The following is a 112,271-nucleotide window of genomic DNA, read 5'->3' on the forward strand; positions in this document are numbered from 1 at the left end:
AGCAGCGATTCGAGGCCGATATGGCCCGCGTCGCGCACGCCCACGGCGGTGCCGAACATCGTCACGTAGAGCACCAGCAGCATGGCGATCGACTCGGCCCAGGTGGGCGTGTCGTTGAGCACGTAGCGGCCAAACACCTGCGTGAGCACGGCCACGACCAGCAGCACCAGCCCGAGGACACCGAGTCCGAGGCAGGTGCGGGCCAGCGTGGCGCACAGACGTGTGTAGAAGTTGGCGTGGACGGCGGGCGCCTCGAGGGCGTCGGCGCGCACGCCCTCCGCCGGGCTGGCCGGCGTGGGGGATGGCGAAAGCATGATGAAATTCCTGCAGCGGTACGACGGCAAAAAGGACTGCCCGCGGCGCCGGGTCAGCCCCGGGCCACGGCCACTACGGTGACGGCAGGGCTTACTTGGTGTCCTGCGCGCGGCGCACCAGGTCCTTCATCTGGGCGCTGGTGATGAAGCGGTCGTACACCGGCTTCATCGCGGCCTGGAACGAGGCCTTGTCCACCTGGATGATCTGCACGCCCGACGCCTCCACGAGCTTGCGCGACTTCAGCTCGCGCTCGTCCCACAGCTTTCGCATGAACGGCACCGAATCCTTGGCTGCCTGGCGCACCATTGCCTGGTCGTCCTTCGAGAGCTTGTCCCAGGCCACCTTCGAGAACAGCAGGATTTCCGGAGCCATCGAGTGCTCGGTCAGCGAGTAGTACTTGGCCACCTCGAACTGGCGCGAGCTTTCGTAGCTGGGCCAGTTGTTCTCGGCGCCGTCCACCAGGCCGGTCTTCAGCGCGGTGTAGACCTCGCCCCACGGCATCGGCGTGGCGTTGGCGTGCATGGCTTCGAGCAGCGAGACCCAGAGGTCCGACTGCTGCACGCGGATCTTCATGCCCTTGGCGTCAGCCAGCGACTTGATCGGGCGCTTGGTGGTGTACATCGAGCGCGAGCCGCTGTCGTACCAGGCCAGGCCGATGAAGCCGTTCTTCTCGCACGACTTCAGGATGTCGTCGCCCACCGGGCCGTCCAGCACGTGGCGCATGTGCTCGGTGGAGCGGAACAGGAACGGCATGGTCGGGACGATGGTCGCCTCGCAGATGTTGTTCATCGCGGCCGAGTTCACGCGCACCATCGACAGCGCGCCGATCTTGGTCTGCTCGATGGCGTCCTTCTCGCTGCCGAGCGCGCCCTGCGCGAAGACCTTGACCGTCATCTTGCCGTTGGAACGCTGCTTGAGCAGTTCGCCCATCTGGCGCACCGCCTGCACGGTCGGATAGTCGTCCGGGTGAATGTCGGCGGAGCGGAACTCCACGGCCTGCGCGGCCAGCGGCAGCGCCATGGCGGCGGCCACGGCAGCCATCAGGGTTGCCAGGCGGGTACGGGGTTGCGAGAAACGGGTAGAAAACATCGATGCCTCCAGTGTTGTATTTCTTCGGTGCTTCGGTACTTCGGTATTTCGAAACTTCGCTCAGTCGCGCAGGACCGGCTCGGCGATGCCGCGCACGCCGGGCCGCAGCGCCACGACCGCGCCCGACAGCGGATCGGTGTCGTCGGTGCGGATCGACGTGACGTAGAGCGTGTCGAGCCCCGCCCCGCCGAACGCGCACATCGCGGGCTTGGCGAACGGCACGGCCACGCTGCGATCGAGCCGGCCATCGAGCGTGAAACGGTGCACCTGGCCCGCGTCGTTGCCGCAGATCCAGTAGCAGCCCTCCTCATCCACGGCGGCGCCATCGGGCCGCCCCGGATAGGTGTTCATGTCGATGAACAGGCGAGGGTTCGACGGCGTGCCGGTGCCGGTGTCGTAGTCGTATGCCCACACGGCCTGCCGCGCCGGGTGCGAATCGGACACGTACATCGTGCGGCCGTCAGGACTGAAGGCCAGGCCGTTCGGCGTGATCAGTTCGTCGCGGATGACGTCGAGGGCGCCGGTGCGGGCGTCGAAGCGGTAAAGCTTGCCGTCGGTGGCGGCCAGCGACATGTCCATCACCATCGTGCCGGCCCAGAAGCGGCCCTGGCGGTCGCAGCGGCCATCGTTGAAGCGCATGCCGGCGTGGCTGTGGGCCACGGTCGCCACTCGCGTGGCGGCCGGCGCCGGTTGTCCCGGCACCAGTCTGGCCGTACGGAACAGTCCCGTCTCCATCGCCAGCAGCCAGCCGCCGTCGGCAGTCATCGCCATGCAGCCGGCCATCTCGGGCACGGCCCAGTGGTCGGCGCGGCCGGTGGCCGGATCAAAGCGCCAGAGCGTGCGGTTGGGGATATCGGTCCAGTAGAGCGCGGCCTCGGCGGCGTGCCAGACGGGGCTTTCGCCCACGCCGCAGCGCATCTCGCCGATCCGTTCGATGCCTTGTGCGAGGCTGGTCATGGCTCAGTCCCCGAACGGGCCAGCCTTCACGAAGGCCCCGCCCTGGTACCAGCCCGCCGGATCGTCGGCCGGCAGCGGCGGCACCGATTCCACCTTGGCGCGGAACTGCTCGGACGACTCCACGGGCCGGAAGCCCAGGCGCGCGGCCTTGCTGTTGTCCCACCAGCTGTCGCGGTTGGCCGAGGCGCCGTAGACGATCAGGAAGCCCACTTCCGGGACGAAGATCGCGCGCCTGACCAGTTGTTCGAGGTCGTCATAGCCGAGCCACGTCACCATCATGCGGCGGTCCTTGGCCTCGGGGAACGACGAGCCGATGCGCAGCGCCACGGTCTCGATGCCGTAGCGGTCGCTGTAGAAGCTGGCCAGTTGCTCGCCGAACGCCTTGCTGACACCGTAGTAGCCGTCCGGCCGCGCCGGGGTGTCGGCGTCCAGCACCTCGCCCTGACGGTAGTAGCCGATCACGTGGTTCGAACTGGCGAACACGATGCGCCGCACGCCCTGGCGGCGCGCCGCCTCATAAAGGTTGTACGTGCCCTGGATATTGGCTGGCAGGATTTCCTCGAACGGGCGCTCCACGGACACCCCGCCCAGATGCACCACGGCATCGACGCCCTCCAGCAGCGCGTGGACGGCCTTGGCATCGGACAGGTCGCAGGTGACCACCTCTTCCTGCTCGCCGGCCGGGCCGAGGTTGGCGATGTCGGACACGCGCACCACGTCCGCGTAGCGCTTCAGCCGGTCACGCAGGACCTTCCCGAGGTTGCCGGCGGCGCCAGTCAGCAGGATGCGGTGGCAACGGGTGGCAACGCCGTCGAGTGGATCTTTCAGAGTCTGGGACATGTTTCGGCTGCATGGGTACGCGGGACCTGGCCGGCGAACTCATGACTGATTTGAGAGTTATTGATCTGTCGTCATACAACGCCACTGGAATCTAATCGTCGGCCTAATTTCGGTCAAGATCACTCCGCCTCAGTGAATTCCCTAGAAGTTTTAAGTTGCAGACATCCAGACGTTAATTGCTGCACTGCAAATTTCTTAACTCAATTGAGTGAGAGCACCATTTTGGGGATACTCATATATTAGCTCTCCTAAAATCCGGAAACCGTTATGGATAATGGGAAAGCGGTCTATTAAGCGAACCGCGAAAAGATACCTTGCGGCAGTCCGAAAGCATCTTGCTTGCATCGGTCAAGTTGAAGAATGCCGCTCTGCATCAACGGCTGGCGGCTGAAATCAGCCTCTTTCTCTTGGCGCCTGGTGTTGTTCTACAACGCAATGTCTTGTCGTATGTCTTGCGATGTTATTTTTCTGTAAGGTACGATGTCATAGGACATCACATCACATGAATTGCCTTTCCCAATTCCATGTCACGCGTGTCCCGGCGCGTGGAAGACCGTTAATTCCACGCGCCACCCATGCCCGCCGGTGCAGGTAATGCCCGAGCCAGACGCAGCAGAAGTCAAAGCATTCGCCACCGGCAATTTCAAATCCAACGTCATAACAAGCCAGGATGGAGACTCAAAACATGAAGCGAGCCCTAGCGCCCTTCCTCACCACGGCAGCACTCGCGGCGCTTGGCGCCCCGGCTGCGGCCCAGGCGCAGTCCAATGTCACGCTCTACGGCATCGTGGACACCACGATCCGCTACACCACCAACGAAAGCGCCAATGGCAACGGCAAGGTGCAGATGACCGACGGCGTGCTGACCGGCAGCCGTTGGGGCCTGTACGGCGTGGAAGACCTGGGCCGCGGCTACCAGGCGCTGTTCGTGCTCGAATCGGGCTTCTCGCCCGACGCCGGCCAGAGCCTGCAGGGCAACCGCCTGTTCGGCCGCAAGGCCTACGTCGGCATGCAGGGCGACTTCGGAACGGTCACGCTGGGCCGCCAGTTCACCGTGATCCACGAGGTCATCGCCAGCTACGACGCCTACGCACTGGCCAATCTCTCGATCGTCGGCTTCCAGGGCGGCAACTACACGGGCGGCGTGCGCCAGGACAACATGATCAAGTACGCCGGCAAGTTCGGCGGCCTGACCATCGCGGCCCAGCACGCGTTTGGCGAACAGCCGGGCAGCGTGGCCAAATCGTCGTCGACGGGCGGCAGCCTGACGTACGCGGCCGGCCCGTTCATGGTTGCCGGCGGCTACCAGATCATGAAGGACACCACCACGTACTACGGTGTCACGGTGCCCAACAGCGACCAGAAGGTCTGGACGCTTGGCGGCACGTACACGGCCGGCCCTGCCACGATCTACCTCGGCTACACCAACAGCAATGTCGACAACGCCGGGTACAAGAACCAGGCCGGCTACCTCGGCCTGAAGTACCAGTTCAACCCGGCCTGGTATGTCCTCGCCAGCGGTACCTACGACCACCTGAAGACGGGCAGCGACTCGGGCAACCGCGTCACCGCCGCCGTGATGCTCGACTACTCGTTCAGCAAGCGGACCGACGTCTACCTGGAAGCCGACTACACGTCGCTGACCGACGCCTGGCGCACGCTCGGCGCCCAGCCGACGTTCCAGACGCCGTTCTACGGCCACGGCAGCCGCGTGGGCGTGATGGCCGGCCTGCGCCACAAGTTCTGACCCGGGGCGAGCCCCGCTCAACGGCGAAAAGGGGGCGACATCGCCCCCTTTTTCAAGCCTCGCTCAGGCGCGCCCCGTGCGATGCTTACGTCTGTCAGCCAGTGACATCGCGGCGATGGCCCCGGCAGACCCGGCGAAAAAATTCGCACGAGGGGCTTCACAAACCGAAAGGTCGCTGCTAATATTGCTGGCTCTGTTGGACGCGACGCAAAACAGCCTAACGCGGTGAAAACCGCAGCAAGTTCGGCTAATTTGCACGAATGTCGAGCCCACGGAACAGGTTTCACAAGTCCAGGTTTCGCCGGTGTAGCTCAGTTGGTAGAGCAGCGCATTCGTAATGCGAAGGTCGTAGGTTCGACTCCTATCTCCGGCACCATCACTTGAGTAGAAAGGGCAGCCCATCCGGGTTGCCCTTTTTGCTTTGGGCGTTCCGCGCCAGGCGCGCGTGCCGTCAGTCCGGCGCTACGTCGCAAGGGCGTCCGGCATCGCATCCCCCATGTCGTCCAGTTGCTCCTGGCACCGGATCACGATGCGGGCATTGTTCGCCAGCGCCCTGCGCATCTGCGCCCGGTCGATTTCGCCACCGATCCGGTAGTCGGCCTGCAGGCGCAGCACCCTGCCCCGGTTCAGCATGCGCGCCAGCGCGATGGATCGCCCGTAGAGCGGATGGCCGCACCGGATGCCCGGGTGGTAGAGCTGGCTGACCAGCGTCTCATGGCGATCACCCCGGCCATTGGCGCGCCCCGGCACCGGCAGCGCACGGTGCCAGGCGTGGGCCGCGTGGTAGGCAGCGTAGTAGCTGCGGCTGATTGCCGAACGGAAGTTGGCTTCCCCGTGCGCGGCCTCGGCGATGACCGTCGCGCAGCGGAGGATTTCGAGCGCGCCGACGCTCATGGCTCGAATACCACGTCGAGCCGGGCCGACGGCACCAGGCCACGGGCGACCTGCACCGCGGTCAGGCCCTCGTTGAGCGCGAAGATATCGGCCTTCTCGCCCACGCGTACCACGTATTGGACATGCTCGTCACTGGCCTCGAAGCCGGCGCGCTCGCGCACCACGACGCATTGGTCCAGCGCGATGCCGTGGCGCTGGAGCAGCGTCGCCGCCGCGGCAAGATGCGCGGCCTCGTCGTCCGGGCCGCCCGTCCCGCCGCCCAGCGCAACGCCGCTGACCACGGCGCGGACCGCCCTGCCCGCGGCGAACGGGTCCGGCATGGCCGCCGGCATACGGTTCAACGTCATTTCCATCATCGATCTTCTCCTTGTCAGTCAGGTTATCCAGGACGGATGCGGAGAATTCTAGGCAGGAAACAAGCGGGAAAACCGGGGGTGCCGGCAAATCAGATTCGTCTCATATCGAGCCAATGAGACACGCGCGCCCCCCCTACGACATCGCGCGCGGCGACAGGTAGACCGGCCGCCAGCCATTGACCACGCCGGCCTGCAGCGGCACGAATCCCTCGCAGCCCATCATCTGCAGCACCGACGCCTCGATGCGCTCGATCGACGCGGTCTTGGGCAGTTGCTCCACCACGCCGCAGGCGTCCGGCGCCGCCGGCACGCGCGCCCACATGTTGTCGGTCAGCAGCAGGATGCGGGCATTGGGCAGCGCCTGGTGCAGCCGGCGCAGCAGGTACCAGTTGTCGGCGCTGTCGTCCGACATGCCGTAGACCACCGGCACCAGTTCTGCACTGCGTTCCAGCGAGACGATGGCGGCCGGTTCCAGCGCGCGGACCGGGCCGACGCCCGGAATCCGTTCCATCATGCGCTGCATGCCCAGGCGGATCAGCGGCTGGCTTTCGATCACGAGTGCGGTCATGGCAAGTCTCCCCGTATGGATGTAGTGGCGGAGATTCTGCAAACGCCATGCCAGCCAGCACGGCCGTCTCCAGGATCGATCCCGGGAGCCCGTCCGCCACCCGCCAGCCTTTGTCCACGCTGGCTTCGCGGGTTGCAGGGGTGGGCCGCTGGCTGTGCGGCGGCCATGACGCCGCGCGTCACCCCCGACGTTACGCGTGACGTAACGTGGCAGTCTCCCGGCGTAACACCACCCCGGCGCAGCGGGCGCCGCTCAGTTGACCGTGATGCGGTCTTCCACCACCCGCACCTGCCCGCCGGACTTGTCCTCCATGACCTTGAGCACCTTGTGTCCCACCTGCAGCGTGACGCCACCGTGGATACGCCGGCTGGCGGCGATCACCGCATCGTCGGACGGCTTGATCTGCTCGGTGAGCCGGGCAATCTCGGCATCAAGCTCGAACAGCTCGCGGTTGATCTTGTACATCGTGGCGCGCGCTTTCTCGCGGACATCGCCCTGCGCCCGCTCGGGATGCTTGGCGAAGAACGCCACCAGTTGCTGCAGCTTGGCCTGATCGTCGAGCACCTGCCGCCGCCGCGCCTCGACCTCGGCCTTCTGTTCGTCGGCAAACGGGTTCAGGCCCACCTGCACGGCGGTGGCGCTGCCCGCCGGGGCGCCGAGGATGGCGGCGCTCACGGCCTGCAGGGCGCGCGTGCGGCCGCCGCTGATGCTGCCCTGCCCGGTGGGCGTGCCCACGGCCACGCGTTCGCCGGCCGAGACATCGCTCTGGCGGATGCCGCTCTCGACGATCACCTCGGTGGCCGCCTCCACGATCGCGTTCTGGATGAAGCGGGCATGCACCGCGCCCTTGCTGCGCACGCTGGCGATCTCGTTCGGCGCGCCGCCATGGGCGCCTTCGGCCTTGCCGATGATGCCGCCCTTGACGATCACGTCGCCGCCCGCTTCCACGTGCGCCGCCTCGATCGTGCCCTGCACCACCACGTCGCCGGTCACCCGCACCGACATCCCGCTGCGGATGTCGCCCGACACCCGCAGCGAGCCGTCGAACGTGACGTTGCCCGAGTGCAGGTCCACGGCATCCACGTCCACCACCGGGCTGACGATCACGCCATTGGGCAGCACGCGCGGCGAGCCGGCGATCACCGCCAGCAGCAGGTTCGGGTCATTGGGATCAGGTGCCACGCCGCTCATGTCGGCCGCGAACGGGGTGTCCACCACCACGTCGGCCGGAATCGGCTTGCCGAGCACGTCCATGCCGTCCTTGCCCGGACGGGCCGGCGTGCGGCGCATCAGGGCGGTGCCGGGGTTCACCAGCAGCAGGCTGCCGAGGTCGCGCAAGTCCACGCGGTCGTCCTCGTTTTTCACCTGGGCGGGCCGGGGCTGCTGCACGAGGCTGTCGAAACGCGCCGTCTCGCCCTGCACCGGCGCCACGCCGCGCGCGATCTCGCGCCCTTCGCAGCTTCCGGCTTCGAGCGCCACGCCGATGGCGGCCGAATCGAGCAGCGCCACGACCTTCATCGACGCCGCCGCCGCCGCGATATCCTCCCCGGCGATTGGCCGGCCGCCCTCGGGCGGCATCAGCGTCAGCAGAAGCTGCAGTTTGTCGGCGGTGATTTCGAGTTCGAACGCGCCGTCGAGCACGCTGCCGATGACGGCATCGATCTCACGGTCGGTCAGCTGGCATTGCGTCAGGAAGCCGGTCACGGCGGCCTGGTCGAGGCGCGCGCGCGCCCAGCCGTGTTCCGCCAGCCCGGCGTCCAGCGCCGCCCGGTCAGGCGGCAGGCGCCCCGGCTCGGGCGCAAAGCATGCTCTTACCAGATCGCCAGGCTGGCTAAGTTCCAGGCGCAATCCCATGTCGGCTGTCATGGCTCCCCACTTTCTCGTTCTGGGTGGCGACAGCCGGCCCGGAGCCGATGCCCCGATAGGTTTTCCGCAAAACCCGCCGCAACCGCGCCAACTCTGCTTGTCGTGATCCCAGGATCAACGGCAGAAAGCCAAGTGAACTTTAGCCCACAAAAGTGGGGGCGCCGGGATTTCGGTAAACTGTCGGCCTTTCCAGCATCACCCCCCACCCAGATGTCCAGCCAGAACGAAGTCCGCCCGGGTCAGTCCATCGAGCTGCTCAAGGAACTCCATATCCTGACGCGCGACGGCAAGATGAACCAGGACAGCCGCCGCAAGCTCAAGCAGGTCTACCACCTGTTCCAGTTCATCGAGCCGCTGCTGCGCGAAGTCAAGGATGCACGCGGCGCCGTCTCGCTGGTGGATCACGGCGCCGGCAAGTCATACCTCGGCTTCATCCTCTACGACCTGTTCTTCAAGGACCTGAAGGACGATTCCCATATCTACGGGATCGAGACGCGCGAGGAACTGGTCGCCAGTTCCGAGGATTTGGCGAAACGACTAGGTTTTCCGGGGATGTCCTTCCTGAACCTGTCGGTGGCGGACTCGATCACGTCGCCCAAGCTGCCCGAGACCGTCGACGTGGTCACGGCGCTGCACGCGTGCAACACGGCCACCGACGACGCCATCCGCTTCGCGCTGGCCAAGCATGCGCAGCACATCGTGCTGGTGCCGTGCTGCCAGGCCGAGGTGGCGTCGGTGCTGCGCAAGCACAAGGGCCGCATGCTGGCCGGCAATCCGATGACCGAGATCTGGCGCCACCCGCTGCACACGCGCGAGTTCGGCAGCCAGCTGACCAACGTGCTGCGCTGCCTGCAACTGGAGGCGCACGGCTACCAGGTCAGCGTGACCGAACTGGTGGGCTGGGAGCACTCGATGAAGAACGAGCTGATCGTGGCGCAGTACAAGGACCTGCCGCGCCGCCGGCCCGCCGAGCGGCTGCAGCAGGTGCTGGAATCGGTCGGCCTCGACGAACTGCGCGAGCGGTTCTTTACCGAAGCCGCCGCAGCCTAGCCCCGCCGCCGGAGCCGGTCAGAGATCGCTCTTGCCGGCCATCCATTCGAGCCAGCCGGCGTGTCCCAGCCGGCGCAGCGTCTCCATGTTCCGCTCGTAGATATCTTCCGCCTCCGGGAACGCGTCGGCCGCCCGGGCAATGCTGTCCTCGCGCAGCAGATGGAAGATCGGATACGGCGCGCGGTTCGTGTAGTTTTCGATATCGTCGGGTGCCGTGCCCTCGAACTGGTACTGCGGATGAAAGCTGGCGATCTGCAGCGTGCCGTCCAGCCGCAGGCTCTGCAGCAACTGGTCGGCGACGTAGAGGAAATCGTTGTAGGCCAGGAAATCGCCCAGCGCGTACGGCACGATCAGCAGCGTGGTGTCCACCTGCTCCGGATCGGCCTCGGCCAGGCTGCGCAGTTCGCGGTCCAGCTCGTCAAACAGCGCCGCATCGTCCGTGGCGTCGCTGACCACGTAGCGAACCTGCCCCTTCACATGCACGCTCTTGGCAAACGGGCACAGGTTCAGGCCGATCACGGCACGCGTGAGCCAGTGGCGCACCTCGCCCGCGATGCGGTCACGTTCGGCGCCTGCACTGACCTCGGTCATGGCCGTCACTGCCCGTTCGTGATATGCAGCGCCACGGCTTCGGCCACCTCGATGCCGTCGATGGCTGCCGAGTAGATGCCGCCCGCGTAGCCCGCGCCCTCGCCCGCCGGATACAGGCCGCGCACGTTGATGCTCTGGCAGTCGTCCCGGTTGCGGCGGATGCGCAGCGGCGACGACGTGCGCGTCTCCACGCCCGTCAGCACCGCGTCGTGCATGGCAAAGCCGGCAATCTTCTTGTCGAGTTCGGGCAGCGCCTCGCGGATGGCGTCGATCACGTAGTCCGGCAGCGACGTGCTGAGATCGGTCGGCGTGACGCCCGGCTTGTACGACGGCTCCACCGAGCCAAGCGCGGTCGAGGCCCGCCCGGCAATGAAATCGCCCACCAGTTGCCCCGGCGCACGGTAGTCGCTACCGCCCAGTTCGAACGCGCGCTCTTCCCACTTTCGCTGGAATGCGATGCCGGCCAGCGGGCCGCCGGGAAAATCCTCGTCCGGCGTGATGCCGACCACGATCCCGGCATTGGCATTGCGCTCGGCGCGGTAGTACTGGCTCATGCCGTTGGTCACCAGCCGGCCCGGTTCGGACGCCGCCGCCACCACCGTGCCGCCCGGGCACATGCAGAAGCTGTAGACCGCCCGGCCGTTGCTGGCGTGGTGCACCACCTTGTAGTCGGCCGCGCCCAGCAGCTTGTTGCCGGCGAACTTGCCGAAGCGGCTGCGGTTGATCAGCCCCTGCGGATGCTCGATCCGGAATCCCAGCGAGAACGGCTTGGCTTCCATGAACACGCCGCGGTCGTGCAGCATGTGGAAGGTGTCGCGCGCACTGTGGCCCACGGCCAGGATCACGTGGTCACAGGCCAGGTAGTCGCCATTCGAGAGCTTCAGGCCGCGCACGTGGCCGTTGTCGATGTCGATATCGTCCACGCGCGTCTCGAAACGGATCTCGGCGCCCAGTTCCAGCATCTCCGCGCGCATCTTCTCGACCATGCTGACCAGCCGGAACGTGCCGATGTGCGGACGTGCCTTGTAGAGGATGTCCTCGGGCGCGCCGGCGCGCACGAACTCTTCGAGCACCTTGCGGCCGTAGTGCTTGGGGTCCTTGATCTGGCTGTACAGCTTGCCGTCCGAGAACGTGCCCGCGCCGCCCTCGCCGAACTGCACGTTCGACTCCGGGTTCAGCACGTTCTTGCGCCACAGCCCGAACGTGTCCTTGGTGCGCTCGCGCACTTCCTTGCCGCGCTCCAGGATGATCGGGCGGAAGCCCATCTGGGCCAGGATCAGCCCGGCCAGCAGCCCGCACGGCCCCAGGCCGATCACCACGGGCCGCAGCTTCGGACCACCTTCCGGTGCCCTGGCCACGAAGTGGTACGCCATGTCCGGCGTCACGCTCCAGTTCGGCTTGCGCTGCATGCGCTTGATTGCCGCGGCCTCGTCGGTGACCTCGATGTCGATGATGTAGGTCAGCTTGATGTCGTCGCGCTTGCGGGCATCGTGCGCGCGGCGGAAGACGGTGAACTTGACGAGGCCGTCGCCCTTGACGCCGATCTGGGCCAGATGGCTGCGCACGGCAGCCTCCAGGTCGCTCTCGGCATGGTCGAGCGGGAGTTTGACTTCACTGAGACGTAGCATGGGGTACCGATGGTTCTGCGGCCTTGTCGTCTGGTGGCCGGGCGTATCCCGGCAGGAGGCCAGAACGGCCGAGCCGGGATTTTATCAGCCGCCACAGGCTCGGGCGCGGCGCCGGCCACAGGATTCTCAGTTGTGCCGGCGAATCGGCGACGATCCGGTGCCATCCTGCCTGATCGATCACTTCCAGACCCTCGCCCTGCGGACGCTGCCATGCCATGACCGGCTGCTCGGCCAGCCAGCGATGGCGACCCACTGCCACCCGCCCCGCCTGCACGTGCACGGCGGCACCTTCCGGCAGGTGGATCATCAGGCACTGGCCCGCCGCAAGGCGGACCGTATCGACACGAATCTGGGGGGCTGGCATGACAGGTCTCCTGGCGAAAATACGAGCCTCCAGCCTATCGGCCGGCCCCCGCGGGCAACAGGCACAAGGGCTTGCCACGACAACCGGAACAGATTCGATCCCCCCGCCCTGTTACGATACAGCGACCGCAAATCTGTATCTGTTCCGGACGTCGCGCCCGCGCGATGATGTCGCCATGTCAGTCGCCTCCAACGCCCTCCGCGCCGCCGCCGGCCCGCTCTACCAGCAACTGGCGGGGCACTACCGCCAGGCCATCTCGGCCGGCACGCTGACGCCGGGCGACCGCATGCCCTCGGTACGCGCGTTGATGGGCCTGCACGATGTCAGCCTGTCCACCGCGCTCCAGGCCTGCCGCGAACTGGAGGCCGCCGGGCTGCTCGAAGCACGCCCCCGCTCGGGCTACTTCGTTTGCGCGCCCCGCCGCCCGGCACTGGCCCCAATCGAGGAACCCGCGCACGGCCTTCCGGACCCGGCCCAGTATGTGGGCATTCACCAACGTATTTCGGCGATCCTGGCACGCAGCCGCCATCACCGCGTCAACCTCGGTGGCGCCTGCGGCGCCCCGGAGCTGTATCCGGCAGACGACCTGCGCAATGCGGCCATCCGCGCGCTGCGCAGGCAGCCCGATCTGTTCGGCAGTTCCGTCGATGCCGACGGCCACCCCGCATTCCGCGCCGCGCTGGCCCGGCATGCGCTGCGCCACCGGATCACCGTGGCGCCCGAGGACATCGTGGTCACGCACGGCGCCACCGAGGCGCTGACGCTCGCGCTGCGCGCCGTGGCGGTGCCCGGCGACGTGATTGCAGTGGAATCTCCCACTTACTACGGGCTGTTGCAGATCCTGGAAAGCCTGGGCATGCGGGCACTGGAAATCCCGTGCAGTCCGCAGACCGGCATCTCGCTGGAGGCGCTGGAACTGGCCGCCCAGACCTACGACAACATCAAGGCCGTCTGCGTGGTGCCCAACCTGCAGAATCCGCTCGGCTGCGTGATGCCCGACGCCCACAAGCAGCGCCTGGTGGCGTGGTGCGCGGCGCGCGGCATTGCCATGATCGAGGACGACTGCTGCTCGGCCACCTTCGACGACGACACGCCGCTGACGGCGGCCAAGTCCTGGGATACCACCGGCACGGTGATCCATTGCGCCTCTCTGCACAAGATCCTGGCGCCCGGCATGCGGCTTGGCTGGATCACGGCCGGCAAATGGCAGGCGCGCGTGGAGATGCTGAAGTTCGGCCTGTCGCGCCCCAACGAGATGCTGACCCAGATCGCGGTGGCCGAGTACATGGGCACCGGCGCGTTCGAACGCCATCTGCGCCGGCTGCGCACCCAACTGCGTGTGCAGCGGGAGTGGGTGGCGCAGAAGGTGGCGGCCACCTTCCCGGCCGGCACGCGGCTGACGCTGCCGCGCGGCGGGTTGCACCTCTGGGTCGAAATGCCGGCAGGCGTCGCGTCCGAGACGCTGTTCGAGCACGTGCTGCGCGACGGCATCCGCGTGATGCCCGGTGCGATGTTCTCGAACTCGAACCGTTTCAATCACTACCTGCGGCTGAACTGCGGCAACCTGCGCACGCCCGAACTGGAAGCCGCGCTCGACACCGTGTCGGCCGCCGCGCGCCGCCTGGCGGGCTGACCGGCGTGGCGCGCACGCCAAAGCGCGCCGCTCCGCCGCAAGATTTCTCCCCTAATCGACGTCCGCTCGCCTATCCTAGGCGCGGTATGCCATCCGTCACAACAATGGAGAAGAAATTGGGGCACGCACCGGCCACTGCACGGCTCGACAATGACTACCAGACGCTCTTCCAGCTGGCGCCCGTCTCGCTCTGGCTCGAAGATTTCAGCGCCGTGCGGCGCGAGTTCGAGCAATTGCGCGCCGATGGCGTGACCGACCTGCGAAGCTACCTGCGCGAGCATCCCGCCGAAGTGGCCCGCTGCTCGGCGCTGATCCGCGTGCTGGACGTCAACCGCCGCACGCTCGACCTGTTCCACGCGCGCGACCTCGCCGACCTCGTCGACAACCTCGACGCCGTGTTCCGCGACGACATGTTCGACCAGCACGTGGAGGAACTGGCCCAGCTCTGGGACGGTGGCCAGCATTTCGAAAGCCAGACCGTCAACTACACGCTCGACGGCGACCGCCTCGACATCCGCCTCGAAGCCAACGTCATGCCCGGCCACGAGCACGACTGGTCACGCGTGCTGCTATCGATCGAGGACATCACGGCCCGCGTGCGCTCCGAGCGCGAGCTGCGCCGCAGCCAGCAGTACGCACGCGGGCTGTTCGAGCACTCCCCGGTCTCGCTGTGGGTGGAAGACTTCAGCGCCGTGAAGATGCTGCTGGACGAAGTACGGGCCGCCGGCATCACCGATTTCCGCACCTTCCTGAACGTCCACCCCGATTTCGTCTCGCGCTGCATGCAGGAGATCCGCGTGCTCGACGTCAACCAGCAGACGCTGGCGATGTTCGGCGCGCCGAGCAAGGAAATCCTGCTGTCCCGCCTCGGCGACGTGTTCCGCGACGACATGCGCATCCACTTCGCCGAGCAGCTGATCGACCTCTGGCACGAAAAGCTCTGGCAGCAGCGCGAGGTCATCAACTACGCGCTCGACGGCCGCCCCGTCGACGTCTTCATGCAGTGGTCCGTCTTCCCCGGCCGCGAGGCCGACTGGGATCAGGTACTGGTCTCGCTGACCGACATCACCGCCCGCAAGAAAGCCGAAGCCTATGTGGAGTTCCTGGGCAAGCACGACGTGCTGACCAAGCTCTACAACCGCGCCTACTACGAGGATGAACTGGCGCGCCTGGGGCGCAAGGGCCCATGGCCCGTAAGCGTGATCGCGGTAGACCTGAACGGCCTCAAGATCATCAACGACCAGTTCGGCCACAGCGACGGCGACGCCCTGCTGCGCCGCACCGGCGAAGTCCTCAAGAAAGCCGTCGGCGAACAGGCCTGCATTGCCCGCATCGGCGGCGACGAGTTCATGGTCCTGCTGGCCGGCCGCGACGAGCGCGGCGCCGCCACGGTGGTGGAGCAGATCGAGGAAGTGGTCGGCCTCAACAACCAGTTCTACCCGGGCGCCCGGCTGTCATTCTCGGTGGGCGCGGCAACCTGCACCCAGGGCGACCGGCTTACCGACACAGTGAAACTGGCAGACAGCCGGATGTACGAGGCGAAACGGGCGCACTACGAGGCGCTGGGGAATGAGAGGCGGCGGGAGTGAGGGGGATGGCTCGAGGCAGTGGGGTGGAAGGCAGAAGGATGCAGCGAACCGGCACGGCGTGCACGTAGAAGGCTAGTGCTTCTGAAAGGGGCACGTTGCATGTGCCGCAGGGTCGAAATTGGGGTCCATTGAAAAATGCGTAACCTTTCGGCTTCTGTAGTTCTTGTACGAAAAGTTGTAAATCATCGCCCCTTGACTCGTCATCGTGTATTCACCGGTAAATCGACCGCCCACAACCTCCCACCAGGTACGTGTCACTTCATATGGTCGGTCTGGATCCAATATTTCCACATGGCGGCTTTTCAGAATAAGTGGAATAACAGTGGATGCATTCTCATATTTCACTACCGCGCCAGACCATTCTATTTCCCGGTCATAGTAGCTACGGAATTCCAGCCCCTTTGCTTCACCACCCGAAATAAAACAGTATGCATCCGCGACAAAGCCCAACGCGGAACTAGGGAGCGCAAACAGGAACAAAATCGGCCAGTATTTCATTTTCATTCGGGCAACTGTTTCTCAAGCGACACCTTGATGCGGTGCGTGGTGAGGTGATGCTTTTTCTTGACGCGCCCTGCCGCCGATTCTGGCACTGCAAGGGACTCAACCGGCTCTGGGTCGGAGTTCCGTCTCCATTGGAACGACATATCGAATGTCCTTTCGAACATTTCATCCAGAAGGATATTTCGGAGATAAACGACCGATTGCAAGCGGAGATCGAGACCGTTCAAATTCTGAATCGCGACATAGCCGTTAACATCTTTACTAGCCATTATTGCATGACTCTGATTAACTCCCGCGTCCAAGTGGCGTAGCATATTACTACGCATTACGACGTAAAAACCCGCACTATCCGCGCAATTGTCGCGGTGCAGATTTCCCACATTGTTGGCGGCAATCAGCCTATCCGGATCCCATCCTAGGTCGGCAAACTTTCCCGGCACACTTAGATTTCGAGGAAAGGCACGAAAAACTCCATATTTCTGATAATTCTCAAGATGGGTAAGCTGAATCAGCCCACGACCGTAATAAGGTTTATACTTGGCATATTCCCCGTCGATTTCCCTGACTAAGCGCAGATTTCCAGTTTCTGGAATGACATGCGAGAGCCAGTGAAGAAGACGCCGCCTGCTGTCAGCGAGTCCGTACTTCCGTCCAGCACAATTGAAGGGCGTCTTCCACTCTTTGGATTTGCTGTGCGCAACGCTCCAACGCGTTACTTCCGGCTTGAAAAGCCGACCCTTTAATTTAAGCAACTTCCTCGGAAAACACTGCGCCAATTCCTCCGCGCTCAACCACCCACACCTCCTGAAATGCCGGATAAACGCCATCGGATGGAAGTACCAGAACTTCTTTCCCTCGCCGAGCGGCGTTTGGCCCATGAACTGGAATTTCCGGTTGAACCGCAGAAAGTTCTCGTAGCCGTCCGGATCGATATCCATGCGCCTGCCGAAAAACTCGCCCGGTTCCTTGAGCCGTTGGTAGCGCGCTTCGATATTGCTGGCGTCCCATTCGCTCGGGGCGTGGCAGATCAGGCCCCGCAGCTTCTGGCGGACCGCTTCGCTGCCTCGGATATAGGAAGTCACGAGCTTGTCGGGTTTGCAGTCCTCCTCCGTCTCGATATTCGGAAAGCGCCCCTGGTCTGCCTCGTTCAGCAAGCTCACGAGTTCGTCGTAGTCGCACAGGCCGTCATCGTCGAATGGCGTGTTGCCTTCGCAGACTTTCTGCCAGCCCATGAACGCCGGAAAATCGGCGTCTGAAAGCTTCTGGACCGTGTCCTGATTGATATCGATATAGCCCTGGCGCTCCGCTGTGAATGGCACGGCGACCCACGTCACCCGTTTGCCCGGCGCCAAAATCGGCGCGTCGCTCAAAATGCGTCCGAAGCGCAACATTTCATAGCCGTCGCTCGGGCAATCGGGATACAGCGTGGTGGCGCGGTCGTAAAGCTTGTATTCGTAGTCGGCGTAGCTGTCTCGAACGGGGCTTGGCGTCAACGGGATGATCTTGCCGTCCTTGCCGAGCCACGAGCGGGTATGACGCTGGCCCTTGAGGAAATACACCTCGACGTACAACGTGCTGGCATCGTCCAGCACGCCATCGCTGAGCGGTGGGAAATAGGCGCTGGTGGCACGCGTCAATCCAGGTGGCACGCTGGCGAACCGCTGTCCGCCCGGAATCACGAAATAGGTGTGCCCCCAATATTCCTTCGATGCGGGCGTGATGGGATTGGCCGCCGCGCGCGCGTCATTGCCTGGCCGCTCGAACCATGCCGAGAAATCCTCCTCGGTCATGAAAATCTCGAAATGAATCTGGCCCACCTGATGCATGCGGCCCGGATATCCCAGGAGATCCTTGCGATATACCTTGATGCCGGTTGGTGCCACGACGCCATCGGTGGGAAAACACAGCCAGCGCGGCAATTCGGAAGCCGAACCTGTTTCGGGCGGATTATTCACCTGCGCCCCGATGTTGAGGTACGAGGACAGGTCCAGCAAGTGCATGTACAGCGAATAAAACGTGATGGTCCGGCCTTCGTCCGTCTCGGTACGGTGCCGTAGCAGCACGAAGCCGATATTGGATCTCCGTGGACGGCCATTGCACAGGTCGTCTTCGCTCTGGTAGATCGGTTTCTGGGCGACGCGGTACGCCACCACCTCGCCGTCAGCGATGGCGCGCACCCCCTCGTTCTGTTTCCGGGGGCACAGATGCGTGCCGCAATGCCAGCGGCGATCGAGCGTAAGCGGAAAAACGCCATGTCCGATGGGCTCGTACCAGTCGACCCAATCGGCCATCGGATCGGTCGAGACGACCTCGGCGGGCGCTAGCGCGTCTTGCGGCAGGAACGGCGGGCTGATCAGCATGCGGTGGGTAGCAGGGCGGAGGACGCCATACCCTAGCCTTATGCCGATGCGCGCGGAATGCTGTCGCGACGTAACTTTGCTGAAGCGCAAACGCCGCTCATGCAGAGGAAAAATCCAGCGCGATACGATGGACACGGGGGTACCCACCCCAAACAAAAAAGCCGGCACACGGCCGGCTTTCCTGTGAACAAATCACACCGCTCAGAGAAAGATAATCAGCGCCACCCCGCCAACAATCAGGCCGAACTTCGTCACGTAGTACACGTTCTTGTTCCACAACTTGAAGCGGCGGCGGTATTGGCCACCCAGCCAGACGAAGCGGAACAGCTTGTTGATCATGCCGGTCTGGTCGTTCTCGTCGTTGGGCGAGCTGGCGGCCGTCATGACCTTGCGGCCCATCCAGTGGTTCACGGCGGCGGCCCAGCGATAGCGCATCGGACGCTCGATGTCGCAGAACAGGATCAGGCGGTCGGTCTCGCTGCGGTTTTCGGCCCAGTGCAGGTAGGTTTCGTCGAAGACCACGCCATGGCCATCGCGCCAGCTGTGGCGCTCGCCGTCCACCTCGATGAAGCAGCGGTCGTCGTTGGGCGTGGACAGGCCAAGGTGGTAACGCAGCGAACCGGCAAACGGGTCGCGGTGCGGATTCAGTTTGCCCCCCGGCGGCAGCTCGGCGAACATCGCCGCCTTGACGGTCGGCATGTCGCGCAGCAGCGCCACGGTGTTCGGGCACAGCACTTCGGCGGACGGGTGCTGCGCCTCGTACCATTTCAGGTAGAAACGCTTCCAGCCGTACTTGAAGAATGAATTGAAGCCGGCGTCGTCGTTCTTGTCGGCGGCCTTGATCTTGCGCATGGCGATCAGCGCCAGGCCCTCGTCACGAATCTGCGGCCAGGCGGCGCGCAGCTTCTCGAGGTCAGGAAAACGGTCGACCGGAATGTAGGGCGTGCGCGGGACGCCCGAAAACAGATACATGAAGCAATTGATCGGCGCGACCAATGCCGAATGGTCCAGCATCTGGCGCATGAACGGCAGCCTGACCTTGCCGCGGAAGTGCACATACAGGATGGCACTGAGATAGACCGCGACGATAATCCACTTGATCACCCGAATTCTCCAGGACAAACCCACCCGCCGGCTGGCCCGTTCGGGTGAAAACGCCGTATTTTAGCGAATTGGCGACCGTTTGGCAGCGAGTGACCAACTCATCACCCACTACAACCACGGCTCAGGGCTGGCCCCGCGACTGGCGAGCGATCCGGTCGATCAGTACCCGGGCATCCTCGGCCTTGCCCATCAACGTCAGCAGGCGGGCATTGAGCACGATGTTCTCCAGCACGAGCTTGGCGGTGGAGACCCAGAGCGTGGCCAGCAGCGCGTCCTGCGACATGCCCGACGATTCCAGTTCGACCGACCGCTCCGCGATCAGCTTGCAGGCCAGCGCGCGCAGCTTTACGTCGTCGAACGGCAGGTTCGCATAGTCGATCGGGTCGGCCTTCTCCACTTCTGTGATCAGTTGCAGCAGCATATCCTCGGTCATCTCGGGCTCCTGGAAGACAGCGGGTCAGACACGGAAATCGGCGGCCATATCGGCATCGGTGCGCGCCTCGAGGCGCCCCGACCGGCAGGCGGCGACGAATACCTCGTAATCACGCTCGACCTGGTCGGCGTAGGCAATGGAATAGGCCACCAGCGCATCGGCCATGCGGTCGCTGGTGCCAAGGTAGCCGCTGGCCTCGGCCGCCATGCCGCCGGCCTTGGCATGGGCGCGGGCCAGCACCCAGCCGCAGGTCCGGGCGTAGGCGGCCAGCACGTTCACATCCATCAGTTCCAGGTCGGCCGAGAATTTCATGTCGCGCAACTGGCGGATATAGAAGTGCCGACCCGACGGCCCCTTCGACCAGCCCAGGAACACGTCGCTGGCGGCCTGCATCAGCCGCTGGCCTTCCACCACCCGGCGCCCCTCGTGCGCCACGGCCGGCGACTTGAAGTAGCGCGCCACCACCGATTTCGTCGCCTCCTTGGCCTGGAGGAACAGCGGCTTGCCGTGCGAATCGATCATCAGCAGGATCAAACAGCGCGTGCCGACGCTGCCCACGCCCACCACCTTGAACGCGGTGTCGTGCAGCCTGAAGTGCGAGAGCAGTTGCTGGCGGTCCTGCGCCAGCGTGGCGGTGTAATCGCCAAAGCAGCGGTTCACGATGGCGGCGGGATCGTCGTAGGCAAGCCAGTCATCGTCGGGCTCGAACAGCGTCTGCTCGCCGCGCACGTGGAAGATGGCCGGCGGCGCGTCGAGCAGGCGCCAGCGGCCGTCCCGCCCCTCGCACACGCCGAGCTTGGGCAGCAGCGTTTCGTGCGTACGCTGCGCAGCGCGCTCCATGGCGCGCCGGACGCGTTTCTGGAGGTCGGCGTCTTCGGCGGTTTCCAGCAGACGGTCGAACGTGATGCGGTCGTACCAGGTCTCCAGGATGCTCATCTCGGCATACTCGGCCATGCGGTCACGGTAGCTCGTGACCACTTCGCGGACCATGCGTTCGTTCTCCACGGCGTCATGGCGCAGATGACGGCCCGCCACCACGAAACTTGCGCAAAGCCGCTTGAGGTCCCATTCCCACGGTCCGGGGCTGGTTTCGTCGAAATCATTCACGTCGAACAGCAGCGACCGCTCGGGCGTAGCAAATCCGCCAAAGTTGGACAGGTGGCAGTCGCCGCAGATCTGGTGGATCAGCCCGGAGCGCCGGGTACCGGCCAGGTCGTGCGCCTGGATGATGGCACTGCCGCGATAGAACGCGAACGGCGAGGCGACCATGCGCCCGTACCGGAGCGGAACCAGGCGCGGCACGCGGCCGGCACTGCTCTGTTCGAGCAGTGCGATCGGATCGCGATCGACGTGGCCGATCGCACCATGCGTGCTGCGCGGCACCATCTGCCGCAAAGCCTTGCCGCGTTCGCGCCGCGCCTGCAGTTCCGCCACGTTTTCCACGCCTGCCTCCCCGCTCGCCGAGCCACGGATCGATTGTGCAGCAAATGTAACCAAGCTAAGACAGCCGCGTCACATTGTCAATTTGGTCGGGCACACAAGGGAGCCGAGGAGCGCAGGTACCCCTCTGATCACATCCGAATGCGCCGCGAAAAATATCAGACGCTTCCCGACAAAAGCGTCACAACTAACCGTGTAAGCTGTGGTCTCAATTCGCAATGACAACGAGAAGAGCAGCATTCATGACCAAGGGATTTCTTGCTGCCATGCGTCAATACGTATGGTTCAGAGGGGTGAAGCATCATGTGGTGCAGGGCGTCGAAGCGCTCGCCGACCTGCTGAAGTCACCCTCCGTCGCGGCACGTGCCGTGGCAGCGATCGTGTCCGAGACCGAACACGGCGTACAAGTCTGGGTTTCCTATTTCGGCAAGCCGATGGACCCGCATACCAACTACGTGCTGTGGCCCAATCGCGCGCTCAAGCCGGCCCGCCGCCGCGTGGCCGCGCCCCCGCAGTTGCCGCGCAACTGAAGCGTCCGAACCAAAGCGTCCAAAACGAACTGGGAGCCTTCATGTCCGAGCCGCAACATGACGAAGCACTGGTCAACAATATCCTGGAACGCGTATCCGCGCTGTCGGTGAGCGCCTTCGATGGCGCCGACGTCAACCAGGAACTGACCCAGTTGATGCAGGAAGCCGCGCAGCAATGCGGCCAGGGCGGTAACGCGGCAGTGCTCGCGGCCCGGCTGAAGGATCGTGCGGAGGCGGCCGAACGCGAAGGCCAGCCCCAGGTGCGCGACACGTTCGCACGCGCAGCGTCGCTGTTGAAGGCGTAACGCGGCACAAAGCGCCAGACGACGAAACGTTTCGCGTCGAAGGGTCTTGCTGATTCGGAAAATTGGCCGGATGGCCGGAGACGACTACCGAGAACTTCTGGAGAGCCAGAACCGAAAGGTACTGGTTGCGGGGGCAGGATTTGAACCTGCGACCTTCGGGTTATGAGCCCGACGAGCTGCCAGACTGCTCCACCCCGCGTCTGAGAAGAGAGATTATGCAGCAGTGTGGCGCATCTGGCAAGTCTTGCATGCACCAAAATGGAAAAGGCCTCGGCATGACCGAGGCCTTTCTTTCGCTACGTCGCGGCATTTGGCTGCGCGACAACCTGTTGCCGCGTCACGCGCGGCGGCGCCGCTCCACATCTTCCGCTTCGAGCATCCTCACGGTGTCGCTGAGGTAGCGGTTCACATGCTCCAGCGCTTCGAGCTTGGTGTCGAACGGTTGCCGCGGAAACGGGTTGTGACGCGCCACCAGCACCGCGCTGTCCCGCCGCCGCATGATCTCGACCATGATTGCCCACTTCTCCTTCGGCATGGCAATCACTTCGTAGACGATCTTGAAGCCTTCGAACTCGGGCATCCGTACTCCTTTCTCTGCTGCTGGCGCGCACCACGGCGCGCCTCACTTGCAGACTAGGAGCGAAGGCCCAAAGCAAAAATGATCTCGATCAAATCGAGGGCAATGACCCGGGAACCGGCATGTTACGGGTCATTGCACGCATCGCAAGAAACTTAATCCGGCTCAGCGTACCGGGCCAAGCAGCTTGTCGATCAGGGCATAGCCCGCGTTGAATGCGGCCTCTTCCGCCGCATGGCGCGAGGCGAATACGTGGGTGCCGCTCGACAGCACTTCGGTGTCGCCGGCATCGGCGGGATCCATGCCCTCCTGCGCGACCCGTACCTCGTAGCCCCAGGTCTGCGTATCGCCGACACTGCCGGCCACGGCGTCACGCTGCGACGTCACCAGTATGTACACGTCCATGCCGCGATGCTGTTCCACACGCCAGTCGTCCTGTTGCATGCGCCCTCCTCGGTTGGCATTGAAGATAAGGATTCGAGCGGCGCAACGCGCGCGCGTTCCCCGGCCCATGCCATCAAGCATAGACGCGATGTGAAACAAGCGAGGCAAGGGACGGGGAGTGAGGGATTGGGTGACCGAGGGGTGCCGGAATGCAAAAAGGGCTTCCATTTCTGGAAGCCCTTCTCACGTATCGGGTTGGCGCGGCTGGCAGGATTCGAACCCACGACCCCTTGGTTCGTAGCCAAGTACTCTATCCAACTGAGCTACAGCCGCAACCGAGAAAAGAGATTATATAGAAGTTTTCAGTTTTGTGAACCCCCCTGCCCGCATTTTTTTACTGCAGGGGGTCCGTGGAACGCAACTTCCTATAATAAGAGCCCGATGAAGTGATCCGGACCATGAACAAGGCATTTGTCAAAGAGTCGTCGAACGATGACGACGACGATCTTCCCGAGGGCGCCACGCCGCTGCCCGCCGGCACCAAGAACTACATCACGGCCACCGGCTACCAGCGGCTGCGCGACGAACTGATGCACCTGATCGACGTGGATCGGCCCGATGTCGTGCAGATCGTCTCCTGGGCCGCCTCGAACGGCGACCGCTCCGAGAATGGCGACTACCTCTACGGCAAGAAGCGCCTGCGCGAGATCGATCGCCGCATCCGCTTCCTGACGCGCCGGCTGGACAAGGCCGAGGTGGTCGACCCCTCCCTGCAGGGCGATAACGACCAGATCTTCTTCGGCGCCACGGTCACCTACGCCAACCAGTCCGGCGAGGAGACCACGATTACGATCGTCGGCATGGACGAGGTCGACCTCGACAGCAACCACGTAAGCTGGATTTCGCCGATCGCCAAGGCGCTGATCAAGGCGCGCGAGGGCGACACCGTGCCGCTGCGCACGCCGGTCGGCGTCGAACAGATCGATATCCTGGAAGTGCGCTACCCGGCCAAGGGCAGCGCCTGAGAGGCGTCAGCCGTCGTTGCGGTCGCGGAAGATCCGGATCACGTCCGGATTGCGGCGCAGCGCGCGCATGACGTTGGCCAGGTGCAGGCGATTCTGTACCTGGATCACGAACTGCATGTAGGTGGCCTCCTGGTGGCCGCCCTGCTGCTGTTCCATGGCCACGTGCGCCACGTTGGCATCGGCGGCGGTCAGGTCGGCCGCCACGCGTGCCACGATGCCCTTGACGTTGTGGACCATGATCTTGATCGACACGTCGAACGCCCGCGTCGTCTTCTTGGCCCACATCACCTCGATCCAGTGTTCAGGGTCCTTGCTGTGCAGGCGCTTGGCCACCTTGCAATCCTGCACGTGGATCTGCAGCCCCTCGCCCTTGCCCAGGTAGCCCACGATCGAGTCGCCCGGGATCGGGCGGCAGCACGCCGAGAAGATCATCGACATGCCCTCGTCGCCGGTAATCGGCACGGCCGGGGCTTCCTCGCCGGCAAAGGTCTGCACGGCGGCCAGCAGCGCGCTGTCCACGTCGCCGGACAGCTCCTGCAGCAGGATTTCCATGCGGCGCGCCACCACGGCGGGCACGCGCCGGCCCAGCGCCAGGTCGGCGAAGATATCCTCGCGCGCCTTGTTGCCGGTCCACTGGATCATGCGCTCCCACACCGACTGCGGCACCGCCTTGAGTTCGATGCCGAGCTGGCGCGCGGACTGGTCCAGCAGCCGCTCGCCAAGCTGGATGGCCTCGTCGAGCTTGGTGGTCTTCAGGAAGTGGCGGATCGCCGCGCGGGCCTTGCCCGTGCGCACGAACGCCAGCCACGCCGGATTCGGCTTCGAGTACGGCGCCGTCACCACCTCGACGATATCGCCGCTCTTGAGTTCGGTGCGCAGCGGCAGCAGCTCGTTGTTGATCTTGACCGCCACGCACTGGTTGCCCAGGTCGCTGTGCACCGCGTAGGCGAAATCGAGTGCCGTGGCGCCGCGCGGCAGCGCGCGGATATGGCCCTTGGGCGTGAACACGTAGACGGCGTCCGGGAACAGGTCGATCTTGACGTGCTCCAGGAACTCCTGCGAATCGCCGGTCTGGCTTTGGATATCGAGCAGCGACTGCAGCCACTGGTGGGCCTGGTGCTGGATATCGTTGGCATGCTCGGCCTGGTGCTTGTACATCCAGTGCGCGGCCACGCCTGCCTCGGCAATCTGGTGCATGCCGCGCGTGCGGATCTGGAACTCCACCGGCGTACCGAACGGGCCCACCAGCGTCGTATGGAGCGACTGGTAGCCGTTGATCTTCGGAATGGCGATGTAGTCCTTGAACTTGCCCGGCATCGGTTTGTACAGGCCGTGCAGCGCGCCCATCGCCATGTAGCAGTGCATCTGCGTTTCCACGACCACGCGGAAGCCATACACGTCGAGTACCTGCGAGAACGACAACTGCTTGTCATGCATCTTGCGGTAGATGCTGTAGAGCGTTTTCTCGCGGCCCGACAGTTCCGCCACGATGCCGGCCTGGGCCAGCCCCGCCTGCGCGGCCTCCAGAATCCGCTTGACCACCTCGCGGCGGTTGCCGCGCGCGGCCTTGACGGCCTTCTCCAGCGTGGCATAGCGGAACGGCGAGCCGACCTTGAACGACAGCTCCTGCAGCTCGCGGTAAATCGTGTTGAGACCCAGCCGGTGCGCGATCGGCGCGTAGATCTCCATGGTTTCGAGCGCGATCCGGCGCCGCTTCTCGGGCGGCACGAAATCGAGCGTGCGCATGTTGTGCGTGCGGTCGGCCAGCTTGACCAGAATCACCCGCACGTCGCGCGCCATCGCCAGCAGCATCTTGCGGAAACTCTCCGCCTGCGCCTGCTCCCGGCTCTGGAATTCGAGCTTGTCCAGCTTGGTCAGGCCATCGACGAGTTCGGCGACCTTGGGGCCGAACTTCTCGGCCAGCTCGCTCTTCGTGATGCCCTGGTCTTCCATCACGTCATGGAGCAGCGCCGCCATGATCGACTGCACGTCCAGCTTCCAGTCCGCGCAGAGTTCAGCCACCGCCACCGGGTGCGTGATGTACGGCTCGCCGCTTTGCCGGTACTGACCGAGGTGGGCCTCGTCCGAGAACTGGAACGCCTCGCGCACCAGCGTCTGGTCGGCCGGCTTCAGGTAGGCCAGCTTCTCCATCAGCCGCGAGATCGAGATGACCTGCTGGCGCGGCGGCACCGCCGGCTGCGAGGTCGGCCCGAAGAAGTGCCGGTATGACTGCGCCAGCACTGCGTCGATGAAGAGATCCCCGCCCGGCGTGGCCGGCACGGTGCCCGCCACGGGCTCGGCAATCAGGTCGTTGGCCAGCGCGGCGCGCGATTTGCCCTGCTGGATCGGCGGGACGACGGCACGCTCGCCGACGACGTTGTCGCCAAGCGGATCGGGAAGATTGGGGGCACCAGTTCGGGCAGTCACGGATGAAGAATGTCCGGGGCGCTTACGTCCTGGAGAGCCGGAGACGGAAGACGGTGCGGGAGGAAGGACGGATGACACCGGAATGGCTTCCGGCAGTGGTGCACCGGGCGGCACGGGTGTGACCGGAACACCACCCGGCGATGACACCATGGTCCTTGCGGACCGCTTCGGCGCCGGCTGGCCGCGCGACTCGGCGCCGGATGAATCCGGCGGCGCGACGGCGGGTACGGTCGGCAACGAAGGCATGGCGGCGGCCCCTGGAATCCGGCTGGATGCGCAAAGGATTGCGTACCCATGCGAAGCAACGATGAACCACGGACCGCCCGGGCAATCAGGTCGGGACCTTCTTCAGCATCTCGATGCCGACCTGGCCCGAAGCGATTTCGCGCAGCGCCACGACCGTGGGCTTGTCCTTGGCCTCTACCTTGGGCGTATGGCCCTGCACGAGCTGACGTGCGCGGTAAGTCGCGGCCAGCGCGAGCTCAAAGCGGTTCGGAATGTGTTTCAGACAATCTTCGACGGTAATACGCGCCATATCAAATCCACCTTGGGATGAAACCTGTTCGACAGGCCGTTATTTTACAGCACGCGGCCGGAACCTTGCCGGCGGCCGCTTGCTTCAGTGAATACCAAGCTCGATGAACAGCTCGGCGTGCCGTGCCTTTTGCGACGAAAAGCGCAGACGGGTCGCGTGAACGACGTTCTGCAGCTGGCGCAGCGCGTCCTCGAACACCTCGTTGATGATCACATAGTCAGACTCCGACGCATGCGCCATTTCGCTACCTGCGGCCAGCAGGCGGCGCGTGATCACGTTCGGCTCGTCCTGGCCGCGCTTCTTGAGCCGCTCCTCCAGCGCCGTCAGCGACGGCGGCAGGATGAAGATCTCCATGGCGTTGGAGAAGCGCTTGTGCACCTGCTGGGCGCCCTGCCAGTCGATCTCCAGCAGCACGTCGTTGCCCTGGGCCATCTGCTGCTCGATCCAGACGCGCGAGGTGGCGTAGTAGTTGCCATGCACTTCGGCCCACTCCAGGAACTCGCCCCGGTCGCGCGCCGCGCGGAACTCGTCGACGGTCGTGAAATGGTACTCGCGGCCGTTTTCCTCGCCCGGACGCGGCTTGCGCGTGGTGTGCGAGATCGACAGGCGGATGGACTGGTCCTGCGCCAGCAGCGCGTTGACCAGCGTGGACTTGCCGGCCCCGGACGGTGCCACCACCATGAACAGGTTGCCGGGATAGACGGTGTCGATGGCGGTGTGGGTCGTTTCACTCATGATCTTATTCGAGGTTTTGAATCTGTTCGCGCATCTGCTCGATCAGGAGCTTCAGCTCCATCGAGGCATCGGCGAGTTCCTTGGCGGCGGCCTTGGAGCCCAGCGTGTTGGCTTCGCGGTTGAGCTCCTGCATCATGAAGTCCAGCCGCTTGCCGACCTGCCCGCCCTTCTTCAGGATATGCCGCGTTTCGACCAGGTGGGCCTGCAGCCGCGACAGTTCCTCGGCGATATCGATCCGGATGCCGTAGACCGTGGCTTCCTGGCGGATACGCTCGCCGATCTCGTCGCGGGTCATGTTCGGCATGCCGTTCGGGGCGGCCAGGTTGAAGGCTTCCTGCAGGCGCTCGGTCAGTTTTTCCTGATGATGGGCGATCAGTTGCGGGATCATCGGCGTCAGGCGCTCGACGATCACCAGCATGGCGTCGATCCGTTCGTCCAGCGTGGCCTTGAGCGCCGCGCCCTCGCGGCGACGGGCTTCGAGCAGTTGCTTGAGCGCCTCGCGGGCGGCGCCGGTCACGGCCTCGCGCAGGGCGTCCTGCGACAGTTCCGGCTCCACCAGCACGCCGGGCCAGCGCAGCAGCTCGCCCATGCGCATGGTGCCGGCGCTGGCAAACGTGGCGCTGACGGTCGATTCCAGCGCGCGGATCTGGTCCAGCAGGCCCTGGTTCAGCGCCAGCGTGGCGCCGCCGGTATCGGTGCGCTGCAGGTTGATGCGGCATTCGAGCTTGCCGCGCGACAGCTCGCCCATGAGCATCTCGCGCAGGGCGGGCTCGAACGCCCGGCATTCCTCGGGCGCACGGAACAGCAGGTCGAGAAAACGCGAATTGACAGTGCGGAATTCCACCGAAACCGAGGCGGTGCGGCCGCTGGGCTCGCCCTGGGCGTTGGTCAGCGGTGCCTGGCGCGTCGCCAGGCCATAGCCTGTCATGCTGTGGATCATCGTCGTGTATCTCGCGTAAGTGTCGAAAATCGGGGGGTCGGGCGCGCCCGGGCGGACGGCAGAAAGCCCGCAAAATCAAGGGGAATCGCGTGCGGAAAAAGCGCGGAGTTTTGGCAACACACCCCGCTACGGATTTCTTTACAAGTGACCGATTAGCCCGGAGAATCCGGGAGCAAATGAGGTCCCGAATCCTATGACAGAGTCCAAGGGCGCCAATCCACCCAAGAGCGCGCCGCTTCCCATCGGCACGCTGCTCGCCAACTACCGTATTGTAAAGAAGTTGGCCAGCGGGGGGTTCAGTTTCGTCTACCTGGCCACCGACGAGACCGGCGCCCCGGTCGCCATCAAGGAATACCTGCCGTCGTCGCTGGCTCGCCGCAGCCCGGGCGAGCTGATCCCGGTCGTGCCCGACGAGAACGCCGCGTCGTTCCGGCTGGGCCTCAAGTATTTCTTCGAGGAAGGCCGCTCGCTGGCCCGGATCTCGCACCCGAGCGTGGTGCGCGTGGTGAATTTCTTCCGCGAGAACGCCACGGTCTACATGGTCATGAACTACGAGCTGGGCAAGACGCTTCAGGAACACATCCTGCAGGCCCGGCAGCAGGGCAAGTCCAAGGTGCTGCGCGAGCGCTTCATCCGCAAGGTATTCCACGATCTCATGAGCGGCCTGCGCGAAGTGCATATCCACAAGCTGCTGCACCTCGACATCAAGCCCGGCAACATCTATCTGCGCGAGGACGAGTCGCCGATCCTGCTCGATTTCGGCGCCGCCCGCCAGATCCTGACGATGGAGGCCGCGCGCTTCCAGCCGATGTACACCCCCGGTTTCGCCGCACCCGAGCTGTACGGCAAGCACAGCGACCTGGGGCCCTGGACCGATATCTACAGCCTCGGCGCCACGCTCTATGCCTGCATGGCCGGCATGCCGCCGCAGGAGGCCAACCAGCGCGAGAAAGACGACCGCATGGCCGAGTCGATCGCCCGGCTGCGCACGACCTACACCAACGGCCTGGTCGATCTCGTCGAGTGGTGCCTGCGCCTGACGCCGTCGGAGCGTCCCCAGAGCGTGTTCCGGCTGCAAAAAGAGCTGCGCGACCAGAGCAACGCGCTGGGCGAGCAGTCGGCCGCCGCCGCGGCCGCCAACCCGGTGACCATGCCGGCCGGCGAGCGGATGAACGCCACGAGCCGCTTCATGACCTTGCTGCGCCGCCGCGAGGAGCGCGGCACCGCCAAGCCGGCACACGAAACCGACAACCAATAAAGCAATGCGATTCTCCGTCTACCAGGAAAGCCGGAAAGGCGGCCGCCGGATCAACCAGGACCGCATGGGCTACTGCTTCACGCGCGACGCCCTGCTGATGGTGCTGGCCGATGGCCTGGGCGGCCACGCCTTTGGCGAGGTTGCCGCCCAGCAGGCGCTGCAGACGCTGGCACGGCAGTTCCAGGCCCAGGCGCGCCCGTCGATCCGCAACCCTGCCGATTTCCTGCAGGACACGATCATGCTGGCGCACCGCGACATCCACCGGTACGCCGAGGCCAACCGCCTGGCCGACGTGCCGCGTACCACCGTGGTCTGCTGCCTGATCCAGAACGGCCAGATCCACTGGGCCCACGCCGGCGACTCGCGCTTCTACCTGATGCGCAAGGCGGCGCTGCTCACGCGCACGCGCGATCACTCCAAGATCGAGAACCTGCTCCAGCAGGAGCGGGTGCTGCCGATGGAGGTTGCCAACCACCCCGAGCGCAACAAGCTCTACAACTGCCTGGGCTCGCCCAACCTGCCGCTGATCGACATTGGCGGGCCGGTCCGGCTGGAACCGGGCGATGTGGCGCTGCTGTGCTCCGACGGCCTGTGGGGCAGCCTGGAGGAAGACGTGATCGTCGACAAGGTTACGCACCTGTCGGTGGTCCATGCCATTCCGGACCTGATCGAACGCGCGCTCGCCAACGCCGGCGAAGGTGCCGACAACACCACGGCCATCGCCATGATGTGGGAAGCGGACGCCACAGCAACCACCGAGGAAGCGGTGCTGACCGACACCTTGCCACTGAACGCGTTCACCACGTCGATCCTGGAGCGCACCGGCAACGAGACCGACCTGCTCAGCGAGGAAGAAATCGAACGCTCGATTGCCGAAATCCGCGCCGCCATCGACAAGACCAGCAATCTCATGCGCTGACGCCGGAAAAACCGGCACCGGCGGGCGCCCGGGGCCGGTCGGCGTTAGAATCGCGGTCTTATCCGATTCCAACGAAAAATCCCCATGCGACCCAGCGGACGCGCAGCCGATGCACTGCGACCCATCACCCTGACCCGCCACTACACGCGCCACGCCGAAGGATCGGTGCTGTGCGCCTTTGGCGACACCAAGGTGCTCTGCACGGCCAGCGTGCTGGCCAAGGTGCCCCCGCACAAGAAAGGCAGCGGCGAAGGCTGGGTGACGGCCGAGTACGGCATGCTGCCCCGCGCCACGCACACGCGCTCGGACCGCGAGGCCGCCCGCGGCAAGCAGACCGGCCGCACGCAGGAGATCCAGCGCCTGATCGGCCGGGCCATGCGCTCGGTGTTCGATCTCCCGGCGCTTGGCGAAAATACGATCCACCTCGATTGCGACGTGCTGCAGGCCGATGGCGGCACGCGTACCGCCGCGATCACGGGTGCCTTCGTGGCCGCCCACGACGCCGTGTCGACGATGCTGCGCGCCGGGACGATCGCGGCCAGCCCGATCCGCGATTTCGTGGCCGCCATCTCGGTGGGCATGGTCGATGGCGTGCCCGTGCTCGACCTCGACTACGCTGAAGACAGCAACTGCGACACCGACATGAACGTGGTCATGACCGGCAGCGGCGGCTTCGTCGAGGTGCAGGGCACGGCCGAGGGCGCGCCGTTCAGCCGCGCCGACCTGGACGCCATGACCCGGCTGGCCGAGTCCGGCATTGCCGAACTGGTGCGCCAGCAAAAGCAGGCGCTCGGGCTCTGAGCGCGAAAAGGAGTGACGATGCAACGCCTGGTCCTGGCTTCGAACAACGCCGGCAAGCTGCGCGAATTCAGCGCGCTGCTGTCGCCGCTCGGCTTTGACGTGCTGCCGCAGGGCGACCTCGGCATTCCCGAGGCCGAGGAACCTTTCGGCACCTTCGTCGAGAACGCGCTGACCAAGGCGCGCCACGCCAGCCGGCTGGCCGGCATGCCGGCGCTGGCCGACGATTCGGGCATCTGCGTCGATGCGCTCGACGGCGCGCCGGGCGTCTACTCGGCGCGCTATGCCCAGATGGTCGGCAAGCCGAAGTCCGACGCCGCCAACAACGCCCACCTGATCTCGCAACTGGCCGGCAAGCTGAACCGCCATGCGCACTACTACTGCGTGCTGGTGATGGTGCGGCATCCGGAGGACCCCTGCCCGATCATCGCCGAGGGCACCTGGGACGGCGAGGTGGTCGATGCCCCGCGCGGCGCGGGCGGCTTTGGCTACGACCCGCACTTCCTGCTGCCCACGCTCGGCAAGACCGCCGCCGAACTGAGCGCAGACGAGAAAAACGGCGTCAGCCATCGCGCGCTGGCGCTGCAGGGCCTGGTGGCCCGGCTGCAGGCATCGCGAGGCAGGACGGGCGCATGATTCCGATCATTCCGGCCGGCAGCGGCATGCCGGTCCCGAAGCCGGTTTCTCCGGCGGACAACCAGCAGCTCTGGCTCAAGCCGGGACAGATCGCGCTGCCCGGCTCGCCGCCGCTCTCGCTGTACGTGCATATCCCCTGGTGCGTACGCAAGTGTCCGTACTGCGATTTCAACTCGCACGCGGCGCCCGGCAAGGCCGACAGCCATGACATTCCCGAAGACGCCTACCTCGACGCGTTGCGCGCCGATCTCGAACAGTCGCTGCCGCTGGTCTGGGGCCGCCCCGTGCATACCATCTTCATTGGCGGCGGCACGCCCAGCCTGCTGTCGGCGGCCGGCATGGATCGCCTGCTCTCGGATATTCGCGCCCTGCTGCCGCTCGACGCCGACGCCGAGATCACGATGGAGGCCAACCCGGGCACGTTCGAGGCCGAGCGCTTCGCGAGCTATCGGGCCAGCGGCATCAACCGGCTGTCGATCGGGATTCAAAGTTTCAACGATGCCCATCTCCAGGCGCTGGGCCGCATCCACGGCGAGCGCGAGGCGCGGGCGGCCATCGACATCGCGCTGCGGCACTTCGACAACGTCAATCTCGACCTGATGTACGCGCTGCCGGGCCAGACGATGCAACAGTGCCAGCGCGATCTGGAAACGGCGCTGTCGTACGGCACCACGCACCTGTCGATGTATCACCTGACGCTGGAGCCGAACACGCTGTTCGCCAAGTTCCCGCCGGCGCTGCCGGACGAGGACATCGCCTACGAGATGCAGGACCTGATCGAGGCCCGCACCGCGCAGGCCGGCTTCCGGCACTACGAAACGTCGGCGTACGGCCAGCCGCACCGCGAGGCGAAGCACAACCTCAATTATTGGCGTTTCGGCGACTACCTCGGCATCGGGGCCGGCGCGCATGGCAAGCTGTCATTCCCGCACCGCATCCTGCGCCAGATGCGCCACAAGCACCCGGCCACCTATATGGAGCAGGCGCTGGCCGGCAACGCCGTGCAGGAACAGCGCGATGTCAGCGCCGACGACCTGCCGTTCGAGTTCATGCTCAACGCGCTGCGCCTGACCGATGGCGTACCGGCATCGAGCTTCCACGACTACACGGGCCTGCCCTTGCATACCATCGGCAAGACGCTGGCCGCCGCCGAGAAGAAGGGATTGCTCGAAGCCGATCCCACGATGATCAAGCCCACCGAACTGGGTCGCCGCTTCCTGAACGACCTGCAGGAGATGTTCCTCAAGGACTGACGCGGCACGCAGCCGCCGCGCCAATGAAAAACGCCACACGGGCAAAGCCGTGTGGCGTTTTTACTATGTTTCCGATTGTCGGCCGGTCAGACCGATCAGTACGGCGTCGCCATGTCGTTGGCCACGCGGGCGCGGTCACCCACGCGCAGGTTGCCCAGGTTCGACTGCGTTACCGTGGCCACGCGGCCATCGTCGAGCCGGACATTGACGCGATACACGGTCTGCGTATTACTGCCCGTGCGCTTCTCGATCTGGTTGCCGGCCACGGCGCCACCCACCGCGCCGACGATCGTGGCCGCCGTCTGGCCGCGACCGCCACCGATCTGGTGACCCAGCAGGCCGCCCGCCGCACCGCCGATCACGGTACCCAGGATGCCGGAGCTGCCCTGCGTGGTCTGGATCGGCTCGATCGATTCCACGCGGCCCGTGAACACCGAACCCTGCGGCGCCTGATAGACGCTGCCGGGCTGCTGGTAACCGGTAGGCTGCTGTTGCGGCGCGGCGTTGTAGTTGCCGTAGCCGCCATAGCCGGGCTGCGCGCAGCCGGCCAGGCCGGCCACCAGGGCCAGCGCACCCAGGCCGCCCAGCGCCAGCCACGGCCTGCGTTGTTCCTGGTGTTGTGTGTTGCGTTGATTCAGCATCGGGTCTCTCCTCGAATGACTGTTTGAAAAGCCAACTTGCGGGGGCACGCGCGGCGCATGCCATGCTCCTAGGAGAGGTTAGGCCCCTTCATGGTTCCGCGCTGTCCGACAAACACCGACAAACCTGTCCGTAACGGCACACCGCCAATCCGCCTGTATAATGCGCGGCCGGACGTATCCGCCAGCGCGATACAATCCCGGTTCCGTCAGAGATGTACCAATCCGGAAGCGTGGCCGAGTGGTTTAAGGCAGCAGTCTTGAAAACTGCCGATGGGGTGACCCATCCGTGAGTTCGAATCTCACCGCTTCCGCCAGATACGAAAAAAGCCGCAGCGCGTGCCCTCGACCGAGAGACCGCGCTGCGGCTTTTTTCCTTGCCAAGGCCGCAGACCGCTCAGTCCGCCTGGTATTTCGGCGACCGCGGCCAGGTCTTGACGGCCGCGTGCGGGACGAAAAAAAACCCCGCCGGGTGGCGGGGTCCTGCGATCGATGCATGAGCCTTCCGAAGCTTACTCGGCCGTGATCTTGCCCTGCTCGATCACGGTCTTCCAGCGCTTCAGTTCCTGGTTCTCGAACTCGACGAACTGCTCGGGCGTGTTGGCCACCACCTCGAAGCCTTGTTCGTTGAGCTTCTTCTGCATGCCGGCGTCCTTGAGCGAGCTGACGAGCGCACCGTGCAGGCGCGTCTTCACGTCGGCAGGCAGTCCCTTGGGCGCGGCAATGCCCTGCCACGAATAGACTTCCACGTCCTTGACGCCGCCCTCGGCCATGGTCGGCACGTCGGGCAGCACGGCGGAGCGCTTGCCCGAGGTCACGGCCAGCGCCTTGAGCTTGCCGGTGCGGATGTGCTGCAGCACCGCGTTGACGTTCTGGAACGAGACCTCGACCTGGCCGGCCAGCAGATCCGAAATGGCCGGCGCGCCGCCCTTGTACGGCACGTGCAGCCCCTCGGTGCCGCTCTTCTGCCAGAACAGCGCGGCGGTCAGATGGTCGGACGAACCGGCGCCGGAGCTGGCAAACGTGACCTTGCCCGGGTTCTTCTTCATGTAGGCCACCAGCTCCGGCAGCGACTTGACCGGGAAGTTGGGGTTGGCCACCAGCACGTTGGGCGCGCGCACCGCCACGGTCAGCAGGTCGAAATCCTTGGCCGGATCGTATTGCAGGTTCTTCTGCAGGAACGGGTTGACCGCGAACACGCCGATCGACGCCACCATCATCGTGTAGCCGTCAGCCGGCGCCCGCTTCACGGCGGTGGCGCCAATCGCACCCGTGGCGCCCGGCTTGTTGTCCACCACGAACGGCTGGCCGAGCTTCTCGTTGAGTGGCGCGGCCAGGTAACGGGCGATGGTGTCGGTGGATCCGCCGGCCGGGAACGGCACGACGACCGATACCGGCTTCTGCGGCCACGCCGCAGTGGAGGCCACGGCCACGCCGCTGACCGTCACGCCGGCAGCCAGCGCGATGGCCACGCCGGCAAAGCGGCGCACGAGCGTGGAAAAATGGGTGGAAAGACGGGCCGCTCGCGGGGCGGCCGGGTGCTTGTTGACCATGGGTTGTCTCCTGCTTGGACTTCTCGGGTTTTAAAGATTTTGCGATGAAGCTCGATGCCGGGTGCCGGAACGCTCAGCGCACCATGCAAGGCATCTTGTTGTTGAACTTCCAGTTCGGAATCAGGAACTGCATCGCGATCGCGTCGTCGCGTGCGCCCAGGCCCTTCTCCTGATACAGGCGATTGGCGCGGGCCAGCGCGTCCATGTCGAGTTCCACGCCCAGGCCCGGCGTCTTGGGCACCTGCACCAGGCCGCCCTCGATCTTCAGCGGGTTGCGCGTCAGGTGCTCGCCGTCCTGCCAGATCCAGTGCGTGTCGATGGCCGTGACGCGGCCCGGCGCGGCGGCGGCCACGTGGGTGAACATCGCCAGCGAGATATCGAAGTGGTTGTTCGAATGCGAACCCCAGGTCAGGCCCCATTCCGAGCACATCTGCGCCACGCGCACCGAGCCCTGCATGGTCCAGAAGTGCGGATCGGCCAGCGGAATGTCCACCGAGTGCAGGCGCACTGCGTGGCCCATCTGGCGCCAGTCGGTGGCCACCATGTTGGTGGCGGTCGGCAGGCCGGTGGCGGTACGGAATTCGGACATGATCTCGCGGCCCGAGTAGCCGTCCTCGGCGCCGCAGGGGTCCTCGGCGTAGGCCAGGATACCGTGCTTGTCGCGGCACAGGCGGATGGCGTCCTTGAGCAGCCAGCCGCCGTTGGGGTCCAGCGTCACGCGCGCATTCGGGAAGCGCTCGTGCAGCGCGATGATCGCTTCCATTTCCTCGTCGCCACTCAGCACGCCGCCCTTGAGCTTGAAGTCGTTGAAGCCGTAGCGCTCGTACGCGGCCTCGGCCAGGCGCACCACGCCCTGGGCGTCCATGGCCACCTCGTTGCGCACGCGGAACCACGCGTTGTCGGCGTTTGGCTCGGTGCGGTAGTCGAGCGTGGTCTTCTGGCGGTCGCCCACATAGAACAGGTAGCCGAGCATCTCCACGGCGTCGCGCTGCTGGCCTTCGCCCAGCAGGGCCGCCACCGGCACCTGCAGGTGCTTGCCGAGCAGGTCGAGCAGCGCGGCTTCGAGCGCGGTCACGGCGTGGATGGTGATGCGCAGGTCGAAGGTCTGCAGGCCACGGCCACCGGCGTCGCGGCTGGCAAACTGCTCGCGCACGCGGTTCAGGATCGCCAGGTACTGGCCGATGCCCTGCCCCACCACCAGCGGACGCGCGTCTTCCAGCGTCTGGCGGATGGCCTCGCCGCCCGGCACCTCGCCCACGCCGGTGTTGCCGGCGCTGTCCTTGAGGATCACGATGTTGCGGGTGAAGTACGGGCCATGGGCGCCCGACAGGTTCATCAACATGCTGTCGTGGCCGGCCACCGGCACGACGGTCAGTTCGGTCACGACCGGGGTCGCGCCTGGGGCAAGGGTGGTTGCGTTCATGTGGATCGTCTCCGAGTCCTGGTCTGTTTTACCGCCGGGATCGCGCTCTCCCCATGACGTGGAAATGCGCCCTGCTATCGTAGCTCATACGCTAATGTATTAGCTGGCCGAAACGTTGATGCGGCGTGACTGCCACATTGGCCTCACGGCCGCAACTTCCTGTGCGTTATCGGTCGTCGTATGACTTATGACGCAGTATAATGAGCGCGTACCCGACCGGTCAACAGTGCCGCCGTCAGGGTCATCCCCACATTGGTCCATCACCTGCACGCCCATGTCCAACGTCTCGATGTCTTCGCCCGCTCCCCTGCGCCGCCGCGGCCGCACGCTTGCCGAAGAAGTGGTTGGCAACCTGACCGACAGCATCCAGCAGGGCCAGCTCAAGCCGGGCGACAAGCTGCCGACCGAATCCGAAATCATGGCCACGCTCGGCGTGAGCCGCACCGTGGTGCGCGAGGCGCTTTCGCGCCTGCAGGCCAGCGGCTACGTGGAGACGCGCCACGGCATCGGCACCTTCGTGCTGAACCGCCCGGCCGAGAGCCATTCGCCGTTCCGCATCGATCCGTCGGCGATGGTCACGGCCATGGACGTGCTGGCGATGCTGGAATTCCGCGTGAGCCTGGAAGCCGAGGCCGCCAGCCTGGCAGCTACGCGCCGCAGCGACGAACACCTGCGCGCCATGCGCCGCGCGCTGGACGACATGAAGCGCAATGCGGCCGAAGGCAGCGACGCGGTGGGCTCGGATTTCGAATTCCACCTGTCGATTGCCCGTGCCACGGGCAACCGCTATTTCACTGACATCATGGGTCACCTCGGCACGATGGTGATCCCGCGCAGCCGGCTGCAAGTCAGCCAGCCCGAGCGCGAGCAGTACCTGGAGCGCGTGAACTTCGAGCACGAAAGCATCATCGATGCGATCGAGCGGCGCGATCCCGAGGCCGCCAAGGCTGCCATGCGCATGCACCTGACCAACAGCCGCGAGCGGCTGCGCAAGGCGTCGGCCATGGCAGGTTCGCCGGCCTGAGCGGCATGCGCCGTCCGCTGGCACCCGACGGGCGGCGCGGTTGCGGGACGGGAAGCGATGTCATATGATGTCTTACGACGCTTCCGGTCGGCATCGCATGCTTTTCCTCCGGTGGGCACTTCTGCCCGCTTCTTCCATTGCGTGACGGTGTTCTGGCCGTCCTTTCATCACTTTTCCCGCAGGACCCAATCATGACGATTTCTGGCGAAATGCTGATCGGCGCCACCGCCGCACGCGGCACCGAAGAGACTTTCCACGGTATCAATCCGGCCACCGGCGAAAAGCTGGAACCGGCTTACCAGGGCAGCACCGCCGCTGACGTGGACCGCGCCTGCGCGCTGGCCGAAGCCGCGTTCGACACCTATCGCGCCACCTCGCCCGAGCAGCGCGCCGCGTTCCTCGAAGCCATCGCCACGGGTCTGGAAGGCCTGGGCGACGAGTTGATCCAGCGCGCCCACGCCGAGACGGCACTCCCGATTGCCCGCCTGACGGGTGAGCGCGGCCGTACCGCCGGCCAGTTGCGCCTGTTCGCCCGCGTGCTGCGCGACGGCCGCTGGCAGGCTGCCACGCTCGACAGCGCCCTGCCCGAGCGCACCCCGCCGCGCCCGGACCTGCGCATGCAGCGCATCGCCGTGGGTCCGGTAGCCGTGTTCGGCGCCAGCAACTTCCCGCTGGCCTTCTCGGTGGCTGGCGGCGACACCGCCTCGGCACTGGCCGCCGGCTGCCCGGTGGTTGCCAAGGCGCACCCGGCCCATCCGGGCACGTCCGAACTCGTGGGCCGTGTGATCCAGAAGGCTGTTGCCGATGCGGGCCTGCCCGAAGGCGTGTTCTCGATGGTCCAGGGCGTGGGCAACGCCATCGGCACCGCACTGGTGGCGCACCCGGTCATCCAGGCCGTGGGCTTCACCGGCTCGCGCGCCGGCGGCCTGGCGCTGATGAACGTGGCCAACAGCCGTCCGGTACCGATCCCGGTCTACGCCGAAATGAGCAGCATCAACCCCGTGTACCTGCTGCCCGAAGCCCTGAAGGCGCGCGGCGAGCAGATCGCCCGTGACCTGGTGGATTCGCTCGTGATGGGCGTGGGCCAGTTCTGCACGAACCCGGGCCTGCTGCTGGCCGTCGAAGGCCCGGCGCTGGAGAGCTTCCGCGCCGCCGCGCACACCGCGCTGACCGGCAAGCCGGCCGGCACGATGCTGACCCCGGGCATCCACGCGGCATTCGAGCGCGGTGTCGCCCAGCTGTCGGAAGTGTCCGGTCTGACCCGCGCCGCCTGCGGCGTGGACGCCACCGGCCCGAACCAGGCTCGCCCGGTGTTCTTCGAGACGTCGGCCGACAAGTTCATCGCCGACCACCGCATGCACGCCGAAGTGTTCGGTCCGTCGACGGTGCTGGTCGTCTGCAAGGACGCCGACGCGCTGGTGGAAGTCACCCGCATCCTCGAAGGCCAGCTGACCGCCACGGTCCAGGCCGACGCCGGCGACCACGCGATTGCTGCCAAGCTGCTGCCGGCGCTGGAACGCAAGGTTGGCCGTATCCTGTTCAACGGCTACCCGACCGGCGTGGAAGTCTGCTTCTCGATGGTCCACGGCGGCCCGTTCCCGGCCACGTCGGATACGCGCACGACCTCGGTGGGCACCACGGCGCTGGACCGCTTCCTGCGTCCGGTCTGCTATCAGAACCTGCCGGCCGACCTGCTGCCCGAAGCGCTCAAGGACGGCAACCCGCTGAAGCTGTGGCGCCTGAAGGACGGCGAGCTGGGTCACGCCTGATCGGGTTTCAGGATAAAAAAACGGCCACGTCATGTGGCCGTTTTTTTTGGCCCCCCCGCAGTGGGGGGCTCCCCTCTCCCGCACGCGGGAGAGGGGAGAAAACCCGAGGCAAGCGAGCTTACGCCGCCGCCCGCTCCTTCCCCAGCGGCGGGGCCGGCGCCGGCCCGATCGTCGCCAGCGGCGAGCTGGCCGGCGGCTGGATCACCGGGGCATTGCCGCGCGAGCGGCCCGAGCTCAGGTAGTCGGCAATCGATTCCTGGGTGACTTCGCCCAGGTAGGCGCCCTCGCCGTCGATCACCGGGAGCCAGCTCGTGTTGTGCTGGTACATGCGCGACAGCACGATGCGCAGGTGTTCGTCGAACGCGGCGGTGGTGGTGAACTGGCGCATCACGTCGGCGCAGTTGCCGCCCTTCGTCAGGGCCGCGCGCACGTCGCGGCGGGTGACGTAGCCGATGGCGCGCTGGGCGTCGTCCACCACCGGCAGGTGGCGCACGTCGGCTTCGTCCATCACGCCGAAGGCGTCGGCCAGCGTCATGTCCGGGCGGGCCGTCGGCGGCATCGTGGCCGCATCGCCGGCGCGCACCAGCAGCAGGCGCTTGAGCGTGTTGTCGTGGCCCACGAAAGCCTGCACGAAGTCATCGGCCGGGTGGGCCAGCAGCGCGTCGGGGTGGTCGAACTGCACCAGCCGGCCGCCACGGAAGACCGCCACCTTGTCGCCAAGCTTGATCGCCTCGTCGATATCGTGCGAGACCATGATCACGGTCTTGCCCAGCGCGCGCTGCATCTGGAAGAACTCGTTCTGGATGCTCTCGCGGTTGATCGGGTCCACCGCGCCGAACGGCTCGTCCATCAGCAGCACGGGCGCGTCGGCGGCCAGGGCGCGGATCACGCCGATACGCTGCTGCTGCCCGCCCGACAGCTCGCGCGGGTAGCGCTTGAGCATCTTGTCCGGGTCCAGCTGCACCATGCGGATCAGCTCGCGGGCGCGCTCGCGGCACTGCTTCTTGTCCCAGCCCAGCAGGCGCGGCACGACCATGATGTTCTCCTCGATGGTCATGTTCGGGAACAGGCCGATCTGCTGGATCACGTAGCCGATCTTGCGGCGCAGCGCCACGCCATCGATGCCGCGGGTGTCCTCACCGTCGATGCGCACCGTGCCAGAAGTGGGCTCGATCAGCCGGTTGATCATCTTCAGCGTGGTGGTCTTGCCGCAGCCGGACGGCCCCAGGAACACGCAGATCTCGCCGCGCGGCACGGTCATGCTGACCTCGTTCACGGCCCGCACGTCGGAACCGTCCTTCTGGGGGAAGGCTTTCGTGAGTTTGTCGAGTTCGATCATTGTCGGATTCCTTTCGGTGTCAGCGCGCGTTGCAGCGCCTGCAGGGCCGCGTCGGCCACGATGGCGAGCAGGCTGACGAGGACGGCGCCCACGGCCAGCTTGCTCATGTTGCTCTGGCTGATCGCTTGCAGGATCAGCACGCCCAGGCCGCCGGCGCCGATGATGGCGGCAATCGTTGCCACGCCGATGTTCATCACCACGGCGGTACGCACCCCGCCGAGGATCACGGGCACGGCCAGCGGCAGGTCCACCAGCCGCATGCGCTGCCAGGTGGTCATGCCGATGCCGCGGCCCGCTTCCTGGATGCCGGCGTCCACGTTGGCCAGCGCCGTGTACGTGTTGCGCATGATCGGCAGCAGCGAGTAGAGGAAGACGGCGGTCACGGCCGGCACGTAGCCCAGCGCGTGGCCGAAGCGCGCGAAGATCGGGATCATCAGCCCGAACAGCGCAATCGACGGCAGCGTCAGGACCACGGTGGCCAGCGTCAGCAGCGGCGTGGCCAGAAAGCGATGGCGGGTGATCACGATGCCGAGCGGCACGCCGATCACGATGGCCATGCCCACGGCAGAGCCCACCAGGGCCAGGTGCTCGCCGGTCAGGCGCAGCAGCGTGGGCCAGCTATGGTGCAGGTAAGTCAGCAGATCCATGCGGGGCTCCTCAGATCAGGCCGTGGCTGCGCAGGAAATCGCCTGCCACCTTGTCCACGGGCTGCTGGTTGATATCGACCTGGTAGTTCATGTCGGTCATCGCCGCGTTGTCGAGCTTGGCCGACAGCGCGTTGAGCAGGTCGGCCAGTTCCGGATGCGCGTCGAGCACGGCCTTGCGCACCACGGGCACCGCGTTGTACGGCGGGAAGAACTTCAGGTCGTCCTCGAGCAGCACGAGGTCGAAGCCCTTGACGCGGCCATCGGTGGCATAGACCAGGCCCAGGTCCACCTGGTTGTTTTTAAGCGCCGTGTAGACCAGGCCCGGATCGAGCTGGATGATGTCGCGGCGCGTGAACGGCAGCTTGTAGGTGGCCTTGAGCGGCTCAAGCCCGTCAGGGCGCGCGGCAAACTCCATGTCCACGGCCAGCGGATGCTTCTTGTCCTCGCCATCGGCGCGCATCTTCGCGGCATAGCCCGACAGCGTGGTCACGCCACCGGCGCGCTCGCGCGGCATGGCCAGCGCGTAGGTGTTGTTGATCTCGGACGGCGCCAGCCAGACCAGCCCCTTGGCGGCGTCCAGCGTCTTGACGCGCGCATAGGCCGCCGGGCCGTCGAGCTTTTCCTCGACCTTGTTGAATACGATCAGCGCGGTGCCGGTGTAGTCCCACACCACGTCGAGCTGGTTCGATTCCATGGCCTGGCGCATCAGCGTGCTGCCCAGCCCCGAGGTCAGCGTGGCGCCCACGCCCTTGGCCTTGAGGTACTGCGTGGTCATCGACGACAGGATCAGCTGCTCGGTGAAGTTCTTGCCGCCCACGCGGATCGGCTCGCCCTGCTGGGCGCGCGCCGGAGCCGTGCACAGCAGCAGCGCGGCCGCTGCGGCGCCGATGGCGGCGAACAGCCAGAACGCGCGGCGCTCGGTCAGGCGGTGTTTCGTTTTCGGGTTCATGCGATTCCTCACTCAGGCCAGGCCGCGCCGGCGCAGATAGACGTGGCCGGCTGTGGCGAACAGCGCGTCCAGGGCCAGGGCCAGCAGCGCGGTGGCGGCGGCGCCCAGCAGCAGCAGCGGCTGGTTGTTCAGGTAGATGCCCGGGAAGATCAGTTCGCCAAGGCTGTTCGCGCCGATCAGGAACGACAGCGGCACGGTGCCCACGTTGATCACCAGGCTGATGCGCACGCCGGCCAGGATCACGGGCAGCGCGTTGGGCAGTTCCACGCGCAGCAGGCGCTGGCACGGCGTCATGCCGATGCCGCGCGCTGCTTCCTTGAGCGCGGGCGAGACGGTGCGCAGCCCTTCGTAGGTATTGCGCACGATCGGCAGCAGCGAGGCCAGCCACAGCGCCAGCACCGCCGGCCGCTCGCCAATGCCGAGCACGGCCAGGGCCAGCGCCAGCACGGCCAGCGACGGCACGGTGTTGCCGATGTTGAAGACCTGCATGAGCTTGTCGGCCCAGCGGCGCATGCACGGGCGGCTCAGCGCGATGCCGGCCGGCACGCCCGTGAGCAGCGCCAGCGTCATCGAGATCGCTACCAGGCGCAGGTGGTCGGCCACGTCGTAGAACAGGCGATCCTGGTACTGGCGGATGACATCGACGCCGATCCACGCCACCAGTCCTGCCAGACCGGCGGCAACGACGACGCACCAGGCCACGGCCCGGATGGTTTGCTTTGACATATTTCCCCTCTCCAACTCCGGATTGCAGCGCAAATGCATCAGCCGCCACATCCCGGATGCGGAAAACAATAGGGCCGGCGGAATTGTCGATGGGTGCCCGCCGGGGCCCGGTTCAGATTGCCTTGCCGCCATGACCGGCACGATTGCCGGCGGACGGACTTGGGTGCGACGCCGAGTGGAGGTCGGCGAATCACCCGATTGATGGGGTTCAGGCATGAAGCCCGGACCCGCAGGTGCGGCGCAACCCGCGGGATCACCCGCAGGGGAGGCCAGTGGCGGCGACTGATGTCGTGTTGGAACGCGCTTTCGGTATGGCGCCGCCGGTCAATCGGCCGTTGCTGGACAACGGATTGCGGGGGTTCGGAGTGCAGGCTCGCCCACCACAATTCTCAGCAACGGATGACAAAGAGACCGCTATTATACAGAACTTCTGCGATCCTGTCATCTTCCCGCTTCCACGGCCCGGATGGGTGCGAATATTCCGGCGGGTGCGCCACGCCCGGCCGTTCCAGTTATCGACTATCTGTGCCCGGCTCGTTCCGCTCATGGAACAATGTATTGCCTTCGCGCTGCCTACCGCTTTTTTGCCAAACCCTTACATTGGCTGGGTAGATCGAACGGCCAGCGGCGCCATCACCCACGAACGCGCCCCGCCGTCGCAACCGGAGAACAACCATGACCGATCGCCTTTCCACCGTTCCAGCCACCGCTTCGGAAACCGTCCAGCGCTCGCGCGCCGTGGACCGCGTGGTGCGCGGCGTTGCCACGTCTGATGGGGCCGGCGTCAAGCTGACGCGCGTGCTGACGCAGAACCTGCAGCGCCGGCTCGACCCGTTCCTGATGCTCGATGCCTTTGGCACCGACAACAAGGACGACTACATCGGCGGCTTCCCTGACCATCCGCACCGCGGCTTCGAAACCATCACGTACATGCTGGCCGGGCGCATGCGCCACCGCGACAGCGCCGGCCATGAAGGCCTGCTGGAGAACGGCGGCGCGCAATGGATGGTGGCCGGCTCCGGCGTCGTGCATTCGGAGCTGCCCGAGCAGGAAGACGGTCGCATGGAAGGCTTCCAGCTCTGGCTGAACCTGCCCGCCGCCGACAAGATGGCCACGCCGTGGTACCGCGATATGCCCGCAGCGGCCATCCCCACCGTGGCGCTGCCGTCGGGCGGTACGGTGCGCGTGCTGGCCGGCGCCTCGCACGGCGTGGCGGGCGCGGTCACGCGGCCGGTGACCGCGCCGCTCTACCTCGACGTGCACCTGCCCGCCGGGCAGACCTTTGCCCAGGCGTTGCCGGCCGGCCACAACGCCTTTGTCTATGTGTACCGGGGCACGGTGCAGGTGGGCGACGATGGCGCCGTGCTGGAAACCCAGCGCATGGGCGTGCTCGACAATGCCGGGCAGGCCGATGGCGTGGTGATCGCGGCCAGCGAGGATGCGCGGTTCCTGCTGATCGCCGGCCAGCCGCTCAACGAGCCCATCGCGCAGTACGGCCCGTTCGTGATGAACACGCAGGAACAGATCTACCAGACGCTGGCCGATTTCCGCGACGGCCGCTTCGCCACGATTCCTGCCAGCGCCGGCTGACCTTCGCCCTGACCCTGGTCAACCCTGACCGCCGCCCTGCCCTGACCGGCAGCGCGGCGGTTTTTCTTTGCCAGTGTGGCCGGCACGCGACTTGCAACCTCCTGTCAACCGTTGTGGGGCACGGTTAGAGGGCCAATGTGGTCCGGCCAGCCCCCACGCACTTATATAATTCAGCGCAAATTCCGGGCATCACGCATTCATGATGATGACGATCTGCCGCGCGGCGATGCTGCGCCACGCACGCCGCCGTCACAGTGCCTGAACCAATCGTTGCTGCCACAACAATTCGAGCCGCCTCAGTGACATTACAAACACCCCCCAGGCTGGCGCTTGGCCATATCACCAAGCGCTATCCCGGCGTGACCGCCAATGACGACGTCAGCCTGACCGTCGCCCCGGGCGAGATCCACGCTGTGCTCGGCGAGAACGGCGCCGGCAAATCCACCCTGATGAAGATCATCTTCGGCGCGGTCCGACCCGACGCCGGCGAGGTGCACTTCAACGGGGCGCCGGTATCGATCGCCAGCCCCCACGACGCCCGCAACCTGGGCATCGCCATGGTCTTCCAGCATTTTTCGCTGTTCGACACGCTGACCGTGGCCGAGAACATCGCGCTGGGCCTGTCGCCGAAGGAAGCCGGCAACATGAAACAGCTCGGCGAGCGCATCCGCGCCACGGCGGCACGCTACGGGCTGCCGCTGGAGCCGAACCGCCACGTGCACACGCTGTCGGTGGGCGAGCGCCAGCGCGTGGAGATCGTGCGCGCGCTGCTGGCCAACCCGCAACTGCTGATCCTGGACGAACCCACGTCGGTGCTGACCCCGCAGGCCGTCGGGACGCTGTTCGTCACGCTGCGCCAACTGGCCGCCGAGGGCACCAGCATCCTCTATATCAGCCACAAGCTCGACGAGATCCGGGCGCTGTGCCACCGCGCCACGGTGATGCGCATGGGCCGCGTGACCGGCGTGTGCAATCCGCGCGAGGAAAGTGCCGCGTCGCTGTCGCGCCTGATGATCGGCGGCGAGCCGCCCCGCGAGGCGCGCGTGACCACCGAGCGCGGGCCGGTGCGGCTGGCCGTGCGCGACCTGTCGCTGCCGCGCGCGCACCAGTTCGGCACGGCGCTGGAGCGCATCTCGCTCGACGTGCATGCGGGCGAAATCGTCGGCATTGCCGGGGTCTCGGGCAACGGGCAGCAGGAACTGCTGGCGGCGCTGTCTGGCGAGGATGGCCGAGGCACGGCCGCCGCCGTGCAGCTCGACGGGCGGCCGGCGGGCCGGCTCGATGCACGCGGCCGCCGCCGCGCGGGGCTGGCTTTCGTGCCCGAGGAGCGGCTGGGCCGCGGCGCGGTGCCGGGCATGAGCCTGGCGTCGAACGTGCTGCTGTCGCACCAGGCGCCGCCATTCGTGCGCGGCGGGATGGTATCGGCCAGCGCCGCCGCCGGGCTGGCGGCCAGCATCATCAACCGCTTCCGCGTCAAGGCCAGCGGGCCGGACGCGCTGGCGCGCAGCCTGTCGGGCGGCAATCTCCAGAAATTCATCGTCGGCCGCGAGATCGAGGCCGGCCCGAAGGTGCTGATCGTGGCGCAGCCCACCTGGGGCGTGGACGTGGGCGCGGCCGCGCAGATCCACAACGAGATCCTCGCGCTCAAGGCCACCGGCTGCGCCATTCTCGTGGTGTCCGAAGAACTCGACGAGCTGTTCGGCATCTGCGACCGGCTCCACGTCATCGCCCGCGGCCACCTGTCGCCGTCGATTCCAGTGGAAACGGCCACGCGCGAACAGGTCGGGCTCTGGATGAGCGGCCTCTGGGAAGGCGGCCCCGCCAGCGCGCGGCCCGATGCCACGGCGGAGGTGCCCGCACATGGCTAAATTACTATCCCCGATCGCCCTGGCGCCGCGCGGCACCCCGTCGCGCGCCATGGCCTATGCCTCGCCCGTGTTCGCCATCGTGCTGACGCTGCTGTTCGGCGCGCTGCTGTTCCTGGCGCTGGGCAAGGACCCCGTGGCCGGGCTAAAGGTTTTCCTCGTCGATCCTTTAAGAGACAAGCGCGCGATTGGCGAGGTGCTGCTCAAGACCGTGCCGCTGGTGCTGTGCGCGCTGGGCCTGTCGATCTGCTACCGCGCCAATGTCTGGAACATCGGCGCCGATGGGCAGTTGATTCTCGGCGGCATCTTCGCCGGAGCCACGGTGCTCTGGTTCGACGTGCCCGGCAACGCCACGAGCGGCTTCGTGGTGCTGACGCTGGCGGCGCTGGCCGGTTGCGTGGGCGGCATGGCATGGGCGTCACTGACCGCGCTGCTCAAGGACCGCTTCAACGCCAACGAGATCCTGGTGTCGCTGATGCTGACTTACATCGCCCAGCAGTTGCTGCTCTGGGTGGTCAACGGTCCGCTGAAAGACCCCAACGGCATGAACTTCCCGCAGTCGAAGGTGTTCGCGTCGGCCTTCCTGCTGCCCAACCTGCTGCCCGGCTCGCGCCTGCACGTGGGTTTTGCGGTGATGCTGGTGCTGGTGGCGGTGATGACGGTGTTCGTGTTCCGCAGCTTTGCCGGCTACCGGCTGCAGGTGGGCGGCACGGCCCCGCTGGCCGCGCGCTACGCGGGGTTCTCGTCGCGCAAGGCGCTGTGGAGCGCGCTGCTGATCTCGGGCGCCACGGCCGGGCTGGCCGGCGCGTTCGAGGTGACCGGGCCGATCGGGCAACTGCTGCCGTCGATCTCGCCGGGCTATGGCTTCACGGCCATCATCGTGGCGTTCGTGGGCCGGCTGCATCCGGTGGGCGCGGTGTTCGGCGGCATCGTCATGTCGCTGTTCTATATCGGCGGCGAGATGGCGCAGTCGCGCCTGGGGCTGCCGTCGGCGCTGGGCTGGGTGTTCCAGGGCATGCTGCTGTTCTTCCTGCTGGCGTGCGACACGCTGATCGACAACCGGCTGCGCTGGCGCGCACGTGCCGCCTGACCCCGGAGCTGACAATATGGAACAACTCGCTCCCCTGATCGCCACGGCGATCAACGCCGGCACGCCGCTGCTGCTGGCCGCGCTGGGCCTGCTCGTCAACGAGCGCGCCGGCGTGCTGAACCTTGGCGCCGAAGGCATGATGCTGGTAGCCGCCGCGCTCGGCTTCATGGTCGGATACCAGACCCAGTCGCCGATGCTCGGCTTCATCGCCGGGGCCGGCGCCGGCATGCTGATGGCCTCGCTGTTCTCGTGGCTGGCGCTGGTGCTGGCCACCAACCAGGTGGCCACCGGGCTGGCGCTGTCGATCTTCGGCACGGGCCTCTCGGCCTTCATGGCCCAGCGCTTCGTCGGCTACGCCATGCCCGCGCAGGCCAAGGCCGTGCCGGGGCTGTCCGACCTGCCCTTCGTCGGCCCGGCGTTCTTCCAGCACCACTGGATGGTCTACTTCAGCCTGCTGCTGTGCTTCGGCATCATGTGGTTCCTGTTCCGCACGCGCGCCGGCCTGACACTGCGCGCCATCGGAGAATCGCCAGAATCGGCGCATGCACTGGGCTACCCGGTGCGCTGGATACGGTTCTGCGCGCTGCTGTTCGGCGGCGCGTGCTGCGGGCTGGCCGGCGCCTACCTGTCGCTGGTCTATACGCCGATGTGGGTCGAGAACCTCGTGGCGGGCCGGGGCTGGATCGCGCTGGCGCTGACCACGTTCGCCACCTGGCGTCCGGGCCGCGTGCTGATTGGCGCGTGGCTGTTCGGCGGCGTGACGATCCTGCAGTTCTACCTGCAGGGCATCGGTGTCTCGGTGCCCTCCCAGTTCCTGTCGATGCTGCCGTACGCGGCCACCATCGTCGTGCTGGCCCTGATCTCGCGGAACCCGGCCTGGATCCGGCTCAACATGCCCGCATCGCTGGGCAAGCCGTTCCGGCCGGGCAGCGCCTGACACCGGCCTCACCGAAGCTCAAAAAATTACAAAGCAGTAATCGAAGTCAAACCACATCACAAAGACGTCTTATCAAGGAGAGATCGATGATCGTGACACGCAGGACCACGCTGGCGGCCCTGGCCGCCACTGCCGTGCTGGCCCTGGCCGGCTGCGGCAAGAAGGAAGCCGACAAGCCCGCCGAGACCGGCGCTGCCTCGGCCCCGGCAGCCGCTGCCGCCGAGCCGCTCAAGGTGGCTTTCGTCTACATCGGCCCGGTGGGCGACGCCGGCTGGACCTACGCCCACGACGCCGGCCGCAAGGCGGTGGAAGCCAAGTTCGGCGACAAGGTCAAGACCACGTACGTGGAGAACGTGCCCGAATCGGCCGCCGACGCCGAGCGCGTGTTCCGCGACCTGGCCAGCCAGGGCAACAAGCTGATCTTCGGCACCACGTTCGGCTACATGGAATCGATGCTGAAGGTGGCCAAGGAATTCCCGGACGTCAAGTTCGAGCACGCCACCGGCTTCAAGACCGCCGACAACCTGGCCCAGTACGACGTGCGCACCTATGAAGGCGCGTACCTGGCTGGCGTGGTGGCCGGCAAGATGAGCAAGAGCGGCAAGATGGGCGTGGTGGCATCGGTGCCCATTCCCGAAGTGATCCGCAACATCGACTCATTCGCGCTGGGCGCCCGCTCGGTGAACCCGAAGGCCACGGTCAAGGTGGTCTGGGTCAACAAGTGGTTCGATCCGGGCAAGGAGCGCGAGGCCGCCACGACGCTGATCGGCCAGGGCGTGGACATGCTGATGCAGAACACCGACTCCGCCGCCGTGGTGCAGACCGCCCAGGAGAAGGGTGTCTATGCGTTCGGCTGGGACAGCGACATGACCCGTTTCGGCGAGAAGGCCCACCTGGCCGCCTCGGTGATCACGTGGGGCGTCTACTACAACAAGGTGGTGGAAGACGTGCTGAACAACCAGTGGAAGAACAGCACGATCTGGTGGGGCCTCAAGGAAGGCATGATCGACCTGAAGGCATTCAACGCCGTGGTGCCGGATGACGTCAAGGCGCTCGTGGAAGAACGCAAGAAGGGCATCGTCGATGGCTCGGCGCCGATCTGGAAGGGTCCGCTCAAGGACAACACCGGCAAGGAGCAGCTCGCCGACGGCAAGGCCGCCGACGACGCGTTCCTGCACAACGTGAAGTTCTACGTGGAAGGCGTGGAAGGCAACGTGCCGGGCTGAGCGCCTGGCAGTGCCACGCAAGCCTCGGAACGCCGGCCCTCGCGCCGGCGTTTTTTCGTTGCCGCCCGAGGGAACTTGAATCGCCACGCATCGGCCCAAGCTACTGCTTCATACCCGCTGAACGTGTGACCAAGGAGGCCCATCATGTGGAAGCGATTCTCTGCCCTCTGGACCCTGGTGCGCCGTGACGGCCGCCTGTTCTGGTACGCGCTGCGCCACCCCGATGCACCGCCCTGGCTCAAGCCGGCCGCGTTCGGCCTGCTGGCCTATGCGATCTCGCCGATCGACCTGATGCCGGACATCGTGGCGGGACTGGGCATCGTCGATGACGTGGTGATCATCCCGCTGGCGGTCCACCTGATTCTGAAGCGCCTGCCGCCGCACATCCTGCGCCAGGCTGAAATGCGCGCTGCCGCAACCACGGTCCGGCCGCGCTGATCCCTCTCCCGGCCGCCATCGAAAACCGCTGCCACCCGCAGCGGTTTCTTCATGTCGGCAGCGAACTGGCCGACGCGTAAATCGCCGTAATTTTATTGTGGGTCGTCGTTTGCGGCACGTCGAACAGTCGCCGCTTTCGCCTTGGTCGTCAGATTCGCCGCCGGTAACGTATGCCGCTCACCACTTTCGGAGCGAGCGGTATGGCGGGGACGGCGGACGTGTTGAGCAGCATCGGGGCCGCAATGGCCCGTGCCCTGATCGGGCATCAATCGTATTTTCTTGAAGTTCCGTCGGCTCCGACCGCCGTCGCGCTGTCGGTGGTCTCGTTCGATGCGGTGGAACGGCTCGGCGAACCGTGGCGGGTCGCGGTCACGCTGACGCATCCGCTCGAACTCGATCGCGCGGAGTATCTCCGCAAGGACGCCACCTTCGTCATCGCCGCCCCGGGGGTCGCGCCGCGCACCTTCAGCGGCTGCATCATGCGGTTCTCGCGCCTGCGGGGCAGCCGTGACTTCGTCACCTACGAGATCGAACTGCGGCCGAAGGTGGCGCTGCTGGGGCTGACCAAGCGCAGCCGTGTCTACCAGCACCAGACAGCGCCGCAGATCATCGAATCGATCCTGCGCCGCCATGAGCTTGGCGGGCATCAGTTCACGTTCCGGCTCCGCCGCGAGTATCCCGAGCACCCGTTCCGGCTGCAGTACCAGATGTCCGATTGGGACTACATCCGGCTGCTGATGGAACAGGAGGGGCTGTACAGCTACTTCGTGCCCGGCAAGTTCGGCACCGAGTTCGGCGACCTGTTCACGGTGGCCGACGACATCGACCACTATCTCTACCTGCCTGAACTGCGCGTGCCCTACCGCGAGACGGCCGGTCTGGAGGCTGGCGTGGAGACGGTGTCCGCCATCCAGACCCACGTGCGCACGGTCCCCGAATCGTTCGCCGCCGCCGACTACAACCCCGCGCAGTCCTACGAACGCCACAGGGACGAGGCCAATGTCGCGCGCCAGGAAAAGGGCAACTACGGCCAGCCCTATGTCTACGGCACCCACCACCTCGACATGGCTGGCGCGAAATGGGAGGCCCAACTGCGGCACGAGGCGGCGCTGGCCGGCCAGATCGTCTACGAAGGCGAAAGCAACGTGGTGGAACTGCGCCCCGCCCGCATCCTGCGCATGGACATGGCGCTGCCCGACGCGCCGGACGGCCAGGTCATCACCGAGGTCATCCATGGCGCCGCGCGCGATGCGGCCTACCGCAACCGCTACAAGGCGATTCCGTGTGGCCGGCGTTACCGCCTGCCCATCGACGAGAGCCAGTGGCCGCGCATCGCCGGTACGCTGAGCGGGCGCGTGAGCTCGCCCGGCAACTACAAGTACGCCTACCTGACCGGACAAGGCCACTACGTGGTACGCCTCGACCTCGATTTCGACGACTGGCCAAAGGGCTGCGAGAGCGTGCCGCTGCGGCTGGCCAAGCCGTTCGCGGGCGCCCGGCAGACCGGCTTCCACTTCCCGCTGATCGACGGCACCGAGGTGGCCGTGGCCTTCCACGACGGCAACCCGAACCGGCCCTACATCGCGCACGCCCATCACCATAGCCAGCACGAGGACCTGGTCACCGCCCGGGACCGCTGGCTGTCGCGCAACGTCATCCGCACGCAGAGCAACAACAAGCTGCGCTTCGAGGATTGGGAGGGCCAGGAAGGCGCCAAGCTTTCGACCGATTACGGCGGCAAGAGCCAGCTCAACCTTGGCTATCTGGCCGACCGTCAGCGCAAGCAGCGCGGCGAAGGCTTCGAGCTACGCACGTCCCGCTGGGGCGCCGTCCGCGCGGGCAAGGGCCTGTTCCTGACCGCGCACGACCAGAACGCCGCCAACGGCCCGCAGCTCGACATGCAGGAGACGATTGCCGAGCTCGAACGCGCCCTGCAGCTCGCCCGCTCGCTCGCGGACGCCACCACGCAGGCCAACGCCGCGCCGGCGGACATCCCGGCACAGCAACGTGCCATCCAGGATCTGGAGAAATTGCCATCTCCCGGGCTGCTTGCCAGCGCGCCGGCCTCGATCGGGATCGCCTCGGGACGCAGCATCCAGCTTGCTGCCGGCGGCCATATCTCGGCCGTGGCCTCGGAAAACGTCGACGTCAGCACGCTCAGGCGAATCACGATGGCAGCGGCCGAACTGATCTCGTTCTGTGCGCACAAGGCGGGCATCAGGCTGTTCGCGGCCAAGGGCAAGGTGGAGATCCAGGCGCATGAGGGAGGCGTGGACCTGTTTGCGGACGGGAGGGTGGATATCGGGAGTGAGAGCGGGGAGGTACGGGTCAATGCGAACACGAAGGCCATGCTGGCGGCGTCGGGCGCCAGCATCACCGTGGAAGACGGCGGCGTGGTGATCCGTTGCGCCGGCGACTTCCGCGTGGAAGCCGCCTCATTCACGCTGGCCGGCCCCCATCAGGGCCAACTCACTTTGCCGGGGCTGCCGAAGAGCAACCTGCGGGTGGAAGGCCATCTCTCCTCCTCCAGCTGAATCATGCTCATCAGCCCACCGTTTCTGCCGGACACCGACCCCGTCTCCAACGATCCCGCCTGCACCGATCCGATGATGGATGTCGTGGACCGCTTCGCCCTCGGCAACCACGGCGTCTACCCGATCGCCATGGACGGCCGCTGGCACTGCGGCACCCATCTCGCGCCGCATCCCTCCACCGAAGCGGTGCGCGCCATCGCCGATGGCGAGGTAGTGGCCTACCGCGTAGCCGCCAAGCCGGTCTCCGATGGACGAGAGGCGCCCGACGGCAGCCTTCCTCTGAACACCAACACCGGATTCGTGCTGCTCCGGCACAAGACCGATACCGGTGACGGCCGGAGCATCACCTTCTACTCGCTCTACATGCATTTGCTGGACATGCGCGCCCAGGAGGCCATCCATGCCCAGCCGGCCAATCCGCCTGCGGTGGGCTCGGGCAGCGCCCTGCCCCGCTGGCTGCTGCGCCCCACGGAGGGTGTGAAAATCGGCGACGGCAAGTTGAAGGTCTATCGCAAGGACATGCTGGGTTACCGCGGCCGGCGCCACGGCCACCCGCACCTGCATTTCGAAATCTTTCTGACAGACGCCGATTTCGACGCCTATTTCGGACGCACCCAACTCGGCCGCGCCGAACCCGTCACGCCGGCCGGCGCCGACTGCTGGGGCCGGATGTACTACGTCATCCCGGGCGAACAAGAGTTTGTCAGCACGCCGCCCGGCAAAGCCAGCGCATCGTACTTTCCTGAATTACAGACCGGTTCGCTTGCAGCCGGCAGCACGCTCCATGTCGAGGTGTTCTTTCACCTCGGGCAGCGATACACGCGAAGCTGGATCGAAATCAATGGCCAGCGGACGCTTCTGACCCCTACCCCGGTCAAGGACCCGTACGACGACTACGAATACAACCTGTTCCGGCGCGCCACGGCCCTGTATCCCCGATGCCCCAGCGCCGGCTATGAACTACTGCGCTTCGGCCGCGTCCTGAGCCCCGAACTGCCAGCGCTGACCGCAACGGAAAGCCAGACCTGGGTCGCGGTGACGTTCGACGCGGAGGGAAATCAGGGTTACCTCGACATCAGCCGCGCAGAGATCCAGAAACTCTCCGATGCAGATTTCCCGCGCTTCACCGGCTGGCAAAAAATCGAGGAAGGCCGCCCTCCATTCACCGCGGACGGCGTCTGCGACCACCAGGCGTTGCGCCAGATCGTCGAAACCGTCGAATCGGCTATGACACCGGAGCAGCGACTGCTTCCCGCCGACCAGCAAGCAGAACAGCTAACCGCCTATATCCATGGCAACGAGGCCGTGCGTGATCAATTGAAAGGCTTCGTTTGCCACGCCCCGAGCGAATGGGACAAGGGCAATAACACACAGCGCTATGGCCGGCTGAATGAGCCGGAGGGCTTCTTCGGCAAACGCAAGGCCATTGATCCGGATGGGTATTCGAAATTCATCGGACTGGTGGAAAGGCTGCAGTTTCTGGAGCAGGTGCCGGGGCTAGGCGGCGGGCAGAAGTTCTGGTTTTTCCATCCACTGGCGTTTATCCGGCATTTTCGGAGGTGTGGGTGGTTGAGTGTGAGGGAGCTGACGCAAACGTTACCTCGACGTTCGTCCCCTGAAGCGGGTGGGCATATTCCATGGCAAAGAGCATATACCCGGTGGACAGAAGGTGCGGGTTCCCCAAAATCCATGCCACCAGGTATCGGCATGGCGATGAATCGCATGTGGCTCAAGTACGGCTTCACCACACCGCTACGACAAGCGCATTTCCTATCGCAGATCTTCAAGGAGACTGGAGCCCTTACGCTGACGACAGAAGGCGGAGGCGAGAGATATTTCCGGACAATGTATGAGGTAATTACACCTGAAGAAGCAGGCGACGATTATGACACCAAACTACCTTGGCTAAAGAAGATGGGCTTGCTGAAGAATAGAGATCGAGCCGCTTACTCCGCCGGGAGACCCGACGACGTATCGGATAAAGCCATCGAACTCGGCAACACCGAAGAGGGAGACGGGGCGAGATTTCGGGGCCGTGGACTAATTCATTTGACAGGACGTCAGAAATACACCGACTACCAAAAATTCGCTGGCAAGGACTTCACAGCGGATGCCAATTCAACGCTCATCTCCGCGCAGGCAAAGTTTTGCACTGACTCTGCCGGATATTTCTGGACAAGCAAGTTCATGAACTCCAAGAACAGTGGGGCTTACCGTGGCGGTTTTAATATACATCGAAGAACAGATCTAGGCTCCGGTTACAAGAACGTACTCGCGATTACCAAGGCCGTCAACGGTGGAGCGAATGGCCTATCCGAACGATTCGAATACTTTCAGCACGCATACTATCTCATGGGAGATAAGAAATCTTCCTCCAACCCAGAAACTCGGCAATTGGAGCCATCAGAATGATCGCAAAACTCTTGTTGATGATATCAATTTTATTATCAGCTTTCGAATCCACGGCTACCTGTCCAAACGACAGATTTGGTCAGCCCACCGACAGCTTTCTCGATTGCGGCGTTCGGGCCACATATTCCGATTCATTATCCTTGGGTCCAGAGTTCTGGTTCAGAAAATGCACTGGGTACTCCACCACCAGGGGCGGCTATTTCTCATTCGCTCCCGTCGGAACTGGTAGCCACGATCCCGGGTGGCTCGAACGCATACCCCATTTGACCATCAAACGTGTTCCCCTGAAGGAAGCGGCAAAATCTCGGCCTTGGGTCAAGCGCTCCACGGCTTCTTACCGCGTCTCGGAGATTTCCGGAAAAAATTGGAAGGGATGGATGGTAGAGAACGTCAGGATGTCGAAAGAATATACGACCAAGTATTCGCACGAGCCATTCGTTGGGGAATTCAAGTGCATTCGCTTGCTGATCGGTAACTCAAAGGCCAGCGCCTCGATGGACGAATACTGCCTCCAGGATACCGAGATGTACGATATTGACGGCGGAATAAACTATCCAATCTTCATGGGCATACTTAATTCTGTTGAATTTTCTGAAGACTGATCCATGAAATCGTTTCTCGCTGCAACTTTATTAACCTGCGGGGCAGCGTATGCAAATGACGACTCTGCAATTAGCGCGCAAAATGCCCTGCATGACTATTGCGGGTATTCTCTAGGACCAAAGCTACTAGCCGCAACCATCGCCACAAATCATCGATTCACCGAAGGCATTGCTGTTATAGCGCTTGACATCGCTTTACCGAACAAAAGTAAATCTAGAAGAAAGATTGGGAATCTATCTTTCGTCTGCCGGACAGAGCAAACTTCGCCGGAGGACACCTATAGCGCAGATGTAAAGGAAAGACACGCCGCAGGCACGACTGCACGAGAAGAAATCGACGATGAGGATTTACGGGGTAGATATGGGCGAATAGTTGCATGGCAACGAGAATATCAAGGTGACAATTTTAAAGGGACAATCGCATACACAGATTATATTTTTGGAGATGGCTACAGGTTCATGCATGAACCCCAATTCTACGTCTGCCCCACTCGTCCGGGAATTTCCTGCTTTTCACTCACAGTGCAAAATGACGAACGCCTGACCAAGAGCGAAATCGCCGCCACCGCCCACCTGCTCAGAGACATAAGCCTGGTTCAGCCTGAACCCATCGCCCAACCATGCCCATCGACCTGACACCCCCCGGTTCAGCCATCCCCTACCCCCGCCACGGCCCTCCCCCACTGGCATGGGCCGGCATATGGCTCCTCTGTGCTGCGGTCGCCACGGCCCTGGTCCTACTTTTATGGCCAAACGGCCATGCCGCGGAGGGGCCGCTGTTCTGGGTTGCCCTGCTTGTGCCGCCCAACCTGGCCTTCGCACTATTAATAAGCATCCACCGCGCCGGGTTCGAAGCGTTTTGGCTTCGTGCGTTCTTTCGCAACAAGGCCCGGCAGGATTGGCTGGATCAGGCCGTGGCGCAAGCGCAGCGGCCGCTGCGGGTGCTGGGCGTCGGGTACTGCCTGCCGTTGAATGGTTCAAGCCTTGCCGGAGTGGTGGAGGCTGGCGTGCCGCTGACGCGGGCGCAGCAGACCCGGGCCGCTTCGGGGTTGGTCGTGCATAACCGCTTCGACGATGACGCGATCACCGTCGTCGATATCTCGGCAGACACCGCGGATGAAGAGGCCGACGAGGACATTGCCCTCGCCAACAGCGAGACGACCGCCGTCGCCACCGTAGTCCTGAAGCTTGCCGAAGCCTTGCTTCCCTTGGCCGAGCCGTTGCAATCGCTCTCGCAGTACGGCCCGGACTACGCCCCTGCCGTTCGCGTGCTGGCAGATCCCTCGGCTTCGGCCCTCCGCCTGCAGCAGGTGCGCGAAGCGCTGCGGATGGCCGGGTTGCCGGTGCTGGAATGCGAAGCCATTGACGCCGACACCGGCCTGATGGTGGCCGATACGTGGTTGGACGCCCTCGAACGCCGTCCGCTGCTGGTCATTGCCATGGCGTGGCACGACGCCACGCCCGCGCCCGGCAGCGGCGAAGGCTGCGTGGCCGTCCTGCTCGATCCGGGCTACTACCGTCTGCCCGATGGGCTCGCAGCATACGGCGCGCTGCACCGTCCGGTTTCCGGGGATGCCAGCGCGCTGGAAGACCTTCTCCGGCTGGCGTTGCTGTGGGGTGCGGCCGACGCCCCCGCCGTCAACCGCGCCTGGCTGACTGGCCTCGGCAGCCAGCACGACCTGACGCTGCACAAGGCGTGGACGGATGCCTCGCTGGAGCATCTGGCAGACGCCGCGTCGCAGCGTCGTCCCGACCGCGTCGTCGGCGCCGCCGTGCCGCTGAATCCCTGGCTGTCCGTGGCCGCCGCGATCGAACAGGGCGCGGCCGGCCCCCAGCTCATCGTCGATGGCGCGCAAGCCGCCGTCCTTCACGTCATCCCATCCTCGAATGACCGATCCGACCCGTAACCTGCAGGCCCTCGCCGCACACCGTCCGGCCCCCGCGCAGCCTGTCACGCTGGCCACCTGGGGTGTGCCCCTGCTGGCGTTGTCGCTGTTCATCCTCGCTGCGGCGATCGTCTGGTTCCGAGGCCACGACGTGGGCCTGCCGGACGAGCGCGAGCGCATCTCCGTGCTGATCTGGCTGGGCGCCGTCCTCGTCGCCGTGGTCGTCCTGCATCTGTTTGCCGTGCTGGTCGGCGCCTATGCGCTGGCAAGGCGATGGCTGAACCACCACGCAGGCGCCGAACGGACCAGACGTCTCAGGCGAGATGGGCGCCTGCAGTGGCTGGCGGACGAGTTGCGCGTCACGCTCGGCTGGCGGTGGCGTTATCGGCTGCCGTGGCTGCTGGTGTGCGGGGATGCCGGGCAGGTCAACGCCGTGGCGCCGGGCCTGAAGCAGGCGGGCGTCCTGCAGGTCGATCATGCCGTGCTCGTACACGCGGCGCCTGACGGTATCGACGCCGCACAGTGGCGCCGGCAATTGCGGCGCCTGCGCGCACGCCGGCCGGTCGATGCGCTGGTTCAGGTGGTGCCCGCGAACCAGCGTGAGGCGGCCGCGACCGATCAACTGCGCGTGCGGGCGGGGATCGAATCGGATTTGGGCTGGGCGGCGCCCGTGGTCTACCTGCACTCCGTGGAACTGCCCGACCAGCCGCCCGAACAGTTCGACGCGGTAGGCGCGTTCGTCGCGGCCTCGGACAACGGCGCCGGCGAACAGGCCGCGACGGGCTTCCGCGAGGTGCTGGACACCCTGGAGCAACGCACCGTGCGCCAGGGCACCCTGCTCTGCCTGGAACCTCACCACTCCCGGCACCTCGCCCTGATTTCGGCCTACATCAGTGCCCAGCGCGCACGCATCGAGGCGAATTGGCAGGCGGTGCTGGCGTCGAAATGGCGCCGCGCAACGCTGGCCGGCATCGTATTTGCGCCAGTTTTCCCGGTCCCTGCCGCGCCGGTGCCGATGCCAGCCCGTCCGGACGCGTCGGGCGATCTCTGGCGCACCGCCCGACCCCACCCGTCGCCGAACCAGCCGGCCGCGCTGGCCACCACATGGCAGGCCATCTGTACGGAATCCCGCCGCTACCGGGGCCGCCGGGTCGGCGTGCACGCGGCGACGGTGGTGGCCATGCTGGCGCTTGCCGGGGTCGTGGCCTGGACCGCCGGCATGGTCGCCTCCGGCGTGCGCAATGCGCGCGATATCGGCGCCGCGCGGCAGGCGGTGCGGGACCTGGCCTCCACCGCCGATGGCGCCCATCGGCTACAGGCACTGGACAACCTGCAGCAGCAGATCCTGCGCTACACCCACCGCATCGGGCAAGGCGCCCCGCTTGGCACGCGGTTTGGCCTGAACCGCGATGCCGAGGTACTGAACTCGCTCTGGGCGCCGTACGCCAACGCCAGCCGGGAACTCGTCGTGGCACCGGTCGTGCGCGACATCGAGGCTTCGCTGACCAGCCTCACGCAGCTGCAAACCGCCGGCCTCCGTGACGAAACCCTGAAATGGGCGCTGGAAGGCCGCGCCACGCTCGAAACCTACCTGATGCTGGCCCAGCCCGAGCGGGCAGACGCCGCCGTCCTCGGCAGGAACCTTGCGGAACGCTGGACCACCGGCGCGCGTATCACGCCGGGCAAGCGGGCCGACCTGGCCGAACGCTTCGGCAGCTTCTATGCGGACCATCTGCAGGACCACCCGCACTGGCGTATCGCGACCCGGCCCGAACTGGTGGCAGGCGCGCGCCAGACGCTGCTGGAGGCCATCGGCCAGCGTAACGCCGCCGATGCCATCTACCAGTCGATCATCGCAGGTGTCAGCCACAAGTATCCGAACCAGACGCTGGCATCGCTGACCGCCGGCACGGACACGCGCGGACTGCTGCGCGCCACCGGCAGCGTGCCGGCCATCTATACCCGCCAGGCGTACGAAGGATACGTGCGGGCAGCCATCGAGACGTCAGCGGCGCGGGTCGATGTATCGGACGACTGGGTGCTCGGCGACAATCCATCCGCCGACCGCCAGACCGGAAGCGACGGGCAAGCCCGGGCGGCCGACCTGCGCGCGGCACTGGCCGAGCGTTACTTCGCCGACTATGCCGACCACTGGCAGCGCTTCATGAACGGCCTGCAGTGGGAAAGCGCCGCCACGCTGCCCGCCGTGGCCGACCAGCTCAAGCTCATGGCCGACGCGCGGCAGTCTCCGGTGATTGCGCTGCTGAAATCGCTGCAGTACCACGGCGGGGCCGGCGCCCACCGGGCATCGCTTTCCGAGGCGCTGGTCGCCCGTGCGCAGGGCATCCTCGGCACGCCGGACAACCAGCGGGACAACGCCGGTCCGGCCGCTGCCGGACGTGCCCCCGGCGGACCGCTCGACCCGGCTTTCGGGCCAGTGCTGCGACTGACCGGCGATACCGGCCAAGCCGGCACCGGCACCGGCGAACTGAGCCTGCAGCGCTATCTCGACCGCATCACGGCGGTCCGGCTGCGGCTGCAGCAGATCGCCCAGGGCGCCGATGGCGATGCGCAGGCACTGCAGCTGGCCCAGGCGCTGTTCCAGGGCCGCAGCTCCGATCTGGCCGATACGCAGGCCTATGCCCAGCTTGTCGCAGCCAGCCTCGGCACGGGCTGGGCCGGCATGGGCGAAACCCTGTTCGTGCGGCCGGTTGCCCAGGCCACGCAAGCGGTGCTGCAGCCGGCGCTGGCCAGCCTCGACGAGGCGTGGCGGGTGTCGATCGCGCTGCCCTGGAACCGTGCATTCGCCAGCCGCTATCCGTTTGCCGATAGTCCCAATGACGCCTCGCTGCCAGAAATCGCCCATTATGTGCGGCCGCGGAGCGGCCTGATTCCTGCCTTCGTGCTGGCGGAACTGTCCGGGGTGCTGGCGCTGCGCGGCGACCGCTGGACGCCGGTGGGCAGCGGCGCCCACGCACTGCGATTCGATCCCCGCTTTGTCGAGTTCATCAACACGCTGCAGCGCGTCGGCACGCGCCTGCTGCTGCAGGGCGATCCCCGCTACCGCTTCGACCTCAAACCCGTCCCGACCCCGGGCCTGACCAGCACGATATTGACGATAGACAACCAGACGCTGCGCTACTACAACCAGCGCGAGGCCTGGCACGCGATGACCTGGCCCGCAAGCGACCTGCAGCAGCCGCGCGCGATGCTGGCGTGGCAGACCGAGACGGCGGGCATGCGCAAGAACCACGAGGCCGAGGGAGTGTGGGCCTGGGTACGGATGCTGGAGCGCGCGGAAGTGACGCCGATCGACAGTGCGACGGTGCAACTGACATTCCAGACGACCGCCGATGCAACACCGGTCGGGGCCGAAACGGTCGACAGCGTCCCGGCAGCCGGGCGGGCGCAGCTTTGCTACCCGATCCGGTACCAGATGCGCTCGGCGGCAGGCCAGGGACCGTTGGAGATCCTGGCGCTGCGCCACCTGCAGGTGCCTGAACGGATGTTCCTGCCCCGGGGGACCGAGGCAGTTGCGGCGGACAGCCGGCGGGCGCCGGCCATCTGACGCGCGGGAACTACTTGCACCCGCTCTCGACGCACTGCCGTGCCAGTTCGACGATCAGCAGCTCGGCCGTGGCCAGATTGGTGGCGCACGGCACGTTGTGGACGTCGCACGCGCGCACCAGCGCGTTGATATCCGGTTCGTGCGGCTGCGGCGTCATCGGGTCGCGCAGGAAGATCACGGCGGTGATCCTGCCTTCGGCCAGTTGGGCGCCGATCTGCAGGTCGCCGCCCCACGGGCCGGACAGCATCCGCGAGACGTTGAGGCCCGTCTCGGCGGCAATCCGCCCGCCCGTGGTGCCCGTGGCCAGCAGGTCGCAGCGCGACAGAAAGTCGCGCTGGCGTGCCGCGAAGGCCACGATGTCGTCCTTCTTGTGATCGTGGGCGATCAGCGCGATGCGGGGTTTCGTGCCGCCGTCGGGACGCAGCGCGGGCATCAGAAGGTTCCCGGGTACGCGCCGCCGTCGAGCAGCACGTTCTGGCCGGTCATGAAGGCGGCCTGCTTGCTGCACAGGAACGCGCAGGTGGCGCCGAACTCGGCCGGATCGCCGAAGCGGCGCGACGGATTGGCGGCCGCGCGGCGCTTGGCCATTTCGTCGATGCTGATGCCGGCCTTCTGGGCGCCGCCCTCCATCGTCTTCTTCAGGCGGTCGGTGTCGAACGGCCCCGGCAGCAGGTTGTTCACGGTCACGCCATGCTGCGCCACCTCGCGCGCCAGGCCGGCCACGAAACCGGTCAGGCCCGAGCGCGCGCCGTTGGACAGGCCCAGCACGTCGATCGGCGCCTTGACCGCGCCGCTCGTGATGTTGACGATGCGGCCCCAGCGGCGCGCGATCATGCCGTCCACGGTGGCCTTGATCAGTTCGATCGGCGTCAGCATGTTGGCGTCGAGCGCGGCCAGCCACTCGTCGCGGCCCCAGTCGCGGAAGTTGCCCGGGGGCGGGCCGCCGGCATTGTTGACGAGGATGTCGAGGTCGCCAAGCTTGGCCACGGCGTCGAGCGCCAGCTTGCGGCCCTCGGGCGTGGTGATGTCGGTGGCCACGGCCAGCACCCGGCGGCCATAGCGGGCGCGCAGGTCGGCGGCGGCCTTCTCCAGCGCCTCGGCGCCGCGCGCCACGATCACCACATCGACGCCTTCGGCCGCGAGCGCCTCGGCGCACGCGAACCCGAGTCCCTTGCTGGCGCCGCACACCAGCGCATGCTTACCGCGCAGTCCGAAATCCATGGTCTTCCTCTCCTTGGTTGAACCCTTGTTGCCTTGTTGAATTCTTGTTGCCGTCAGCCCTTCTTGCGCGACAGCAGGTACATGCCCCCGAGCACCAGCGCGCTGCCGGCGATCTGCACTTCCGTGACCGGCTCGCCCAGCAGCCAGAATGCCAGCACCAGCGTGGACACCGGGCCGACCATGCCGGCCTGCGAGGCCAGCGGCGCCCCGATGCGCGCCACCGCGATCATCGTCAGCGACACCGGCAGCACCGTGCACATCACCGCGTTGACGGCCGACAGCCAGAGCACCGGCGCCGGCTGCGCCAGTTCGGCCACGGGCCGGCCCAGCGCCAGGTACTGGATCACGCAGCAGAGCGTGGACACGCACATCGCGTAGGCCACCAGCCGCAGCGACCCCACGCGCTTGACCAGCTCGCCGCTCAGGATCAGGTACACACCATACGACAACGCACTGGCCAGCACCAGACCTCCGCCGAGCCAGACCTGCGTGCCGCTCACATCGAGGTCGTGCACGAACACCAGCACGATGCCCGCATAGGCCAGCAGCAGCGAAATCCACTGCCGGGCATGGATGTGCCGGCGAAACACCAGCGCGGTGAACAGCAGCACGAACGACGGCGTCAGGAACAGGATCAGCCGCTCCAGCCCGGCCGTGATGTACTGCAGCCCGAGGAAATCGAGAAAACTCGACAGGTAGTAGCCGATGAAGCCCAGGAACACCACGCGCCCGCGGTCGGCCCACGACAGCGCCGGCAGCTTGCGCGCCTGCCACCAGCCGATGGCCATGAACAGCGGCGCCGCCAGCACCATGCGCAGCGTGATGACCATCACGGCATCGACGTTGTAGCGGTACATGAGCTTGGCCACGATGGCCTTGGCGGAAAACAGCATCGCGCCGATGGCGGCGGTGGCGAGTCCGACACGATGCCCGGCGGGCAGGTCAAGCGAGGGGGACAGGGACTTCTGGGATGCGGACACGGGAAAGCGGGGTTGGGGCGCGGTCGCAGCCGGTCCGGCCGCGACGAACCCGCCGATTGTATGCCAAAAGGCGCGGCGGCCTGCGGCCCGGCTTGTTGCGCGATGCGCCGAATGCGCCACTTCTAGCGCCCAACCCCGGGCGGCTCGTCCCGGCACTTCCTGCCGACGCGCAACGGCGCGGGCGATCCCATCCATTACAATCCCGCTGCATCGGTCCCCCGCTTCCGGGCAGACCTCCCCATTCGCCTATCGCCGCCTACCCCGGCCGAGCCGCCATGAAACAAGATCCGCGCTTTCCGAACCTGTTCATCCTCAACCACCCGCTGATCCAGCACAAGCTCTCGCACATGCGTGACAAGGAGACATCCACGCGCACGTTCCGCGAACTGCTGCGCGAGATCACGCTGCTGATGGGCTACGAGATCACCCGCAACCTGCCGCTGACCACGCGCCGCATCGACACCCCGCTGGTGCCGCTGGACGCCCCCGTGATCGCCGGCAAGAAGCTGACCATCGTGCCGGTGCTGCGCGCCGGCGTGGGCATGAGCGACGGCCTGGTGGAGCTGATTCCGTCGGCCCGCATCGGCCATATCGGCGTCTACCGCGATGACCAGCACCGCCCGGTGGAATACCTGGTGCGCCTGCCCGATGTGGAAGACCGCTCGTTCATCCTGTGCGACCCGATGGTGGCCACGGGCTACTCGGCCGCCCACGCGGTGGACGTGCTCAAGCGCCGTGGCGTGCCCGACGAGGCCATCACGTTCGTGGCGCTGGTGGCCGCGCCCGAAGGCGTCGAGATCTTCCAGAAGGCCCACCCGGGCGTGAAGCTGTTCGTGGCGTCGCTCGACAGCCACCTCGACGAGCACGCCTACATCGTCCCCGGCCTCGGCGACGCGGGTGACCGTCTGTTCGGCACCAAGAACTGAGCTCGTCTACTTCCGCTTGCCGCCGCCGAGCAGGCTGCCGAGCACGCCGCGGATCAATTCGCGGCCGACCTGCGAGCCCACGGTGCGGGCGGCGGATTTCGCCATCGATTCCAGGATCGAATCGCCGCGGCCGGTCTTGCCGGTGCCACGCGTAAGCGAGCCGAAGATCTCGCCGGCCCAGCTGCTGCCTTCCTCGCCGGCCTCCGCTTCCGGGGCGCCCGGCTTCGGGGCCGGCTTCTTGCCTGCGGCTTCCACGGGGGCACCGCGCGCGGCGCCGGCCGCGTCGCCACGCAGCTTCTCGTAGGCCGATTCGCGGTCGATCGCGGTTTCGTAGGTGCCGGCCACGAGCGAGCCGGCGATCAGCGCCTTGCGTTCGTCGTCGGTGGCGGGGCCGATGCGGCTGCCCGGCGGGAGCACCCAGGCGCGCTCGGTCACGCCCGGCGTGCCCTTGGCGTCGAGGCACGACACCAGCGCCTCACCCACGCCAAGCTCCCCGATCGCCTGTTCCAGATCAAGCTTCGGGTTGGCCCGCATCGTGGTGGCCGCCACCTTCACGGCCTTCTGGTCGCGCGGCGTGAACGCGCGCAGCGCGTGCTGCACGCGGTTGCCGAGCTGGCCGAGCACGGTGTCCGGGATATCGACCGGGTTCTGTGTGACGAAATACACCCCCACGCCCTTGGAGCGCACCAGCCGCACCACCTGCTCGATCTTGTCGAGCAGCGCCTTCGGTGCGTCGTTGAACAGCAGATGGGCTTCGTCGAAGAAGAAAACGAGCTTGGGCTTGTCGAGATCGCCGGCCTCGGGCAGCTTCTCGAACAGCTCCGACAGCATCCAGAGCAGGAACGTGGCGTAGAGCCGGGGCGCGTTCATGAGCTTGTCGGCCGCCAGGATATTGATGACGCCCTGTCCTTTCTCGGTCTGGATGAAGTCCTCCAGGTTCAGCATCGGCTCGCCGAAGAACCTGTCGGCCCCCTGCGACTCCAGCCCCACCAGCCCGCGCTGGATCGCGCCCACCGATGCCGACGAGATGTTGCCGTATTCGGTGGTGAACTGGCTGGCGTTCTCGCCCACGTACTGGAGCATGGCGCGCAGGTCCTTGGCGTCGAGCAGCAGCAGGCCGTTGGCATCGGCAATGCGGAACACCAGGTTCAGCACGCCCTGCTGGGTGTCGTTGAGTTCCAGCATCCGCGACAGCAGCAGCGGCCCCATGTGCGAGACCGTGGCGCGCACCGGGTGGCCCTTCTCGCCGAACACGTCCCAGAGCGTGGTCGGGCAGGCGCCCCAGGCGGGCTCGGGCAGGCCGTGCCCGGCCAGCCGGGCCTTGAGCTTGTCCGATGGCTTGCCCACCTGTGATATGCCGGTTAGATCACCTTTTACGTCTGCCATGAAGACCGGCACGCCGAGCCGGGAAAAGCCCTGGGCCAGCGTCTGCAGCGTGACGGTCTTGCCGGTACCGGTGGCGCCGGTGATCAGGCCGTGCCGGTTGCCCATCTCGGGCAGCAGCACCAGTTCGTGGTCGGCATTCTTGGCGATGAGGATGGGATCGGCCATGGCGGGTCTCGGCGGTCGGCGTGTCAGGGGACTGGAAAGGCAGGAAACCGCGCGGCCGTGCGCGGCCGGGGCCACAGATCGTGCTGCGGCACGGCAGGGGCGCGTGATAAAATCCTGCGCTGATTATAGCCAGCAGATCGGCACATCAATCACATGGCGTGGCCGCCGGAACCCCGGGCGGCATCCCGCCGGCGCAAGGCCGCCGGGCTTGCACACCACACGATACATATTCCGCTTCGGAGAGAAACATGGCCGGTCATTCCAAATGGGCCAACATCAAACACAAGAAAGCCGCCGCCGACGCGAAGCGCGGCAAGGTCTGGACGCGCCTGATCAAGGAAATCACCGTGGCCGCCAAGCTGGGCGGCGGTGAGGCCGATTCGAATCCGCGCCTGCGCCTGGCCATGGAAAAGGCCATGGACGCCAACATGCCCAAGGACAACATGCAGCGCGCCATCCAGCGCGGCGTGGGTGGCCTGGAGGGCGCGAGCTACGAAGAAATCCGTTACGAGGGCTACGGCCTGTCCGGCGCCGCGATCATCGTCGACTGCCTGACCGACAACCGCACCCGTACCGTGGCCGAAGTGCGCCACGCGTTCTCGAAGCATGGCGGCAACATGGGCACCGAAGGTTCGGTGGCGTTCATGTTCACGCACTGCGGCCAGTTCCTGTTCGCCCCCGGCACGCCCGAGGACAAGCTCATGGACGCCGCGCTGGAAGCCGGTGCCGACGACGTGGTGACCAACGACGACGGCTCGATCGAGGTGACCTGCCCGCCGAACGATTTCGGCGAGGTCAAGTCGGCCCTGGAAGCCGCCGGCTTCAAGGCCGAGGTGGCGGACGTGGTGATGAAGCCGCAGAACGACGTGAGCTTCACCGGCGACGATGCCGTCAAGATGCAGAAACTGCTGGACGCGCTGGAAAACCTGGACGACGTACAGGAAGTCTTCACCAACGCGGTGATCGAGGACTGACCCTCGCGCCGCGCCCCACGGCGGCAGCCCGGCCTCGTCCAGCTGCCGCTTTTCGCATGCGTTTCTTTTCTGGCAGTGGATCATGAAAGTTTTGGTTGTCGGTTCGGGTGGGCGTGAGCACGCACTGGCCTGGAAGTTGGCCCAGTCCCCCAAGGTGCAGGTCGTCTACGTGGCCCCGGGCAACGGGGGCACGGCGCTCGACAAGCGCCTGCAGAACGTGCCGCTGACCGACCCCGAGGTGCTCGCCGCCTTCGTGGAGCGCGAGGGCGTGGCCTTCACGGTGGTGGGCCCCGAGGCGCCGCTGGCCGCCGGCATCGTCGACGTGTTCCGCGCGCGCGGCCTGCGCATCTTCGGGCCAACCCGGGCCGCTGCCCAGCTCGAATCGTCGAAGGACTTCGCCAAGGCGTTCATGCACCGCCACGGCATTCCCACCGCCTACTACAAGACGTTCGCCAGCGCCGCCGACGCGCACGCCTATATCGACGCCCAGGGCGCCCCGATCGTGATCAAGGCCGATGGCCTGGCCGCCGGCAAGGGCGTGGTCGTGGCGATGACGCTGGAAGAAGCCCACGGCGCCGTGGACATGATGCTGGCCGACAACAAGCTTGGCGACGCCGGCGCCCGCGTGGTGATCGAGGAATTCCTGGAAGGCGAGGAAGCGAGCTTCATCGTCATGGTCGACGGCAAGAACGTGCTGGCGCTGGCCACGAGCCAGGACCACAAGCGCCTGCTGGACGCCGACGCCGGCCCCAATACGGGCGGCATGGGCGCCTACTCGCCGGCTCCGGTGGTCACGCCGGCGCTGCACGCGCGCGCCTTGCGCGAGATCATCCTGCCGACGGTGCGCGGCATGGAAAAGGACGGCATCCCGTTCACCGGTTTCCTGTACGCGGGCCTGATGATCGACCCGGAAGGCAACCTGAAGACGCTGGAATTCAACTGCCGCATGGGCGATCCGGAGACGCAGCCGATCATGGCGCGCCTGAAGACCGACCTCGTCGACGTGATGGAAGCGGCCGTGGACGGCAAGCTGGACCAGATCGAACTGGACTGGGACCGCCGCACCGCGCTGGGCGTGGTCATGGCCGCCTTCGACTACCCCGAGAACCCGCGCCGCGGCGATGCCATCACCGGCATCCCGGCCGAAACCGACGACGCGGTGACGTTCCATGCAGGCACCACGCTGCAGGACGGCACGCTGCGCACCTCGGGCGGGCGCGTGCTGTGCGTGGTGGGGCTGGCCGATACGGTCAAGGCCGCGCAGAAGAACGCCTACGCCGCCGTGGAGCAGATCCGCTTCGACGGCATGCAGTTCCGCACCGATATCGGCTACCGCGCGATCAAGCGCTGATCCGGGCATTGCCGGATTCGGCCCACGGCCCGTGGGGCGAATCCAGCCGGTACAATCATGACACCGCCATGACGGCCGGCGCACCAGCCCGGCCGTCTTGCCACCGGCCCACCCCCATCCACGATCATGATCGATTCCCAGGCAGTCCGTGACTATCTGCTCGGCCTGCAAAACCGCATCACCGATGCCATCGCCGCCGTCGACGGCCAGCCGTTCCTGACCGATACCTGGGAAAAGCCGCCCACCGAGCGGCTGCGCGGCAACGGCCGCACCCGGATCCTGGAAGGCGGCGCGGTCATGGAACGGGCCGGCGTGGGCTTCTCGCACGTGCGGGGCGATACCCTGCCCCCCTCGGCCACGGCCAACCGGCCGGAGCTGGCCGGGCGCGGCTTCGAGGCGATGGGCGTGTCGCTGGTGTTCCATCCCCGCAATCCCTACGTACCGACGGTGCACATGAACGTGCGCTGCTTCGTGGCGCGCAAGCCGGAGGCGCCGGACGCCGAGCCGGTCTGGTGGTTCGGCGGCGGCATGGACCTGACGCCGTACTACGGCGACGCCGGTGACTGCACGCACTTCCACCGTACCTGCCGCGACGCGCTGGCGCCGTTCGGCGACGATCTCTATCCGCGCTTCAAGCAGTGGTGCGACGAGTATTTCTTCCTGAAACACCGGGGCGAGGCGCGCGGCATCGGCGGCATCTTCTTCGACGACTTCTCGGCATTGGGCTTCGACCAGAGTTTTGCGATGATGCGCGCGGCCGGCGATGCCTTCCTGGACGCCTACCTGCCGATCCTGCTTGCCCGCAAGGACACGCCCTACGGCGAGCGCGAGCGGGAATTCCAGGCCTACCGGCGCGGCCGGTACGTGGAATTCAACCTGGTGTTCGACCGGGGCACGCTGTTTGGCCTGCAGTCTGGCGGCCGGGCCGAATCGATCCTGATGTCGATGCCACCCCAGGTTTCGTGGCGCTACGACTGGCAACCCGCGCCCGGCACGCCGGAAGCGGCGCTCTACGCGGATTTCCTGCCCGCACGCGACTGGGCCTGATGGCATGAACGAACCTCTGCAGGCGTCCCAACCGTCCCGCCCCCACCGCCCTTACCGCCTGGGTATCCTTGGCGGCACTTTTGATCCGCCGCACCGGGGCCATGTTGCCCTGGCACAACTGGCCCTGGACCATCTGGACCTCGACGAACTGGTCTGGATACCCACCGGCCAGTCCTGGCAGAAGGGCGACCATGTCACCCCGGCCGCCGACCGCCTGGCGATGACCGAACTGGCCGCGGCCAGCCTGGTGCCGGCGCGCGGCAAGGTCGGCGTCAGCCGCATGGAAGTGGACCGGGCCGGCCCGAGCTACACGATCGACACCGTGCGGCACCTGCGCGAGGCCTATGGCCCCGAGGCGTCGCTGTCGTGGCTGATGGGCGCCGACCAGTTGCTGCGGCTGCACACCTGGCACGGCTGGGAGGCGCTGTTCGAATATGTGCACCTGTGCATCGCCACGCGGCCGGGATTCGACCTCGACGCGCTGGAGGGGCCGGTGCTGGAAGCCATGCACGAGCGTCAGGCGGACACGCACCTGATACAATGCTCGCCCTCCGGACATATGTGGATCGACCAGACGCTGGCCGTCGATTTGTCGTCCACCGGCCTGCGCCAGCACCTGGCAGGCGGCGTGCTGCCGGACCAGGCAGATGACCAACTGCCGGCCGGCGTGGCACACTACATCGCGCGTCACGGGTTGTACCGAAACCCCTGAGCCGACGCGCTCCCTACCCGAATGAAGCTGAACAAGAAAGACACCATGGATATTCGTAAACTGCAGCGCGCGATCGTCGACGGGCTCGAGGATGTGAAGGCGCAGGACATCAAGGTGTTCGACACCACTCACCTGACGGAACTGTTCGACCGGGTGGTGATCGCCAGCGGTAGTTCGAACCGCCAGACCAAGGCGCTGGCGGCGTCGGTACGGGATACGGTCAAGGACGCCGGCGGCCACATCGTGGCGGTCGAGGGCCTGGAGACCGGCGAATGGGTGCTGGTGGACTGCGGCGACGCCGTGGTGCACATCCTCCAGCCGCAACTGCGCCTGTACTACAACCTCGAGGAAATCTGGGGCGACAAGCCGGTGCGCGTCAAGCTGGCCGCGAAGAAGGGCCTGGCCAAGGCCAGCGAGCCGGACGAGGACGAGGACGCCGAGCCGGCACCGCGCGTGCGCCGCGCCTCGAACCTGCGCCCGGCGCTGGCCCGCCTGCCGGAAGGCATGAAGGAGCCGTCGCCGCCGATGGGCCACGAGGACACCGACGCCGACGCGCTGGCCACGATGGGCGCCCGCGCCCGCAAGACGGCCGTGACGCGTACGACTTCCACCGGCGTGCCGCTCAAGTCGCCGGCCCGCAAGTCGGCCACCGGCACGGCTGGCAAGGCCCCGGCCCGCAAGACCGCCGCCGGCACCACCGCCAAGGCACCCGCACGCAAGACCGCCACGGGCACGACCGCCGCCAAGGCCCCGGCCCGCAAGACCGCCGCCACGAAGACGGCAACCAAGACCGCAACGAAGACGGCCGCCAAGACCGCCGCCCCGCGCAAGCGCGCCACGCGCTCGGCCTGAACGCGGCTGGCAAGCGGGTAGTTCCGACCACCGGGCATCGCACATGCAACTCGTGATCGTGGCCGTGGGCCACAAGATGCCCGCGTGGATCGAAACCGGCTTTGCGGAGTATGCCAAGCGCATGCCGCCGGAGCTGCGCATCGAACTGCGCGAGGTCAAGCCGGAAGCCCGCTCCTCCAGCAACAATGCCGCCACCGTGATGCAGCGCGAAGCCGCCCGCATCGAGACGGTGCTCGGCTCGCTGTCGAAACAGACCCGTATCGTCGCCCTCGACGAGCGCGGCAAGGACTGGACCACGGTGCAGCTGGCCGACCAGCTGACCGGCTGGCAACGCGACGGCGGCGACACCGCCTTCCTGATCGGCGGCGCCGATGGCCTCGATCCCGCGCTCAAGGCGCGCGCCCAGACACTGTTCCGGCTCTCCAGCCTGACCCTGCCGCACGGCATGGTGCGCGTGCTGCTGGCCGAGCAGCTGTACCGGGCATGGTCGGTGACGCAGGGACATCCGTACCATCGGGTGTAAGTGTTTTGCTGCGCGCTCCCATGCGACGGGAGCGCGCAGCAAACCCTCGGCGCCTGCCGACCACGCGTACAATCGGCGCACTCCTTCTCGCATCGATTGTCCGTGCCCGCCCTCCTCTATCTCGCCTCCCAATCCCCGCGTCGCCGCGAGCTGCTGACCCAGCTTGGCGTCGCCCACGAACTGCTGCTCGCCGATGCCGGCGAGGACGCCGAGGCGCTCGAAACCGTGCTGCCCGGCGAGACGCCCGATGCCTACGTGCAGCGCGTCTGCGCGCTCAAGGCCGACGCCGCGCTGCAGCGCCGCATCGGGCGCGGACTGCCCGACGCGCCGATCCTGACCTCCGACACCACGGTCTGCCTGGGCGGCGACATCCTCGGCAAGCCCGCCGACGCCGACGATGCGGCGCGCATGCTGGCGGCGCTGGCCGGCACCACCCATCGCGTGCTGACGGCGGTGACCGTGGTGTCCGCGCTGGGCCAGCGCCACGCGCTGTCGATCTCGCACGTCACTTTCCGCGCCATGAGCGAGGCCGAGATCGGGCGCTACGTGGCCAGCGGCGAACCGTTCGGCAAGGCCGGGGCGTACGGGATCCAGGGCCGCGCGGCCGAGTTCGTCGCGCGTATCGACGGTAGCTATTCGGGTATCATGGGCCTGCCCCTTTTCGAGACGGCGACCCTGCTGCGTGAAGCGGATCTGCGCTTCTGATTCGTCCGACGCCAGCCGCCTACCTGCCGCACTCATCGCCATGACCGAAGACATCCTCGTCAATATCACGCCGCAAGAAACGCGCGTGGCCATCGTGCAGCAGGCCGCCGTGCAGGAACTGCATGTCGAACGCACGCTGACCCGCGGGCTGGTCGGCAACATCTATCTCGGCAAGGTCGTGCGCGTTCTGCCGGGCATGCAGTCCGCGTTCATCGATATCGGCCTGGAGCGCGCCGCGTTCCTGCACGTGGCCGACATCTGGCACCCGCGCGACGGCGAGAAGAATGGCCACCTGGCCATCGAGAAAACGCTGTACGAAGGCCAGGCGCTGATGGTGCAGGTCATCAAGGACCCGATCGGCACCAAGGGCGCCCGCCTGTCCACGCAGGTCAGCATTGCCGGCCGCACGCTGGTGTACCTGCCGCAGGACCCGCACATCGGCATCTCGCAGCGCATCGAAGGCGAGGTGGACCGCGAGGCGCTGCGCGCCCGCGTGCAGGGGCTGGTGCCCAGCGAGGAACGCGGCGGCTTCATCGTGCGCACCATCGCCGAGGAAGCCAGCGACGAGGAACTGGGCAACGACATCGCCTACCTGCGCAAGATCTGGGCGTCGATCCGCCAGAACGCCACCACGCAGCCGGCGCCGAGCCTGCTCTACCAGGACCTGAACCTGGCCCAGCGCGTGCTGCGCGACTTCATCAACGACGCCACGGGCGTCATCCAGGTGGACTCGCGCGAGAACTACCAGAAGCTCGTGGAGTTCGCCCAGGAATACACACCGGCCGTGCTGTCGCGGCTGTCGCACTACACCGGCGAGCGCCCGATCTTCGACCTGTTCAATATCGACGCCGAGATCGAGAAGGCGCTGTCGCGGCGGGTGGACCTGAAGTCGGGCGGCTACCTGATGATCGACCAGACCGAGGCGATGACGACGATCGACGTCAACACCGGCGGCTACGTGGGCGCGCGCAACTTCGACGACACGATTTTCAAGACCAACCTGGAGGCGGCGCATACCATCGCCCGCCAGCTGCGGCTGCGCAACCTGGGCGGCATCATCATCATCGACTTCATCGACATGGAAAATGTCGAGCACCGCGACGCGGTGCTGTCGGAGCTCAAGCGCGCCCTGTCGCGCGACCGTACCCGCATCACGGTCAACGGCTTCTCGCAGCTCGGGCTGGTGGAGATGACCCGCAAGCGCACGCGCGAATCGCTGGCCCACGTGCTGTGCGAGCAGTGCCCGGTCTGCACCGGCAAGGGCCAGGTCAAGACGCCCCGCACGGTCTGCTACGACATCTTCCGCGAGATCATGCGCGAGTCCCGCCAGTTCAACCCGCGCGAATTCCGCATCCTGGCTTCGCAGGACGTGATCGACCTGTTCCTCGAAGAGGAAAGCCAGCATCTGGCCATGCTGGGCGACTTCATCGGCAAGCCGATCTCGCTGCAAGTGGAGTCCACGTTCCATCAGGAACAGTACGACATCATCCTGATGTAGGCGGGCGGACCGGCGCGAACCGTAGGCAAGACACCGCGCGCCGGCCCTGCCACATCCACGGTCCCCATCGGAAAACCTCCGGTTCCGGTCATCGTTCTGTCATCCGCTCCCCCCAGAATGCGCAGGTCATTCAAGCAAGGGAGTCGACATGACGCATGCAATCGAAGTCCGCGGGCTGAGCAAATCGTTCCGCGCGGACCGCAAGGCGCTTGACGATGTCACGCTGCACATCGCCCCCGGCGAAATGGTTGCCCTGCTGGGCGCCTCGGGGTCGGGCAAGTCGACGCTGCTGCGCCACGTGGCCGGCTTCGTCACCGGCGATGCCGGCTCGGGCGAGATCCTCGTCAATGGTCGCACCGTGCAACGCAACGGCCGCCTGGCCCGCGATGTGCGCCGCGTACGTGCCGAGATCGGCTTCGTCTTCCAGCAATTCAACCTCGTTGGCCGCCTGCCCGTCATCACCAATGTGCTGGTCGGCATGCTGACGCGCATTCCAGCCTGGCGCAGCCTGACCCGCATCTTCAAGGCCGAGGAAGTCCAGGCCGGGCTCGACGCACTGGCCCAGGTTGGTATAGACGACTATGCGTTTCAGCGTGCCTCGACGCTGTCGGGCGGCCAGCAGCAGCGCGCGGCCATTGCGCGCACGCTGGTGCAGAACGCCCGCGTGATCCTGGCCGACGAGCCGATCGCCTCGCTCGACCCCGAATCGTCGCGCCGCGTGATGTCGCTGCTCTCGCAGATCAACCGCACGCGCAAGGTGGCCGTGGTGGTGTCGCTGCACCAGGTGGATGTGGCGATGCGCTACTGCCCGCGCGTGGTGGCGCTGCGGCAGGGCAAGGTGGTCTACGACGGCCCGTCGGCCGCGCTGACCCCCGGCATGCTGCGCGACCTCTATGGCACCGAGGCCGACGAACTGCTGCACGACAGCGTGCCGGAAGAGCCGGCGCCGCTGGGCGGTGCGCCCGTGCCGGCAATGGTCCGCATGGACCTGGCCGCGGCCTGATCTCTCCCGTCCGTCTTCCTGACAGACACCAACAGCCTTACCAACAGTCTTTCCAACGGAGTTTTCGATGCTTCGCAGAACTTTCCTCGCCCTGGTGGCTTCCGGCGTCGTGGCGCTGCCCGCCTACGCGCAGGACGCCAAGACCCTGAACATCGGCTTCATCTCGACGGAATCATCGTCGAACCTCAAGACCGCCTGGCAACCGCTGATCGACGACCTGAGCAAGACGCTCGGCGTGCAGGTCAAGCCGTTCTTCGCCTCGGACTACGCCGGCATCATCGAAGGCATGCGCTTCAACAAGGTGCAGATCGGCTGGTTCGGCAACAAGGCCGCCATGGAGGCAGTGGACCGCGCCCAGGGCGAGGTGTTTGCCTCGGTCATCGACAAGGACGGCAACCCGGGCTACTGGTCGCTGCTGGTGGTGCGCAAGGACAGCGACATCAAGTCCGTCGAGGACGTGATCAAGCGCGGCAAGGAGCTGACCTACGGCGCCGGCGACCCGAACTCCACCTCGGGCACGGCCGTGCCGGGCTACTACCTGTGGGCCCACAACAAGGTCGAGCCGAAGACGCTGTTTAAAGCGGTGCGCATCGGCAACCACGAGACGAACCTGCTGTCGGTGCTGAACAAGCAACTGGACGTGGCCGTGAACAACACCGAGAACCTCGAACGCTACCGCATCAACACGGGCAAGAACGCCTATGACGAGCTGCGCGTGCTGTGGAAGTCGCCGCTGATCCCGGCCGACCCGATGGTCTACCGCAAGGACCTGTCGCCCGAGCTGAAGAAGAAGATCCAGACGTTCTTCGTCAACTATGGCAAGGGTGCCGATGCGGTGCGCGAGAAGCAGGTCCTGGCCACGCTGACATACCAGGGCTTCCGCCCGTCGTCCGACGCCCAGCTCGTGCCGATCCGCCAGATCGAACTGGCACGCGAAAAGACCCGGATCGAGTCCGACACCACGCTGGCCGACGCCGACAAGGAAAAGAAGCTCGCCGACGTCACGCGTCGCCTGGCCGAGCTGGACAAGTCCGTCAGCACCCAGTAACACCCCGCGCCGTACCCGGAGGGCTGGCGGCACCGCCGGCCCTCCCGCCCCGTATCACTTCCGGATTCACCCGATGACCGTCACCGCCAAGCCCGGCCTGCCTCCCTCGCGCCCCAGCACCGTCCGCCCGCCCCGCACATCGCTGCCGATGATGCTGGTCTGGGGCATCCTGCTGGCCATGCTCGCCCTGTCGTGGCAAGGCGCCGACATGCGTCCGCTGGACCTGATCCGCGACTCCGGCAACATGGCGAAATTCGCCGCCGAATTCTTCCCGCCCGACTTCCGCGACTGGCGCCACTATCTCGACGAGATGCTGGTGACCGTGCAGATCGCGCTGTGGGGCACCGCACTGGCCGTGGTGATGGCCGTGCCGCTGGGCCTGCTGTGCTCGGCCAACATCGTGCCGGCGTGGATCTACCAGCCGGCGCGCCGCATCATGGATGCCTGCCGTGCCATCAACGAGATGGTCTTCGCCATGCTGTTCATCGTGGCCGTGGGCCTGGGGCCGTTCGCGGGCGTGCTGGCGATCTGGATCCACACCATGGGCGTGCTGGCCAAACTGTTTGCCGAAGCCGTCGAGGCCATCGACCCGCGTCCGGTGGAAGGCGTGCGCGCCACGGGTGCCGGTCCGATCGAGGAAATCGTCTACGGCGTGATCCCCCAGGTGTTGCCGCTGTGGCTGTCGTTCGCGCTGTACCGCTTCGAATCGAACGTGCGCTCGGCGTCGGTGGTGGGCATCGTCGGCGCCGGCGGCATCGGCACCGTGCTCTGGGAGATCATCCGCAGCTTCCAGTACGCCCAGACCTGCGCCGTGATGCTGATCATCATCCTGTTCGTGACGGCCATCGACATCGTCTCGGCCCAGATCCGCAAGGTGCTCGTCTGATCATGCTGACGCTCCCCCACCCGCAAGCGGGAGAGGGGAGCAAAGCGCAGGTGTCTGGTGCGCGGGTGGTGTTCTCCCCGCTCCCCCCGGCAGAGCGGCCGGGGATGAGGGCAGGCGGCTCAGGAAGCGACCGAGCCAATCAGGTCTGCCAGCCTTGATGCTGACTCCGCCAGCACCCCGCTGTTATCGATCTCCACGACCCGTACGCCCTCCGGCACGTCGAACCCCTGTGCCGCACGCGCCAGCCGCCTTGCGATCTCCTCTTCCGACTCCCGTCCGCGCTGCCGCAGCCGCGCCGCCAGCACCTCGGGCCGCACACGCACATGCACCGCGCACAGCGCCGGATAGCGCCCGGCCGCCTCGGCCAGGTATTCGCGCGAGCCATTGACGATGACCTTGAGCCCGCGCGCCAGCCACTGGTCGATCTCGACGCCAATGCCATAGTGCAGGCCATGGCTCTGCCAGTGCAGCGCCAGGCAGCCAAGGTCCACGCGGCGCCGGAATTCCTCGGTGGAAAGTGCTACCGACGCCTCGTTGGCGTCGGCGGGACGCGTGATGTAGCGATGGGCCACCACGACCGGATCGGCGGGATGCACCCGCTCACGCAACGCGCGCAGCAGCGAGTCCTTGCCGCTGCCCGAAGGCCCCATCACGTAGAACAGGCCATCGCCCCTCGACGCCGCCGTCATGGCGCCAGGTAGCGGGCGCCCGCGCCATTGCGCGTGGACCCGTCGAAGCCGTAGTGCCGCCCCATCACGAAGTCGGCGCCGGGCTCGGCCTGGACGAACACGCTGATGCCATCCACACGCAGCGGCTGGTCGAGCAGCGCCCCACTGGCGTTGTGAAGCAGCTCCAGCGCCGCCGCCTCATCGGCGGCGCCGAGCATGCCGGTCAGCGTGATGTGGAACGTGAAGGTGTCGAACACGTAGGGATAGCCCCAGGCGTCGAGCATCGCGCGCTGCGTGGCGCTCAGTGCCGTGGGATTGCGGCGGGCGATATCGGCCGCCGTAGGCGCCGCGCGAAAGGTGTCGAACTCGCGCACGCAGGCGTCGGCCAGCGCATGCATCGCCCTGCCACCCTGACCATGCACGTCGGCCAGGCACCAGGCCAGAAAGCCGCGCAGCGCGCGCAGTACCAGCGGCGCCTCGAACGGCGTACGGCCCGCGGCGAACGCGCGGGCAGTGTGGTCGAGCATGGCGGCGTCGGCACCCTCGGCCAGCCGGAATGGCGGCTTCAGCGTGGCGTGCAGCGCGTAATGCGCGGGGGCCTCGACCCACGCCGCAGGCCGTTGTGCCATGCCGGGCGGCAGCGGTTGCGCTGCGCCGGTTTCGGCATCCCGGCCCAGCCATTGCGCGCCGAAGCTGCGGTAGGGCTCGGCAGGGGCGAGGTAGATCGCGTATCGATGGGCGGCGCGCGTCATGCCGCCAGGCTGGCGCGGTCCGCCAGGTCGATGGTCGGCAGCGCCATCGTCGCATGGCGCACTTCGCCGTTGACGATGGCGGCGCACACGCGCGGCAGGCCCGGCTCGCTGTCGTCGACCAGAATCGCATCGGCGCGCATGCCTGGCATCAGCAGGCCGCGGTCGCGCAGCCCCGCCGCCCGCGCCGGGTTGCGCGACACCAGGTGCCACGCCGCCGGCAGGTCGCAGATACCAAGCTGCACGAGCCGGAACGCTGCCTGCAGCGGCGCCGGATAGTAGTAGTCGGACGCCAGCACCGTGCACAGCCCCGCCGCGATCATCTCGGTGGCATTGGGCGCGCCGGTGTGGCTCTTGCCGCGCAGCACGTTGGGCGCACCGAACACCGTTTCGTCGCCAAGCTGGCGCGCCAGCGCGGCGACCTCGACGGTCAGCGGGAACTCGGCGATGCCGCAACCGTGGCGGTGATAGTGCTGGCGTGTGGCGGCATCGGGGTCGTCGTGCGAGGCCACCGGCAGGTGGGCCGCGCGCGCGGCGGCAATCAGCCGGGTCATCTCGGCCGGCACATCCTGCGCATGCCGGCTCGCGGCGCGCAGGCGCGAGCGGAACGCTTCCATCTCGCACTCGGCGCGCTCGGCGTACTGGGCCAGCTTGCGATCGTCATTCATGCGGCGCGCCATGGTTGGCAGGTGATCGTTGATCGCCAGCAGGCTGACCCGTCCTTCCTGCATCCACTGGATTGCCGTATCGACGCCGGCCAGGTGGTAGGCCTCGAAGCGCAGGTGCACCTTGTGCGACGCGCCAAGCACCGGCTGCAGCTGCGCCAGCGCCTCGAACATGCGCAATGCATAGGCTTCGCCGCGCAGGCCGCCTTCCCATGACAGCGTCACGCCGTGGAACTCGGTCGTGATGCCGTGGGCCAGCAACTGGCGGTCCACGTCGAGCAGCGCCGGCCCATACGGAAAGCTCACGCCGGGGCGCGGCATGACCGATCGCTCGAACGCGTCGCCGTGAATGTCGACGATGCCCGGCAGCACGAGCAGGTTGCCCGCGTCGATGCACGGGCCGCTGTCCGGCGCCTGCGGGGCGACGTTGCCCTGCGCGAAGCCGAGCGTGGCGGGGGCGATGCCGGCGGCGCCAAGTACCCGGCGGCCGGTGATGCCGCGCAATGCGGTCTGGTTCTGGTTGGTCGTTTGCATGGGCGTTACGTTAGCTTCGGCAGATGACAGACAGATGTCTAGACCAATGCGACCAGGGAGCCGCCTCGCTGCCGTGCGAGGCGCTCCCGGTCAGTCGTCCGCGACGGTGAGCTGCACCCAGTCGCCGGCAAAGCGGGTCATGCTGTACTGCACCGGCGCGCCGTCGATATCGACGTTGAGGGCTTCCACCTGCAGTACCGGCCGCGTCTTCGGCTGGTTCAGCAGCCGTGCTACCGGTGCGCTCGGCATGGCGGCGGTGATGCGTGACCATTTGCGCGTGTAGTCGGCAATGCCGAACTGCGCCAGCGCCCGCGAGACCGATTGCGTCTCGCGCACGCGCTCCTCGAGGTCCGGAAAACGCTTCAGGTCGAAATAGTGCTCGGCCACGTCGATCGTGCGGCCCTCGGCCTTGCCGACCATCTGGATATGCAGCACATCGGCCGTGCGTGGCAGACCCAGGTGCTTCGCCACCTCGGCGGCCCGGATCTTCTGGCTGTCCACGACCTCCAGGTGCCCGCGCATGCCCTGCGCGGCCAGGTTCTGCGAGAACCGCGTGCGGCGCCCGATCGCATAGTCGATCGCGTGCTCCTGCACGAAGGTGCCCCGGCCCTGCTCGATCCTGACCAGCCCGCTCAGTTCCAGCTCGCCCATCGCGCGCCGGATCGTGTGGCGATTGACGCTGAAGCGCGTGGCCAGCTCCGGCTCCGGCGGCAACTGCTCGCCGGGTCCGTACAGCTTGTTGCGGATGTCGTCCGCCAAGGCCTCGCCAATCTGGCGCCATACGGCTACGCCCGAGCCGCGTTCCACTTCCCGTTCAGACATCTTCTACCCTGTGTCATCAATGCTTCATCGTTACCGTGCGATTGTGCCTCAGACCGGCTGCTCCAGTCGCGTGCCCGAGCAATGCCCCGATGCGTCATGAAACGTTCATGCGGCTATGGTCTAGTATCGCCGTGTTGTGTTAGTTTACATCTAAACGTATAGACGTATAGGGGTGATCATGCAGAAAGAAATCGCCGATCCGGCAGCCCAGGCGCCCAATGCGGCGCGTGCCGGGTGGCTCCGGGTGCTGGCGCTGGCCCAGTCCGATGCCCTGGATGCCGCGTACGCCCGCCTGGCCGAAGCGGCGACGCCGCCCGCCTACCGGCTGCTGCGCAAACCCGAGACGGGCATGGCCATGGTGCGCGCCCGCGCCGGCGGCACCGGCGCCCAGTTCAATCTCGGCGAAATGTCGGTCACGCGCTGCGCCGTGGTGCTCGATGAAGCCGAGGGCCAGGCGGCCACGGCCGGGGTGTCCTACGTGCAGGGCCGCGGCATGCGCCATGCCGAACAGGCCGCCGTGCTCGACGCCCTGCTGCAGCGGCCCGCCTGGCACCAGCGCGTACAGGACACCGTGATCGCGCCGCTCGCCCGGGCGCTGTCCGACCGTGCCGCGCGGCAGGCCGCCACCGCCGCGCAGACCCGCGTGGAGTTCTTCACGATGGCCCGCGGAGACGACTGACATGCTGTCCACCTCCCAATCGATGCAGGCTCCCGCCACTTCGCTGCTGCCCGGTTTCGCCGATCCGGTCGATGACGCCCAGCAGGTCTTCCGCGCCACGCTTGAGGCGTTCGCCCATCCGGGCCGACTCGAAACGCTGCCCGCACGCAGCGAGGGCCAGCCCGACGGCCTGTCCCCCGCACTGACCGCGCTGCTGCTGACGCTGGCCGATCCCGACACGCCCGTCTGGCTGCCCGTCGAGGTACCCGCTGCCGCGCGGGCCTTCCTGCGCTTCCACTGCGGCTGCCCGCTGGTCGATGCCGTGGGCGACGCCACCTTCGTCTGCGTGCCGGCCGGCCATGCGATGCCGGCGCTCGACGCCTGCGCGCAGGGCCTGCCCGACTACCCCGACCGCTCCGCCACGCTGATCGTCGAACTGCCGTCGCTCGACGCAGGCGACGCCTTCACGCTGCGCGGCCCCGGCATCGAGACCACCCAGACGCTGCGCGCCACGGGCCTGCCTGACGATTTCCCGGCGCGCTGGGCCGCCAACAACGCGCGGTTCCCGCTCGGCGCCGACCTGCTGCTCGCCAGCGGCGACCGCTTCTGCGCGCTGACGCGCACCACGCAGGTGGCAGTGCCAGCCAACCCGGAGACCTGACATGTACGTAGCCGTCAAGGGAGGCGAACGCGCCATCCTGAACTCCTACCAGATGCTCGACACCTACCGCCGTGGCGATACGTCGGTACCCGAGCTGACTCTGGCCCAGATCCGCGAGCAGATGCCGCTGGCCGTGGCACGCGTGATGGCCGAAGGCTCGCTCTACGATCCGCATCTGGCGGCGCTGGCGCTCAAGCAGGCCGCCGGCGACCAGATCGAGGCGATCTTCCTGCTGCGCGCCTACCGCACCACGCTGGCGCGCTTTGGCTACACCGAGGCGCTCGACACCGGCACCATGGCGCTGCAGCGCCGCATCTCGTCCACGTTCAAGGACGTGCCGGGCGGCCAGGTACTCGGCCCCACCTATGACTACACGCAGCGCCTGCTCGACTTCTCGCTCGAAGCCGGCCGCGATCCCGCGCCGCTGCCGCCCTCGCCCGAACCGCTGGCCGCGCACATGCCGCGCGTGACGGGGCTGCTCGAAGCCGAATCGTTCGTCGAGGCCGAGACCATTCCCGCCGATGATCCCGCCCCGCCCGACCTGACGCGCGAGCCGCTGACCTTCCCGGCCAGCCGTGCCGCCCGCCTGCAGAACCTGGCGCGCGCCGACGAAGGCTTCCTGCTGTCGATGGGCTACTCCACGCAGCGCGGCTACGGCAACTCGCATCCGTTTGCGGCGGAGATCCGCTACGGCAGCACCGAGGTGGAGATGTTCGTCGAGGAGCTGGGCTTTGCCGTGACCATCGGCGAGGTGGAGCTGACCGAGTGCCAGATGATCAGCCAGTTCGACGGCAACGCCGACGAATCTCCGCGCCTGACGCGCGGCTACGGGCTGGTGTTCGGCTACAACGAGCGCAAGGCGATGTCGATGGCGCTGGCCGACCGCGCGATGCGCGCGGCCGAACTGGGCGAGGCCGCCGACAACCCGGCCAACGACATCGAGTTCATGCTGTACCACAGCGACAACGTGGAAGCGTCGGGCTTCGTCCAGCACCTGAAGCTGCCGCACTACGTGGACTTCCAGGCCAACCTGGAACTGCTGCGCCGCCTGCGCGCCGGGCAGGATGCCGAATCCCCTGCCACCGCGCCCGCCGCGGCCCAGCCCCGGCCGCAACCGCTCCCGCAAGAGGAATCCCTGGCATGACCATCGCCACCACCACTGCCACCACTGGCACCCCCGCCCCCCGGATCCACAATCCGCCGCAGGGCGTGGCCCGCGACGACCACTACAACTTCGGCTACCTCGACGAGTCCACCAAGCGCATGCTGCGCCGCGCGCTGCTCAAGGCCGTGGCGATTCCCGGCTATCAGGTGCCGTTCGGCAGCCGCGAGATGCCGCTGCCGTACGGCTGGGGCACGGGCGGCATCCAGGTGACCGCCGCGATCATCGGCACGCAGGACGTGCTCAAGGTCATCGACCAGGGCTCGGACGACACCACGAACGCGATCAACATCCGCCGCTTCTTCGGCCGCGTGACCGGAGTGCGGACCACCGAGCGCACCGCCGACGCGACGATCATCCAGACGCGACACCGCATTCCCGAGACGCCCCTGAGCGCCGGCCAGACCATGGTCTACCAGGTGCCGATTCCCGAGCCGCTGCGCTGGCTGGAGCCGAGCGAAACCGAGACGCGCACGATGCACGCGCTGGCCGAGTACGGCGCCATGCACGTGAAGCTCTACGAGGACATCGCGCACCATGGCCATATCGCCACCACGTACGACTACCCGGTGATCGTGAACCAGCGGTACATGATGCGTCCATCGCCGATCCCGAAGTTCGACAACCCCAAGCTCGACCGCAGCCCCGCGCTGATGCTGTTCGGCGCCGGCCGCGAAAAGCGCGTCTACGCCGTGCCGCCGTACACCTCGGTCAAGAGCCTCGATTTCGTCGATCACCCGTTCACCGTGGAGAAATGGTCGAGCTGCTGCGCCCAATGCGGCGCCACCGACAGCTATCTCGACGAGATCATTACCGACGACGCCGGCACGCGCCTGTTCGTGTGCTCGGACACCGAATACTGCGCCGACCGCCAGGCCGCAGGAGCCAGCCGATGAACGCCACCCCCCTGCTTTCCGTCCGCCACCTGACGCACACCTGGGACGGCGTGCACGGCTGCCATGACGTCAACTTCGACCTCTATCCCGGCGAGGTGCTCTGCGTGGTGGGCGAATCCGGCTCGGGCAAGAGCACGCTGCTGCAGGCGCTGTCGATGCAGGTGCGCGCCCAGCGCGGCAGCGTCAGCTACGACATGCGCGAGGCCGGCCTGACCGATCTCGCCACGCTGTCCAGCGCCCGCATGCGCCTGCTGGCGCGTACCGACTGGGGCTTCGTGCGCCAGCACGCCCGCGACGGCCTGCGCATGCAGGTCAGCGCCGGCGCCAACATCGCCGAGCGGCTGATGGCCGTGGGCAACCGCCACTACGGCGACCTGCGCGAGATCGCCGGCGCCTGGCTCGAAAAGATGGAGATCGATCTGGCACGGCTCGACGACGTGCCCGGCACGTTCTCGGGCGGCATGCAGCAGCGCCTGCAGATCGCGCGCAACCTCGTCACGCATCCGCGCCTGGTGTTCATGGACGAGCCCACGGCCTCGCTCGACGTCTCCGTGCAGGCCCGCCTGCTCGACCTCATGCGCCGCCTGGTGACCGATCTCGGCCTGGCCGCCGTCCTCGTCACCCATGACCTGGCCGTAGCGCGCCTGCTGGCGCACCGCACGCTGGTGATGCAGGGCGGCCGCGTGGTGGAACAGGGCCTGACCGACCAGATTCTCGACGACCCCCAGCACCCCTATACGCAGTTGCTGGTCTCCTCCATCCTGCAAGGCTGACGACGATGCCACACGAAACCTCCAGGCTGATCGAAGTGCGCGGCCTCGGCAAGATGTTCACGCTGCACAACCAGGGCGGCATCCGCCTGCCCGTGCTGCAGGCGATCGATTTCGACGCGTCGCGCGGCGAGTGCCTGGTGCTCTCGGGCCGCTCCGGCACCGGCAAGAGCACGCTGCTGCGCTGCCTCTACGGCAACTACCTCGCCACCGAAGGCACGATCCGCCTGCGCGACACCAGCGAGCCCGGTGCGCCATGGGTGGACCTGACCGGGGCGCCCGAGCAGCGCGTACTGAAGCTGCGCCGCGACGTGATCGGCTACGTCTCGCAGTTCCTGCGCGCCATCCCGCGCGTCCCGGCGCTCGACGTGGTGGCCGATCCGCTGCAGCAGCGCGGCACCAGCCTCGAAGAAGCCCGCGCCCGCGCCGCCGTGCTGCTGGAACGCCTGAACCTGCCGCGCCGGCTCTGGGATCTGCCGCCGGCCACGTTCTCGGGCGGCGAACAGCAGCGCGTCAACATCGCACGCGGCCTGATCGGCGGCCACCCGATCCTGCTGCTCGACGAGCCCACCGCCTCGCTGGACGCCGACAACCGCGCCGTGGTGATCGCGCTGATCCGCGAAGCGCTGGCCGAGGGCCGCGCGCTGATCGGCATCTTCCACGACGAGGCCGTCCGCGACGCCGTCGCCACCCGGGCGTTGCCGCTGCAGCCCGTGGCGGCGGCCAACGCCTGAAACCGCCCGCCCGAACCCCAACAGGAACCGGACATGTCCACCACCTACCTCACGCACGCCACCCTCGTCCTGCCGGACCGCGTGCTGCACGACAGCGCGCTGTTGATCGCCGACGGGCAGATCGCGGCGATCGAGCCCGGCGCCGCACCCGCGCACGCCCACGTCATCGACCTGCACGGCCACACCGTGATGCCGGGGCTGATCGACGTGCACTGCGACGCCATCGAGAAGGAAGCCGAGCCCCGTGCCAACGTGCTGTTCCCGCTCGACTTCGCCGTGGCGCAGATCGACCGCCGCAACGCCGCCGCCGGCATCACCACGCCCTACCACGCGCTGTCGTTCGCCAGTAACGTTTTCGGCGTGCGCAACAACGACACCGCCGCCACGCTGGTACGCGCCGTGGCGGCCTACCGCGCCCACAGCCTCGTCGACAACCGCATCCACTGCCGCTACGAGGTCTCCGATGCCTCGGCCGTGCCCGTGCTCGACAAGCTGATGGCGGAGGGCGTGGTGGACCTGCTGTCGGTCATGGACCACTCGCCGGGCCAGGGCCAGTTCAAGACGCTCGACGCCTACCTGTCGTACATGATGGGCAACCACGGCATGAGCCGCGAGGCCGCCGCCGAGGCCGCCGCGAAGAAGTTCGCCGACATGGACGGCGCCACCGAGCGCGTGAACCAGTTGGTGGCCCGGGCGCATGCGCTCGGCATTCCTACCGCGAGCCATGACGACGACTCCCCGCAGCGGATCACCGCCATGCAGGCGCTGGGCGTGCGGATGAGCGAGTTCCCGATCAACGTGGAGACCGCGCAGGCGGCCTCGGCCCACGCGCTGCCGACGATCCTCGGTGCGCCCAACGTGCTGCGCGGCAAGAGCCAGAGCGGATCGATGCGCGCCATCGACGCCATCCTGGCCGGCGTGGGCGACATCCTCTGTTCGGACTACCAGCCCTCGACGCTGATCGCCGCCGCCTTGGCCGCTGCGCGGCTGGCCGACCTGCCGCTGAACGCCGCGCTGGCACTGGTCACCGCCAATCCGGCCGATGCCTGCCTGCTGCACGACCGCGGCCGGCTGGCGGTGGGCAAGCGCGCCGACGTGATTGCCGTGGCCAGCGTGGCCGGACAGCCGCTGGTCACCCACACGTGGTCGGCCGGGCGGCTGGTCTTCGCCGCCGGCTATCCGGCCGTGCAGCATGCCGCGCCGCCCGAGCGCGAAGCGCAACTGGCCTGAACTCGAACGCGCGTTTCGAAAAAGCAGAAGGCCGCGCACCCGAAACGGTACGCGGCCCATCCTCTGACTATAGCTGGCGCCCCGGTTTTCGCACGGTAGGGCTAGTCCCCATCACGCAAGGCTGGCCTTTGCCGGGCCATCCCCTACATTGAAGACGGAGGGGTAGTCGAAGGGGATGGACATGAGGTCGACGACGATATCAGTGCCGGCGATGCTGGCTATTTTTTTGTGCGGCGCGTGCGCCCCGCTGCCCGAGCGCGTGGACCGCTCGCCGCCGCTGGCCGGCCCCACCGTCAATACCGACAAGGTCTACCCCCCGCCGCCCGCCGCCCGGGCCACCCCCATCGCCGCGCGCGAGATCACGCTGGCGGGCGCGTGCAAGCGCACCGAGGAAGACGGCTTCCGCGAGGACGCCGTGGTCCGCGTCTCCCGCAATGCCGTGCAGACGCTGACCTGGAAACTCTGGGTCTCGCGCAAGGGCTCGTGCCAGTTCGACCTCGCCCAGTTCCGGCAGGTACAGCAGACACCACACATCGAGCTGCACGCGGTGGACGGCGGCGGCTGCAAGCTGATGGTCTGGCAGGACCCGCGCCGCGTCACGCTGGCCCATGCCAAGTGCGAGAAGTTCTGCACCCCCGGCATCTACGAACAGGCCTGGCCGGTGCTGTTCGATCCAAAAAGCGGGGCTTGTGCGCAGGTGCGGTGAGGCGCGACCGCACCACTGACCGGTCCCCCTCTCCCATGAAGCGGGAGAGGGGAGAAAACCATGGGTCGCGGCAAGCGCGTTACTTTGCTTTCCCCACCCGCCCCATCAAATAAAACTCCTCATTCGGCCGCATGCTGATGGTGTTCGCCATCCGGTTCGACAGCCCGAAGAACGCGGTGATGGCGGCAATGTCCCATGCGTCTTCATCGTCGAAGCCATGCGCGCGCAGCGCCTCGAAATCGGCCTCGCCCACTGTGTGCGATGCCTCGCACACCTTCATTGCAAAATCGAGCATGGCGCGCTGGCGCGGCGCGATGTCGGCCTTGCGGTAGTTGACGGCCACCTGGTCCGCCACCAGCGGCTTCTTCTCGTAGATGCGCAGGATGGCGCCGTGGGCCACCACGCAGTACAGGCACTGGTTCACGCCCGACGTAGCCACCACGATCATCTCGCGGTCGCCCTTGGTCAGGTTGCCGGTCTCCTTGAGCATCAGCGCGTCGTGATAGGCGAAGAACGCCCGGCACTCGGCGGGACGGTGCGCCAGCGCCAGGAACACGTTGGGAACGAAGCCGGCTTTCTCCTGGACTTCCAGCACGCGCTGCCTGAGGTCGTCGGGCAGGTCGGCAATGGCCGGAACGGGAAAGCGGCTGATTGGGGTAGTGCTGGCGGAGGTGCTGGCGGACTGCGCGGTCATGTCTGTCTCCTCGGGGTATGCGTCCCCTGTTGGTACATGCCCGGCCGTGGCGCCCGCCACGGCCGTGAATCCTGTTGCGTGAAGCTCAGTGCGCGGCCGTGGCGAACTGGATCCGGTGCAGGCCGGCATACAGGCCGTTGGCGGCCAGCAGGTCGGCATGGCTGCCATGTTCGGCCACGCGGCCCTGTTCGAGCACGACGATGCGGTCGGCGTTCTCGATGGTCGACAGGCGGTGCGCGATCACCAGCGTGGTACGCCCCACCATCAGCGATTCGAGCGCGGCCTGCACCTGGCGTTCCGATTCGGAATCGAGCGCCGAGGTGGCTTCGTCCAGGATCAGGATCGGCGCATCCTTGTAGATCGCCCGGGCAATGGCCAGGCGCTGGCGCTGGCCCCCCGACAACTTCATGCCGTTGTCGCCAATATTGGTTTCCAGCCCCTCCGGCAAGCCCTTGACCGTTTCAGTCAGATAGGCCGCGGCCAATGCCCGCTCCACGCGCGCCATATCGATGGCCTCGCGCGGATGTACGCCATACGCCACATTTGCGGCCACGGTGTCGTTGAACAGCACCACATCCTGGCTCACGAACGCGATCTGCCGGCGCAGGTCGTTCAGCGCGAACGATTCGATCGGCTGGCCGTCGAGCATGATGCGCCCCTCGGTCGGGTCGAAGAAGCGCGGCACGAGGTTCACCAGCGTGGTCTTGCCGCTGCCCGAGGGGCCAACCAGCGCCACCACCTCGCCCGGCGCGGCGCGGAAGCTCACATGATGCAGTGCGGGCCGGCCGGCATCGCCGTAGCGGAACCCGACGTTCTCGAACACCAGGTCGCCCTTGGCGCGCTCCAGCGCGGCGCCGCCGGTCAGCGGCTCGACCGGTTCATCGATCAGCCGGAAAATCATCTCGGCGGCGGTCAGGCCGCGCTGCAGCGGCTGGTTCAGGTCGGTCAGGTGCTTGAGCGGCGAGATCAGCAGCAGCATCGCCATCACGAAGCCGGTAAAGCCGCCGATCGTGGTCTGGTCAGCCTGCGCCTGCACCATGGCGATGGTCAGGATCACCGACAGCGCCAGCGACGCCAGGAACGCCGTCACCGGCTGGTTCAGCCCACCGGCCACGGCCATGCGCATCGAGTAGCCGCGCAGGCGCTCTGCCATGGTGGCGAAGCGCGCGGTCTCGTAGGCCTCGCCGCCGTGCAGCTTGACCACCTTGTAGCCGCCGGCCGCCTCTTCCACGACATAGGCCGCCGTGTTGGTCAGCGTCTGGTGCTCGCGGTTGAGCCGGCGCAGGCGGCGGTTCACCTTCGACATCACGAAGCCGATGCTCGGCAGCAGCACCGCCACCACCAGCGTCAGGCGCCAGTTCGTGTAGAACAGGTAGATCAGCAGCGCCAGCACGGTCAGCGAGTCGCGGACCAGCGTGATCAGCACCCCGGTCAGCACCTGCATGACCTGGTTGACTTCGAAGATGACGGCGTTGATCAGCGACGCGGCCGTGTTGCGGTGGTAGAACAGCGCCGGCGCCCGCAGCATGCGCTCGAACATCTGCATGCGCATTTTCAGCAGCACCTTGTTCGAGATCATGGACAGCAGGTAGCCGGATGCGAACTGCGCCACGCCGCGCACCAGCGCCACGCCGACCAGCAGCGCCGGCACGTGCCAGAGCTTGCCGGCATAGGCGCCGCCAAAGCCCTTGTCGAGCAGGTCGTTGACCACCTTCGGGATGATGCCCTCGCTGGCGGCCACCAGGCCCATGGCCAGGATCGCGAGCACGAAATTGCGCATTTCTGGCTTCAGGTAGGACCAGACGCGCTTGAGGGTGTCGGTTTCCTGGGGCGTTTGCTTTGTGTTGTCGTTCACGTTTGCTCCACTTGCCGGGCGGGCCGCGCACCGTCTGCCGCTAGAATGGCGGGCAAATCCGGACTGCGGGCTTCCTTCGCAAGCATCTCTATGAAAATCTCAGTCGTACTGATTACCAAAAACGAGGCACACAACATCCGCGAATGCCTCGAAAGCGTCTCCTGGTGCGACCGCGCGATTATAGTGGACTCCGGCAGCACCGACGGCACCCTGGAGACCGCCCGCGCCATGGGCGCCGAGGTCCACGAGACGGCCACCTGGCCCGGCTTCGGCCCCCAGAAGAATCTGGCCCTGTCGAAGGTCCAGACCGAATGGGTGCTGTCGATCGACGCCGACGAGCGCGTCACCCCGGCCCTGCGCGACGAGATCCTGGCCGCCATCGGCTCCGGCCAGGCCGACGCCTACGACATGCCGCGCCTCTCGCGCTTCTGCGGCCGCTTCATGCGTCACAGCGGCTGGTATCCGGACCGCCTGACCCGCGTGTTCCGCGTCGGCAAGGCCCGCTTCACCGACGATATCGTCCACGAGAACGTGGTGACGGACGGCGCCATCGGACACCTGCAGACCCCGCTGCTGCACTACACCTACGACGATTTCTCGCAGGTCCTGCGCAAGGTGGACCAGTACTCCACCCTCGGCGCCCGCCAGGCGTTCCAGCGCGGCAAGACCAGCTCGGTGGGCAGTGCCTGGGTCCACGGCGCCTGGGCGTTCCTGCGTACCTACCTGCTGCGGCGCGGCTTCCTCGACGGCCCGCAGGGGCTGGCCGTGGCCCTGATGAACGGGCAGGCCAGCTACTACAAGTACATCAAGCTCTGGCTGCTGCAGCAGCAGGCGCGGCAGCCTGCCGGGTCAGGCGACCGACCAGTCCACTGAACGCCGCGGCGGTCGGGCCGAAACCCATCTGCTCGATATGGCGCGCGGCGTGGTCGCGCAGCGACTGCCGCAGCGACTCGTCATGCAAGCCGCGCGCGATGGCTTCGGCCAGCGCGGCGGGGTCGCCCACCGGCACCAGCAGCCCGGCGCGGCCTTCGTCCAGCATCTCGCGCGGCCCCACCGGGCAATCGGTGCTGACCACGACCAGCCCGACCGCCAGCGCCTCGACGAGCACGTTGCCAAGCCCTTCCATCTTCGAGCTGAACGCCATCAGCCGGGCGTGGCGCATCCAGACGAACGGGTTGGCCTGGAAGCCGGCGAAGCGCACGCGGGCGTCGATGCCGAGTTCACGGGCCAGCGCCTCCAGCGCCTGCCGCGAGGCGCCGTCGCCCACGATCACCAGATCTTCGGCAAGGCCCTGCCGCACCAGTTGTGCATAGGCGCGCAGCAGCGTGCCAAAGTCCTTCTGGCTTTCCTCCAGCCGCGCCACCGATACGATATACGGCCGCTCCGGCAACCCCGGCTCGGCCTCCCCGGCCAGGCGCCGGATGCGCGCGAAATCGAAGGCGTTGTAGAGCTTGACGAACTTGTCAGCCGACTCCGGCATCAGCCGCCGCGCGTCCGCCGTCATGCTCTCGTTGAGCAGCACCACGGCGTCGTAGTCCACCTGGCACTGGTGCCGCAGCTTGCGCAGCTTGCGGCCGTGCCCGCTGGCCAGATGCGCCACGCTGAAGTGCTGGTAGCCGATCATCGGCACCGCCAGCGGCCCGGTGATCCGCGACAGCGACATGTCGTAGTCGACCACGGCCTCGTAGCCACCGGGAACGCCTTCGCGCAGGATGCGCAGGAAGCGGCGCCGCACCACCGGCTTGCGCACCGGCGGCAGCAGCGCTTCCTCGTAGAGCTTGCCGAGCGGCCCGAGCCGTCGTTGTTTCTTCAATTGCCGGCAGTGCGACAACCAGCGCTCGGGCGCCAGCACGTGCACCTGCACATGTGCCGGCAGCCTTTGGCGAAAATGCGATTCGAGTTCGGGCGATGGGTACGTCACCGTCAAACCCAGTTCGAAGTGTTCCGGATCGAGCGAGGCCAGCAGCGACACCAGCGAGGTCTCGATGCCGCCATGCATGAAATGCGTGACGTGGAACAGGATGCGCTGTTTGCGCCCGCCCGGCGCCGGCATCGCCTCAGCCATAGATCATCGAGACACTGTCGCCCAGCGCGCTGCGGAATTCCGTCAGCGCCTCCTCGGACGGCGTGATCTGCCATTGCGCGCCGAGCATGGCCTCGCAGCGGGCGGTCTTGTTGACGTAGCTGATGCGCACCGGCAGCCCCGGCGACTGCGCCACGCTGGCCAGGTACGGCGTCAGCAGCGCGCGCAGCCGCTCGGTCGAGGCATTGCCGTTGAAGCCCAGGCACACCGCCTCGGCATAGCGCGAGCGCGCCGCCACGAGGTCCATTACCGACTCGGCCGTGAAGCGCACGCCACCCGTGAACGTATCGTGCCGGGCGTTACCCTGCGCGATGATCAGTTCGTCTTCCTTGAACATGTGCCGGTTGGCGTCGTACAGCTCGTTGAAGACGGTCATCTCGATCTGCGCCGTGCCGTCGTCGATCATGACGATGATCAACTTGCCACGCTGGGTCATCTGCGTACGCACGCCCATGATCACGCCAGCCACCACCTTGCCGCGTACGTCGCGGCCATAGCCGCCGCCGTTGCCCTGCACTTCCTTCTCCAGGCCCGCCAGCGTGCCCTTGACGAAGCGGCGCACCTCGTCGCGCGAGGCGTCGAACAGGTGGCCCGAGAAGTAGTAGCCGAGCGCCTGCTTTTCTTCCTGCAGCGTGCGCTTGGGGGTCCAGGCCGGCTCGGAAACCAGCTCCGGGCGATGCGCCTCGCCGGCGTCCTCCATCAGGTCGAACAGCGACACCTGGTTGGCCGATTCGGCCTTCTGCTCGGCCGCTTCCATGGCGATCGACACCGACGCCAGCAGCTGTGCCCGGTTGGCATTGAGGCTGTCGAACGCACCGGCGCGAATCAGCGCCTCGATGGTGCGGCGGTTGACCTGGCGGCGGTCCACACGCTCGCAGAAGTCGAACAGGTCCGTGAACGGCCGCTCCTCGCGCGCGCGCAGGATGTCCTCGATCGCGCCCTGGCCCGACCCCTTGATGCCACCCAGGCCATAGCGGATCGTCTTCGCATCGGTGGGCGCGAAGCGGTATTCGCTGGCATTGACGTCCGGCGGCAGCACGGTCAGCTTGTTGAGACGGCAGTCCTCGAACAGGATCTTGACCTTGTCCGTGTCGTCCATGGCCAGCGACATGTTGGCTGCCATGAATTCAGCCGGGTGATGCGCCTTGAGCCATGCGGTGTAGTACGCCAGCAGCGCATAGGCCGCCGCGTGCGACTTGTTGAAGCCGTAGCCCGCGAACTTCTCCATCAGGTCGAAGATGTCGTCCGCCTGCTGCGCGCTGAGGCCGTTCTTGTCGGCGCCCTCGCGGAACAGCTCGCGGTGCTTGGCCATTTCCTCGGCCTTCTTCTTGCCCATGGCGCGGCGCAGCAGGTCGGCGCCACCGAGCGAGTAGCCGCCGATGATCTGCGCCATCTGCATCACCTGCTCTTGGTAGACCATGATGCCGTAGGTCTCCTTGAGCACGGGCTCGACGCGCGGGTCCGGATACTCCACCTTCTCGCGCCCGTGCTTGCGTGCGCAGAAACTCGGGATCAGGTCCATCGGGCCCGGCCGGTACAGCGCCACCAGCGCGATGATGTCCTCGAAGCGGTCAGGCTTGGCGTCCTTGAGCATGCCCTGCATGCCGCGGCTTTCCAGCTGGAACACCGCCACCGTGTTGGCGCTCTTGAGGATGTCGAAGGCGGGGCCGTCGTCGAGCGGAATCTGGCTGCAGTTCCAGCCGGCCTTTGACGGATCGAGCCGGCGGATATAGCGCTCGGCCCAGTCCAGGATCGTCAGCGTGGTCAGGCCCAGAAAGTCGAACTTGACCAGGCCGGCGGCTTCCACGTCGTCCTTGTCGTACTGGCTCACCACGCCGCTCATGCCGTCGGTGCCCTGCGTGTAGAGCGGGCAGAAATCGGTCAGGCGGCCCGGCGCGATCAGCACCCCGCCGGCGTGCATGCCGACGTTGCGGGTCATGCCCTCCACGCGCTGCGCCAGTTCCAGCAGCTGGCGCACCTCTTCCTCGTTGGCCTCGCGCTCGGCCAGCGCCGGCTCTTCCTTCTTGGCTTCCTCCAGCGTCACCAGCTTGCCCGGCTTGAACGGGATCAGCTTGGCCACGCTGTCGACAAAACCGTAGCCGAGGTCCAGCACGCGGCCCACGTCGCGCACGGCCGCCTTGGCGGCCATCGTGCCAAACGTGGCAATCTGCGACACCGCTTCCTTGCCGTACTTCTCCTTGACGTACGTGATCACGCGGTCACGGCCGTGCTGGCAGAAGTCGATGTCGAAGTCGGGCATCGAGACCCGCTCCGGATTCAGGAAACGCTCGAAGAGCAGCGCGTACTTCAGCGGATCAAGGTCGGTAATGCCCAGCGCGTAGGCCACCAGCGAGCCGGCGCCCGAGCCGCGGCCCGGCCCCACCGGCACGCCATTGTTCTTGGCCCAGTTGATGAAGTCCGCCACGATCAGGAAGTAGCCCGGGAAGCCCATCTTGATGATGGTGCCGGTCTCGAACTCCAGCCGCGAGTAATACTCGGGCCGCTGGCGCTCGCGCTCGGCGTCGTCCGGGAACAGCACCTCCAGGCGCTTCTCCAGACCCTCCTTGGCCATGTGCACGAGGTAGTCGTCCAGCGACATGCCCTCCGGCGTCGGGAACAGCGGCAGGCGCGGCTTGCCCAGTTCCAGCGTCAGGTTGCAGCGCTTGGCGATTTCCACCGCGTTCTGCAGCGCCGACGGGATGTCCGCGAACAGCGCGCACATCTCGTCCTGGGTCTTGAAATACTGGTCGGTCGTGAACTTGCGCGTGCGGCGCGGGTTGGCCAGCAGCTCGCCCTCGGCGATGCAGACCCGGGCCTCGTGCGCGGTGAAGTCATCGGGTGTCATGAACTGCACCGGATGCGTGGCCACCACGGGCAACTTCAGTTGCGCCGCCAGTTGCACGGCCTGCTGCACATAGGCATCGGTGCCGGGATGTCCGGCGCGTTGCAGTTCGATATAGAAGCGCTGCGGAAACACGCGCGCCCAGTGCTGCGCGGCACGGCGGGCTGCCTCGGTATTGCCGTTGGCCAGCGCCTGGCCGACATCGCCGCCCATCGCGCCGGACAACGCGATCAGGCCGGTGGACAGCGGCAGTCCTTCCTCGCCCGGCTCCTCGAACCAGCCCGGCTCGAATTCGGCGCGGCCCTTGTACTGGTTGCCGAGCCAGGCGCGCGACAGCAGCGCGCACAGGTTCAGGTAGCCGATGCGGTCCTGCACGAGCAGCAGCAGCCGCGCGGGCTTTTCGCGGTCGTCGGCATTGGTCAGCCAGACGTCAGCGCCCACTACCGGTTTGACGCCGCTGCCGCGGGCCTCCTTGTAGAAGCGGATCAGGCCAAAGGCATTGGCGAGGTCGGTCAGCGCGAGCGCGCCCATGCCGTCGCTGGCGGCGGCCTTGACGGCGTCGTCAAGGCGCACAATGCCGTCCACGACGGAGTATTCGGAATGCAGGCGGAGGTGTACGAAGCGGGGTGCAGACATAGGGCGCCATTGTACCGGCTCCCCCCGCTCCGATTGCTGAGACTTTCGTAAAGTGATGTCACCTGCCAGGGCCGGCGCCCCCCGTGGCGGCCCCGCGGCGACGGGTATCGGGAGCGCCGCCGAACGGCTATAATTTCGCCTTTCCAATCAGGCATTTACCGAGCGCGCCCGCGCCCGGCCGGCAGCGTCGCACCATGCAGATCGTTAATATTTCGGCTTACAAGTTCGTCTCGCTCGACGATATCGAGACCCTGCGTCCCGCCATGCGCGAGCGCTGCGAGGCCGCTGGCCTCAAGGGCACGATCCTGCTGGCGCCGGAGGGCATCAACATGTTCCTGGCCGGCACGCGCGCACAGATCGACGGCTTCATGGCCTGGCTGCACGCCGACGCCCGCTTCGCCGATATCGCGCCCAAGGAGAGCCTGTCCGAGAACCAGCCCTTCAAGCGCATGCTGGTGCGTGCCAAGAAGGAAATCATCACGATGAAGATGCCGCTGATCCGCCCCGAGGCAGGTCGCGCGCCGGCGGTGCGCCCGGTCGATCTCAAGCGCTGGCTTGACCAGGGTCATGATGACGAGGGCCGGCCGGTGGTGATGCTTGATACACGCAACGATTTCGAGGTGGCGGTCGGCACGTTCGACAATGCCGTGGAATACAACATCTCGAAATTCAGCGAGTTTCCGCCAGCCGTGGCCGAGAACAAGGCCGCGCTTGCGGGCAAGACCGTGGTGTCGTTCTGCACGGGCGGCATCCGCTGCGAAAAAGCGGCCATCCACATGCAGGAAGCCGGCATCGAGCGCGTCTACCAGCTCGAAGGCGGCATTTTGAAGTATTTCGAGGAAGTGGGCGGCAGCCACTACCAGGGCGACTGCTTCGTCTTCGACTACCGTACCGCGCTGAATCCGAACCTGGAGCCGGCCGGCCCGGTGCAGTGCTTTGCCTGCCGCGCCGTGGTCACGCCCGAGGAACAGCAGCACCCGAAGTACGTGGTAGGCAAGAGCTGCCCGCATTGCGCGGACGCCGCCGCAGCCGCAGCCGCAGCCGCAGCCTGAAGACTATCCGGCCGCTCAGGCGGCCAGCAGGTGGTACAGGTTGCGCAGCATGCCGGCCGTGGCGCCCCAGATGAAGCGGTTCCCGCCTGCTTCGAGCGGGTACGGCATCGCGTAGAACTGCCGTTCGCCGCCTTCGTACCGATAGACGCGGCGCTCGTGCCGCGACGGGTCCATCAGGAATGCCAGCGGCACCTCGAAAACCTCGGCCACCTCGCCCGCATCGGGGCGCAGCGTGAAGCCGGGGCGCACCAGCCCCACCACGGGGCTCACGTGAAAGCCGGTTCCCGTGATGTAGTCGGGCAGGGAGCCTAGTACTTCTACGAAATCCCGCTCGATCCCGACCTCTTCCTCGGTCTCGCGCAGCGCCGTGGCGATGCGGTCGGCATCGTAGGTTTCCTGGCGCCCGCCCGGAAAGCTGATCTGCCCGGCATGCGACGACAGGTTGGCGTTGCGCTGCGTCAGCAACACGGTCAGGCCATGCTTGCGCTCCACCAGCGGCACCAGCACCGCAGCCTCGCGCAAGCCACGCGTCTTGTCGTAGATCCTGGATTCGTCAGTCAACTCCGGCTCCCAGGCCGGCGGCGACAGCAGCCGGTGCCGGATGAAGTCGGGCTGCATGCGCGGCGCGGAAAGCGGCGCGCGCTGGAGGTCGGTCGCGATGACCGGTAGTGTCTCGGGGTCGAAAATGGGGCGCATAACGACGTCAAGTATGACAGGAAGCGCCGTATCGCGTCAGGCGCGCCCCGGGCGCCACAAAGCAAAAAGGACACCCCGAGGGGTGTCCTTCGCAAAGCCGGTCTGGCGCGGCACCAGTTGCCCGGTGCCTCCAGGAAAGCTTACTGGGCGGCGGCGACCTTCGAGGCCTTCGTCACCAGCTTTTCCTTGATACGTGCCGACTTGCCCGAGCGCTCGCGCAGGTAGTACAGCTTCGCACGACGGACGTCGCCGCGACGCTTGACTTCGATGCTGGCGATCAGCGGCGAGTACAGCTGGAACGTACGTTCCACGCCTTCACCCGACGAGATCTTGCGCACGATGAAGGAGCTGTTCAGGCCACGGTTGCGGCGAGCGATCACCACACCTTCGTAAGCCTGCACGCGCTTGCGCGTACCTTCCACCACATTCACGCTGACGATAACGGTATCGCCGGGTGCGAATTCGGGGATGGTCTTGTTCGCGGTCAGACGCGCGATTTCTTCCTTCTCGATCTGCTCGATGATGTTCATCGTTTTCTCCTTGACCATCGTACCGGCGTTCAATGCCCCAGAACCTTGCTGGGCCCCGGCAGAGGATGGGGGTTTCACTTGGCGGGAGCGAACTCCCGCCCTGCTTTCGCTGCCAGTTCCGACAGAAACTTCTCGTCGGCCCTGGACAACAATCCTTGCGCGCGCGCCGCCACGATCAGATCGGGACGCTTGCGCGCGGTATTGGCCAGCGCCTGCTGGCGCCGCCATTTTTCGATCTCGGCGTGATGGCCCCCGAGCAGTATCTCGGGTACCCGCACGCCTTCATATTCTTCCGGCCGCGTGTAGTGCGGACAATCGAGCAGGCCATTGACGAAGCTGTCCTGCACCGCCGACTGCGCATCGCCCAGCACGCCGGGCAGATGCCGCACCACCGCATCGATCAGCGCCATCGCGGGCAGTTCGCCCCCGGACAGCACGAAATCGCCGAGGCTGATTTCCTCGTCCACGCGGCGGTCGATCAGACGCTGGTCGATCGCCTCGTAGCGCCCGCACAACAGCACCAGTCCGGGCTGCTGCGCCAGCGACATCACCTTGCCGTGCGTCAGCGTGGCACCCTGCGGCGACATCAGCACGACGTGCGGCCTGGCTACCCCGGCATCGCGCTGCGCGGCCCCGGCGGCGTCCAGCGCAGCGTCGAGCGGACCGGGCAGCATGACCATGCCGGGACCACCGCCATACGGCCGATCGTCGATCGTCCGGTAATTGTCCACGGTGAAATCGCGGGGATTCCAGCTGCGCAGCGCATAGCGCTGCTGCTTGGCCGCCCGGCTGGTGATGCCCCAGTCGGTCAGCGCACGGAACATCTCGGGAAACAGCGTGATCACATCGAACTGCATCGCGCCTCCCTGGACGTCACGTCAATACTTCAGAAATCGAGCCCCCAGTCGACCACGATGCGCCGGCCGGGAACATCCACCGTGCGCAGATAGGCGTCGACAAACGGAATCAGCCGCTCGGCCGTCGTTCCGTCGGGCAGCGCATAGGCTGCCTGCAGGATCTGGTGCGCGCCATTGTCGATCAGGCCGGTCACTTCGCCGAGCGCTTCGCCCTGCTCGTTGACCACGGCACAACCGATCAGGTCGACCCAGTAGAACTCACCTTCTTCCGGCGCCGGAAAATCCGCGCGCCGGATCCAGACGCGGCGGCCCTTGAGCATCTCGGCGACATTGCGCTCCGAAACGCCGGCAGCTTGCGCCACCACGGTACCGCTATGTTCGCGCGACTGGGCGATCTTGATGCTCAACGCTTCCGCCGACGACCCTGGCACTGCCACCCTGCCGGGCGGTGGCGCGGGAAGCAGCCACCAGCGGCGGGCGTGAAGCAATGCGGAGGCGTCGTCCGCATGCGGCTGAACCTTGATCCAGCCGCGGATACCGTAGGCCGCAGCCACGTAGCCCACCTCGACGAGATCGTCGGGCAGCGCATCGGTGTACAGCAGCGCGGCAGGTACCCTGGCCGGTCGGCCAGCGGCACCGCCCGGCGTGGCGGCATTGGACAGATTCAGCGGCCGGCGGCCGGTGGCATTGCCAGTCACGTTGGCGGAGCGTCGTTCAGACATCGCCGTGAACCGGAAACCGGTGCACGGACGACAAGCCTATCAGGCAGCCGGAGCAGCCTTGGCGGCTTGCTTGACCAGGCGGGCAACGGTCGGCGACAGTTGGGCGCCAACGCCTTGCCAGTAGGCCAGACGGTCCTGCACCAGGCGCAGGCCTTCCTGCTTCTCGGTAGCCAGCGGGTTGTAGAAGCCAACACGCTCGATGAAACGGCCATCGCGACGGTTGCGCGAATCGGTAGCAACGATATTGAAGAAGGGGCGCTTCTTGCTGCCGCCGCGAGCCAGACGGATTACGACCATTGTAAATTCCTCGAAAAAACGGGGTGTGCGAACACGAAACGCAAGAGTATAGCCCACTTCCCGAGCGCAAACAAACACTTAGGGCATTGCGCCACAGGTTTTCGCGTCTGTGGCGCGCAGGATGCGCCGCGCACGCAACCCAGGCACCCCGAGAGCGCCCTCTAAATCCCCGCCACGCCCGCGCTGGCGCGGTTGCGCAGCCGAGGCGCCAAAGCTGGCAAAAATGACGAAACAATCCGTTACACCGGTAACGGGTTTCGCATAGGCCATCACAGGGCTGCTGCGTACCATGGACCCAACGCCTGACTCATCACCTGGACTTTGGGAAACCGCATGCTTACCCGCCCCCACCTGCGCTCTCTGGTGGCTGGTACCGTGGCCGTCATCGGCCTGGTTGGCGCCATCGCCACCAGCCACGCACAAGTTGCCTTCTGGCAGCGCGCCGCCGACTTGCCGGTGCGCGCGGTCCGGCTTGGCGGCGAGACCTACGACGTCGCCGCCATGCGCGCCGAGAACCGCCAGCACGTTCAGCAGCAGATCGACCGCATGGAACAACGCGCCCGCAACGACGACCGCCTCAGCGGCCGGCCACCGGATGCGGGCGGCCGCGATGACGGACGCGGGCGCCAGGCTGGCGGCCCGGACCGCAACACGGCCGATGGCGCGATCCGCGGCACCGATGTGCGCCCGACGCAGGTCGGCCCCGGCTGGCAGGCGCGCGGACGCGACGGCGGACGCTGATCTGCCCCCTCGATGATGCCACGGCCGGAACTTCCGGCCGTTTTCACATGTCTGTCTTCTGTGCACGCCTTAAAACGCCGCACAGGCTGCTGCCCGGCGCTGTCCGGGGCCCTTCAGCGTGCCGTTGTTGTACAGACGGCAAACGAACTGACCTGCCTCTGTCCGGCACCCACTGCTCGGACCCCGAGGTCGGGCACGGCCTCCACAAGAACATCTGTCGAGGTTCAGCATGTCACCCCTCCTCCACGACCTGGCCCGGCATGCGGGCCAGTTGTCGCTGGCAGTTCTCTTCATGCTGGTGCTGACGTTCGTCCTGTGGGGCGAACCGCACATTTCCACGCTGTTCTCCAACGCGCTCGCGAGCCTCGCGCCTTCCTGACGACGTCCGGCCGCGGCATGGCTCGGCGTACAATGTGCCGATGACTGCCGCCAGCCAAGCCCCCCTCCTCGCGCCTTCCCCGCCCGCCGGCCCGATCCGGCGGAAGTCCAAGCTCGTCACGGTCGCGCTGGCGTTCCTGCTGGGCAGTGTCGGCGCGCACCGCTTCTACCTGCACGGCTTCGGCGACAGGTTCGGCTGGGCGCACCTCGCGGCCATTCTGGCAGGTGCGGTTGGCGTCGCTTCGATGGTGCTCGGCGTCGGCAATGCGGCGCTGAACTGGACGTTTGCCGTGGCCGGCGGTATATCGGTAGTCGCCGCGTTCCTGACCGCGATCGTGTTTGGCCTGCGCCCCGACGACAGATGGGACGCCCGCTACAACACCCACGGCCGACCGACGCGGTCGGGCTGGCCCGTGATCATCCTGGTGATCCTGTCGCTGATGATCGGCACGGGCCTGCTGATGGCCGGCCTGGCGATCAGCTTCCAGACTTTCTTCGAATCCCAGGTGGAAGCCGCCAAGGCGCTTTCGCAGGAGTAGTCTGCAACTCCCCCTCACTGCCGGGGTGGTCATCCTTCCGTTCCGCTGCAAATCACCCATACTGCTTAGTCCCGGTTCTTGCAGTCTGCTGTCGTCCGCCCAGGAGGCATAGATGGAACATCCGAGCTACGAGGAAGGACGCCTGGCGGCAATCGCCGTCAGGTTGGCCATGTCATCCGGCCTGCCACCGGCCAAGGCCCGCGCGGCACTGGAAATGGCCTGCCGCATGATCGATGACACGGTTGCTGACACCGCGCGGCACGCGGCGGCGGATCGCCGCCCCTCCCCGCCGGTGCTGCGCCGGCATGCCGCGACGAGCTTTCCCGGCTTGCCCGACAACACCCCCTAGCCCCTGGCCCCCTGGCCCTCAGAACAGGCTTCCCTGCGGCGATGCCTCTTGCGGCACCCGGAACTGATCGAGCCGCAGCGGCGGCCGTTCCTTGTTGAGCCCCAGCCGCCGGCACGCCTGCTGGAAGCGCTTCTCCACAAGGTCTGCAAAGATGCCGGTGCCGCGCATCCGTTGCCCGAAGGTGGCGTCGTTGTGGCGGCCGTCGCGCAACTGCTCGATCAGGCTCAGCACGTGCCGCTTGCGGCCCGGATAGTGTTGTTCGAGCCACTCCACGAAGATGTCATGGACTTCCAGCGGCAGGCGCAGCATCACGTAGCCGGCTGACGCCGCGCCAGCCTCGGCGGCGGCTTCGAGGATGCGTTCGATCTCGGTGTCGGTCAGCGCGGGAATGATCGGCGCCACCATGACGCCCGTGGGTATGCCCGCCTCGGCCAGCCGCCGGATGCCCTCCAGGCGCCGGGACGGTGTGTTGGCGCGCGGCTCCAGCTTGCGGGCGATATCGGCCGACAGCGACGTGACCGAGATATAGACCCGCGCCAGCCCTTTTCCGGCCATACGGGCGAGGATGTCGATATCGCGCGTCACCAGGGCGGATTTGGTCGTGATCGCCACCGGATGGTTGAATTCCTCCAACACTTCGAGCACCGAGCGCGCCAGCCCCAGTTCGCGCTCGATCGGCTGGTAAGGGTCGGTATTGGTGCCGATGGCGATAACGGAAGGCTGGTACGACTTCCTTGACAGTTCCTTGCGCAGCAACTCGGCCGCATTGGGCTTGGCGAACAGCTTCGTCTCGAAATCAAGCCCCGGCGACAGGCCCATGTAGGCGTGCGTGGGTCGCGCGAAGCAGTAGGAACAGCCATGTTCGCAGCCCCGGTAGACGTTGATCGACTGGTCGAACGGGAGGTCCGGCGACTGGTTGCGCGTGATGATCGACTTGACCGACTCGATCGTCACCGTCGTGCGCGGCACGGGGCGCTCGCCGTGGGCGTCCAACTCGCCGGCCAGGCCGTCGAGGTCCACTTCGCGCGACCAGCCATCGAACCGCGATTCGACATTGGATACGGCGCCCCGGCCCTTCTGGGGCTGCGCACGATAGGAAGCCATCGGTTCTCTCCGGCAAGCACGACTAACACTGTATAAATATACAGTGTCCCGCCGGGAAAATCCAAGGGGCGGCTCAGGAGATGGCGGGGCCGCCGCCTTCCAGCGCCTCGACCGAAATGGCGAGCGTCTCCTTGATCTCTTCCATCACCACGTAGCTTTTTGACTGCGCCGCGCCGGGCAGTTGCAACAGGATGTCGCCGAGCAGCCGGCGGTATTCGCCAATCTCGCGGATACGGGCCTTGATCAGGTAGTCGAAATCGCCCGAGACCAGATGGCATTCGAGCACCTCGGGGATGCGCGACACCTCGCGCCGGAACTGTTCGAACATGTTGCCCGACTTGTTGCCGAGCGAAATCTCCACGAACACCAGCAGCGCGCTGCCGAGCAACGCCGGATTCAGCCGGGCGTAGTAGCCCATGATCACGCCGTCGCGCTCCAGCCGTTTCACGCGTTCGATGCAAGGCGTGATGGTCAGCCCCACGGCCTCGGCCAGGTCCTTCATCGAGATGCGGCCATCCGCCTGCAGCACCGCCAGGATCTTCCGGTCCAGGCGATCCAGCGTTCGTATCGGCTGACGGCTCGTACGCATGATTTTTTCCTGTTTCTGTGAGAAGTTCGAAAACTATGACTGGTTCAAAGCCAATAGTATAGAGACAAATTCTTCTACAGCTTGAATCCGCAGGTTGGAGCCCCCGAAAATGCGAGTCCTGGTCCTTGGCAGTGGCGTGATTGGTGTAACAAGTGCGTGGTACCTGGCGCGCGCCGGTCACGAAGTGGTGGTGGTGGACCGCGAATCCGGGCCGGCGCTTGGCACCAGCTTCGCCAACGCCGGACAGATCTCGCCGGGCTACGCGTCGCCGTGGGCCGCACCGGGCGTGCCGCTGAAGGCGATCAAGTGGATGTTCCAGCAGCACGCGCCGCTCAGCATCAAACCCGATGGCACGCTGTTCCAGCTTCAGTGGATCTGGCAGATGCTGCAGAACTGCACGGCCGACCGCTACGCCACCAACAAGGAGCGCATGGTCCGGCTGGCCGAGTACAGCCGTGACTGCATCCGCGAACTGCGCGCCGAAACCGGCATCTCCTACGAAGGCCGCCAGCAGGGCACGCTGCAGGTGTTCCGCACCGAGGCGCAACTGGAAGCGGCCGCGCGCGACATTGCCGTGCTCGAAGAAGCCGGCGTGCCCTATGAACTGCTCTCGCGCGAGGCGCTGGGCGCCGCCGAGCCGGCGCTCGCCGCAGCAGGCCAGAAGCTGGCGGGCGGCCTGCGCCTGCCCAATGACGAGACCGGCGACTGCCAGCTCTTTACCGAGCGCCTGGCCGCGATGGCCGCGTCGATCGGCGTGCAGTTCCACTACAACCAGTCGATCGATGGCCTGCTGACCGAAGGCGATGCCGTCACAGGCGCCATCGTCGCGGGCAAGCCGATGATGGCCGACGCCGTGGTGGTGGCGCTGGGAAGCTGGTCGACGCCGTTCGTCAGGCACGTGCTGCCGGGCCTGTCGAACCTGCCCGTCTATCCGCTCAAGGGTTTCTCGATCACGGTGCCCCTGCTGGACGCCGAGAAAAGCCCGGTCTCTACCGTGCTCGACGAAACCTACAAGGTGGCGATCACGCGCTTCGACGACCGCATCCGCGTGGGCGGCATGGCGCAGATCGTCGGCTACGACCGCTCGCTCGATCCGAACAAGCGCCGCACGCTCGAACACGTGGTGACGGACCTCTTCCCGGGTGCCGGCGATGTGGCCCGCGCCACGTTCTGGACCGGCCTGCGGCCGATGACGCCCGATGGCACCCCGGTGGTCGGCCCCGCCGGCATCCGGGGCCTGTGGCTCAACACCGGCCACGGCACGCTGGGCTGGACCATGGCCTGCGGTTCGGGACAGTTGCTGTCGGATCTGGTCTCGGGCGCCCGCCCGGCGATCCGCGCCGATGATCTGTCCGTCGAGCGGTATCGCAAGCCGGCGCGCCCGCACCATGTACCGCAGCCGGTGACGGCGTAAAAAAATGGCGACCCGAGGGTCGCCATTTTTATCGCTGCCTGCGGGTCAGAACTGCTCCGCCGTCAACGCGTTCACCGGTTCGGCTCCCGCCACGATTGCCGCGCGGAGCGAGCCCGCCTGCGACAGGATGTGCTCGCCGAAGAAGTGCGCCGTGGCAATCTTCGCGTCGTGGAACGACGGATCTTCCGCCCGCTTCGCGTCGGCCGCCAGCATCGCGCGGCCAAACTGCCAGCCCGAGAGCACGATGCCGCAGAGCTTCAGGTAAGGCACGCTGCCAGCGAACACCGCGTTGGGATTCGACTTCGTGTTGTCGACCACGAACTGCACCACCGCTTCCAGCGCCTCGCGTCCCTGCTTCAGTTGCGCCGCCACGGCCGTGAAAGCCGCGCCGCCGTGCCGGCCCAGCGCCGCCTCGGTCTCGGCGATCTGCGCGCAGAGGTTGCGGGCCACGGCGCCGCCGTCACGCACGGTCTTGCGGCCTACCAGGTCATTGGCCTGAATCGCCGTCGTGCCTTCGTAGATCGGCAGGATGCGTGCATCGCGGTAGTGCTGCGCCGCGCCGGTTTCCTCGATGAAGCCCATGCCGCCGTGCACCTGCACGCCCAGGCTCGTCACGTCGATCGACAGTTCGGTGCTCCAGCCCTTCACGATCGGCACCAGGAACTCGTACAGCGCCATGTTCTGGCGGCGCACCGCCTCGTCGGGATGCTGGTGCGCGACGTCACTGGCCGCTGCCGCAAAATACGCCACGGCACGCGCGCCCTCGGTCAGCGCCCGCATCGTCATCAGCATGCGCCTGACGTCCGGATGGTGGATGATCGTCACGCCCTCGCGCGCCGAACCATCCACCGGGCGGCTCTGCACGCGGTCCTTCGCATACGCCACCGCCTGCTGGTAGGCGCGCTCGGACACTGCAATTCCCTGCATGCCCACCGAGAAGCGCGCCGAGTTCATCATGATGAACATGTACTCGAGGCCGCGGTTCTCCTCGCCCACCAGCGTGCCGATGGCGCCGCCATGATCGCCGAACTGCAGCACGGCAGTCGGGCTGGCCTTGATGCCGAGCTTGTGTTCGATCGACACGCACTGCACGTCGTTGCGCTCGCCCAGCGATCCATCGGCGTTGACCAGGAACTTGGGCACCGTGAACAGCGAGATGCCCTTGACGCCCTCGGGCGCGTTGGGCGTGCGCGCCAGCACCAGATGGACGATGTTCTTCGCCATGTCGTGCTCGCCGTACGTGATGAAGATCTTGGTGCCGAAAATCTTGTAGGTGCCGTCGCCCTGCGGCTCGGCGCGCGTGCGCACCGCGGCCAGGTCCGAGCCGGCTTGCGGCTCGGTCAGGTTCATCGTGCCCGTCCACTCGCCCGAAATCAGCTTGGGCAGGAACGCCTGCTTGTGGGCGTCGGTGCCCGCAGTCAGCAGCGCCTCGATGGCGCCATCGGTCAGCAGCGGACACAGCGCGAACGACAGGTTGGCCGCGTTCAACATCTCGTTGCACGGCGTGGCCACCAGCTTGGGCAGGCCCTGGCCGCCAAAATCGGCCGGATGCAGCACACCCTGCCAGCCACCCTCGCCGAATTGGCGGAAAGCGTCCTTGAAGCCGGGCGTGGTGGTGACTTCGCCATCCTTCCAACTGCTCGGATCGAGATCGCCGGCGCGGTTCAGCGGCGCGACCACTTCCTCGTTGAAGCGCGCGGCTTCTTCCAGAATGGCTTGCGCGGTGTCGGGGGTGGCATCCTCGTAACCGGGGAGCTGGCTCAATTGCGCAAGGCCGGCCAGTTCGTTCATGGCGAACAGCATGTCCTTGAGCGGTGCACGGTAGGTCATCGACGTCTCCTGATCTGTAAAAAAGCCGCTCGCGGGATACCCGGAACGGCTTCTTGTTCTTCTGTCCCGGCCGGATCATCCAGGGAAGTGGAAGATCCGGCTTGGGCGGGCTGTCGATCAGCCCAGTGCGGCCACCAGTTCCGGCACCACGGTGTTCAGGTCGCCCACCAGGCCGTAGTCCGCCACCGAGAAAATCGGGGCTTCCGCGTCCTTGTTGATCGCCACGATCACCTTGGAATCCTTCATGCCGGCCAGATGCTGGATCGCGCCGGAGATACCGACGGCGATGTACAGCTGCGGGGCCACGATCTTGCCGGTCTGGCCCACCTGGTAGTCGTTCGGCACGAAGCCGGCATCGACTGCCGCACGCGAGGCGCCCATGGCCGCGCCGAGCTTGTCGGCCAGCGGGGTCAGCACCTTCGTGTAGTTCTCGCCCGAGCCCACGCCACGGCCACCCGAGACGATGATCTTGGCGGCGGTCAGCTCCGGACGGTCGCTCTTGGTCACTTCACGCGACACGAATTGCGAGATGCCCGCATCGGCCACGGCCGGCAGCGTTTCCACCGCAGCCGAGCCGCCTTCGGCGGCAGCCGGGTCGAACGCCGTGCCGCGCACGGTGATGACCTTGATCTTGTCGGCCGACTTCACCGTGGCAATCGCGTTGCCGGCGTAGATCGGACGCTCGAACGTGTCGGGCGAATCCACCTTGGTGATGTCCGACAGTTGGGCCACGTCCAGCTTGGCGGCCACGCGCGGCAGGATGTTCTTGCCCGAGGCGGTCGCCGGGGCCAGGATGTGCGAGTAGTCGCTGGCGATGGCCAGGATCTGGTCGCCCACGTTCTCGGCCAGGCCATCGGCGAAGTACGGTGCGTCGGCCAGCAGGACCTTGGCCACGCCCGCGATCTTCGCGGCGGCATCGGCGGCGGCGCGGGCATTCGAGCCAGCCACCAGCACGTGGACATCGCCACCGCACTGGGTGGCTGCCGTCACGGCGTTCAGCGTGGCGGCCTTGATCGATTGGTTGTCGTGTTCAGCAATGACAAGTGCAGTCATGTTCTATCTCCCCGCGCTCAGATGACCTTGGCTTCCGACTTCAGCTTCTGTACCAGCGTGGCCACGTCCGGGACCATCTGGCCAGCGCTGCGCTTGGCCGGTTCGACGACCTTCACGGTCGACAGGCGCGGCTTCACGTCCACGCCGAGATCTTCCGGCTTGACGGTTTCCAGCGGCTTCTTCTTCGCCTTCATGATGTTCGGCAGCGTCACGTAGCGCGGCTCGTTCAGGCGCAGGTCGGTGGTCACCACGGCCGGCAGCTTGACAGACAGTGTTTCCAGGCCGCCGTCGACTTCACGGGTCACCGATGCCTTGCCATCCGCCACCACGACCTTCGAGGCGAACGTTGCCTGCGGCAGGCCAGCCAGCGCAGCCAGCATCTGGCCGGTCTGGTTCGAATCGTCGTCGATCGCCTGCTTGCCGAGGATCACCAGCTGCGGCTGTTCCTTGTCCACCAGGGCCTTGAGCAGCTTGGCCACGGCCAGCGGCTGCAGGTCTTCGGCGGATTCCACCAGGATGCCGCGATCGGCACCGATGGCCATCGCGGTACGCAGCGTTTCCTGGCATTGCGCCACGCCGCACGATACGGCAACCACCTCGGTGACGACGCCGGCTTCCTTCAGGCGCACGGCCTCTTCCACGGCGATTTCGTCGAACGGGTTCATGCTCATCTTGACGTTGGCCAGGTCGACACCCGAGCCATCCGACTTCACGCGGACCTTGACGTTGTAGTCCACCACCCGCTTGACTGCGACGAGTACTTTCATGCGCTCACTCCACTGATAGCTGATAGTCCAAAGTTTTGAATCGCTCGCCATTATAACCACCGGGGTGGCGGCGCTTTTGATTTTCGAACGATCGTACTATTTTATAGACAAAGAATTGCCGGGCATAGCCGGCAACTCGAAAAATCCCCACACATTGTGCCGCAGGATGCCCCGCGCGCCCAGTGTCTGGATGAAAACCCCTAGAACTTACCAGGCCGTAATGACCGATTCCTTGAAGGTGGTCTGCACGTACTGCTTGATTTCGGGCGAATGGTAGGCCTTCACGAGCTTGGCCACCCACGGCTTGTTCTTGTCGGCCTCGCGGATGGCGATCAGGTTCGCGTACGGACCCTTGGGGCCTTCGGTGGCGATGGCGTCACGCGTGGGCGACAGGCCTGCTGACTCGGCATAGTTGCCGTTGATCGCGGCAGCCTCGAGGTCGTCCAGCGAGCGCGGCAGCTGGGCGGCGTCCAGTTCCACGATCTTGATCTTCTTCGGGTTCTCGACGATATCCAGCGGCGTGGCCTTGAGGCCGGCGTCGGCGCGCAGCTTGATCAGGCCCTTGGCCTGCAGCAGCAGCAGGCCACGGCCGCCGTTGGTGGGATCGTTCGGCACGCCAATGCGGGCGCCCTGCTTCACCTGGTCCAGCGACTTGATCTTCTTCGAGTAGACGCCCATCGGGAACGTCACCGTGAAGGCCACGTGCGTGAACTTGTAGCCGCGATCCTTGATCTGGGCTTCGAGGTACGGCAGGTGCTGGTAGCTGTTGGCATCGAGGTCGCCAGCGGCCAGCGCGGCGTTCGGCTGGATATAGTCGCTGAACTCCACGAGCTGGATGTTCAGGCCGTCCTTGGCCGCCACTTTCTTGACCTGTTCCATGATCTGCGCGTGCGGACCACCGGTCACGCCCACCTTGATCGGCTTCTCCTGTGCGAACACGCCACCCGAAACCGCCACACCCAGCGCCAGTACCGCAGCGCTCTTCAGCACATTACGACGTTGCATTTCGATTTACCCCGTTTTCCCTGTAGAAACTAAAGAATCAGCGATGCCTAGCGGTGGCTGATCCGGCGGACAAGCCAGTCGCCGAAGCTCTGCACCGCCTGCACGAACACGATCAGGATCAGCACCACGGCGACCATGATCTCGGTGATATAGCGCTGGTACCCGTAGCGGATGCCCAGGTCGCCCAGCCCGCCGCCGCCAATGGCGCCGGCCATCGCCGAATAGCCAACCAGGCTTACGAACGTGATGGTCAGGCCCGCCACGATGCCCGGCATGGCCTCGGGCAGCAGCACCTTCCAGACGATCTGGCGCGTGGTGGCGCCCATCGACTGCGCCGCCTCCACGAGGCCCTTGTCCACCTCGCGCAGCGCCGCTTCCACCAGGCGCGCGATGAACGGCACGGCGGCGATGGTCAGTGGCACGATGGCCGCCGTGGTGCCGATCGACGAGCCCACGATGAAGCGCGTGAACGGAATCACCACCACCAGCAGGATGATGAACGGGATCGAGCGCACCGCGTTCACCACCACGCCGATGGTGCGGTTGAACAGCGGGTGGGACAGCACGCCACCGTTGTTGGTCAGGTGCAGCAGCACGCCCAGCGGCACGCCCAGCAGCGAGCCCACCACGCCGGAGATGCACACCATCAGCAGCGTCTCGTAGAACGACGAAAGAAAGAGGTCGAGCATTTCAGACCACATGTTCGAGCTCCTCCACCACTACGCCTTGTGTCTGCAGATAATCCATGGCCGCGCGCACGCTGGCCGGGTCCCCCGTGGCCATGATCGCCAGCGAGCCGAAAGCCTGGCCCTGGATCTCGTCGATATGGCCGTGCAGGATATTGAAATCGAGCCCATGCTGTCGGATGGCCTGCGCGAGCACCGGCTGGTCGACGTTGTCGCCCGTGAAGGCCAGCCGGTAGACGTGATCGCGGCCATTGCCGAGCCGGCTTTCCACGCGCTTGAGCACGCTGGCGGGTAGCTCCTGCGCGATCACGTCGCCGATCATGGCGCGCGTGACCTCATGCTGCGGCCGCAGGAATACGTCGATCACCCGGCCGGTTTCCACCACCTGCCCGGCTTCCAGCACGGCCACGCGGTCGCAGACCTGCTTGATCACTTCCATCTGGTGCGTGATCATCACGATGGTCAGCCCCAGTTCCTTGTTGATCTGCTTGAGCAGTTCGAGGATCGAGCGCGTGGTCTCGGGATCGAGTGCCGAGGTGGCCTCGTCCGACAGCAGCACCTTGGGCTTGCTGGCCAGCGCGCGGGCAATGCCGACGCGCTGCTTCTGGCCGCCGCTGATCTGCGCCGGAAAGCGGTCGCGCAGCGCGGACAGGCCCACCAGTTCGAGCAGCGGCTCCACCGTGGCGGCGATCTCCTGCTTCGACTTGCCCGCCAGTTCCAGCGGCAGCGCCACGTTGTCATAGACCGTGCGCGACGACAGCAGGTTGAAATGCTGGAAGATCATGCCGATCTCGCGCCGCGCGGCGCGCAGCGGCGCCTTGCCCAGCGCGGTCAGGTCCTGGCCGGCCACGATCACGCGGCCGCTCGTGGGCCGGTTCAGCAGGTTGATGGCGCGCACCAGCGTGCTCTTGCCGGCGCCGCTCCGGCCGATGATGCCGAAGACTTCACCGGCGGCGATGGAGAGGCTGACATCACGCAGCGCGTGCACTTCCCCCGACCCGCCGGGGAACCGCTGCGACAGCCCTTGCAATTCGATCATTGGAAAACGAAAAAACGGCAACAGCGCGGGGTCTCCTGCGTTGTTGCCGTACTTATTTTTATGAAGCCCGCATTTTATGCGATCCGCTTCATACCTCAAACGAGATTTTTACGATGGCGTTATGCGTTAGCGTCATATAGAACGCACGTAAATGACGCAAAAGTCATTTGCAGCGCAGGTCAAGCCTCCATCAGCACTTTGAGATGGGCCGATACACTGCGCGCCAGCGCGCTGAGGTTATAGCCGCCTTCCAGACAGCTCACGATGCGGCCCTGGGCGTGGGTCCGTGCCAACTGCACCAGTTGCTCCGTGATCCAGGCGTAGTCCTGTTCCACCAGCCCCATCTGTCCGAGGTCATCCTCGCGGTGCGCATCGAAGCCGGCCGAAATGAACAGCATCTCCGGCTTGAACTCGTTGAGGCGCGGCAGCCAGATCGTTTCCACCACCTCGCGTACGGCCATTCCGTTGGTATAGGCCGGCAGCGGGATGTTCGACATGTTGGTCGCCAGATGCTCGGTACCGCTGTAAGGATAGAAGGGATGCTGGAAGAAACTGCACATCATGACGCGGGGATCGTCGCGGAATGCCGATTCCGTACCGTTACCGTGGTGCACGTCGAAATCGACCACGGCCACGCGTGCCAGCCCGTGGGCCTCCAGCGCGTGGCGCGCCGCGATGGCCACGTTGTTGAAGAAACAGAAGCCCATGGCGCGGTCCGGTTCGGCGTGGTGGCCGGGCGGACGCACGCAGCAGAACGCGTTCTCGATCTCGCCGGCCATCACCGCATCGGTCGCCGCCACGGCCGCGCCGGCCGCATGGGTGGCGGCGGACAGCGTGTGGCAGTTCATCGACGTATCGGGATCGATCGGGAAATAGCCCGTCGAGGGGCTGTTGCCGCTCAGGCTGGCCACGTACTCGGGCCGGTGCACGCGCTCGATCTGGTCCTCGGTGGCGGCCGGGGCCTCGCGCCGGTCGAGCAGGCCATCCATCCCATGCGAAATCAGATGGTCCTCGATGGCCTGCAGCCGTTCCGGGCACTCGGGATGGAAATGTCCCATCTCGTGCAACAGGAACGACGGATGCGTGTAGTAGCCCGTTGGCATTGTCGTTTGCGG

At 66.3% G+C, this 112,271-nt stretch carries 108 protein-coding genes and 4 tRNA genes (1 of these 112 cut by a window edge); 55 read left to right on the plus strand and 57 right to left on the minus strand.

What is annotated here, in order from left to right; all coding sequences use genetic code 11:
- From EV147_RS08830 to EV147_RS08845, 4 genes are all read right to left on the minus strand, one after another.
- Positions 1-314: the 5' portion of a TRAP transporter small permease gene (locus EV147_RS08830; RefSeq protein WP_130390710.1), read on the minus strand. Its footprint begins 259 nt before the window's first position; only the first 314 of its 573 coding nucleotides appear in the window; it begins with the start codon at positions 312-314; its stop codon lies off the left edge, out of view.
- A 91-nt stretch (positions 315-405) separates the two neighbouring features.
- Complete coding sequence (locus EV147_RS08835) at positions 406-1,356, minus strand: TRAP transporter substrate-binding protein (protein ID WP_130391242.1); 951 nt, start codon at positions 1,354-1,356, stop codon at positions 406-408.
- Between the two features lie 108 nt (positions 1,357-1,464).
- Positions 1,465-2,361, minus strand: a complete 897-nt coding sequence (locus tag EV147_RS08840; protein ID WP_130390711.1) for an SMP-30/gluconolactonase/LRE family protein — start codon at positions 2,359-2,361, stop codon at positions 1,465-1,467.
- Positions 2,362-2,364: 3 nt separating this feature from the next.
- Complete coding sequence (locus EV147_RS08845; protein ID WP_130390712.1) at positions 2,365-3,201, minus strand: NAD-dependent epimerase/dehydratase family protein; 837 nt, start codon at positions 3,199-3,201, stop codon at positions 2,365-2,367.
- 685 nt (positions 3,202-3,886) lie between these two features.
- Here EV147_RS08845 and EV147_RS08850 point away from each other — a divergent pair.
- Positions 3,887-4,948 carry a porin gene (locus tag EV147_RS08850; protein ID WP_130390713.1) on the plus strand — a complete coding sequence of 354 codons (1,062 nt, stop codon included), beginning with the start codon at positions 3,887-3,889 and terminating at the stop codon, positions 4,946-4,948.
- Between the two features lie 300 nt (positions 4,949-5,248).
- A tRNA-Thr gene (locus EV147_RS08855) sits at positions 5,249-5,324 on the plus strand.
- 86 nt (positions 5,325-5,410) lie between these two features.
- On the opposite strand, the gene EV147_RS08860 is transcribed toward EV147_RS08855, so the two are convergent.
- From EV147_RS08860 to EV147_RS08875, 4 genes are all read right to left on the minus strand, one after another.
- Positions 5,411-5,842 carry a hypothetical protein gene (locus tag EV147_RS08860; protein ID WP_130390714.1) on the minus strand — a complete coding sequence of 144 codons (432 nt, stop codon included), beginning with the start codon at positions 5,840-5,842 and terminating at the stop codon, positions 5,411-5,413.
- The gene (locus EV147_RS08865) at positions 5,839-6,198 is read right to left on the minus strand and encodes a DUF6461 domain-containing protein (protein ID WP_130390715.1); all 360 of its coding nucleotides are present in this window, start codon (positions 6,196-6,198) and stop codon (positions 5,839-5,841) included. Before EV147_RS08865 ends, EV147_RS08860 begins: the two co-directional genes overlap by 4 nt.
- 133 nt (positions 6,199-6,331) lie before the next feature.
- The gene (locus EV147_RS08870; protein ID WP_198680191.1) at positions 6,332-6,766 is read right to left on the minus strand and encodes a response regulator; all 435 of its coding nucleotides are present in this window, start codon (positions 6,764-6,766) and stop codon (positions 6,332-6,334) included.
- A gap of 252 nt (positions 6,767-7,018) precedes the next feature.
- Positions 7,019-8,632 (minus strand): DUF342 domain-containing protein, encoded by a 1,614-nt coding sequence (locus EV147_RS08875; RefSeq protein ID WP_130390716.1) that lies wholly within the window; start codon positions 8,630-8,632, stop codon positions 7,019-7,021.
- 210 nt (positions 8,633-8,842) lie between these two features.
- Between EV147_RS08875 and EV147_RS08880 the strand changes: the two genes are divergently transcribed.
- Positions 8,843-9,682, plus strand: a complete 840-nt coding sequence (locus tag EV147_RS08880; protein ID WP_130390717.1) for a class I SAM-dependent methyltransferase — start codon at positions 8,843-8,845, stop codon at positions 9,680-9,682.
- 18 nt (positions 9,683-9,700) lie between these two features.
- Here EV147_RS08880 and EV147_RS08885 read toward each other — a convergent pair whose 3' ends face one another.
- Genes EV147_RS08885 through EV147_RS08895 form a run of 3 tightly spaced genes read right to left on the minus strand, consistent with a single transcriptional unit; the run spans position 9,701 to position 12,265 of the window.
- Positions 9,701-10,273, minus strand: a complete 573-nt coding sequence (locus EV147_RS08885) for a DUF1415 domain-containing protein (protein WP_130390718.1) — start codon at positions 10,271-10,273, stop codon at positions 9,701-9,703.
- Between the two features lie 5 nt (positions 10,274-10,278).
- On the minus strand, positions 10,279-11,901 hold the full coding sequence (locus tag EV147_RS08890) for an NAD(P)/FAD-dependent oxidoreductase (protein ID WP_130390719.1): 1,623 nt from the start codon (positions 11,899-11,901) through the stop codon (positions 10,279-10,281).
- Positions 11,885-12,265, minus strand: a complete 381-nt coding sequence (locus EV147_RS08895) for a hypothetical protein (RefSeq protein WP_130390720.1) — start codon at positions 12,263-12,265, stop codon at positions 11,885-11,887. Before EV147_RS08895 ends, EV147_RS08890 begins: the two co-directional genes overlap by 17 nt.
- Before the next feature lie 175 nt (positions 12,266-12,440).
- Here EV147_RS08895 and EV147_RS08900 point away from each other — a divergent pair, with 175 nt between their 5' ends.
- Both EV147_RS08900 and EV147_RS08905 read left to right on the plus strand, forming a co-directional pair.
- Entirely contained in the window at positions 12,441-13,898 is a 1,458-nt protein-coding gene (locus EV147_RS08900) for an aminotransferase-like domain-containing protein (RefSeq protein WP_130390721.1), read from the plus strand.
- 104 nt (positions 13,899-14,002) lie between these two features.
- Positions 14,003-15,487: a sensor domain-containing diguanylate cyclase gene (locus EV147_RS08905; protein ID WP_235844633.1), complete on the plus strand. Its 1,485-nt coding sequence runs from the start codon at positions 14,003-14,005 to the stop codon at positions 15,485-15,487.
- Between the two features lie 72 nt (positions 15,488-15,559).
- On the opposite strand, the gene EV147_RS08910 is transcribed toward EV147_RS08905, so the two are convergent.
- The 5 genes from EV147_RS08910 to EV147_RS08930 all read right to left on the minus strand — a co-directional run bounded on the left by EV147_RS08910 (position 15,560) and on the right by EV147_RS08930 (position 21,331).
- Positions 15,560-15,991 carry a hypothetical protein gene (locus EV147_RS08910; protein ID WP_130390722.1) on the minus strand — a complete coding sequence of 144 codons (432 nt, stop codon included), beginning with the start codon at positions 15,989-15,991 and terminating at the stop codon, positions 15,560-15,562.
- On the minus strand, positions 15,988-18,486 hold the full coding sequence (locus EV147_RS08915) for a lysozyme family protein (RefSeq protein ID WP_235844634.1): 2,499 nt from the start codon (positions 18,484-18,486) through the stop codon (positions 15,988-15,990). The genes EV147_RS08910 and EV147_RS08915 overlap by 4 nt, the downstream gene beginning before the upstream one ends.
- Before the next feature lie 66 nt (positions 18,487-18,552).
- Positions 18,553-19,455, minus strand: coding sequence for a lipid A hydroxylase LpxO (lpxO, locus tag EV147_RS08920; protein ID WP_130390723.1), 903 nt, complete (start codon positions 19,453-19,455; stop codon positions 18,553-18,555).
- Between the two features lie 121 nt (positions 19,456-19,576).
- Positions 19,577-19,888, minus strand: coding sequence for a hypothetical protein (locus EV147_RS08925; RefSeq protein ID WP_130390724.1), 312 nt, complete (start codon positions 19,886-19,888; stop codon positions 19,577-19,579).
- Positions 19,889-19,912: 24 nt separating this feature from the next.
- Complete coding sequence (locus EV147_RS08930; RefSeq protein ID WP_130390725.1) at positions 19,913-21,331, minus strand: DUF2252 domain-containing protein; 1,419 nt, start codon at positions 21,329-21,331, stop codon at positions 19,913-19,915.
- Between the two features lie 239 nt (positions 21,332-21,570).
- Between EV147_RS08930 and EV147_RS08935 the strand changes: the two genes are divergently transcribed.
- On the plus strand, positions 21,571-21,858 hold the full coding sequence (locus EV147_RS08935) for a hypothetical protein (protein ID WP_130390726.1): 288 nt from the start codon (positions 21,571-21,573) through the stop codon (positions 21,856-21,858).
- A 41-nt stretch (positions 21,859-21,899) separates the two neighbouring features.
- Positions 21,900-22,163, plus strand: a complete 264-nt coding sequence (locus EV147_RS08940) for a hypothetical protein (protein WP_130390727.1) — start codon at positions 21,900-21,902, stop codon at positions 22,161-22,163.
- A gap of 122 nt (positions 22,164-22,285) precedes the next feature.
- Here EV147_RS08940 and EV147_RS08945 read toward each other — a convergent pair.
- From EV147_RS08945 to EV147_RS08960, 4 genes are all read right to left on the minus strand, one after another.
- Positions 22,286-22,362, minus strand: a tRNA-Met gene (locus EV147_RS08945).
- 138 nt (positions 22,363-22,500) lie between these two features.
- Positions 22,501-22,743 (minus strand): hypothetical protein, encoded by a 243-nt coding sequence (locus tag EV147_RS08950; protein WP_130390728.1) that lies wholly within the window; start codon positions 22,741-22,743, stop codon positions 22,501-22,503.
- A gap of 162 nt (positions 22,744-22,905) precedes the next feature.
- Positions 22,906-23,184 carry a hypothetical protein gene (locus EV147_RS08955; protein WP_130390729.1) on the minus strand — a complete coding sequence of 93 codons (279 nt, stop codon included), beginning with the start codon at positions 23,182-23,184 and terminating at the stop codon, positions 22,906-22,908.
- A gap of 196 nt (positions 23,185-23,380) precedes the next feature.
- Positions 23,381-23,457: transfer RNA gene (locus EV147_RS08960), tRNA-Arg, on the minus strand.
- Positions 23,458-23,582: 125 nt separating this feature from the next.
- Here EV147_RS08960 and greB point away from each other — a divergent pair.
- A complete protein-coding gene (greB, locus tag EV147_RS08965) occupies positions 23,583-24,149 on the plus strand; it encodes a transcription elongation factor GreB (RefSeq protein ID WP_130390730.1) in 567 nt (188 codons plus the stop codon).
- Positions 24,150-24,155: 6 nt separating this feature from the next.
- Here greB and EV147_RS08970 read toward each other — a convergent pair whose 3' ends face one another.
- The 4 genes from EV147_RS08970 to EV147_RS08985 all read right to left on the minus strand — a co-directional run bounded on the left by EV147_RS08970 (position 24,156) and on the right by EV147_RS08985 (position 28,786).
- On the minus strand, positions 24,156-26,576 hold the full coding sequence (locus tag EV147_RS08970) for a RelA/SpoT family protein (protein WP_130390731.1): 2,421 nt from the start codon (positions 26,574-26,576) through the stop codon (positions 24,156-24,158).
- Positions 26,577-26,907: 331 nt separating this feature from the next.
- Positions 26,908-27,111 (minus strand): DNA-directed RNA polymerase subunit omega, encoded by a 204-nt coding sequence (rpoZ, locus tag EV147_RS08975; RefSeq protein ID WP_006578656.1) that lies wholly within the window; start codon positions 27,109-27,111, stop codon positions 26,908-26,910.
- 84 nt (positions 27,112-27,195) lie between these two features.
- On the minus strand, positions 27,196-27,846 hold the full coding sequence (gmk, locus tag EV147_RS08980) for a guanylate kinase (protein WP_130390732.1): 651 nt from the start codon (positions 27,844-27,846) through the stop codon (positions 27,196-27,198).
- Positions 27,847-27,850: 4 nt separating this feature from the next.
- Positions 27,851-28,786: a YicC/YloC family endoribonuclease gene (locus tag EV147_RS08985; protein WP_130390733.1), complete on the minus strand. Its 936-nt coding sequence runs from the start codon at positions 28,784-28,786 to the stop codon at positions 27,851-27,853.
- Between the two features lie 193 nt (positions 28,787-28,979).
- On the opposite strand from EV147_RS08985, the gene EV147_RS08990 reads away from it, so the two are divergent.
- From EV147_RS08990 to hemW, 5 genes are all read left to right on the plus strand, one after another.
- On the plus strand, positions 28,980-30,044 hold the full coding sequence (locus EV147_RS08990) for a serine/threonine protein kinase (RefSeq protein WP_130390734.1): 1,065 nt from the start codon (positions 28,980-28,982) through the stop codon (positions 30,042-30,044).
- 4 nt (positions 30,045-30,048) lie between these two features.
- The gene (locus EV147_RS08995) at positions 30,049-30,963 is read left to right on the plus strand and encodes a PP2C family protein-serine/threonine phosphatase (protein ID WP_130390735.1); all 915 of its coding nucleotides are present in this window, start codon (positions 30,049-30,051) and stop codon (positions 30,961-30,963) included.
- A gap of 84 nt (positions 30,964-31,047) precedes the next feature.
- Positions 31,048-31,764 (plus strand): ribonuclease PH, encoded by a 717-nt coding sequence (gene rph, locus EV147_RS09000; protein WP_130390736.1) that lies wholly within the window; start codon positions 31,048-31,050, stop codon positions 31,762-31,764.
- Between the two features lie 18 nt (positions 31,765-31,782).
- Entirely contained in the window at positions 31,783-32,397 is a 615-nt protein-coding gene (gene rdgB / locus EV147_RS09005; RefSeq protein WP_130390737.1) for an RdgB/HAM1 family non-canonical purine NTP pyrophosphatase, read from the plus strand.
- Positions 32,394-33,650 carry a radical SAM family heme chaperone HemW gene (gene hemW, locus EV147_RS09010; protein ID WP_130390738.1) on the plus strand — a complete coding sequence of 419 codons (1,257 nt, stop codon included), beginning with the start codon at positions 32,394-32,396 and terminating at the stop codon, positions 33,648-33,650. Before rdgB ends, hemW begins: the two co-directional genes overlap by 4 nt.
- A 95-nt stretch (positions 33,651-33,745) precedes the next feature.
- Here the strand turns inward: hemW and EV147_RS09015 are convergent, their stop codons facing one another.
- Positions 33,746-34,291, minus strand: a complete 546-nt coding sequence (locus EV147_RS09015) for an outer membrane lipoprotein (protein ID WP_130390739.1) — start codon at positions 34,289-34,291, stop codon at positions 33,746-33,748.
- 224 nt (positions 34,292-34,515) lie between these two features.
- On the opposite strand from EV147_RS09015, the gene EV147_RS09020 reads away from it, so the two are divergent.
- Positions 34,516-34,605, plus strand: a tRNA-Ser gene (locus tag EV147_RS09020).
- Between the two features lie 195 nt (positions 34,606-34,800).
- Here EV147_RS09020 and EV147_RS09025 read toward each other — a convergent pair.
- Positions 34,801-35,841, minus strand: a complete 1,041-nt coding sequence (locus EV147_RS09025; RefSeq protein WP_130390740.1) for a Bug family tripartite tricarboxylate transporter substrate binding protein — start codon at positions 35,839-35,841, stop codon at positions 34,801-34,803.
- A 73-nt stretch (positions 35,842-35,914) separates the two neighbouring features.
- Positions 35,915-37,264, minus strand: a complete 1,350-nt coding sequence (gene gudD, locus EV147_RS09030; protein WP_130390741.1) for a glucarate dehydratase — start codon at positions 37,262-37,264, stop codon at positions 35,915-35,917.
- Positions 37,265-37,538: 274 nt separating this feature from the next.
- Here gudD and EV147_RS09035 point away from each other — a divergent pair, with 274 nt between their 5' ends.
- Both EV147_RS09035 and EV147_RS09040 read left to right on the plus strand, forming a co-directional pair.
- The gene (locus EV147_RS09035) at positions 37,539-38,288 is read left to right on the plus strand and encodes a FadR/GntR family transcriptional regulator (RefSeq protein ID WP_130390742.1); all 750 of its coding nucleotides are present in this window, start codon (positions 37,539-37,541) and stop codon (positions 38,286-38,288) included.
- A gap of 191 nt (positions 38,289-38,479) precedes the next feature.
- Positions 38,480-40,057, plus strand: a complete 1,578-nt coding sequence (locus EV147_RS09040) for an aldehyde dehydrogenase (NADP(+)) (protein WP_130390743.1) — start codon at positions 38,480-38,482, stop codon at positions 40,055-40,057.
- A 118-nt stretch (positions 40,058-40,175) separates the two neighbouring features.
- Here EV147_RS09040 and EV147_RS09050 read toward each other — a convergent pair whose 3' ends face one another.
- The 4 genes from EV147_RS09050 to EV147_RS09065 are packed head-to-tail and all read right to left on the minus strand — an operon-like array spanning position 40,176 to position 43,718.
- Positions 40,176-41,396, minus strand: coding sequence for an osmoprotectant ABC transporter ATP-binding protein OsmV (locus EV147_RS09050; RefSeq protein ID WP_235844635.1), 1,221 nt, complete (start codon positions 41,394-41,396; stop codon positions 40,176-40,178).
- A complete protein-coding gene (locus tag EV147_RS09055) occupies positions 41,393-42,043 on the minus strand; it encodes an ABC transporter permease (RefSeq protein WP_130390744.1) in 651 nt (216 codons plus the stop codon). Before EV147_RS09055 ends, EV147_RS09050 begins: the two co-directional genes overlap by 4 nt.
- A gap of 10 nt (positions 42,044-42,053) precedes the next feature.
- Positions 42,054-42,992 carry a glycine betaine ABC transporter substrate-binding protein gene (locus EV147_RS09060; RefSeq protein WP_130390745.1) on the minus strand — a complete coding sequence of 313 codons (939 nt, stop codon included), beginning with the start codon at positions 42,990-42,992 and terminating at the stop codon, positions 42,054-42,056.
- A gap of 12 nt (positions 42,993-43,004) precedes the next feature.
- Complete coding sequence (locus EV147_RS09065; protein ID WP_130390746.1) at positions 43,005-43,718, minus strand: ABC transporter permease; 714 nt, start codon at positions 43,716-43,718, stop codon at positions 43,005-43,007.
- 675 nt (positions 43,719-44,393) lie between these two features.
- On the opposite strand from EV147_RS09065, the gene EV147_RS09070 reads away from it, so the two are divergent.
- The 12 genes from EV147_RS09070 (at position 44,394) to EV147_RS09125 (ending at position 61,866) form a co-directional block, all read left to right on the plus strand.
- Entirely contained in the window at positions 44,394-45,308 is a 915-nt protein-coding gene (locus EV147_RS09070) for a pirin family protein (RefSeq protein ID WP_130390747.1), read from the plus strand.
- Positions 45,309-45,607: 299 nt separating this feature from the next.
- A complete protein-coding gene (locus EV147_RS09075) occupies positions 45,608-47,176 on the plus strand; it encodes an ABC transporter ATP-binding protein (RefSeq protein WP_130390748.1) in 1,569 nt (522 codons plus the stop codon).
- Positions 47,169-48,263 carry an ABC transporter permease gene (locus EV147_RS09080; RefSeq protein ID WP_130390749.1) on the plus strand — a complete coding sequence of 365 codons (1,095 nt, stop codon included), beginning with the start codon at positions 47,169-47,171 and terminating at the stop codon, positions 48,261-48,263. The genes EV147_RS09075 and EV147_RS09080 overlap by 8 nt, the downstream gene beginning before the upstream one ends.
- Before the next feature lie 16 nt (positions 48,264-48,279).
- Positions 48,280-49,200, plus strand: coding sequence for an ABC transporter permease (locus EV147_RS09085; RefSeq protein WP_130390750.1), 921 nt, complete (start codon positions 48,280-48,282; stop codon positions 49,198-49,200).
- 86 nt (positions 49,201-49,286) lie between these two features.
- Complete coding sequence (locus tag EV147_RS09090; RefSeq protein ID WP_130390751.1) at positions 49,287-50,426, plus strand: BMP family ABC transporter substrate-binding protein; 1,140 nt, start codon at positions 49,287-49,289, stop codon at positions 50,424-50,426.
- 144 nt (positions 50,427-50,570) lie between these two features.
- Positions 50,571-50,864, plus strand: coding sequence for a YkvA family protein (locus EV147_RS09095; protein ID WP_130390752.1), 294 nt, complete (start codon positions 50,571-50,573; stop codon positions 50,862-50,864).
- A gap of 242 nt (positions 50,865-51,106) precedes the next feature.
- Complete coding sequence (locus EV147_RS09100) at positions 51,107-53,398, plus strand: type VI secretion system Vgr family protein (RefSeq protein ID WP_235844636.1); 2,292 nt, start codon at positions 51,107-51,109, stop codon at positions 53,396-53,398.
- Positions 53,399-53,401: 3 nt separating this feature from the next.
- Positions 53,402-55,810, plus strand: coding sequence for a glycoside hydrolase family 19 protein (locus EV147_RS09105; protein WP_235844637.1), 2,409 nt, complete (start codon positions 53,402-53,404; stop codon positions 55,808-55,810).
- Positions 55,807-56,412 (plus strand): hypothetical protein, encoded by a 606-nt coding sequence (locus tag EV147_RS09110; protein ID WP_130390754.1) that lies wholly within the window; start codon positions 55,807-55,809, stop codon positions 56,410-56,412. Before EV147_RS09105 ends, EV147_RS09110 begins: the two co-directional genes overlap by 4 nt.
- 3 nt (positions 56,413-56,415) lie before the next feature.
- Positions 56,416-57,048: a hypothetical protein gene (locus EV147_RS09115; RefSeq protein WP_130390755.1), complete on the plus strand. Its 633-nt coding sequence runs from the start codon at positions 56,416-56,418 to the stop codon at positions 57,046-57,048.
- Between the two features lie 161 nt (positions 57,049-57,209).
- Complete coding sequence (locus EV147_RS09120; protein ID WP_235844638.1) at positions 57,210-58,319, plus strand: hypothetical protein; 1,110 nt, start codon at positions 57,210-57,212, stop codon at positions 58,317-58,319.
- Positions 58,300-61,866: an ImcF-related family protein gene (locus EV147_RS09125; protein ID WP_130390757.1), complete on the plus strand. Its 3,567-nt coding sequence runs from the start codon at positions 58,300-58,302 to the stop codon at positions 61,864-61,866. The genes EV147_RS09120 and EV147_RS09125 overlap by 20 nt, the downstream gene beginning before the upstream one ends.
- A gap of 10 nt (positions 61,867-61,876) precedes the next feature.
- On the opposite strand, the gene EV147_RS09130 is transcribed toward EV147_RS09125, so the two are convergent.
- From EV147_RS09130 to EV147_RS09140, 3 genes are read right to left on the minus strand one after another with little or no spacing between them, the layout of a single operon-like run.
- A complete protein-coding gene (locus EV147_RS09130; RefSeq protein WP_130390758.1) occupies positions 61,877-62,299 on the minus strand; it encodes a methylglyoxal synthase in 423 nt (140 codons plus the stop codon).
- Entirely contained in the window at positions 62,299-63,087 is a 789-nt protein-coding gene (locus EV147_RS09135) for an SDR family oxidoreductase (RefSeq protein ID WP_130390759.1), read from the minus strand. Before EV147_RS09135 ends, EV147_RS09130 begins: the two co-directional genes overlap by 1 nt.
- Positions 63,088-63,140: 53 nt before the next feature.
- Positions 63,141-64,028, minus strand: coding sequence for a DMT family transporter (locus EV147_RS09140; RefSeq protein ID WP_130391246.1), 888 nt, complete (start codon positions 64,026-64,028; stop codon positions 63,141-63,143).
- A gap of 314 nt (positions 64,029-64,342) precedes the next feature.
- On the opposite strand from EV147_RS09140, the gene upp reads away from it, so the two are divergent.
- Positions 64,343-64,993 (plus strand): uracil phosphoribosyltransferase, encoded by a 651-nt coding sequence (gene upp / locus EV147_RS09145; RefSeq protein ID WP_130390760.1) that lies wholly within the window; start codon positions 64,343-64,345, stop codon positions 64,991-64,993.
- A 6-nt stretch (positions 64,994-64,999) separates the two neighbouring features.
- Here the strand turns inward: upp and EV147_RS09150 are convergent, their stop codons facing one another.
- The gene (locus tag EV147_RS09150; protein WP_130390761.1) at positions 65,000-66,544 is read right to left on the minus strand and encodes a helicase HerA-like C-terminal domain-containing protein; all 1,545 of its coding nucleotides are present in this window, start codon (positions 66,542-66,544) and stop codon (positions 65,000-65,002) included.
- Positions 66,545-66,792: 248 nt separating this feature from the next.
- Between EV147_RS09150 and EV147_RS09155 the strand changes: the two genes are divergently transcribed.
- From EV147_RS09155 to phnE, 11 genes are all read left to right on the plus strand, one after another.
- Positions 66,793-67,518, plus strand: coding sequence for a YebC/PmpR family DNA-binding transcriptional regulator (locus EV147_RS09155; RefSeq protein ID WP_130390762.1), 726 nt, complete (start codon positions 66,793-66,795; stop codon positions 67,516-67,518).
- An 82-nt stretch (positions 67,519-67,600) separates the two neighbouring features.
- A complete protein-coding gene (gene purD, locus EV147_RS09160; protein ID WP_130390763.1) occupies positions 67,601-68,869 on the plus strand; it encodes a phosphoribosylamine--glycine ligase in 1,269 nt (422 codons plus the stop codon).
- Between the two features lie 126 nt (positions 68,870-68,995).
- Positions 68,996-69,916, plus strand: a complete 921-nt coding sequence (gene hemF, locus EV147_RS09165) for an oxygen-dependent coproporphyrinogen oxidase (RefSeq protein WP_130390764.1) — start codon at positions 68,996-68,998, stop codon at positions 69,914-69,916.
- A 4-nt stretch (positions 69,917-69,920) separates the two neighbouring features.
- Positions 69,921-70,628, plus strand: a complete 708-nt coding sequence (locus EV147_RS09170) for a nicotinate-nucleotide adenylyltransferase (protein WP_130390765.1) — start codon at positions 69,921-69,923, stop codon at positions 70,626-70,628.
- Positions 70,629-70,673: 45 nt separating this feature from the next.
- Positions 70,674-71,480: a ribosome silencing factor gene (gene rsfS / locus EV147_RS09175; RefSeq protein WP_198680193.1), complete on the plus strand. Its 807-nt coding sequence runs from the start codon at positions 70,674-70,676 to the stop codon at positions 71,478-71,480.
- A 43-nt stretch (positions 71,481-71,523) separates the two neighbouring features.
- A complete protein-coding gene (rlmH, locus tag EV147_RS09180) occupies positions 71,524-72,003 on the plus strand; it encodes a 23S rRNA (pseudouridine(1915)-N(3))-methyltransferase RlmH (RefSeq protein ID WP_130390767.1) in 480 nt (159 codons plus the stop codon).
- Between the two features lie 102 nt (positions 72,004-72,105).
- Positions 72,106-72,708 carry a Maf family protein gene (locus tag EV147_RS09185; protein ID WP_130390768.1) on the plus strand — a complete coding sequence of 201 codons (603 nt, stop codon included), beginning with the start codon at positions 72,106-72,108 and terminating at the stop codon, positions 72,706-72,708.
- A 40-nt stretch (positions 72,709-72,748) separates the two neighbouring features.
- A complete protein-coding gene (gene rng / locus EV147_RS09190) occupies positions 72,749-74,206 on the plus strand; it encodes a ribonuclease G (RefSeq protein WP_130390769.1) in 1,458 nt (485 codons plus the stop codon).
- A 148-nt stretch (positions 74,207-74,354) separates the two neighbouring features.
- Positions 74,355-75,209 (plus strand): phosphonate ABC transporter ATP-binding protein, encoded by an 855-nt coding sequence (gene phnC, locus EV147_RS09195; protein WP_130390770.1) that lies wholly within the window; start codon positions 74,355-74,357, stop codon positions 75,207-75,209.
- 67 nt (positions 75,210-75,276) lie between these two features.
- Positions 75,277-76,257: a phosphonate ABC transporter substrate-binding protein gene (gene phnD, locus EV147_RS09200; RefSeq protein ID WP_130390771.1), complete on the plus strand. Its 981-nt coding sequence runs from the start codon at positions 75,277-75,279 to the stop codon at positions 76,255-76,257.
- A 73-nt stretch (positions 76,258-76,330) separates the two neighbouring features.
- Complete coding sequence (phnE, locus tag EV147_RS09205; protein WP_130390772.1) at positions 76,331-77,143, plus strand: phosphonate ABC transporter, permease protein PhnE; 813 nt, start codon at positions 76,331-76,333, stop codon at positions 77,141-77,143.
- A 119-nt stretch (positions 77,144-77,262) separates the two neighbouring features.
- On the opposite strand, the gene phnN is transcribed toward phnE, so the two are convergent.
- From phnN to phnF, 4 genes are all read right to left on the minus strand, one after another.
- Positions 77,263-77,832 carry a phosphonate metabolism protein/1,5-bisphosphokinase (PRPP-forming) PhnN gene (phnN, locus tag EV147_RS09210; RefSeq protein WP_130390773.1) on the minus strand — a complete coding sequence of 190 codons (570 nt, stop codon included), beginning with the start codon at positions 77,830-77,832 and terminating at the stop codon, positions 77,263-77,265.
- A complete protein-coding gene (locus EV147_RS09215) occupies positions 77,829-78,563 on the minus strand; it encodes a DUF1045 domain-containing protein (protein ID WP_130390774.1) in 735 nt (244 codons plus the stop codon). Before EV147_RS09215 ends, phnN begins: the two co-directional genes overlap by 4 nt.
- On the minus strand, positions 78,560-79,759 hold the full coding sequence (locus EV147_RS09220; protein ID WP_130390775.1) for an alpha-D-ribose 1-methylphosphonate 5-triphosphate diphosphatase: 1,200 nt from the start codon (positions 79,757-79,759) through the stop codon (positions 78,560-78,562). Before EV147_RS09220 ends, EV147_RS09215 begins: the two co-directional genes overlap by 4 nt.
- Before the next feature lie 90 nt (positions 79,760-79,849).
- Positions 79,850-80,581, minus strand: coding sequence for a phosphonate metabolism transcriptional regulator PhnF (phnF, locus tag EV147_RS09225; RefSeq protein ID WP_130390776.1), 732 nt, complete (start codon positions 80,579-80,581; stop codon positions 79,850-79,852).
- A 178-nt stretch (positions 80,582-80,759) separates the two neighbouring features.
- On the opposite strand from phnF, the gene phnG reads away from it, so the two are divergent.
- From phnG to EV147_RS09265, 8 genes are all read left to right on the plus strand, one after another.
- Entirely contained in the window at positions 80,760-81,260 is a 501-nt protein-coding gene (gene phnG / locus EV147_RS09230; protein ID WP_130390777.1) for a phosphonate C-P lyase system protein PhnG, read from the plus strand.
- Position 81,261: 1 nt separating this feature from the next.
- On the plus strand, positions 81,262-81,900 hold the full coding sequence (gene phnH / locus EV147_RS09235; RefSeq protein WP_130390778.1) for a phosphonate C-P lyase system protein PhnH: 639 nt from the start codon (positions 81,262-81,264) through the stop codon (positions 81,898-81,900).
- 1 nt (position 81,901) lies between these two features.
- Positions 81,902-83,044 (plus strand): carbon-phosphorus lyase complex subunit PhnI, encoded by a 1,143-nt coding sequence (locus EV147_RS09240; RefSeq protein WP_130390779.1) that lies wholly within the window; start codon positions 81,902-81,904, stop codon positions 83,042-83,044.
- Entirely contained in the window at positions 83,041-83,958 is a 918-nt protein-coding gene (locus tag EV147_RS09245; RefSeq protein WP_328591106.1) for an alpha-D-ribose 1-methylphosphonate 5-phosphate C-P-lyase PhnJ, read from the plus strand. Before EV147_RS09240 ends, EV147_RS09245 begins: the two co-directional genes overlap by 4 nt.
- Positions 83,955-84,731 (plus strand): phosphonate C-P lyase system protein PhnK, encoded by a 777-nt coding sequence (gene phnK, locus EV147_RS09250; RefSeq protein ID WP_130390780.1) that lies wholly within the window; start codon positions 83,955-83,957, stop codon positions 84,729-84,731. Before EV147_RS09245 ends, phnK begins: the two co-directional genes overlap by 4 nt.
- Before the next feature lie 5 nt (positions 84,732-84,736).
- Positions 84,737-85,462: a phosphonate C-P lyase system protein PhnL gene (gene phnL, locus EV147_RS09255; protein WP_130390781.1), complete on the plus strand. Its 726-nt coding sequence runs from the start codon at positions 84,737-84,739 to the stop codon at positions 85,460-85,462.
- A gap of 33 nt (positions 85,463-85,495) precedes the next feature.
- Complete coding sequence (locus EV147_RS09260) at positions 85,496-86,692, plus strand: alpha-D-ribose 1-methylphosphonate 5-triphosphate diphosphatase (protein WP_130390782.1); 1,197 nt, start codon at positions 85,496-85,498, stop codon at positions 86,690-86,692.
- 211 nt (positions 86,693-86,903) lie between these two features.
- Complete coding sequence (locus EV147_RS09265) at positions 86,904-87,398, plus strand: hypothetical protein (protein ID WP_235844639.1); 495 nt, start codon at positions 86,904-86,906, stop codon at positions 87,396-87,398.
- A 79-nt stretch (positions 87,399-87,477) separates the two neighbouring features.
- Here EV147_RS09265 and EV147_RS09270 read toward each other — a convergent pair whose 3' ends face one another.
- A complete protein-coding gene (locus tag EV147_RS09270) occupies positions 87,478-88,092 on the minus strand; it encodes a peroxidase-related enzyme (protein WP_130390784.1) in 615 nt (204 codons plus the stop codon).
- An 85-nt stretch (positions 88,093-88,177) separates the two neighbouring features.
- The gene (msbA, locus tag EV147_RS09275) at positions 88,178-89,947 is read right to left on the minus strand and encodes a lipid A export permease/ATP-binding protein MsbA (RefSeq protein WP_130390785.1); all 1,770 of its coding nucleotides are present in this window, start codon (positions 89,945-89,947) and stop codon (positions 88,178-88,180) included.
- Between the two features lie 90 nt (positions 89,948-90,037).
- Between msbA and EV147_RS09280 the strand changes: the two genes are divergently transcribed.
- On the plus strand, positions 90,038-90,820 hold the full coding sequence (locus tag EV147_RS09280; protein WP_130390786.1) for a glycosyltransferase family 2 protein: 783 nt from the start codon (positions 90,038-90,040) through the stop codon (positions 90,818-90,820).
- Here EV147_RS09280 and EV147_RS09285 read toward each other — a convergent pair.
- Positions 90,753-92,012 (minus strand): glycosyltransferase, encoded by a 1,260-nt coding sequence (locus EV147_RS09285; RefSeq protein ID WP_130390787.1) that lies wholly within the window; start codon positions 92,010-92,012, stop codon positions 90,753-90,755. The two genes, EV147_RS09280 and EV147_RS09285, sit on opposite strands and share 68 nt — an antisense overlap.
- Entirely contained in the window at positions 92,005-95,508 is a 3,504-nt protein-coding gene (gene dnaE, locus EV147_RS09290; protein ID WP_130390788.1) for a DNA polymerase III subunit alpha, read from the minus strand. Before dnaE ends, EV147_RS09285 begins: the two co-directional genes overlap by 8 nt.
- Before the next feature lie 194 nt (positions 95,509-95,702).
- Between dnaE and EV147_RS09295 the strand changes: the two genes are divergently transcribed.
- Positions 95,703-96,560 carry a sulfurtransferase gene (locus tag EV147_RS09295; RefSeq protein WP_130390789.1) on the plus strand — a complete coding sequence of 286 codons (858 nt, stop codon included), beginning with the start codon at positions 95,703-95,705 and terminating at the stop codon, positions 96,558-96,560.
- A 15-nt stretch (positions 96,561-96,575) separates the two neighbouring features.
- On the opposite strand, the gene EV147_RS09300 is transcribed toward EV147_RS09295, so the two are convergent.
- From EV147_RS09300 to rpsP, 5 genes are all read right to left on the minus strand, one after another.
- Positions 96,576-97,256, minus strand: a complete 681-nt coding sequence (locus tag EV147_RS09300; RefSeq protein WP_130390790.1) for a CoA pyrophosphatase — start codon at positions 97,254-97,256, stop codon at positions 96,576-96,578.
- Between the two features lie 140 nt (positions 97,257-97,396).
- The gene (gene rplS, locus EV147_RS09305; RefSeq protein ID WP_130390791.1) at positions 97,397-97,786 is read right to left on the minus strand and encodes a 50S ribosomal protein L19; all 390 of its coding nucleotides are present in this window, start codon (positions 97,784-97,786) and stop codon (positions 97,397-97,399) included.
- A gap of 74 nt (positions 97,787-97,860) precedes the next feature.
- Positions 97,861-98,643 (minus strand): tRNA (guanosine(37)-N1)-methyltransferase TrmD, encoded by a 783-nt coding sequence (gene trmD, locus EV147_RS09310; protein ID WP_130390792.1) that lies wholly within the window; start codon positions 98,641-98,643, stop codon positions 97,861-97,863.
- 29 nt (positions 98,644-98,672) lie between these two features.
- A complete protein-coding gene (gene rimM / locus EV147_RS09315) occupies positions 98,673-99,341 on the minus strand; it encodes a ribosome maturation factor RimM (RefSeq protein ID WP_130391248.1) in 669 nt (222 codons plus the stop codon).
- 63 nt (positions 99,342-99,404) lie between these two features.
- Positions 99,405-99,662, minus strand: a complete 258-nt coding sequence (gene rpsP / locus EV147_RS09320) for a 30S ribosomal protein S16 (protein WP_130390793.1) — start codon at positions 99,660-99,662, stop codon at positions 99,405-99,407.
- Positions 99,663-99,995: 333 nt separating this feature from the next.
- On the opposite strand from rpsP, the gene EV147_RS09325 reads away from it, so the two are divergent.
- The 4 genes from EV147_RS09325 (at position 99,996) to EV147_RS09335 (ending at position 101,669) form a co-directional block, all read left to right on the plus strand.
- Positions 99,996-100,403 (plus strand): hypothetical protein, encoded by a 408-nt coding sequence (locus tag EV147_RS09325; RefSeq protein WP_130390794.1) that lies wholly within the window; start codon positions 99,996-99,998, stop codon positions 100,401-100,403.
- Positions 100,404-100,632: 229 nt separating this feature from the next.
- Complete coding sequence (locus EV147_RS26090) at positions 100,633-100,782, plus strand: hypothetical protein (protein WP_198680195.1); 150 nt, start codon at positions 100,633-100,635, stop codon at positions 100,780-100,782.
- A 40-nt stretch (positions 100,783-100,822) separates the two neighbouring features.
- Positions 100,823-101,320 (plus strand): NINE protein, encoded by a 498-nt coding sequence (locus EV147_RS09330; RefSeq protein WP_130390795.1) that lies wholly within the window; start codon positions 100,823-100,825, stop codon positions 101,318-101,320.
- 112 nt (positions 101,321-101,432) lie between these two features.
- Positions 101,433-101,669: a hypothetical protein gene (locus tag EV147_RS09335; protein WP_130390796.1), complete on the plus strand. Its 237-nt coding sequence runs from the start codon at positions 101,433-101,435 to the stop codon at positions 101,667-101,669.
- Positions 101,670-101,687: 18 nt separating this feature from the next.
- Here the strand turns inward: EV147_RS09335 and EV147_RS09340 are convergent, their stop codons facing one another.
- Complete coding sequence (locus EV147_RS09340) at positions 101,688-102,773, minus strand: PA0069 family radical SAM protein (RefSeq protein ID WP_130390797.1); 1,086 nt, start codon at positions 102,771-102,773, stop codon at positions 101,688-101,690.
- Between the two features lie 73 nt (positions 102,774-102,846).
- Entirely contained in the window at positions 102,847-103,362 is a 516-nt protein-coding gene (locus tag EV147_RS09345) for an Lrp/AsnC ligand binding domain-containing protein (protein ID WP_130390798.1), read from the minus strand.
- Positions 103,363-103,471: 109 nt separating this feature from the next.
- Between EV147_RS09345 and EV147_RS09350 the strand changes: the two genes are divergently transcribed.
- Positions 103,472-104,776 (plus strand): D-amino acid dehydrogenase, encoded by a 1,305-nt coding sequence (locus EV147_RS09350; RefSeq protein WP_130390799.1) that lies wholly within the window; start codon positions 103,472-103,474, stop codon positions 104,774-104,776.
- Positions 104,777-104,821: 45 nt separating this feature from the next.
- Here EV147_RS09350 and EV147_RS09355 read toward each other — a convergent pair whose 3' ends face one another.
- The 7 genes from EV147_RS09355 to EV147_RS09385 form a co-directional block, all read right to left on the minus strand.
- Positions 104,822-106,606: an acyl-CoA dehydrogenase gene (locus EV147_RS09355; RefSeq protein WP_130390800.1), complete on the minus strand. Its 1,785-nt coding sequence runs from the start codon at positions 106,604-106,606 to the stop codon at positions 104,822-104,824.
- A 117-nt stretch (positions 106,607-106,723) separates the two neighbouring features.
- Positions 106,724-107,659, minus strand: a complete 936-nt coding sequence (locus EV147_RS09360) for an electron transfer flavoprotein subunit alpha/FixB family protein (RefSeq protein WP_130390801.1) — start codon at positions 107,657-107,659, stop codon at positions 106,724-106,726.
- A gap of 17 nt (positions 107,660-107,676) precedes the next feature.
- On the minus strand, positions 107,677-108,426 hold the full coding sequence (locus tag EV147_RS09365; protein WP_130390802.1) for an electron transfer flavoprotein subunit beta/FixA family protein: 750 nt from the start codon (positions 108,424-108,426) through the stop codon (positions 107,677-107,679).
- Positions 108,427-108,633: 207 nt separating this feature from the next.
- On the minus strand, positions 108,634-109,431 hold the full coding sequence (locus EV147_RS09370; RefSeq protein WP_130390803.1) for a MetQ/NlpA family ABC transporter substrate-binding protein: 798 nt from the start codon (positions 109,429-109,431) through the stop codon (positions 108,634-108,636).
- A gap of 47 nt (positions 109,432-109,478) precedes the next feature.
- Positions 109,479-110,132 (minus strand): methionine ABC transporter permease, encoded by a 654-nt coding sequence (locus EV147_RS09375; RefSeq protein ID WP_130390804.1) that lies wholly within the window; start codon positions 110,130-110,132, stop codon positions 109,479-109,481.
- The gene (locus EV147_RS09380) at positions 110,122-111,156 is read right to left on the minus strand and encodes a methionine ABC transporter ATP-binding protein (protein WP_130390805.1); all 1,035 of its coding nucleotides are present in this window, start codon (positions 111,154-111,156) and stop codon (positions 110,122-110,124) included. Before EV147_RS09380 ends, EV147_RS09375 begins: the two co-directional genes overlap by 11 nt.
- A gap of 179 nt (positions 111,157-111,335) precedes the next feature.
- Positions 111,336-112,259, minus strand: coding sequence for a histone deacetylase family protein (locus tag EV147_RS09385; RefSeq protein WP_130390806.1), 924 nt, complete (start codon positions 112,257-112,259; stop codon positions 111,336-111,338).
- Positions 112,260-112,271: the final 12 nt, after the last annotated feature.

The organism is Cupriavidus agavae, from assembly GCF_004217045.1.
Taxonomy (GTDB): domain Bacteria; phylum Pseudomonadota; class Gammaproteobacteria; order Burkholderiales; family Burkholderiaceae; genus Cupriavidus; species Cupriavidus agavae.

Bases quoted from the DNA above. Each gene is read 5' to 3' on its own strand.
- EV147_RS08835 (WP_130391242.1), bottom strand. From the start codon at position 1,356: ATGGCTGCCGTGGCCGCCGCCATGGCGCTGCCGCTGGCCGCGCAGGCC.
- EV147_RS08840 (WP_130390711.1), bottom strand. From the start codon at position 2,361: ATGACCAGCCTCGCACAAGGCATCGAACGGATCGGCGAGATGCGCTGC.
- EV147_RS08845 (WP_130390712.1), bottom strand. From the start codon at position 3,201: ATGTCCCAGACTCTGAAAGATCCACTCGACGGCGTTGCCACCCGTTGC.
- EV147_RS08850 (WP_130390713.1), top strand. From the start codon at position 3,887: ATGAAGCGAGCCCTAGCGCCCTTCCTCACCACGGCAGCACTCGCGGCG.
- EV147_RS08860 (WP_130390714.1), bottom strand. From the start codon at position 5,842: ATGAGCGTCGGCGCGCTCGAAATCCTCCGCTGCGCGACGGTCATCGCC.
- EV147_RS08865 (WP_130390715.1), bottom strand. From the start codon at position 6,198: ATGATGGAAATGACGTTGAACCGTATGCCGGCGGCCATGCCGGACCCG.
- EV147_RS08870 (WP_198680191.1), bottom strand. From the start codon at position 6,766: ATGACCGCACTCGTGATCGAAAGCCAGCCGCTGATCCGCCTGGGCATG.
- EV147_RS08875 (WP_130390716.1), bottom strand. From the start codon at position 8,632: ATGACAGCCGACATGGGATTGCGCCTGGAACTTAGCCAGCCTGGCGAT.
- EV147_RS08880 (WP_130390717.1), top strand. From the start codon at position 8,843: ATGTCCAGCCAGAACGAAGTCCGCCCGGGTCAGTCCATCGAGCTGCTC.
- EV147_RS08885 (WP_130390718.1), bottom strand. From the start codon at position 10,273: ATGACCGAGGTCAGTGCAGGCGCCGAACGTGACCGCATCGCGGGCGAG.
- EV147_RS08890 (WP_130390719.1), bottom strand. From the start codon at position 11,901: ATGCTACGTCTCAGTGAAGTCAAACTCCCGCTCGACCATGCCGAGAGC.
- EV147_RS08895 (WP_130390720.1), bottom strand. From the start codon at position 12,265: ATGCCAGCCCCCCAGATTCGTGTCGATACGGTCCGCCTTGCGGCGGGC.
- EV147_RS08900 (WP_130390721.1), top strand. From the start codon at position 12,441: ATGTCAGTCGCCTCCAACGCCCTCCGCGCCGCCGCCGGCCCGCTCTAC.
- EV147_RS08905 (WP_235844633.1), top strand. From the start codon at position 14,003: ATGGAGAAGAAATTGGGGCACGCACCGGCCACTGCACGGCTCGACAAT.
- EV147_RS08910 (WP_130390722.1), bottom strand. From the start codon at position 15,991: ATGAAAATGAAATACTGGCCGATTTTGTTCCTGTTTGCGCTCCCTAGT.
- EV147_RS08925 (WP_130390724.1), bottom strand. From the start codon at position 19,888: ATGACCGAGGATATGCTGCTGCAACTGATCACAGAAGTGGAGAAGGCC.
- EV147_RS08935 (WP_130390726.1), top strand. From the start codon at position 21,571: ATGACCAAGGGATTTCTTGCTGCCATGCGTCAATACGTATGGTTCAGA.
- EV147_RS08940 (WP_130390727.1), top strand. From the start codon at position 21,900: ATGTCCGAGCCGCAACATGACGAAGCACTGGTCAACAATATCCTGGAA.
- EV147_RS08950 (WP_130390728.1), bottom strand. From the start codon at position 22,743: ATGCCCGAGTTCGAAGGCTTCAAGATCGTCTACGAAGTGATTGCCATG.
- EV147_RS08955 (WP_130390729.1), bottom strand. From the start codon at position 23,184: ATGCAACAGGACGACTGGCGTGTGGAACAGCATCGCGGCATGGACGTG.
- greB (WP_130390730.1), top strand. From the start codon at position 23,583: ATGAACAAGGCATTTGTCAAAGAGTCGTCGAACGATGACGACGACGAT.
- rpoZ (WP_006578656.1), bottom strand. From the start codon at position 27,111: ATGGCGCGTATTACCGTCGAAGATTGTCTGAAACACATTCCGAACCGC.
- gmk (WP_130390732.1), bottom strand. From the start codon at position 27,846: ATGAGTGAAACGACCCACACCGCCATCGACACCGTCTATCCCGGCAAC.
- EV147_RS08985 (WP_130390733.1), bottom strand. From the start codon at position 28,786: ATGATCCACAGCATGACAGGCTATGGCCTGGCGACGCGCCAGGCACCG.
- EV147_RS08990 (WP_130390734.1), top strand. From the start codon at position 28,980: ATGACAGAGTCCAAGGGCGCCAATCCACCCAAGAGCGCGCCGCTTCCC.
- EV147_RS08995 (WP_130390735.1), top strand. From the start codon at position 30,049: ATGCGATTCTCCGTCTACCAGGAAAGCCGGAAAGGCGGCCGCCGGATC.
- rph (WP_130390736.1), top strand. From the start codon at position 31,048: ATGCGACCCAGCGGACGCGCAGCCGATGCACTGCGACCCATCACCCTG.
- rdgB (WP_130390737.1), top strand. From the start codon at position 31,783: ATGCAACGCCTGGTCCTGGCTTCGAACAACGCCGGCAAGCTGCGCGAA.
- hemW (WP_130390738.1), top strand. From the start codon at position 32,394: ATGATTCCGATCATTCCGGCCGGCAGCGGCATGCCGGTCCCGAAGCCG.
- EV147_RS09015 (WP_130390739.1), bottom strand. From the start codon at position 34,291: ATGCTGAATCAACGCAACACACAACACCAGGAACAACGCAGGCCGTGG.
- EV147_RS09025 (WP_130390740.1), bottom strand. From the start codon at position 35,841: ATGGTCAACAAGCACCCGGCCGCCCCGCGAGCGGCCCGTCTTTCCACC.
- gudD (WP_130390741.1), bottom strand. From the start codon at position 37,264: ATGAACGCAACCACCCTTGCCCCAGGCGCGACCCCGGTCGTGACCGAA.
- EV147_RS09035 (WP_130390742.1), top strand. From the start codon at position 37,539: ATGTCCAACGTCTCGATGTCTTCGCCCGCTCCCCTGCGCCGCCGCGGC.
- EV147_RS09040 (WP_130390743.1), top strand. From the start codon at position 38,480: ATGACGATTTCTGGCGAAATGCTGATCGGCGCCACCGCCGCACGCGGC.
- EV147_RS09050 (WP_235844635.1), bottom strand. From the start codon at position 41,396: ATGATCGAACTCGACAAACTCACGAAAGCCTTCCCCCAGAAGGACGGT.
- EV147_RS09055 (WP_130390744.1), bottom strand. From the start codon at position 42,043: ATGGATCTGCTGACTTACCTGCACCATAGCTGGCCCACGCTGCTGCGC.
- EV147_RS09060 (WP_130390745.1), bottom strand. From the start codon at position 42,992: ATGAACCCGAAAACGAAACACCGCCTGACCGAGCGCCGCGCGTTCTGG.
- EV147_RS09065 (WP_130390746.1), bottom strand. From the start codon at position 43,718: ATGTCAAAGCAAACCATCCGGGCCGTGGCCTGGTGCGTCGTCGTTGCC.
- EV147_RS09070 (WP_130390747.1), top strand. From the start codon at position 44,394: ATGACCGATCGCCTTTCCACCGTTCCAGCCACCGCTTCGGAAACCGTC.
- EV147_RS09080 (WP_130390749.1), top strand. From the start codon at position 47,169: ATGGCTAAATTACTATCCCCGATCGCCCTGGCGCCGCGCGGCACCCCG.
- EV147_RS09085 (WP_130390750.1), top strand. From the start codon at position 48,280: ATGGAACAACTCGCTCCCCTGATCGCCACGGCGATCAACGCCGGCACG.
- EV147_RS09090 (WP_130390751.1), top strand. From the start codon at position 49,287: ATGATCGTGACACGCAGGACCACGCTGGCGGCCCTGGCCGCCACTGCC.
- EV147_RS09095 (WP_130390752.1), top strand. From the start codon at position 50,571: ATGTGGAAGCGATTCTCTGCCCTCTGGACCCTGGTGCGCCGTGACGGC.
- EV147_RS09100 (WP_235844636.1), top strand. From the start codon at position 51,107: ATGGCCCGTGCCCTGATCGGGCATCAATCGTATTTTCTTGAAGTTCCG.
- EV147_RS09105 (WP_235844637.1), top strand. From the start codon at position 53,402: ATGCTCATCAGCCCACCGTTTCTGCCGGACACCGACCCCGTCTCCAAC.
- EV147_RS09110 (WP_130390754.1), top strand. From the start codon at position 55,807: ATGATCGCAAAACTCTTGTTGATGATATCAATTTTATTATCAGCTTTC.
- EV147_RS09115 (WP_130390755.1), top strand. From the start codon at position 56,416: ATGAAATCGTTTCTCGCTGCAACTTTATTAACCTGCGGGGCAGCGTAT.
- EV147_RS09125 (WP_130390757.1), top strand. From the start codon at position 58,300: ATGACCGATCCGACCCGTAACCTGCAGGCCCTCGCCGCACACCGTCCG.
- EV147_RS09130 (WP_130390758.1), bottom strand. From the start codon at position 62,299: ATGCCCGCGCTGCGTCCCGACGGCGGCACGAAACCCCGCATCGCGCTG.
- EV147_RS09135 (WP_130390759.1), bottom strand. From the start codon at position 63,087: ATGGATTTCGGACTGCGCGGTAAGCATGCGCTGGTGTGCGGCGCCAGC.
- upp (WP_130390760.1), top strand. From the start codon at position 64,343: ATGAAACAAGATCCGCGCTTTCCGAACCTGTTCATCCTCAACCACCCG.
- EV147_RS09150 (WP_130390761.1), bottom strand. From the start codon at position 66,544: ATGGCCGATCCCATCCTCATCGCCAAGAATGCCGACCACGAACTGGTG.
- EV147_RS09155 (WP_130390762.1), top strand. From the start codon at position 66,793: ATGGCCGGTCATTCCAAATGGGCCAACATCAAACACAAGAAAGCCGCC.
- purD (WP_130390763.1), top strand. From the start codon at position 67,601: ATGAAAGTTTTGGTTGTCGGTTCGGGTGGGCGTGAGCACGCACTGGCC.
- hemF (WP_130390764.1), top strand. From the start codon at position 68,996: ATGATCGATTCCCAGGCAGTCCGTGACTATCTGCTCGGCCTGCAAAAC.
- EV147_RS09170 (WP_130390765.1), top strand. From the start codon at position 69,921: ATGAACGAACCTCTGCAGGCGTCCCAACCGTCCCGCCCCCACCGCCCT.
- rsfS (WP_198680193.1), top strand. From the start codon at position 70,674: ATGGATATTCGTAAACTGCAGCGCGCGATCGTCGACGGGCTCGAGGAT.
- rlmH (WP_130390767.1), top strand. From the start codon at position 71,524: ATGCAACTCGTGATCGTGGCCGTGGGCCACAAGATGCCCGCGTGGATC.
- rng (WP_130390769.1), top strand. From the start codon at position 72,749: ATGACCGAAGACATCCTCGTCAATATCACGCCGCAAGAAACGCGCGTG.
- phnC (WP_130390770.1), top strand. From the start codon at position 74,355: ATGACGCATGCAATCGAAGTCCGCGGGCTGAGCAAATCGTTCCGCGCG.
- phnD (WP_130390771.1), top strand. From the start codon at position 75,277: ATGCTTCGCAGAACTTTCCTCGCCCTGGTGGCTTCCGGCGTCGTGGCG.
- phnE (WP_130390772.1), top strand. From the start codon at position 76,331: ATGACCGTCACCGCCAAGCCCGGCCTGCCTCCCTCGCGCCCCAGCACC.
- phnN (WP_130390773.1), bottom strand. From the start codon at position 77,832: ATGACGGCGGCGTCGAGGGGCGATGGCCTGTTCTACGTGATGGGGCCT.
- EV147_RS09215 (WP_130390774.1), bottom strand. From the start codon at position 78,563: ATGACGCGCGCCGCCCATCGATACGCGATCTACCTCGCCCCTGCCGAG.
- EV147_RS09220 (WP_130390775.1), bottom strand. From the start codon at position 79,759: ATGCAAACGACCAACCAGAACCAGACCGCATTGCGCGGCATCACCGGC.
- phnF (WP_130390776.1), bottom strand. From the start codon at position 80,581: ATGTCTGAACGGGAAGTGGAACGCGGCTCGGGCGTAGCCGTATGGCGC.
- phnG (WP_130390777.1), top strand. From the start codon at position 80,760: ATGCAGAAAGAAATCGCCGATCCGGCAGCCCAGGCGCCCAATGCGGCG.
- phnH (WP_130390778.1), top strand. From the start codon at position 81,262: ATGCTGTCCACCTCCCAATCGATGCAGGCTCCCGCCACTTCGCTGCTG.
- EV147_RS09240 (WP_130390779.1), top strand. From the start codon at position 81,902: ATGTACGTAGCCGTCAAGGGAGGCGAACGCGCCATCCTGAACTCCTAC.
- EV147_RS09245 (WP_328591106.1), top strand. From the start codon at position 83,041: ATGACCATCGCCACCACCACTGCCACCACTGGCACCCCCGCCCCCCGG.
- phnK (WP_130390780.1), top strand. From the start codon at position 83,955: ATGAACGCCACCCCCCTGCTTTCCGTCCGCCACCTGACGCACACCTGG.
- phnL (WP_130390781.1), top strand. From the start codon at position 84,737: ATGCCACACGAAACCTCCAGGCTGATCGAAGTGCGCGGCCTCGGCAAG.
- EV147_RS09260 (WP_130390782.1), top strand. From the start codon at position 85,496: ATGTCCACCACCTACCTCACGCACGCCACCCTCGTCCTGCCGGACCGC.
- EV147_RS09265 (WP_235844639.1), top strand. From the start codon at position 86,904: ATGCTGGCTATTTTTTTGTGCGGCGCGTGCGCCCCGCTGCCCGAGCGC.
- EV147_RS09270 (WP_130390784.1), bottom strand. From the start codon at position 88,092: ATGACCGCGCAGTCCGCCAGCACCTCCGCCAGCACTACCCCAATCAGC.
- EV147_RS09280 (WP_130390786.1), top strand. From the start codon at position 90,038: ATGAAAATCTCAGTCGTACTGATTACCAAAAACGAGGCACACAACATC.
- EV147_RS09285 (WP_130390787.1), bottom strand. From the start codon at position 92,012: ATGGCTGAGGCGATGCCGGCGCCGGGCGGGCGCAAACAGCGCATCCTG.
- dnaE (WP_130390788.1), bottom strand. From the start codon at position 95,508: ATGTCTGCACCCCGCTTCGTACACCTCCGCCTGCATTCCGAATACTCC.
- EV147_RS09295 (WP_130390789.1), top strand. From the start codon at position 95,703: ATGCAGATCGTTAATATTTCGGCTTACAAGTTCGTCTCGCTCGACGAT.
- EV147_RS09300 (WP_130390790.1), bottom strand. From the start codon at position 97,256: ATGCGCCCCATTTTCGACCCCGAGACACTACCGGTCATCGCGACCGAC.
- rplS (WP_130390791.1), bottom strand. From the start codon at position 97,786: ATGAACATCATCGAGCAGATCGAGAAGGAAGAAATCGCGCGTCTGACC.
- trmD (WP_130390792.1), bottom strand. From the start codon at position 98,643: ATGCAGTTCGATGTGATCACGCTGTTTCCCGAGATGTTCCGTGCGCTG.
- rpsP (WP_130390793.1), bottom strand. From the start codon at position 99,662: ATGGTCGTAATCCGTCTGGCTCGCGGCGGCAGCAAGAAGCGCCCCTTC.
- EV147_RS09325 (WP_130390794.1), top strand. From the start codon at position 99,996: ATGCTTACCCGCCCCCACCTGCGCTCTCTGGTGGCTGGTACCGTGGCC.
- EV147_RS26090 (WP_198680195.1), top strand. From the start codon at position 100,633: ATGTCACCCCTCCTCCACGACCTGGCCCGGCATGCGGGCCAGTTGTCG.
- EV147_RS09330 (WP_130390795.1), top strand. From the start codon at position 100,823: ATGACTGCCGCCAGCCAAGCCCCCCTCCTCGCGCCTTCCCCGCCCGCC.
- EV147_RS09335 (WP_130390796.1), top strand. From the start codon at position 101,433: ATGGAACATCCGAGCTACGAGGAAGGACGCCTGGCGGCAATCGCCGTC.
- EV147_RS09340 (WP_130390797.1), bottom strand. From the start codon at position 102,773: ATGGCTTCCTATCGTGCGCAGCCCCAGAAGGGCCGGGGCGCCGTATCC.
- EV147_RS09345 (WP_130390798.1), bottom strand. From the start codon at position 103,362: ATGCGTACGAGCCGTCAGCCGATACGAACGCTGGATCGCCTGGACCGG.
- EV147_RS09350 (WP_130390799.1), top strand. From the start codon at position 103,472: ATGCGAGTCCTGGTCCTTGGCAGTGGCGTGATTGGTGTAACAAGTGCG.
- EV147_RS09355 (WP_130390800.1), bottom strand. From the start codon at position 106,606: ATGACCTACCGTGCACCGCTCAAGGACATGCTGTTCGCCATGAACGAA.
- EV147_RS09360 (WP_130390801.1), bottom strand. From the start codon at position 107,659: ATGACTGCACTTGTCATTGCTGAACACGACAACCAATCGATCAAGGCC.
- EV147_RS09365 (WP_130390802.1), bottom strand. From the start codon at position 108,426: ATGAAAGTACTCGTCGCAGTCAAGCGGGTGGTGGACTACAACGTCAAG.
- EV147_RS09370 (WP_130390803.1), bottom strand. From the start codon at position 109,431: ATGCAACGTCGTAATGTGCTGAAGAGCGCTGCGGTACTGGCGCTGGGT.
- EV147_RS09375 (WP_130390804.1), bottom strand. From the start codon at position 110,132: ATGTGGTCTGAAATGCTCGACCTCTTTCTTTCGTCGTTCTACGAGACG.
- EV147_RS09380 (WP_130390805.1), bottom strand. From the start codon at position 111,156: ATGATCGAATTGCAAGGGCTGTCGCAGCGGTTCCCCGGCGGGTCGGGG.
- EV147_RS09385 (WP_130390806.1), bottom strand. From the start codon at position 112,259: ATGCCAACGGGCTACTACACGCATCCGTCGTTCCTGTTGCACGAGATG.